This window comes from Pseudomonas capeferrum, from assembly GCF_013523055.1.
Classification (GTDB): Bacteria; Pseudomonadota; Gammaproteobacteria; order Pseudomonadales; family Pseudomonadaceae; genus Aquipseudomonas; species Aquipseudomonas capeferrum_A.
Window position 1 is genome coordinate 1 of record NZ_JAAMQM010000020.1, and the last position, 115,343, is coordinate 115,343.

The 115,343-nt window shown below is 61.0% G+C and carries 93 protein-coding genes and 5 pseudogenes (1 of these 98 running past the window's edge); 30 read left to right on the forward strand and 68 right to left on the reverse strand.

All coding sequences use genetic code 11. The features are described from left to right. The 11 genes from G7009_RS20945 to G7009_RS20995 all read right to left on the reverse strand — a co-directional run. On the reverse strand, positions 1 to 436 hold a 436-nt coding region (locus G7009_RS20945; protein ID WP_181132007.1), incomplete at its 3' end, for an electron transfer flavoprotein subunit beta/FixA family protein. A gap of 94 nt (positions 437 to 530) precedes the next feature. Beyond that, entirely contained in the window at positions 531 to 1,673 is a 1,143-nt protein-coding gene (locus G7009_RS20950; protein WP_181132008.1) for an acyl-CoA dehydrogenase family protein, read from the reverse strand. Positions 1,674 to 1,686: 13 nt separating this feature from the next. Next, positions 1,687 to 2,883 (reverse strand): acyl-CoA dehydrogenase family protein, encoded by a 1,197-nt coding sequence (locus G7009_RS20955; RefSeq protein ID WP_181132009.1) that lies wholly within the window; start codon positions 2,881 to 2,883, stop codon positions 1,687 to 1,689. A 40-nt stretch (positions 2,884 to 2,923) separates the two neighbouring features. After that, positions 2,924 to 5,029 (reverse strand): 3-hydroxyacyl-CoA dehydrogenase NAD-binding domain-containing protein, encoded by a 2,106-nt coding sequence (locus G7009_RS20960; RefSeq protein WP_181132010.1) that lies wholly within the window; start codon positions 5,027 to 5,029, stop codon positions 2,924 to 2,926. A gap of 174 nt (positions 5,030 to 5,203) precedes the next feature. Beyond that, positions 5,204 to 6,565 carry a spinster family MFS transporter gene (locus G7009_RS20965; protein WP_181132011.1) on the reverse strand — a complete coding sequence of 454 codons (1,362 nt, stop codon included), beginning with the start codon at positions 6,563 to 6,565 and terminating at the stop codon, positions 5,204 to 5,206. Positions 6,566 to 6,620: 55 nt separating this feature from the next. Beyond that, positions 6,621 to 7,886: an OprD family porin gene (locus G7009_RS20970; RefSeq protein ID WP_181132012.1), complete on the reverse strand. Its 1,266-nt coding sequence runs from the start codon at positions 7,884 to 7,886 to the stop codon at positions 6,621 to 6,623. Positions 7,887 to 8,569: 683 nt separating this feature from the next. Then, complete coding sequence (locus tag G7009_RS20975; RefSeq protein ID WP_181132013.1) at positions 8,570 to 9,502, reverse strand: LysR family transcriptional regulator; 933 nt, start codon at positions 9,500 to 9,502, stop codon at positions 8,570 to 8,572. A gap of 103 nt (positions 9,503 to 9,605) precedes the next feature. Next, positions 9,606 to 11,528: a flavin-containing monooxygenase gene (locus G7009_RS20980; RefSeq protein WP_181132014.1), complete on the reverse strand. Its 1,923-nt coding sequence runs from the start codon at positions 11,526 to 11,528 to the stop codon at positions 9,606 to 9,608. A gap of 50 nt (positions 11,529 to 11,578) precedes the next feature. Further along, complete coding sequence (locus G7009_RS20985) at positions 11,579 to 12,496, reverse strand: alpha/beta hydrolase (RefSeq protein ID WP_181132015.1); 918 nt, start codon at positions 12,494 to 12,496, stop codon at positions 11,579 to 11,581. Positions 12,497 to 12,508: 12 nt separating this feature from the next. Further along, on the reverse strand, positions 12,509 to 13,384 hold the full coding sequence (locus G7009_RS20990) for a dioxygenase family protein (RefSeq protein WP_181132016.1): 876 nt from the start codon (positions 13,382 to 13,384) through the stop codon (positions 12,509 to 12,511). Between the two features lie 43 nt (positions 13,385 to 13,427). Further along, the gene (locus G7009_RS20995; protein ID WP_181132017.1) at positions 13,428 to 14,495 is read right to left on the reverse strand and encodes a maleylacetate reductase; all 1,068 of its coding nucleotides are present in this window, start codon (positions 14,493 to 14,495) and stop codon (positions 13,428 to 13,430) included. A gap of 407 nt (positions 14,496 to 14,902) precedes the next feature. On the opposite strand from G7009_RS20995, the gene G7009_RS21000 reads away from it, so the two are divergent. After that, positions 14,903 to 16,246 (forward strand): outer membrane beta-barrel protein, encoded by a 1,344-nt coding sequence (locus tag G7009_RS21000; protein ID WP_181132018.1) that lies wholly within the window; start codon positions 14,903 to 14,905, stop codon positions 16,244 to 16,246. A 413-nt stretch (positions 16,247 to 16,659) separates the two neighbouring features. On the opposite strand, the pseudogene G7009_RS21005 reads toward G7009_RS21000, so the two are convergent. The 6 genes and pseudogenes from G7009_RS21005 to G7009_RS28260 all read right to left on the reverse strand — a co-directional run. Further along, positions 16,660 to 17,795: pseudogene (locus tag G7009_RS21005) on the reverse strand (IS3 family transposase). Positions 17,796 to 17,943: 148 nt separating this feature from the next. After that, entirely contained in the window at positions 17,944 to 19,278 is a 1,335-nt protein-coding gene (locus G7009_RS21010) for a spinster family MFS transporter (RefSeq protein WP_219856714.1), read from the reverse strand. Between the two features lie 69 nt (positions 19,279 to 19,347). Next, positions 19,348 to 20,685 (reverse strand): OprD family porin, encoded by a 1,338-nt coding sequence (locus tag G7009_RS21015; protein WP_181132020.1) that lies wholly within the window; start codon positions 20,683 to 20,685, stop codon positions 19,348 to 19,350. A gap of 34 nt (positions 20,686 to 20,719) precedes the next feature. After that, a complete protein-coding gene (locus G7009_RS21020) occupies positions 20,720 to 22,000 on the reverse strand; it encodes an MFS transporter (protein WP_181132021.1) in 1,281 nt (426 codons plus the stop codon). Between the two features lie 655 nt (positions 22,001 to 22,655). Continuing rightward, positions 22,656 to 22,846: pseudogene (locus tag G7009_RS27865) on the reverse strand (AAA family ATPase); the annotation flags it as partial. A gap of 49 nt (positions 22,847 to 22,895) precedes the next feature. After that, positions 22,896 to 23,459 (reverse strand): annotated as a pseudogene (locus G7009_RS28260) (LysR family transcriptional regulator); the annotation flags it as partial. Between the two features lie 373 nt (positions 23,460 to 23,832). Here G7009_RS28260 and G7009_RS21035 point away from each other — a divergent pair. Both G7009_RS21035 and G7009_RS21040 read left to right on the forward strand, forming a co-directional pair. Beyond that, entirely contained in the window at positions 23,833 to 24,759 is a 927-nt protein-coding gene (locus G7009_RS21035) for an alpha/beta fold hydrolase (protein WP_181132023.1), read from the forward strand. Between the two features lie 322 nt (positions 24,760 to 25,081). Then, positions 25,082 to 26,377 carry a Gfo/Idh/MocA family protein gene (locus tag G7009_RS21040; protein ID WP_219856715.1) on the forward strand — a complete coding sequence of 432 codons (1,296 nt, stop codon included), beginning with the start codon at positions 25,082 to 25,084 and terminating at the stop codon, positions 26,375 to 26,377. Between the two features lie 207 nt (positions 26,378 to 26,584). Here the strand turns inward: G7009_RS21040 and poxB are convergent, their stop codons facing one another. From poxB to G7009_RS21120, 17 genes and pseudogenes are all read right to left on the reverse strand, one after another. Next, positions 26,585 to 28,303 carry a ubiquinone-dependent pyruvate dehydrogenase gene (gene poxB / locus G7009_RS21045; protein WP_181132024.1) on the reverse strand — a complete coding sequence of 573 codons (1,719 nt, stop codon included), beginning with the start codon at positions 28,301 to 28,303 and terminating at the stop codon, positions 26,585 to 26,587. Positions 28,304 to 28,565: 262 nt separating this feature from the next. Next, positions 28,566 to 29,567 (reverse strand): cytochrome d ubiquinol oxidase subunit II, encoded by a 1,002-nt coding sequence (gene cydB, locus G7009_RS21050; protein WP_181132025.1) that lies wholly within the window; start codon positions 29,565 to 29,567, stop codon positions 28,566 to 28,568. Positions 29,568 to 29,577: 10 nt separating this feature from the next. Beyond that, complete coding sequence (locus G7009_RS21055; protein WP_181132026.1) at positions 29,578 to 30,954, reverse strand: cytochrome ubiquinol oxidase subunit I; 1,377 nt, start codon at positions 30,952 to 30,954, stop codon at positions 29,578 to 29,580. A gap of 23 nt (positions 30,955 to 30,977) precedes the next feature. Further along, the gene (locus G7009_RS21060) at positions 30,978 to 33,332 is read right to left on the reverse strand and encodes an FdhF/YdeP family oxidoreductase (RefSeq protein ID WP_181132027.1); all 2,355 of its coding nucleotides are present in this window, start codon (positions 33,330 to 33,332) and stop codon (positions 30,978 to 30,980) included. A gap of 169 nt (positions 33,333 to 33,501) precedes the next feature. Continuing rightward, positions 33,502 to 33,716 (reverse strand): annotated as a pseudogene (locus G7009_RS28075) (termination factor Rho); the annotation flags it as partial. Positions 33,717 to 33,721: 5 nt separating this feature from the next. Next, positions 33,722 to 34,954 carry a glycolate oxidase subunit GlcF gene (gene glcF / locus G7009_RS21065; protein WP_181132028.1) on the reverse strand — a complete coding sequence of 411 codons (1,233 nt, stop codon included), beginning with the start codon at positions 34,952 to 34,954 and terminating at the stop codon, positions 33,722 to 33,724. Between the two features lie 8 nt (positions 34,955 to 34,962). Next, complete coding sequence (gene glcE / locus G7009_RS21070) at positions 34,963 to 36,027, reverse strand: glycolate oxidase subunit GlcE (RefSeq protein WP_181132029.1); 1,065 nt, start codon at positions 36,025 to 36,027, stop codon at positions 34,963 to 34,965. Next, positions 36,027 to 37,526 carry a glycolate oxidase subunit GlcD gene (glcD, locus tag G7009_RS21075; protein ID WP_181132030.1) on the reverse strand — a complete coding sequence of 500 codons (1,500 nt, stop codon included), beginning with the start codon at positions 37,524 to 37,526 and terminating at the stop codon, positions 36,027 to 36,029. Before glcD ends, glcE begins: the two co-directional genes overlap by 1 nt. A gap of 301 nt (positions 37,527 to 37,827) precedes the next feature. Next, complete coding sequence (locus G7009_RS21080; RefSeq protein ID WP_181132031.1) at positions 37,828 to 39,228, reverse strand: amidohydrolase family protein; 1,401 nt, start codon at positions 39,226 to 39,228, stop codon at positions 37,828 to 37,830. 35 nt (positions 39,229 to 39,263) lie between these two features. Then, on the reverse strand, positions 39,264 to 40,331 hold the full coding sequence (locus G7009_RS21085) for a M42 family peptidase (RefSeq protein WP_181132032.1): 1,068 nt from the start codon (positions 40,329 to 40,331) through the stop codon (positions 39,264 to 39,266). A gap of 174 nt (positions 40,332 to 40,505) precedes the next feature. Next, positions 40,506 to 41,882, reverse strand: a complete 1,377-nt coding sequence (locus tag G7009_RS21090; RefSeq protein ID WP_181132033.1) for a c-type cytochrome — start codon at positions 41,880 to 41,882, stop codon at positions 40,506 to 40,508. Between the two features lie 11 nt (positions 41,883 to 41,893). Further along, complete coding sequence (locus tag G7009_RS21095) at positions 41,894 to 43,663, reverse strand: GMC family oxidoreductase (RefSeq protein WP_181132034.1); 1,770 nt, start codon at positions 43,661 to 43,663, stop codon at positions 41,894 to 41,896. 34 nt (positions 43,664 to 43,697) lie between these two features. Beyond that, positions 43,698 to 44,417, reverse strand: coding sequence for a gluconate 2-dehydrogenase subunit 3 family protein (locus G7009_RS21100; RefSeq protein ID WP_181132035.1), 720 nt, complete (start codon positions 44,415 to 44,417; stop codon positions 43,698 to 43,700). Positions 44,418 to 44,878: 461 nt separating this feature from the next. After that, positions 44,879 to 45,406: a hypothetical protein gene (locus G7009_RS21105; RefSeq protein WP_181132036.1), complete on the reverse strand. Its 528-nt coding sequence runs from the start codon at positions 45,404 to 45,406 to the stop codon at positions 44,879 to 44,881. A gap of 39 nt (positions 45,407 to 45,445) precedes the next feature. Next, positions 45,446 to 45,670: a DUF2188 domain-containing protein gene (locus G7009_RS21110; RefSeq protein WP_181132037.1), complete on the reverse strand. Its 225-nt coding sequence runs from the start codon at positions 45,668 to 45,670 to the stop codon at positions 45,446 to 45,448. A 54-nt stretch (positions 45,671 to 45,724) separates the two neighbouring features. Continuing rightward, on the reverse strand, positions 45,725 to 45,892 hold the full coding sequence (locus G7009_RS21115) for a hypothetical protein (RefSeq protein ID WP_181132038.1): 168 nt from the start codon (positions 45,890 to 45,892) through the stop codon (positions 45,725 to 45,727). Positions 45,893 to 45,970: 78 nt separating this feature from the next. Then, positions 45,971 to 46,117, reverse strand: coding sequence for a hypothetical protein (locus G7009_RS21120; protein ID WP_181132039.1), 147 nt, complete (start codon positions 46,115 to 46,117; stop codon positions 45,971 to 45,973). Between the two features lie 564 nt (positions 46,118 to 46,681). Here G7009_RS21120 and G7009_RS21125 point away from each other — a divergent pair. Then, entirely contained in the window at positions 46,682 to 47,398 is a 717-nt protein-coding gene (locus G7009_RS21125) for a hypothetical protein (protein WP_181132040.1), read from the forward strand. Between the two features lie 197 nt (positions 47,399 to 47,595). Next, positions 47,596 to 47,780: pseudogene (locus tag G7009_RS21130) on the forward strand (hypothetical protein); the annotation flags it as partial. Between the two features lie 46 nt (positions 47,781 to 47,826). On the opposite strand, the gene G7009_RS21135 reads toward G7009_RS21130, so the two are convergent. From G7009_RS21135 to G7009_RS21145, 3 genes are read right to left on the reverse strand one after another with little or no spacing between them, the layout of a single operon-like run. Continuing rightward, complete coding sequence (locus tag G7009_RS21135; RefSeq protein ID WP_181132041.1) at positions 47,827 to 48,594, reverse strand: enoyl-CoA hydratase-related protein; 768 nt, start codon at positions 48,592 to 48,594, stop codon at positions 47,827 to 47,829. Positions 48,595 to 48,604: 10 nt separating this feature from the next. Next, positions 48,605 to 49,348 (reverse strand): enoyl-CoA hydratase-related protein, encoded by a 744-nt coding sequence (locus G7009_RS21140; RefSeq protein WP_181132042.1) that lies wholly within the window; start codon positions 49,346 to 49,348, stop codon positions 48,605 to 48,607. Next, positions 49,348 to 50,043, reverse strand: coding sequence for an SDR family NAD(P)-dependent oxidoreductase (locus G7009_RS21145; RefSeq protein WP_181132043.1), 696 nt, complete (start codon positions 50,041 to 50,043; stop codon positions 49,348 to 49,350). The genes G7009_RS21140 and G7009_RS21145 overlap by 1 nt, the downstream gene beginning before the upstream one ends. 250 nt (positions 50,044 to 50,293) lie before the next feature. Between G7009_RS21145 and G7009_RS21150 the strand changes: the two genes are divergently transcribed. The 5 genes from G7009_RS21150 (at position 50,294) to G7009_RS21170 (ending at position 55,447) form a co-directional block, all read left to right on the forward strand. Then, positions 50,294 to 50,701 (forward strand): Zn-ribbon domain-containing OB-fold protein, encoded by a 408-nt coding sequence (locus G7009_RS21150; protein ID WP_181132044.1) that lies wholly within the window; start codon positions 50,294 to 50,296, stop codon positions 50,699 to 50,701. A 10-nt stretch (positions 50,702 to 50,711) separates the two neighbouring features. Beyond that, entirely contained in the window at positions 50,712 to 51,827 is a 1,116-nt protein-coding gene (locus tag G7009_RS21155) for an acyl-CoA dehydrogenase family protein (RefSeq protein WP_181132045.1), read from the forward strand. Beyond that, positions 51,824 to 53,026 (forward strand): acyl-CoA dehydrogenase family protein, encoded by a 1,203-nt coding sequence (locus G7009_RS21160; protein ID WP_181132046.1) that lies wholly within the window; start codon positions 51,824 to 51,826, stop codon positions 53,024 to 53,026. The genes G7009_RS21155 and G7009_RS21160 overlap by 4 nt, the downstream gene beginning before the upstream one ends. A gap of 69 nt (positions 53,027 to 53,095) precedes the next feature. Continuing rightward, entirely contained in the window at positions 53,096 to 54,295 is a 1,200-nt protein-coding gene (locus tag G7009_RS21165) for an acyl-CoA dehydrogenase family protein (RefSeq protein ID WP_181132047.1), read from the forward strand. A 3-nt stretch (positions 54,296 to 54,298) separates the two neighbouring features. Further along, entirely contained in the window at positions 54,299 to 55,447 is a 1,149-nt protein-coding gene (locus G7009_RS21170; RefSeq protein WP_181132048.1) for an acyl-CoA dehydrogenase family protein, read from the forward strand. A 185-nt stretch (positions 55,448 to 55,632) separates the two neighbouring features. On the opposite strand, the gene G7009_RS21175 is transcribed toward G7009_RS21170, so the two are convergent. Then, positions 55,633 to 56,820 carry an acetyl-CoA C-acyltransferase gene (locus tag G7009_RS21175; RefSeq protein ID WP_181132049.1) on the reverse strand — a complete coding sequence of 396 codons (1,188 nt, stop codon included), beginning with the start codon at positions 56,818 to 56,820 and terminating at the stop codon, positions 55,633 to 55,635. A 20-nt stretch (positions 56,821 to 56,840) separates the two neighbouring features. Beyond that, complete coding sequence (locus tag G7009_RS28080; protein WP_181132050.1) at positions 56,841 to 59,183, reverse strand: acyl-CoA dehydrogenase; 2,343 nt, start codon at positions 59,181 to 59,183, stop codon at positions 56,841 to 56,843. 118 nt (positions 59,184 to 59,301) lie between these two features. Here G7009_RS28080 and G7009_RS21185 point away from each other — a divergent pair, with 118 nt between their 5' ends. Beyond that, positions 59,302 to 59,913 (forward strand): cysteine hydrolase family protein, encoded by a 612-nt coding sequence (locus tag G7009_RS21185; protein ID WP_181132051.1) that lies wholly within the window; start codon positions 59,302 to 59,304, stop codon positions 59,911 to 59,913. Between the two features lie 51 nt (positions 59,914 to 59,964). On the opposite strand, the gene G7009_RS21190 is transcribed toward G7009_RS21185, so the two are convergent. The 6 genes from G7009_RS21190 to G7009_RS21215 form a co-directional block, all read right to left on the reverse strand. After that, positions 59,965 to 61,506 carry a class I adenylate-forming enzyme family protein gene (locus tag G7009_RS21190; RefSeq protein WP_181132052.1) on the reverse strand — a complete coding sequence of 514 codons (1,542 nt, stop codon included), beginning with the start codon at positions 61,504 to 61,506 and terminating at the stop codon, positions 59,965 to 59,967. Between the two features lie 5 nt (positions 61,507 to 61,511). Next, on the reverse strand, positions 61,512 to 62,306 hold the full coding sequence (locus G7009_RS21195; RefSeq protein ID WP_181132053.1) for an SDR family oxidoreductase: 795 nt from the start codon (positions 62,304 to 62,306) through the stop codon (positions 61,512 to 61,514). Between the two features lie 92 nt (positions 62,307 to 62,398). Then, entirely contained in the window at positions 62,399 to 64,900 is a 2,502-nt protein-coding gene (locus tag G7009_RS21200; protein WP_258198017.1) for an efflux RND transporter permease subunit, read from the reverse strand. A 32-nt stretch (positions 64,901 to 64,932) separates the two neighbouring features. After that, a complete protein-coding gene (locus tag G7009_RS21205; RefSeq protein WP_181132054.1) occupies positions 64,933 to 65,997 on the reverse strand; it encodes a WD40/YVTN/BNR-like repeat-containing protein in 1,065 nt (354 codons plus the stop codon). A gap of 74 nt (positions 65,998 to 66,071) precedes the next feature. Then, on the reverse strand, positions 66,072 to 67,451 hold the full coding sequence (locus G7009_RS21210; protein WP_181132055.1) for a DUF1329 domain-containing protein: 1,380 nt from the start codon (positions 67,449 to 67,451) through the stop codon (positions 66,072 to 66,074). A gap of 39 nt (positions 67,452 to 67,490) precedes the next feature. Further along, entirely contained in the window at positions 67,491 to 69,350 is a 1,860-nt protein-coding gene (locus tag G7009_RS21215) for a DUF1302 domain-containing protein (RefSeq protein WP_308813344.1), read from the reverse strand. A gap of 455 nt (positions 69,351 to 69,805) precedes the next feature. Here G7009_RS21215 and G7009_RS21220 point away from each other — a divergent pair, with 455 nt between their 5' ends. The 6 genes from G7009_RS21220 to G7009_RS21245 are packed head-to-tail and all read left to right on the forward strand — an operon-like array spanning position 69,806 to position 79,061. Then, entirely contained in the window at positions 69,806 to 71,818 is a 2,013-nt protein-coding gene (locus G7009_RS21220) for an oxidoreductase (protein ID WP_181132057.1), read from the forward strand. A 31-nt stretch (positions 71,819 to 71,849) separates the two neighbouring features. Beyond that, positions 71,850 to 73,052 (forward strand): acyl-CoA dehydrogenase family protein, encoded by a 1,203-nt coding sequence (locus tag G7009_RS21225; protein ID WP_181132058.1) that lies wholly within the window; start codon positions 71,850 to 71,852, stop codon positions 73,050 to 73,052. 2 nt (positions 73,053 to 73,054) lie between these two features. Further along, positions 73,055 to 74,221 (forward strand): acyl-CoA dehydrogenase family protein, encoded by a 1,167-nt coding sequence (locus tag G7009_RS21230; protein ID WP_181132059.1) that lies wholly within the window; start codon positions 73,055 to 73,057, stop codon positions 74,219 to 74,221. Continuing rightward, positions 74,214 to 75,767, forward strand: a complete 1,554-nt coding sequence (locus G7009_RS21235; RefSeq protein WP_181132060.1) for a class I adenylate-forming enzyme family protein — start codon at positions 74,214 to 74,216, stop codon at positions 75,765 to 75,767. The genes G7009_RS21230 and G7009_RS21235 overlap by 8 nt, the downstream gene beginning before the upstream one ends. Before the next feature lie 41 nt (positions 75,768 to 75,808). Next, entirely contained in the window at positions 75,809 to 76,822 is a 1,014-nt protein-coding gene (locus tag G7009_RS21240) for a Rieske 2Fe-2S domain-containing protein (protein ID WP_181132061.1), read from the forward strand. A 28-nt stretch (positions 76,823 to 76,850) separates the two neighbouring features. After that, entirely contained in the window at positions 76,851 to 79,061 is a 2,211-nt protein-coding gene (locus G7009_RS21245; protein WP_181132062.1) for an acyl-CoA dehydrogenase, read from the forward strand. 134 nt (positions 79,062 to 79,195) lie between these two features. Here G7009_RS21245 and G7009_RS21250 read toward each other — a convergent pair whose 3' ends face one another. Genes G7009_RS21250 through G7009_RS21260 form a run of 3 tightly spaced genes read right to left on the reverse strand, consistent with a single transcriptional unit; the run spans position 79,196 to position 81,666 of the window. After that, positions 79,196 to 79,975 (reverse strand): enoyl-CoA hydratase/isomerase family protein, encoded by a 780-nt coding sequence (locus G7009_RS21250; RefSeq protein WP_181132063.1) that lies wholly within the window; start codon positions 79,973 to 79,975, stop codon positions 79,196 to 79,198. Further along, positions 79,968 to 80,867, reverse strand: a complete 900-nt coding sequence (locus G7009_RS21255) for an alpha/beta fold hydrolase (RefSeq protein ID WP_258198018.1) — start codon at positions 80,865 to 80,867, stop codon at positions 79,968 to 79,970. The genes G7009_RS21250 and G7009_RS21255 overlap by 8 nt, the downstream gene beginning before the upstream one ends. A 4-nt stretch (positions 80,868 to 80,871) precedes the next feature. After that, the gene (locus G7009_RS21260) at positions 80,872 to 81,666 is read right to left on the reverse strand and encodes an enoyl-CoA hydratase/isomerase family protein (protein ID WP_181132064.1); all 795 of its coding nucleotides are present in this window, start codon (positions 81,664 to 81,666) and stop codon (positions 80,872 to 80,874) included. 232 nt (positions 81,667 to 81,898) lie between these two features. On the opposite strand from G7009_RS21260, the gene G7009_RS21265 reads away from it, so the two are divergent. Next, on the forward strand, positions 81,899 to 82,984 hold the full coding sequence (locus G7009_RS21265; RefSeq protein ID WP_181132065.1) for a glycerol dehydrogenase: 1,086 nt from the start codon (positions 81,899 to 81,901) through the stop codon (positions 82,982 to 82,984). Positions 82,985 to 83,033: 49 nt separating this feature from the next. Here the strand turns inward: G7009_RS21265 and G7009_RS21270 are convergent, their stop codons facing one another. From G7009_RS21270 to G7009_RS21285, 4 genes are all read right to left on the reverse strand, one after another. Next, entirely contained in the window at positions 83,034 to 83,840 is an 807-nt protein-coding gene (locus G7009_RS21270) for a metal-dependent hydrolase (protein WP_181132066.1), read from the reverse strand. A 173-nt stretch (positions 83,841 to 84,013) separates the two neighbouring features. After that, entirely contained in the window at positions 84,014 to 85,147 is a 1,134-nt protein-coding gene (locus G7009_RS21275) for an epoxide hydrolase family protein (protein WP_181132067.1), read from the reverse strand. Positions 85,148 to 85,193: 46 nt separating this feature from the next. Continuing rightward, positions 85,194 to 86,003 (reverse strand): enoyl-CoA hydratase-related protein, encoded by an 810-nt coding sequence (locus tag G7009_RS21280; RefSeq protein ID WP_181132068.1) that lies wholly within the window; start codon positions 86,001 to 86,003, stop codon positions 85,194 to 85,196. A gap of 43 nt (positions 86,004 to 86,046) precedes the next feature. After that, positions 86,047 to 87,198, reverse strand: a complete 1,152-nt coding sequence (locus tag G7009_RS21285) for a thiolase (RefSeq protein WP_181132069.1) — start codon at positions 87,196 to 87,198, stop codon at positions 86,047 to 86,049. Positions 87,199 to 87,369: 171 nt separating this feature from the next. Here G7009_RS21285 and G7009_RS21290 point away from each other — a divergent pair, with 171 nt between their 5' ends. From G7009_RS21290 to G7009_RS21305, 4 genes are all read left to right on the forward strand, one after another. Next, positions 87,370 to 88,275, forward strand: a complete 906-nt coding sequence (locus G7009_RS21290; protein ID WP_181132070.1) for an alpha/beta fold hydrolase — start codon at positions 87,370 to 87,372, stop codon at positions 88,273 to 88,275. A 10-nt stretch (positions 88,276 to 88,285) separates the two neighbouring features. Continuing rightward, positions 88,286 to 89,146 carry a MaoC/PaaZ C-terminal domain-containing protein gene (locus tag G7009_RS21295; protein ID WP_181132071.1) on the forward strand — a complete coding sequence of 287 codons (861 nt, stop codon included), beginning with the start codon at positions 88,286 to 88,288 and terminating at the stop codon, positions 89,144 to 89,146. Positions 89,147 to 89,162: 16 nt separating this feature from the next. Then, positions 89,163 to 89,990: an SDR family NAD(P)-dependent oxidoreductase gene (locus G7009_RS21300; protein WP_181132072.1), complete on the forward strand. Its 828-nt coding sequence runs from the start codon at positions 89,163 to 89,165 to the stop codon at positions 89,988 to 89,990. A 140-nt stretch (positions 89,991 to 90,130) separates the two neighbouring features. Beyond that, positions 90,131 to 90,748, forward strand: coding sequence for a TetR/AcrR family transcriptional regulator (locus G7009_RS21305; protein WP_181132073.1), 618 nt, complete (start codon positions 90,131 to 90,133; stop codon positions 90,746 to 90,748). Between the two features lie 40 nt (positions 90,749 to 90,788). On the opposite strand, the gene G7009_RS21310 is transcribed toward G7009_RS21305, so the two are convergent. After that, complete coding sequence (locus G7009_RS21310; protein ID WP_181132074.1) at positions 90,789 to 91,976, reverse strand: CaiB/BaiF CoA transferase family protein; 1,188 nt, start codon at positions 91,974 to 91,976, stop codon at positions 90,789 to 90,791. Between the two features lie 82 nt (positions 91,977 to 92,058). After that, complete coding sequence (locus G7009_RS21315; RefSeq protein WP_181132075.1) at positions 92,059 to 93,240, reverse strand: thiolase family protein; 1,182 nt, start codon at positions 93,238 to 93,240, stop codon at positions 92,059 to 92,061. 243 nt (positions 93,241 to 93,483) lie between these two features. Here G7009_RS21315 and G7009_RS21320 point away from each other — a divergent pair, with 243 nt between their 5' ends. Beyond that, positions 93,484 to 95,109 carry an AMP-binding protein gene (locus G7009_RS21320; RefSeq protein ID WP_181132076.1) on the forward strand — a complete coding sequence of 542 codons (1,626 nt, stop codon included), beginning with the start codon at positions 93,484 to 93,486 and terminating at the stop codon, positions 95,107 to 95,109. Positions 95,110 to 95,122: 13 nt separating this feature from the next. After that, entirely contained in the window at positions 95,123 to 95,998 is an 876-nt protein-coding gene (locus G7009_RS21325) for an alpha/beta fold hydrolase (RefSeq protein WP_181132077.1), read from the forward strand. Between the two features lie 46 nt (positions 95,999 to 96,044). On the opposite strand, the gene G7009_RS21330 is transcribed toward G7009_RS21325, so the two are convergent. From G7009_RS21330 to G7009_RS21380, 11 genes are all read right to left on the reverse strand, one after another. Beyond that, positions 96,045 to 96,920 (reverse strand): acyl-CoA thioesterase, encoded by an 876-nt coding sequence (locus tag G7009_RS21330; RefSeq protein WP_181132078.1) that lies wholly within the window; start codon positions 96,918 to 96,920, stop codon positions 96,045 to 96,047. A 12-nt stretch (positions 96,921 to 96,932) separates the two neighbouring features. Further along, positions 96,933 to 97,400 (reverse strand): PaaI family thioesterase, encoded by a 468-nt coding sequence (locus G7009_RS21335; RefSeq protein ID WP_181132079.1) that lies wholly within the window; start codon positions 97,398 to 97,400, stop codon positions 96,933 to 96,935. Then, positions 97,397 to 98,734: an MFS transporter gene (locus G7009_RS21340; protein ID WP_181132080.1), complete on the reverse strand. Its 1,338-nt coding sequence runs from the start codon at positions 98,732 to 98,734 to the stop codon at positions 97,397 to 97,399. Before G7009_RS21340 ends, G7009_RS21335 begins: the two co-directional genes overlap by 4 nt. Positions 98,735 to 98,847: 113 nt before the next feature. Next, entirely contained in the window at positions 98,848 to 100,497 is a 1,650-nt protein-coding gene (locus G7009_RS21345; RefSeq protein WP_181132081.1) for an AMP-binding protein, read from the reverse strand. Next, the gene (locus G7009_RS21350; protein ID WP_181132082.1) at positions 100,494 to 101,330 is read right to left on the reverse strand and encodes an SDR family NAD(P)-dependent oxidoreductase; all 837 of its coding nucleotides are present in this window, start codon (positions 101,328 to 101,330) and stop codon (positions 100,494 to 100,496) included. Before G7009_RS21350 ends, G7009_RS21345 begins: the two co-directional genes overlap by 4 nt. 11 nt (positions 101,331 to 101,341) lie before the next feature. Next, a complete protein-coding gene (locus G7009_RS21355) occupies positions 101,342 to 102,115 on the reverse strand; it encodes an SDR family NAD(P)-dependent oxidoreductase (RefSeq protein WP_181132083.1) in 774 nt (257 codons plus the stop codon). Between the two features lie 63 nt (positions 102,116 to 102,178). Next, positions 102,179 to 102,922, reverse strand: coding sequence for an SDR family NAD(P)-dependent oxidoreductase (locus tag G7009_RS21360; RefSeq protein ID WP_181132084.1), 744 nt, complete (start codon positions 102,920 to 102,922; stop codon positions 102,179 to 102,181). Next, on the reverse strand, positions 102,912 to 104,222 hold the full coding sequence (locus G7009_RS21365; RefSeq protein ID WP_181132085.1) for an acyl-CoA dehydrogenase family protein: 1,311 nt from the start codon (positions 104,220 to 104,222) through the stop codon (positions 102,912 to 102,914). Before G7009_RS21365 ends, G7009_RS21360 begins: the two co-directional genes overlap by 11 nt. Positions 104,223 to 104,245: 23 nt before the next feature. Further along, a complete protein-coding gene (locus tag G7009_RS21370; protein WP_181132086.1) occupies positions 104,246 to 105,310 on the reverse strand; it encodes a phosphotransferase family protein in 1,065 nt (354 codons plus the stop codon). Between the two features lie 103 nt (positions 105,311 to 105,413). After that, positions 105,414 to 105,923, reverse strand: a complete 510-nt coding sequence (locus G7009_RS21375) for a MarR family winged helix-turn-helix transcriptional regulator (protein ID WP_181132087.1) — start codon at positions 105,921 to 105,923, stop codon at positions 105,414 to 105,416. 205 nt (positions 105,924 to 106,128) lie between these two features. Continuing rightward, positions 106,129 to 106,866: an SDR family NAD(P)-dependent oxidoreductase gene (locus tag G7009_RS21380; RefSeq protein ID WP_181132088.1), complete on the reverse strand. Its 738-nt coding sequence runs from the start codon at positions 106,864 to 106,866 to the stop codon at positions 106,129 to 106,131. Between the two features lie 148 nt (positions 106,867 to 107,014). Between G7009_RS21380 and G7009_RS21385 the strand changes: the two genes are divergently transcribed. Further along, positions 107,015 to 108,214 (forward strand): amidohydrolase family protein, encoded by a 1,200-nt coding sequence (locus G7009_RS21385; RefSeq protein WP_181132089.1) that lies wholly within the window; start codon positions 107,015 to 107,017, stop codon positions 108,212 to 108,214. Between the two features lie 147 nt (positions 108,215 to 108,361). Here G7009_RS21385 and G7009_RS21390 read toward each other — a convergent pair whose 3' ends face one another. The 3 genes from G7009_RS21390 to G7009_RS21400 are packed head-to-tail and all read right to left on the reverse strand — an operon-like array spanning position 108,362 to position 110,815. Continuing rightward, positions 108,362 to 108,847 carry a methyl-accepting chemotaxis protein gene (locus tag G7009_RS21390; RefSeq protein ID WP_258198019.1) on the reverse strand — a complete coding sequence of 162 codons (486 nt, stop codon included), beginning with the start codon at positions 108,845 to 108,847 and terminating at the stop codon, positions 108,362 to 108,364. A 50-nt stretch (positions 108,848 to 108,897) separates the two neighbouring features. After that, positions 108,898 to 109,140 carry a hypothetical protein gene (locus G7009_RS21395; protein WP_181132091.1) on the reverse strand — a complete coding sequence of 81 codons (243 nt, stop codon included), beginning with the start codon at positions 109,138 to 109,140 and terminating at the stop codon, positions 108,898 to 108,900. A 55-nt stretch (positions 109,141 to 109,195) separates the two neighbouring features. After that, positions 109,196 to 110,815 carry an MFS transporter gene (locus G7009_RS21400; RefSeq protein ID WP_181132092.1) on the reverse strand — a complete coding sequence of 540 codons (1,620 nt, stop codon included), beginning with the start codon at positions 110,813 to 110,815 and terminating at the stop codon, positions 109,196 to 109,198. A gap of 207 nt (positions 110,816 to 111,022) precedes the next feature. On the opposite strand from G7009_RS21400, the gene G7009_RS21405 reads away from it, so the two are divergent. The 5 genes in view from G7009_RS21405 to G7009_RS21425 are tightly spaced (at most 10 nt apart) and all read left to right on the forward strand, a layout consistent with a single transcriptional unit that may run on beyond the window. Next, complete coding sequence (locus G7009_RS21405) at positions 111,023 to 111,409, forward strand: Zn-ribbon domain-containing OB-fold protein (RefSeq protein ID WP_181132093.1); 387 nt, start codon at positions 111,023 to 111,025, stop codon at positions 111,407 to 111,409. Further along, complete coding sequence (locus G7009_RS21410; protein WP_181132094.1) at positions 111,399 to 112,178, forward strand: SDR family NAD(P)-dependent oxidoreductase; 780 nt, start codon at positions 111,399 to 111,401, stop codon at positions 112,176 to 112,178. Before G7009_RS21405 ends, G7009_RS21410 begins: the two co-directional genes overlap by 11 nt. Further along, on the forward strand, positions 112,175 to 113,416 hold the full coding sequence (locus tag G7009_RS21415) for a CaiB/BaiF CoA transferase family protein (RefSeq protein WP_181132095.1): 1,242 nt from the start codon (positions 112,175 to 112,177) through the stop codon (positions 113,414 to 113,416). Before G7009_RS21410 ends, G7009_RS21415 begins: the two co-directional genes overlap by 4 nt. 10 nt (positions 113,417 to 113,426) lie before the next feature. Continuing rightward, positions 113,427 to 114,587, forward strand: a complete 1,161-nt coding sequence (locus tag G7009_RS21420; protein ID WP_181132096.1) for an acyl-CoA dehydrogenase family protein — start codon at positions 113,427 to 113,429, stop codon at positions 114,585 to 114,587. Next, on the forward strand, positions 114,584 to 115,343 hold the 5' portion of the coding sequence (locus tag G7009_RS21425) for an acyl-CoA dehydrogenase family protein (RefSeq protein ID WP_181132097.1). 296 nt of this gene lie beyond the right edge of the window; the window shows 760 of its 1,056 coding nt (coding positions 1-760); it begins with the start codon at positions 114,584 to 114,586; its stop codon lies beyond the right edge, outside the window. Before G7009_RS21420 ends, G7009_RS21425 begins: the two co-directional genes overlap by 4 nt.

Below are 115,343 nucleotides of genomic sequence, written 5' to 3' on the forward strand. Positions count from 1 at the left end.
CCTTGGAGGCGAAGGTGCCCTGGGCATGGCCGGTCAGCGCGGCCAGCATCTGGCCGGTCTGGTTGTTGTCACTGTCGATGGCCTGCTTGCCAAGGATCACCAGCTGCGGCTGCTCCTTGTCGACCACGGCCTTGAGCAGCTTGGCCACGGCCAGGGAGTTGAGTTCTTCAGCCGACTCGACCAGCACGGCACGGTCGGCCCCCAGGGCCAGAGCGGTGCGCAGTTGTTCCTGGGCGGTCGCCGGGCCAATGGTCACCGCGACGATCTCGGTCGCCACGCCCTTTTCCTTCAGGCGTACGGCTTCTTCCACCGCGATCTCGCAGAAAGGGTTCATGGACATCTTTACGTTGGCAAGGTCGACGCCGGAGTTGTCCGCCTTGACGCGAACCTTGACGTTGTAGTCGACCACGCGCTTGATAGCGACGAGGACCTTCATGCATTACCTCCACAGTTAAAGCAATGAAACCGCTGTGAGGGGCAGCGTCTTGTGGCCACCGTCCTCACCTTTGTTCTTTGTTTACAAAATGGGTTCAGGCCACATCGAGCAGAGCTGAATAGGCCTTCAGGTGATGATCGTCGTCACCAAATTCATGGCTGAGCATCACCAGGCGCTTGGCATGGTGTGCCAGGGCATATTCCTTGGTCATGCCAATCCCGCCATGCAGCTGGATCGCCTGTTCGGCGATATTGCGCGCTGCACGGGTGACGATGAACTTGGCGGCCGCCAGGGTCCGGCTGCGCTCGTCGCTGTCAGCCTGGTCGGCGCAGTACGCGGCCAGGATCGCCATGCTGGTGGCCTGCTCCAACTCGGTGCGCATGTCCACCATGCGGTGCTGCAACACTTGGAACTGACCAATTGCCACGCCGAACTGCTGACGGGTTTTCAGATAATCCAGGGTCAGGCGACAGGCCTCCTCCATGCTGCCCAGCGCTTCAGCGCACTGCGCGGCAATCGCCCGTCCTTGCTGGTAACGCAGCGCCGAATAAACCTGCGCCGGCTCGCCAAGTACATCGGCGGCGGACACCCGTACCTTGTCCAGATACAGGTCGCAGCCCTTGCGGCCATCCACGGTCTGATAGGTGCGACGCTCGACGCCAGCGGCTTGCGGGTCGACCAGGAACAGGCCAATCCCCAGATCGTCGCGACTGTCGCCACTGACCCGGGCACTGACCAGAATCAACCCTGCCTGATGCCCGCCGACCACCACGGATTTCTTGCCTGTCAGCGTCCAGCCTTGTGGGTCCTGGTCGGCGCGGGTCTGGACATCGTTCAAGTGGTAGTGGCTCTGAGGCTCCTGAAAAGCAGTAGCGAGCAGCAATTGCCCACTGGCCACCCGTGGCAGCAGGTCTTGCTGCTGCGCCGGGCTACCGAGTTGCATGATCAACCCGCCCGCGTAGATCACCGATTGCAGGTAGGGTTCCAGGCACAGGCCTCGGCCCAGTTCGGTCATCAGCAACATTGTATCGACGCCCCCGCCTCCAAAGCCGCCCAGCTCTTGCGGGAATGGAACAGCGGTCAGCCCCAGTTCGCCGAGCTGTTGCCAGAAGGTGCGACTGAAACCTTCTTCACCACTCGCATACTGCTCGCGTGCCTCGAAGCTGTAGGCGTCACGTACCAGACGAGCCGCGGTGTCTTGCAACATTTGCTGCTCTTCGGTCAGTTTGAAATCCATGTTCAGAACCCCCTTACAGTTCGAGAATCGTCTTCGAGACGATGTTTTTCTGAATTTCGTTGGAGCCGCCAAAGATCGACAGCTTGCGCAGGTTGAAATACTGACCGGCCAACGCAGCACTGTAGTCGGTGTGCAGCGCTTGGCCCGGATAGTCCAGGTCCATTTCTTCCTGCAGAAACGGCAAGGCATAGGGTCCGATCACCTTGCGCAGCAGATGACTGATGGCTTGGCGAATCTCAGTGCCCTTGACCTTGAGGATCGAGCTTTCGGCGCCGGGTACACCGCCCTCCTTGGCCGCCGCCAGGATGCGCAAGGTGCTCATCTCAGTGGCCATGAGCTGCATTTCCACCTCCGCGACCTGGGCCCGGAACAGCGGATCTTCGATCAGGGGCTTGCCTTCGCTCATCTGCCGGCCAGCGATGCGCTTGAGGTGCGCCAGCGCCGCCTTGGACGGACCGATGCCCGCCAACCCGGTACGCTCGTAGGTGAGCAGGTATTTGGCGCAGGTCCAACCGTGGTTTTCCTCGCCGACCAGATTCTCGACCGGAACTTGCACGCTGTCGAAGAACACCTCGTTGACTTCATGCTCGCCATCGAGGGTGATGATCGGGCGCACGCTGATGCCGGGGCTGCTCATGTCGATCAGCAGAAAAGAAATACCCCGTTGCTTCTGCGCCTGCGGATCGGTGCGCACCAGGCAGAAGATCATGTTGGCGTGCTGGCCCAGGGTGGTCCAGGTCTTCTGGCCATTGACGATGTAATGATCGCCGTCGCGCACCGCCCGGGTTTTCAGTGAAGCCAGGTCGGACCCGGCACCGGGTTCGGAGTAGCCCTGGCACCACCAGTCCGTGCCGTCGAGAATACGCGGCAGGTAATGATCCTGTTGCTGGGGCGTGCCGAATTTGATCAATACGGGAGCGACCATGCTGACCCCGAACGGAATAGTGCGCGGTGCCCCCATCCGCGCACATTCCTCTTCGTAGATATGTTTTTGTACCGGTCCCCAGCCGGTGCCGCCGAATGCCACGGGCCAGTGGGTCGCATACCAGCCCTTTTCATTCTGGATCGCCTGCCAGCGCAGGTGGTCGGCTTTGGACAAGTGCTTGCCAAGGCGTACCTTTTCGGCCAGGTCCTGGGGCAACTTGCTCTCCAGGAAAGCCCTGACCTCATCGCGAAACGCCAATTCTTCAGCCGTAAAATGAATGTCCATTGTATTTCTCCAAGCCAATGAAAGACCGTGAAGCGGGCCGTTATGAAGCGGGTTTCCAGTCAGCGAAGCGCCCACCTTGGGCGGCCAGTTTTACCAGCAGCGGCGCCGGTTCCCACCAGGCGCCAAAGCGTTGGTGGAACTCGCGAATACGGGCCAGCACCTTGTCCAGTCCCAGGCTGTCGGCATAGAACATCGGGCCGCCGCGCCAGGCGGCAAAGCCATAGCCATGCAGGTAGATCACGTCGATATCGCTGCTGCGCCGCACGATGCCTTCTTCAAGGATCTTTGCGCCCTCGTTGATCAGCGCGAAGATGCAGCGCTCGACGATGTATTGATCACTGAGGTCATCGCGCGTTATGCCTTTCTCACGGGATACCGCCTCCAACAACGGCATCAACGCCGGGTTCGGCTCAGGGCGGCGCGAGCCAGGCGCATAGCGATAGAAGCCCCTGCCCGTCTTTTGTCCGAGCATGCCGGCCTCGCAGAGTTTGTCGAGTACGCCGGGCAGTGGATAGTGCGAAGGCAGAGTCTCGCGCTGCCGCTTGCGGATGCTCCAGCCGATGTCCAGTCCCGAAAGGTCGCGCATGGCGTTAGGCCCCATGGCCAGGCCAAAGCGGCGAAGGGCGGCATCCACCTGCTCTGGTGTGGCGCCCTCCTCCAACAGGAATTCGGCCTCACGGCCATACTGGAAGATCATCCGATTGCCGACGAAACCATCACAGACGCCCACCACCACCGCGACCTTGCCGAGGGTTTTACTCAGGCGCATCACGGTCGCCAACACTTCTAAACTGGTGTCCCGGCCGCGCACCACTTCCAGCAACCGCATGACGTTGGCCGGACTGAAAAAGTGCAGTCCGACCACGTCCTGGGGCCGCGCGGTGAATGCGGCGATGACGTCCAGGTCCAGTGACGAGGTGTTGCTGGCCAGGATCGCCCCGGGCTTGCAGACCTGATCCAGCCGCTCGAATACCTCACGTTTGGCCTCCAGGCTCTCGAACACCGCCTCAATGACCAAATCTGCCTCGGCCAGCTCGTTGTAATCCAGTCCGCCGTGCAGCAGCGCCAGACGTTGTCCCATCAGCTCGGCGCTCAAGCTGCCACGTTCGACGCTGGCAGCGCAGGTTTCCCGCGCATGTTGTAGCGCCCGTTGCAGGGCTTGTTCATTGATCTCCAGCAGTGTTACTGGAATGCCGGCACTGACAAAGCTCAGCGCGATGCCAACGCCCATGGTGCCGCCACCCACCACACCAACCCGCTTGATGGCCCGCACCGGGGTTTCCTTGGGCACGTCTTCGATGCGAGCGCATTGACGCTCGGCAAAGAACGCGTGTACCAGCGCCGCGCGTTGTTCAGAACCCAGACACTCCTGGAACAACGCTCGCTCACGCTGCAAGCCTTCAGCCAAGGGAAGACAGACCGCCGCTTCAACCGCCGCAACGCAACGCGGTGGAGAAAAGAAACCAGGCATGCGCTTGGCCACTTCGGCGCGCTTGGCCGCGATCAGCGCGCTGTTATCGACGCTATCGAGCGCGGCGGTCTGGTCGCCAGTGCGCCGCACCCCCAAGGATTCGTCCAGCATCCGCTGGGCAAACGCGACTCCGGCCGCTCGCGGATCGCCTTCAAACAATTCGTCGATGATATGGGATTCCAAGGCTTGCAGGGCATCGATGGGCGCGCCGGAGACAATCATGTCCAGCGCCTTTCCTATCCCTGCCAGGCGCGGCAACCGTTGCGTTCCCCCCGCCCCTGGCAGCAGGCCGAGCTTGACTTCCGGCAGACCGACCTGGGCATCGCGGTGGGCAATGCGGTAGTGGCAACCCAGCGCCATCTCAAGACCGCCACCCAGCGCCATGCCATGAATTACCGCGACGCAGGGTTTGGCACTTTGCTCAAAAGCATTGACGACGTCTGGCAAGCTCGGTGCCTGTGGCGGCTTACCAAACTCTTTGATGTCCGCGCCGGCAATAAAGGTTCGGCCGCTGCACAGCAACACCAGCACATCGACCTGGGCATCACTCTGCGCCTCGTGCAAGGCATCGAGCAAACCTTGGCGCTGGGCTTGACCGAGCGCATTCACAGGAGGGTTGTTCAGGGTAATAAGGGCAATCCGACCTTGATGCTCATAGTTCACGCTGGAATTCATCTGAACCTCAATACTTGTTTTTATTGGAACTAGGTTTCGCTGTGCAGAACGAATTGGGTGATTTTACCAAAGCATTGGTGTAAGGCAAATGGTTTCTTGCGGTATTGAGTGACAGAAATAAAACTGACACCACGAGGGTGCCAGTTCGGTCAAGCAGCAAGCACGGGCTGGAAGTCAGGCATCCGCGCGTGGTGCGTGGGGGGTGGGCACAACGATGCGCTGATCTGTGGGCGTCCAGGTTTTGAGGCGCTCCAGACTCGCGCGATAAGCACGTAAGCCACTTGCCAGAATCACTACTGCCAGGATCAGAGAAACCGCGGTCACCACAGCCAGTGAGTAACGCAACGCTGAGTCACTGCCAAACACATAGTCGGTACCCAAGGCCACGGCGGTCGGCCCGATCCCTAGACCAATCAGTGTCACGGCGAACTGATAAAGCGCCGACGCCTGCCCACGCATCGGGCTGGGCACGACCTCCTGGACAGCCAGAGGGCCGACGCCGAACGGCATGCTCACGGTGAAGACGTGCAAGGCCATCAGTACCAGGGCCAGGTTCTTGTCTTCCACCATATAGCCCAGGTTGGACGGCAGCGTCAGCAGCGCTGCCAGGATCGCAATGCGCAACGGCGCGTCCCTGTGACCGCGTTTGATCAGCCAGTCGCACAGACGACCTCCCACCAGCAAACCGAGCGAACCACAGATCGCCATCATGCTGCCGTAAATCACACCGACCTCGGGCACGGTCATGTCGAATGAGCGCACAAAGAAGGTAGGAATCCATGCACTGCTGCCATAGGCAGTGAAGGTTAAACAGGCAAATCCCAGATTATGGCAGAGCATGGTGCGGCGGTTCTTGTACAGATAATCGACGAACTCCGAAAACGGTAGCTCCAGGCCCGCACCGACCCCGTGCCGTGCCGGTTCACGCAGCAGCAACAGACACAGTGAAAAGACCAGACCGATGGCACCTAGAATCAAAAACACCATTTGCCACGGGCGCACCGTGCCAAGAAGCGGCAAGTTCAAGTCCCCCTGGCTGGTGGCGAAGTGCACCGCCACCCCACCCAACAGCAAGGCAACGCCCGATCCCAGGTAAATCGCCGTCGAATACACACTAAAGGCAGTACCCCTGCGCTCAGGCGTAAAGCTGTCGGATATCATCGAATAGGCGCAAGGCGCGAGCGATGCCTCACCGGCCGCCACGCCGATACGGCAGAAGAGAAACTGCCAGTAGCCTTTGACCATACCGCACGCAGCGGTCATGCCGCTCCAGACCAGAACGCCGCACAGCAACAAATTGCGTCGGCTCTTGCTGTCGGCAATCCGCCCCAAGGGGATACCGCACATGGTATAGAAGATCGCAAAAGACAAGCCCATCAAAAGGCTCATCTGGGTATCACTGATATCCATGTCATGCCGAATTGGTCCCACCAACAGGTTGAGAATCTGCCGGTCCACAAACGAAAGAACATAGGCCAACATCAGCACGCCAACAGTGAACCAGGCGCGTATAGTTGATGGATAACGTGAATTCATAGCCGCTACGACCTCATTGTTGTTATGGACGCCCTGCGGGCTCTTACCGACTCGACTACAGCAATGGCAGGGTGTAACTGATGATCAGGCGGTTGTCGTCCAGATCACTGCCAAAGTGCTTCATACGCAACGAAGAGTTACGCCACTTCACCCCGACGTTTTTCAATGGCCCGCCCTGGAACACATAGGTGATATCGGTATCGCGCTCCCACTCCGTTCCTGTTGGCTTACCCGCCCCCAGTTCGATCCCATCGCCATGGATATAACGGGTCATGAAGGTCAGCCCAGGAATCCCGGCGGCTGCCAGATTGAAGTCGTAACGGACTTGCCAGGACTGCTCTTCTCGGTTGGCGAAGTCATTGTTCGAAACGAAGTTGGGAAGAAAGGCATCAGCGCCATTGATGTAGGCGTAGCCGGTATCTCCGCTCATTTTTTGGTAGCCCAGACCCAGACCATGACCGCCTACGCTGTAGGTGAACATCGCCGCCGCTGCCGTGTTGTCGATGTTGCTATTGCCCTGGTTATAGGAACGGGCAAACCGCAGGTCGCTTTTGAACGACTGGCCGCCGCCCAGCGGCTGCACGTGCAGCACGCTGAAGTTGTGCTGGCGATAGAAACTGTCGAGTGCACCGTAGAAGTAGCTGGCGCTCAGCTGGTCGCTCCATGTGTAGCCAACACCAGCGAAGTTGAACTCGTCGCTGGTGACGCCCTTGGTGAGCCGTATGCCCTTGGCATTCGATACTGAAGGCGTCATGTCTTCCCGGTTGGTCGAGTCCCGCTGGGTCACCTGGCGCAGGGAGCCTATGTCAACCGTAAGGTTGCCGAACGCCTGGGAATTCAAATGCATGCCCTCGAACGTCTGCGGCAACAGACGCGTGTCGTTGAATTGCACCACCGGCAGGCGCGGGTGCAACGTGCCGAGTCTGAGCACGTTGCCGGACGTCCGTACCTTGGCGGTCAGGCCCAAAAAACCGTTGTTGCTCACGGAACGGCCGTCGCGCCGACGCGGAACCAGCCCAGAGCCGGCACGGTCCTGACTGGAGTCCAGCGTCAGGCCAAGCAAGCCGATGGCATCGACCCCAAATCCGACAGAGCCCTCAGTGAAGCCAGACGCGTAGCGCAACAGTCCCCCTTGGGCCCATTCCTCCTGCTTTGACTGAGGTGCGCCGGACTGTTGAAAGTCCCGATTGATGTAAAAATTGCGCAGCTCGACGCTTGCCTTGCTGCCCTCAAAAAAGTCTGCTGCTGCAGGTGCCGAAAATCCAATGACCGCGCTGGTCAATAGAAGATGCGGCGCAAGAATGCAGGTATTGCGCTCCATGGTGCGGCCCTTTTTTTGTTATCGATGTAACACCGCCTTTCACATGACAGTTTGGCTGACAGCTCATAGCCTAATAGGCTATTTCGCTGTGCGGAACTCAGTTCCTCTGCATGAACGAAAATATAGCCATGTCTAGATTTTCATGTAAAGACAAAACGCTAACCAGAAATGCTTATTTTCAATAACTGCATGTTTTTTATGAATTATTTTATTACCATCAATTCGCCTAGAAAATCATTAGTTCCGCCAGGCGAAATATACGATTCATTTATAAAAATATCGGGCTCGGTGGTTTTGCCGATGCTCTGCCCAAGGCCTTGTCGGGCGGCATGCCTCAGCGTGCGGCCTTGGATGAAGCGCTATACCTAAGTGTTCGGGTATCGGTGATTCGCAATCGGCCTGGGGGCGGTTTGCCGGGAACTGGGGATGGGGGTGAGGTAGCCACGCAAGCGGCGGGATGATCGGCTGGCGCGGTTGCGGGACAAGCCCTTGAGGCATTGCAGGGTGCTCGGATGACTTAAGGGCTGGACAAGGCGGTACGAATGACCGCAAACGGGATTAGCGCGCCCTTACACCTTTGTCTTGTGTGTCGTGCTGAGCTGCTCGCCCCTGGGGGGAGCGATTATTTGAGCCGGTCTAGTGGTGCCTAGAAGAGAGCAGGAAACGGTAGCGCTACTGCCGCATCAGTGGAGCTGGAACCCGCAATCGATCAGGCTTTGATCCCACTGCGGTACCTCGCCGATACGCTCGATCAGAAAATCGATCAAGGTCCGTACCCGCAAGGCGCGCCGCTGGGTTTCGGGGTACACAGCGGCGAAATCGAAAGACGACAAACGATAGTCGGTGAGAATCGGTACCAACCGACCGCTGATGAAATCATTGCTGGCGATAAGAGTCGGCAGGCAAGTGATGCCGGCGCCGTTCAAGGCATAGTCACGCAGCAAATGGATGGAGCTTGAGCGCATCTGGCTGTGCAGGGTCAGATCAACGCATTCCTCCCCCTGGGTAAATTGCCAGCGATTGCGCGACGGGTAAGAACTAAACAAAGCAACGCGATGATCCTTGAGGTGCACGGGATGCTCCGGAGCACCCTGGTCGCGCAGATACTGCGGTGATGCGCAGAACACCCGATGCAGCGTGAACAGTTTGCGTACCACCAGGCGCTCGGCATGGGGCGGGAACATCTGGAAAGCAATGTCGAAACCTTCCTCGATCGGATCGACCACGCGGTCGGTGACCACCACATCGAGCTCGATCTCGGGGTACATCGCGGTGAACTCCGCCAGCATCGGGCCCAGGTGGTCGATTGCAAAGCCTTGCAGTACTTGCAAGCGCAACTGGCCCGTGAGGTTGGAACGCTGATGGCGCATCTTCTCGGTCAGGCCATGAAAGCCCGCGACCATGTCGGCGCACTCCTGAACATACGCCTCGCCGATATCCGAGAGACGGACATGGCGGGTGCTACGGTGGAACAGCGGCGAGTTGATGAGCGTCTCGAGCTGCTGCACGCGATGGGTAATGACGGAACGGGTGACGCCCAACTGCTCCGCAGCCTTGGCGAAGCTGCCGGTTTGCGCCACGCGCACGAATGCTTCAGTAATGAGTAGACGATCCATGACCTCTCTCTTCTTGTAATTATTGGCGGCCCTCATCGGGTCGATCAGGCACAGCCGGCCTTGGCATAGTAAGGCTGTGCCTTTGTTCCCGCCAGCGCAGTGGTCAGGAAAGGTGGTAGTCGGTCGGCTCGACTTCATGGGTACGATGCCAAAACTCCACGGCGTTGAAAGGGAAGTTCTGCGTGACCCGGCCCTTGCTGTTCTTGTACCAGCTGTTGACCTTGGAGAAACCCCAGGCGCGCAGGAGGTTGGCCTGGTCGATCCGCTGGTTGTAGGTCTCGAACACCGGTTCCTTGACCTCCATGCTCTGATGCCCGCCCTCGAGCAGAAGCCGCACCGCATCGACGATGTATTTGGCGGTCAGTTCCGAAAACTGGATGATGGTGCTATATACCACCAGGCTGGTGTTGGGCCCGTACATGCAGAACATATTAGGGAACTCAGGTACGGTCATACCCAGATAGGCCCGTGCGTCGTCCCCCTTCCAGGCCTCGTGCAAAGCGACGCCGCCACGGCCGGTGATGTTGATCGGCATGAGGAACTTGGAGGCATGAAACCCGGTGCCATAGACGATCAGGTCGAACTCGTGCTCGGTGCCGTCGACGCAGCAGATGCCCTTGGGGGTGATGGCCTCGATCGGCTGGCGAATCATGCTGACGTTGTCGCGCTTTAGCGTCGAAATCCAGGTGCCGTTGTCGCGCACGATGCGTTTGCCACCCACTGGCGAGTCAGGGACCAACACGTCTCGCAGGTCCGGGCGGTCGGCGAACTGCGGTTCCATCCAGGCACTGATGTCCTGGCGCAGTTGCTCGTTGCGCGCAGACACCGCGACTTCGGTCGGTGGATAATCGACATCGACCATCACATCCTCGAGGAACCCGACACCCTGCGGCATCGCCATGGCTACCCGGTTCCACAGGCTGTAATGGGGCACATGGGCGAGCAACCACTTGCAGCTCTCGGAATTTTTCTCGTGCAGATCAGGGGTCGGCAGCAGCCAGTTGGTGGTGCGCGCAAACACCTTGAGATCGGCAGCCGTCTTGGCGAGCTGTGGAATGAACTGCGTCGCACTGGCACCTGTGCCGATCACCCCCACACGCTTGCCGCTCCAGTCGACGCTGTGGTCCCATTGCGCCGAGTGGAAAGTCGGGCCTTCAAACTGCTCGATACCGGGGATCGCCGGAATCATCGGCCGATTCAACTGCCCTACGGCAAATACCACGACGTTGCTGTCGACGCGGATCTGGCCGTCGCTGTTGCGGCACAGCAATTGCCAGCGTTGAGTCGCTTCGTCCCAATGGGCATCGCTGACTTCGGTGTTGAACTGAATATGCTCGTACAGACCGTTTTCCCGGGCTACCGCCTGCATGTAGGCAAACACCTGCGGCGCCGGAGCGAAACAGTCGTCCCAGATATGGCGCGCAAAGGAGAAACTGTAGAAAAAACTGTGGATATCGACGCGGCAACCCGGGTAAGTGTTCTCGCGCCAGGTGCCACCGACATCGCTGCCCTTCTCATAGACTACAAACGGTACCCCGGCCTGCTTGAAGCGCAGCGCCGCGATCATGCCGCTCTCGCCCGCACCGATGATGACGACCTTGAAGTCCCGGTTGGGGGCGACATGGTCTTTATGCCAGCGCGGGGTGCGCAGATCCTCTTCGGCCGTGACCGCCTCCTCGGCGATCAGGGGCAGATAGGGTTCGATGACGGGGCCCATCAGCCAGGTGCCCAAGGCGTGCAGCTGATCACTGGTAGGACGCCCCGGTGCCGGCCGGCCGCTGTCACGAAAGGCCAGCAGGCGCTGCAGGCAAAACGCGCGAACCTGGGCTTCTGTTTCGGGGGTCATGCCGCTGCCCGCGACGCCCATGGCAACCACGGGCTTCCATTCGGGCTTGAGGATTGTGAGGTCGCCAGTCAGGTGTGCGACCGTCATCAGCAGCGTCGGTATATCAGCTCCCTGCAGGTGGCCGCGCAGGGTTTCATCGTCACAGTCAAGGGAAGGCACAGTGGTATTAAAAGCGCTCATGGTAAACCTCTTGTTCTTTTTGTCAGGAGTCGTTGATCGTCTGTAAGGGGTCAAACGGGCGGTAACCAAAGTTCGATCTGGTCACCCAGCCAATCCAGCGCATCGCCGCTGGCACGCAAGAACGGCATGGTCACGAAGCCGTGCATCTGGCCGCTGAAGCAGCGCTCGACCACGGTGATTCCGGCCTGCGCCAGGCGCTCGGCGTAGGCCTGGCCTTCGTCACGCAGCACATCCAGCTCCGCGGTCAGTACCACTGCCGGTGGCACGCCATGCAGGTCCTTGGCGGCCAGCGGCGAGGCGGCAGGCTGCTGACGCTGGCTGGCATCGGCCAGGTAGTGATCCCAGAACCAGCGCATGTCTTCACGGGACAGCAGCAACTGGCGTTGCGGGTCCAGGTAAGCGGGGCCATCGAGATCGGCCTGGGTGACCGGATAGATCAATACCTGCAATGCCCAATGCAACTGACCACGCTGGGCCGCGCGCTGGGCGAACACCGCGGCCAGGTTGCCGCCAGCGCTGTCACCGGCGACGATGAGCTTGCCGTCGGTGCCGCCAGCCAGCCGGGGACGACGATCTACCAGCCATTGTGCGGCGCGCTCGACATCATCGAGCGCGGCCGGAAACGGAAACTCCGGGGCCAGGCGGTACTCGACCAGCACCACGGTGCATTGGGTACGCTGCGCCAACTGGCGAGCAAAATAATCGAAGTCGTCGATGCCTCCGACCACCCAGCCACCGCCGTGCAGGTACAGAATGGCGCCACGGACCGAGGCGCTGGGGCTTAGCACCCGCAAGCGCGCCCCGCCCAATTGCACTTCCTCGACACTGTGCATGACCGGCCCTTCGGCCTCGGGACGCAGCTGCGCCATGATCGCGCGGGCCTCCACGGGATCCATCAAGTGAAACGGCTTCAAGCCGCTTTCGGCCAACTGCGCCAACAGCTGGGCAGACTCGATATCGAGTGTCATAGCGTTGCCCTCCTACGCCGTGGCATCCAAGACGAAGTCGAAACTCGCGAGGTGGAAGTCGGTGCCAATATCGAACTGCGCGGCCAGTGGGTCGCGGGCGCTACGCGGTTGGTAGACCACCCGCAGGGAATCCTTGACCCCGAACACCGCATCCGAATCGATATAGGGATCGTCGTCATTGAACACGTGAGTCACCAGGCGCTTGTGGCCTGGCGCATCGAGCATGAAATGCAAATGCGCGGGGCGCCACGGGTGCCGGCTCGTCGCCTCCAGCAACTCACCCACGGGGCCATCGGTAGGGATCGGATAACTGACCGGGACCACGCTGCGAATTGCATAGCGCCCCTGTTCATCGGTGTGATAGCGACCGCGCAGGTTGCCGTGCGGCTGGGTAACGTCCTGGCCGGAGTACTGGCCGTTTTCGGCGGTCTGCCAGACATCGAGGGTGGCCCCCGGCAGCGGGTTGCCGGCGGTATCGCGAACATAACCGGTAATCAACGAAGCGCTGCCGGGAATCAGCGCCATGTTTTCGCCGTATTCGCGATCCGGCATGCCGGCGATATAGAACGGCCCGAACACCGTACTCTCGGTCGCCTCGGCGCCGTTGCGGTGCTCGATGGCGTCGACCAGCATGGACAGCCCCAGCACATCGGAGAGCAGGATGAACTCCTGACGCACCACGTCGTCGCACTTCTGGCCGGTGGCCGTGAGGAACTGGATCGCCTGAAACCACTCGGCCTCGCTGAGCTCCACTTCGCTGGCAAACTGGTGCAGATGCCCTACCAGTTTTTGCAGCAAAAAGCGCAGGCGCGCGTCGGGGGTATGGGCAAAGCTGTTGACGGCACGGGCAGTGATCTCGCGTTCGGAAGCTAAGTCAGCGTTACTCATATTTATAATCTCATCTGGCAATCGTGGATCAGCGCAAACGCCTTCAGGCCGGGGCTTGTCCCTTCAACGCGCGGGTCAGCAAGGCCTCGATGGCATCCTGCTCAAACGGCCGCGGGTTGTAGTAAGGGCTGGCGCAGGCGATGCGCGCCGCTTCAGCTGGGCCATCCTCGGGGAAGCCGATATCGGCCAGGGCCAAGGGAATACCGAGGCGGCGGTTCAGGGCGTACAGCAGTGGCCCGACTTCGTCTGCCTGCTCCCCACCCAATGCGCGCGCCACGCGTTGCAACGGCTCGGCGGCGGCCTCGCGGTTGTAGTGCGCGGCGTGGGGCAGAACGATGGCGTGGGCCTGAGCGTGCGGCAGGTTGAAGGTGCCCCCCAGGGTGTGGCAGAGCTTGTGGTGGATCGCCATGCCGACCGAACCCAGGCAGATGCCGGCCAGCCACGCCCCTTGCAACGCCTGGCCGCGCGCTTCGACGTTGTGCGGGTCATCGACGATTTTGGGCAGCGACTGCGCCAGGGCGCGGATCGACTCTTCGGCCATCAGCGAGATCACCGGGTTGGCGTCTTCGGCGTACAGGGCTTCGATCGCGTGGGCCATGGCGTTCATGCCCGAGCACGCCGATAGCGCGACCGGCAGGGTCAGGGTCAGTTGCGGATCGTAGATGACGGTCTTGGGCAACACCCGCGGATCACGTCCGGTTTTCTTCAGGCGGTTTTCGGTCAGGCCGTAGATCGGCGTCATCTCCGAGCCGGCGTAGGTAGTCGGCACCGCCAGGATCGGCAAGTCGCTGTCCATGGCGATGGCCTTGCCCAGGCCGATGGTCGAACCACCGCCCACCGCCACGCAGCAATCCGCTTCGCGGCGCACGGCCTCTTCGCGGGCGGCCTGGGCGGTTTCCAGAGGCACGTGCATTACGGCCTTGGGATAAACCCCGGCGCTGCGCTCGCCCAGCAAGCGAGCGACCTGCTCACCGAGTTCCTGTTGTTCCGGGGTGGTGAGGATCAGTGCGCGACGGGCGCCCAGGCGCTGGATTTCGTCGCTCAGACTGGCGAGTTTGCCCGCGCCGAAAATCACCCGCGTCGGCGTGCCTTGATAGATAAAGGTATTCATGAGGTTGCCTCAGAGTGGGTAACGCGGCTGTTCTGGCCGCGGACTCGCTTGAGCGAGGCGTTGGTGCAAGGCGCCAGCGAGATTGAAACTGACTTGAATGCAGGTTGAGTACTCATCGTCCTAGCCTGTTATTTTTGTGTTTGATTGGCTAAACGGTAAGGTGCCCCCCCTGCGCTAACAAGGCCATTCTCGGCGAAATGACTGTTCGCGAAACGCGAACAAAGCAATTGATAAGGCCTGCGCCGTGTCGACTCGATCGGCATACAAACAAGGGTTGTTCGTGTTTCATGAACATTCTATTCGCCCATATTGGCCTTGTTTGGTCGGGGCTGGGAACTTAACGTCCGGGCACAGAAGAGAGGGCTACGAGCCCGTTCGAACAAAAATAACAATAAGGTCAAAGCCCCATGCGCAAGTCCCTCGCCTCCCTGTGCGCGATGTTGTCGTGCACGCTGTGTGCTGCCTCCCCCTCCCAACCTGGGGAAGGTGACCTGGCTACCTGGTTGATCCCCGAACTGAAACAAGACACTGGCATAGAAGTCTATGGCGTGATCGACGCAGGGTATTCGCGTAACAACACATCCACCCGCAGCGAGCGCAGCGGTGGCCAGACCAACTTGCCAGTGGCCGGGTATGCCGATGAGAAATTCGAACTGGCGTTTTTCAATCTATTTATCGAAAAGCCGCTGAACAGCCGCTACTTACCACGCGCCACGCCTCTGCCAGGGCCACAGGCCACGGATTATTCATTCGGCTTCAACTTGGGATTGTTATATGGCCGTGACGGCCAATTCGCCCGCACCACGGGCTGGGATGAGCATTGGGGAGTCAATGAACCGGGCGCATCGGACGCTGCCAGTGCCCAGCGGCGCCGGCAAAAATTCTATGCATTCCCGGATCTGTTCGCCACGGCCTACCTGCCGTATGGCACCGGCGTGAGTATCATGGCGGGGATCTTCGGGCCAGGGATCGGCTATGAAATTCCGCCAAATATCCGGGTCGCGCGCAACGCGTTCGCGACCAAGACCTACGCATTCGTGACCGAGCCAGGTACGGTCAGCGGAGTGGTTTTGGGTACGAGAATATTCGATACCAAATCCAGCGTACTGGGTGGCGAACTGGGCATCGTGCAGGGCTGGAATAACCTGCGTGACAATAACGACTGCAAATCGGTACTGGGCGCCTTACGCTGGCGTAGCGCCGATATGCAAGCCTGGATAGATTATGAATTCATCGTCGGCAATGAGCAGAACAAAAACACCGACGATATCCAGGCACCTACCTCGCGTTTGATTTCATCCAGCGGCCAATTCAAGCAACTGCATTCACTGAATGGCTGGTTTGCGCTGGATAGACGTTGGTCCCTCGGCGTCGAGGCTGTATATGGACGCCAGGACGGCGACGGTAAATCAGACACCGTCGATGTAGTGACCGGGCCGGGGTTTGCGGGTGCGCATTGGTGGGGCGTCAATAGTTCATTGAGTTATCGGTATCGCCAGGACCTGACTTTGTCCGCCAGGGCAGAACACTTCAGTGACCCTCAGGGGTTTGCGCTGTTTCCGATATCCATAGCTCGAGGCGCATTCAATGGTATTACCCTGGGCCTGCGCTATGAAGCCACGCGTAACTTGTCGCTGCGACCAGAAATCAGATACGACTGGTTTAGCGGAAATGATGATGACCGGCCCTTTGGCAATGGCAGAGATCGCCAGCAAGCGACGGCAACAATGCAAGCGCTGTATTATTTTTGACTACGGTTTTAGGCCAGTGTATCGCGGCAGCGCAGCGATCGTTATCAGCGTAGTGGACGCCGGCGGTCACCTGATCTCTCTGGAGCGCGCGGACGGCGTCGCCACCGGCTGCTGAACCCCCGCTGCGATACCCTGAGCGCCAGGACGTATTCGGCTGTCAGGGTATCGAAAAAAATAACCACCTTTTAGAAAGAATAATCCTGAAAAATCAGCTTGTTACCCTGATTCTCGACGTATTGGAAGGTCGATGACTCTTCAATCAGCTTCCTGAAAAGGATAAATCCACTCCCTTTTTGCCCTCTCGTATGCGAACCATGGATCCGTAAAAAGGATAAACCCTCCCTTAAAAAGATACTCTCTATTACGGAGTCCGATGCGTAGGTGATCGAACGCCGATGGCGTATCTGTAATGGTCAACTAATCCCGGACACTGCGTTAAGTTTTTGCTCGGCGACCGCAGGCGCTAGGCCTTCATTGAACTGATGCGGTCGCCGCCAGTTGTACCGCTGCATCAAGAACCGACCAATATCCTGTTGCGCCAACGTAGCGCTCATGTAGCCCACCGTCGGTATCCATTCTGTTTTCAGACTGCGTTGTCATGGCAGTTGCCGCGCCGGCTCATGCTCTGTTTGAAGCGGTATCGCCATAGTCTCCAGCGGAAACTACGGCTTCCGTATTGGCTACCTTGGCCGCTGTGAAACAGCACATTTTGAGGCCGGCCACGTTGCTCATAGGCCATGTCCAACGCCTTGATGACCAGGTCGGCGTCGGGCTTGGGTGAGAACGCCCAACCCACCGCCCGGCGCGCATAAAGGTCGATTACGGCCGCCAGATAGTGCCACCGGCCCTGAGCCCAGACGTACGTAATATCACCGCACCAGACCTCATTGGGGGATGCAACGGTGAACTCTCGATCAAGCACATCCGGGATATCGGGACGCTCCACTGTGGCCTTTTTGTAGGCATGGGACCCGGCTGCTTGCTGATCAAGTTCATCTCGCTCATCAACTTGCTACCTTGAATCGCCCGATTTTCAGGCCATCGTCTTTCATCATCAGCATGATACTTCGACTGCCCGCAGCGCTTCGGCTTTGCGTAAACAGCTCGTTCACGCGGCTGCGCAAAACCATCCGCTCGGCATCCGGAGATCGACGTTTGCGGCAGTACGCGTAGTAGCAAGACCGGGGGACTTCAAGTATCGAGCACAACAGATCAACAGGCTCTTGAGCCCGCAGTTGATCGATTAACGCGAACGCTCGTGTTCCTCGGCCATCAAGAGCGCGGTGGCCTTTTTTAAGATCGATTTTTCCCGTTCCAGACGGTTGATTCGGGCTTCCAATTTCTGAATTTTTTGCTGCTCTGGAGTCAGGGCTTTGCTGATCGGAGTGACACCGCCACGTTCCTGCTGGAGCGGGTTCACCCAACGACGCAAGGCCGACTCAACCAGCCCAAGCGAACGGGCTGCTTCGGTATGGCTGTAGCCTTCGAGCAAAAGGCACGCAGCCTCTCGCTTGAACTCAGGGGTAAAGGTACGACGTTGCTTGGTCATCAGACACCTCTCTATGGCGAGCATTCTCGCCTAAATGGGTGTCCGTTTTCATTAGACCACTACATTGGGCGCCGGATGGCGAGAGATTAGCCGATTTTTCCTCGTTACTCTGGCTGCTCGCCCTGCCGCATCCAGCATCCCTGTTCTTTCAACGCGTTTCAGGGCTGGCCAGTGGTCCCTTCAGCGAGGCGCAGGTTCGCGCATAGCATGCCAGACCCGACCAGGACATCCACAAGCCAAGTACTGCAGCTGGCAGGGTGACGGTGACCAAAGCATAGGGCAGCGCTTGGGGATCGCCGGCGTACAAGTAGTCGTTGACCAAAGCGACGGACGTCGGACCAAGCCCTATACCCAACAATCCCCCCAATAGCAAATAGACCGCGACGGCCTGCCCGCGCATGCTGTTGGGCACAATGTCCTGAATACTCGCAGGCGCCGCAGCCTGACCAATGCTGAAGCCGAATATTGCAAAACCCAGCAGCAGGAAACTCAGCTTCGCGTCCGGCATCAGCGGCCAGGAAAGTGCGGCTGGGATAATAAAGGCCCAGGCGACCAGGGTGACCCGAAACCTTGCAGCTGGCTTGCCCTGCGCCAGCCAGCGGTCACTCAACTGACCGCTGAGCAGCGTGCCGCAAAGCCCGGCGAAAGCAATGATGAGACCGAGTATGGGCCCTGACTGCGATACTGGCACCCCATGCTGGCGCTCGAAGAAAGCCGGTGCCCATGCCAATGTGCCATAGCCTATTACGGCCAGCAGAGCAGGGTAAGTCATCAGCCGTGCAAAGGTGCAGCGGTGGCGGAACAGGTGTGCGAAAAACTCCCTCATTGTGCTATTGGGCTGCGTGCCCGTTTCGCGTCGCGTAGGTTCACGCACTGCGAGCAACAAGAACAGTAATGGAATACCAGGTAGGCCCGCCAGAATGAAGGTCGCTTGCCAAGGGGATAACAAATGACCCTGGATCAACAGCCCCTCCGGTGGTATCCAGCGCAGAATCAATCCACCCAGAAACAGCGAGGCTCCAGAACCGATAGCCAGCGAAACATAATAGATACTGAGCGCTCTGCCGCGTCGTTTCGGTGTCACGTAATCGGCAATGATGGAGTAAGCGGCCGGTGCCAGTACCGCCTCCCCGACGCCTATCCCCATGCGCGTCAGCAGGAGTTCCTCATAGCTGCGAGCGAATCCTGACAGAAGGGTCATGGCGCTCCATACAAATACCCCAAAGAGAATCAGATTACGTCGGTTGATTCGATCAACCATGCGCCCAAACGGCAGGCCCATCAGCGTATAGGCAATGGCAAAGGCATACCCATGCAGCAAACTGAATTGCGTATCGCTGATCGCAAACTGATCTTTCAAGGGTTTGACTAATAATGCGGGCAACTGCCTATCCAACTGGGAGAACAGCGTCACCAACCAAAGGATCGCAATAACCAGCCACGCATAGCTGACTGCGGGATAAGGTTGTTCGTTTGAACGCATAGCAGAATCTGACATTGGGTATACCGTATGGGATGGTTAAAAAGCCGCCTGTCGTAATTGGCTACGGGCTTAAAAGATCGGTATTTTGTAATTAATGAACAGTCGCTGGTGGTCGACATCGCCAGCGAGCACGGTGGTTGCATTGCCTCGAATGACCCCATAGTACCAGCCGACACTAAAATTTTTCAAAGGACCGCTTTGCACTACATAGGTAAGCCTCAGGTCACGCGCCCATTCTTTTTGATGCGCGCCATGGGCGTAAATATGGGAGCCTTTGATATAAATAAGCGTGGCATTCAACCCAGGTAACCCCGATGCAGCGAAATCATAATCATACTGGGCCAGTTGGGAACGCTCCCCAGCCCGAGTGAAGTTCCATATGAGTCCGCCGGTCATCAGCCAAGCGGAAGCACCGTCGCCCTGATTGAGGAAAGGCATGTTACTTTTACCGGTAGACTTTTGGTAGCCGAGACCAAACCTGTGCCCGCCGATCTGGTAGTAGAGCAATGAACTCCAGGTTCTATTATCCACCTTGCCAGCGGCCAATCCGTCATAGTAACCGGTGCTGGTATAGCCCTCGGCCCTCCCTGCCTCGCTGGTATTCTTACCGTCGCCGGTGCTATTGAAGTATTGCAACGTAGCTTTCAGCGAGCCTACAGGTAATGGGCGTGTATAAATCAACCCTAAAAAATGTTGTCGGTAAAAATCTTTCAACGTGCCGTAGTAGTACTGGCCCAGCCAGTTTTTATTCAGAGCGTAATCAAACCCAGCATAATAAAATTTGTTGCTTCGTTTCACTTTGTCAGCGCCACTCACCCTGCCTGCGCCAGTGATAGATAGCGAGCGATTATCACTAGAGTTGCGCCCTTTAGCGTGCTCGAACACCCCTCCAATCAGGCTCAGCCCATCTAGATCCTTGCTGGTCAGTTGCACCCCTTCAAATGTTTGCGGTAAAAGGCGCCCGTCGTTTCGAGCCACTACAGGCACGCGAGGCAGGAGTGTTCCCCAGCGTAATTCAGACTTGGCAAAGCGTGCTTTTGCGGTAAGCCCCAAGTGGCTGAACTCGTCCTCGGCGTGGTTATCTGAATCAAGCGGGAAGATGGCGCCCGGTGTCCGTGTCCGGTTGGCTTTGGTTGCCGAGCCCCCCGAGTCGAGCCGGATGCCTAACATACCCAAAGCATCCACCCCAAAACCCACCGGTCCGTCGCTATACCCGGACTGGTAGTCGAGAATAAACGCTTGCCCCCACTCTTCTTGGCGGGGGGACGAATCATGACTGCGAAAATCTTGGTTAATATAGTAATTGCGAGCGGTCAGATTGGCAGTACTGTCATTAAGTATGTCGCCATGGGCGCAGGGCAATATAACACTGCCGCACATGAGAAGTGAGGGTTTCAGGAATTTCATAACGACCTTCTCTATAAATTTTTATTATAAGAGGTTACGAGGCGTACAATTCACCCTCGGCAGATGGAGAATGGCTGGGCCGGGAGGGATACTTGCCCATTGCTAAAATCATTATCGCGCTGATAATAAAACACGTCGCGCCATAAATAAGCAGGGAGGAGTATCCCATTGAAGTGTCAAACAGCAACCAAAAGAAGAGTGGCGAAAATGCCGCTGAAGCGGTGGTAAGACCAAACGTTATGGCAAACAGCCGGCCGTACTCGCGCAGGCCGAAATAGCGCACCACTAAAAAAGCAGCGATATCGTATTCTGCACCGGTACCAAAACCGACCAATACCGTGGCGAAAATCAACAGGCTTGTATCACTCGAACCGAATAGGAATAGCAGACAGCCGAGGGCCGGCATTGACAGGCTGATGCAAGCAACTCCTGGGGCCCAAAAGCGATCAATCAAGTACCCGGAAATTATCCGTCCGCCAATAAGCGCTAGTCCAAAGCTGCCGAAAATGCTGCTGGCTTGCAATGCAGTCAAGCCCTTGTCCTGTAGCATCGGTACGATGTTGGTGATCATAGCGATGACCCCCGATACGGCTACCGAAAAGGCGAGGTTACATATCCAGAATCGGCGCTGGCGCAAAGCTGCGGTAAACCCCATGCCTTCAAGTCTTGCACCATCATCCCGTTGTCGCGACATAGATAAAATCGTTGGCGCTAGGGAGGGACGCAGTAAACAGATTGCCATAGGCAGCGTTAGGAACAAGGACTGCGCCGCAAGTGCGAAGAATGCAGACTGCCAGCCCCATTTCTGTATGGCCCAACTCAACAGCGGCGGTGTGATAGCCGCCGCCAGGCCCGTTCCAGACAGCGTAATGGCGAGCGCCAGTCCGCGGTTGCGCACGAACCACAAGTTGACTACTTGAGTCCAGGTGACTTGCAAAGTACCGAGCCCTGCCAGCGGCAATATCGTAAACACTGCGTACAGCGATAAGATAGAGCCGTTGATCAACAGCGCGCTCAGATAGGTGAGCGACAAGGCTACCAACGAAGTGATGGTGACTGCACGAATGCCATAACGCTTATTGAGCCAGGCGACTAACTGGGCGGCGAGGATGGTACTGGTGAACATGCAGGTTATCGCCAGGTGGATTTCGCTTCGCGTCCATCCAAAAGCCTCCTGCAGAGGCCCGACCAATACTCCGAATCCATAAAGCAAGGCGGCCGTGACGCAAGTTGTCATCCCTAGCAATGCGAGAAGAAGTATTTTCCAACTCGCACTAAATTCGTCTGGATCTTGGACTGTTCTGTTCAACACCATGAAAAACCACTCCCTATTTTTGTTCTTGCTTGTGGGTCGCTGGCTAAATTCTAATGTCAGAATTGCAATCTATATTAAGGATAATCAGGTCGACTGGCAAAGACTGTTTGAAAATGCTCTCAAGTCACGTTTCGTCAGAGAACTGTCCTGCCGGAAAAGGACGCTTTTACCTTGCAGAGGAAATGGCTCCAGAAAAGTGCCGAGATAGAGCGCTTCATGGGCAGCACCCCTGAAAAGTGTGATTGATGCGAGACACTGGGAAGACAGCCGAAATAGAGAGGTCGGATAATTTGTTTCAAAATGTTTCGTGGCGTTGAAATTGACCACCGTCGGGTTCGTTCCCATTTCACAGGAGTCAAAAGGCAGGCGTAGGGCATCATCACTACTTCGTAATTTCCCTTGAGCTTGTCCAAGCGTGATGCGAGCGCCCGGGAAGGCTATAGCCGGGCGAAGGCGCTCCTACCAAGCGCCGACTTAGCTCACGCGCTCGACCTAGATCTGCACTGCTTTTCGCGGCGCTACGTTCTCTCGAATCACGGCTTTAGCGGCTTGGTCAATCTGTTCCGTATGGCCTCACTTGTCGTAGCTTTTGTCCGCGATGATCGCTTCTGCAGCAAGAACCTTGGCGATATGTATATGCCTGTGCGCAGTCATGGAGGTAGCGCACGCAGTAGCCGTCACAGCAGGCCTTATGAGCCAGCGCGCGGGTGCCCACGCCAGTCGGAACACCCGATGATCAGGTTCAGGCCATCGCGCAGCCATTGGCCACTGCCCAAATTCAGGATAAGGACTTGTCTAGGCAGCGCGGGCTGCGGCTTGCAGGCAGGCGTTTCGGCGCAGTCGCGCGGCTATCGAGGTCGATGCCACGTTGCTCTGCCTGCCGTGCCATAGTGACCCGCAATTTGTTCGGCAAGGGCGGCAGCGCCAACGGCTGACGGGCAATCGCATCGAAAGCGATGGGCGCCTGGTGGGCATCCAACACGCCGGGACCGCCCACTAGCCAAGAGTCGATCGGAGCCAGGAAATCACGCCCCACTCGAGTCGCCCGGCCATATTGGAAAAGGATCGCCAGATCGATGGAACCGTCCGCCAACATCTCGTCCAGCTGGCTGCTATATCCTTCCCACACGCTCAGCGTGACCCCCGGATAGCGCTCGGCAACGCGTGCATGCAACTGCGGCACCAACAGGGGCGCCAACGCGGGCATCATGCCGATTCTGACCACTCCGGTAGGCACCCCAGCGATGCCAGCCGAGTCACGCTGCAAGCGGTCGACGCCTGCCACGATCGCTTTCGCATGGGGCAAGACACACTCTCCCAGCGGGGTGAGCACGACCCCGTGGCCATTGCAGAAAAAAAGCTTTCCAGCCCATTGAGTTTCCAGTTGCGCCCACTGTCGGCTAATCGTCGAATTGGTAATTTCGAGCGCCAATAACGCAGGCGTCAGGCTGCCTAGCGCGGCAACGTGATGAAGATCATCAGAGCCCTGGTGTCCATCCGACGTCGCTCCCGTTTTGAGTAATTGCGTTCAGCAAAATAAACGGCTCCAGCATTACGTGGCTGTGCTTTATTTAAACGACTACTGATCAGGGGGCCTGACGTCCCGAGGTTATAAGTTAAAGGGTGTACTTGAGAGTCGGCTCTATGCGTATCCGGTCTCCTAGTCTGCCGCTGCTAGTCACGACCTACGCCCTCCCTGCATGGGCGCCGGTCGTTGATCAGCTTAATACCTCACACGCTTCGCTAGCTCAAAGCTACGTGTGACTGATTCCAACCTGGAATACATGGACATCGGTACTGTCTGATGCTGACATGGCTCAGGAGGTGGCGCAGTGAAACAGATCCAGGCAGGCGTTCTGAATGTGTCGTACTTGGAAAAAGGCCCTAGCGATGGGCCGACTGCCGTGCTCTTGCACGGCTTTCCATACGATGTCCATGCCTATGACGAGGTTGCTGACCTGCTGGCCGCGTCCGGGTGTCGATGCGTCATTCCTTATCTACGGGGATACGGTGACACGCGTTTTATCTCATCGACTACCCCACGTTCCGGTGAACAAGCTGCCTTGGGCGCTGACCTCCTGGCACTGCTGGATTCGCTCAACATTCAGCAAGCGGTGCTTGCGGGCTACGATTGGGGTGGCCGGGCCGCCTGCGTCGTGGCGGCCCTTTGGCCGGAGCGCGTCGTCGGTTTGGTGAGCTGTGAACCTGGCTACAACATTCAGGACATAGCCAATGCGGGCCGACCCGCCGGGCCTGAAACCGAGCACCGCTTGTGGTATCAGTACTATCTGCATGGCGATCGGGGTTACGCCGGACTGGAGGCGAATCGGGACGCCTTCTGCCGGCTTCTGTGGCAACAATGGTCACCCACCTGGGGCTTCAGTGATCAGCAGTTTGAAGCGTCCGCCCAGTCGTTCCACAATCCCGACTTCGTGGATGTGGTAACCCATTCCTATAGGCATCGTTTCGGTTTGGTCGACGGTGACCCTCAGTACGCACATGTCCAGCAACAGCTGGCGCGGCAAGCCGCCATTTCAGTGCCTGTGGTCATATTGGCAGGCTCGAGCGACGGTGTTACGCCTGTCCAGGATGAGCAACAGGCCCTGAGAAGGTTTACAGGTCCAGCTCGCCGTATGATTCTTGATGGCGTGGGTCACAATCTGCCGCAGGAGGCCCCTGCCGATTTCGCGCGTGCAGTCCTGAGCTTTCTCCAGCCTGAGTTGGACCCCAGTAGCGCCACTGCGCTGGGGAGGACCTAAAGCAATGCAGATATCCTGGACCTTGTTCTTCATCTGCCAGATTCAACGGACGATTTCGTGGCCACGGTTCGGCCCCGCAAGATGTATTGCCGCCCTGCTCGACTCATCCCCGGTGGCAGAGCACGCCACTGCACATAATGGTATGGCGCGTCAGGGATAAGCGGCAGCCCGATCAAGGCGAGTCCTCATGAACGCCTTGGTCTTCCAGCGAAAGGTCGAAGAATGCGCGCTGCGCGGACGATGAGAGCTATCTCTGGACAACGAATTGACATCTACCGCTCCCTATCAAGCGTTGGAACCGCGCAACGCAACGAGGATGCCCATGAGCCAGCACCTGCCCGATACCAACCGCCGTGCCCTCTGCGCCTGGATGGCGACAGGGGTCTGCGCTGCCGTCGTAGCGCCACACGCCATCGCGGGCCCCTTCACGCCGCCCACCGCGGTCGACATAGGCAAGGTCGAAAACGGTAGCGTGAAGTTTCCGCCGTGGCGCGGGCCGGCGGATGCGCCCTCCTCGCCGCCGCCTGCTCCGCTCCCGCCCGAGCAGCGCGTGGGCTTTGCGATCGTCGGCCTGGGGCGTCTGTCCCTCGAGCAGATTCTGCCGGCATTCGCCAAGTCCTTGAAAGCCAAGGCGGTTGCCCTCGTTTCCGGCACTCCGGAAAAGCTTCAAGCGGTCGCCAAGCAATACGGCATCAAGCCTGAAGCCTGCTACAGCTACGAAGACTTCGACCGGATTCGCGACAATCCTGAAGTGAAAGCGGTGTACATCGTATTGCCCAACGCAATGCATCGGCAGTTCTGCGAGCGCGCCGCCAAAGCCGGCAAGCACGTGCTGACGGAAAAGCCGATGTCGATCAACTCCAAGGACGGCCAAGCCATGGTCGACGCCTGTCGCCAGGCCCAGGTCAAATTGATGGTTGCGTACCGCATCCAGTACGAACCCTACAACCGCCATGTCAGGGAGTTCGTCCAGAACGACAAGTACGGGCGCTTGCTCGCCTACCATGGCGTCAACACGCAAACGGTGGCCGCGGATGGCGAACGCCAATGGCGGCACAAGAAGGATATGGCCGGCGGCGGTTCGCTGGTCGATATCGGCCTGTATTGCCTCAATACCGCGCGCTTCATCACGGGCGAAGAGCCGATAGAGATATTTGCCACTACTTATTCTCCAGCGGGTGACCCACGCTTCGCCGAGGTCGAGGAAACGGTGCAATTCATGCTGCGCTTCCCTTCCCATGCCGTTGCCAACTGCCTGACCAGCTATGGTGGCCGAGATGACAAGTACCAGCGTCTCAACCTCGAAACCGCCGCCATCGACATGCCTAGCGCGTACGCCTATCACGGCCAGCGCCTGTCGGTGATCGAGCGAGACGACCAGGCCACTCGCAATGGCGAGCTCACCCTCGAGCCCGAGAACCAGTTCGCCCAGGAAATCGATCACATGGCCGACTGCATACTCACCGACAGCGAACCCTGGACCCGGGGTGAGGAAGGCGTGCAGGACCACAAGCTGATGGAGGCTATCTACGAGAGCGCCCGCACGGGGCAGCCGGTGAAGCTGGCCGCCGTCGAGGGGCGCGATCGCTTTCGTGGCAAGCCACCGAAGAAGGCCTGAACGGCTAATGCCTGTCAGTTAAGGTCAATGGGCCGCTTTGCGGCCCTTCGCGGGCAAGCCCGCTCGCACAAGGTGAGCGCCGAATGCAGAAATCGTGCAATCCCTGTGGGAGCGGGCTTGCCCGCGAAGGGGTGCGAAGCAGCCCATTGCAGACTGTGAGGCTTAACTGATCGGTATTAGCCTGAAAGGCCCTCTTGCTGTTCCCTGCTAGCGCAGCAGATGGGTCTTCGCCAGGCTTACCAGCTCCTTGCCACGTCCATCCATCACTGCCCGGATCATGAACAGTCCGAATCCCTTGATGTTCTGGGCGGTGATCTCCGGTGGCATGATCAGCTCCTGGCGCTCGCTGACGACGTCCACCAGCACGGGACCCTCATGGGCGAACGCAGCCGCGAGCGCCGCCTTAAGGTCTTGCGGCTTTTCCACCCGAATGCCCTTGATGCCCATGCTCTCGGCGAAGGCGGCGAAGTTCGGGTTCTTGAGGTCGCAACCCACGTCGACGAACCCGCCGGCCTTCATCTCCATCTCGACGAAGCCCAGGGTGCCGTTGTTGAGCACGATCACCTTGACCGGCAGATTGGCCTGACCGAGGGTGAGGAAGTCTCCCATCATCATGCCGAAGCCACCGTCTCCAGACAGCGATACCACCTGGCGCCCTGGATGGCTGGCCTGGGCGCCGATCGCCTGGAGCATCGCGTTGGCCATGGAGCCGTGGTTGAACGAGCCGATCAGGCGGCGCTTGCCGTTCATTTTCAGGTAGCGCGCCGCCCAGGCCGTGGGCGTGCCGACGTCACAGGTGAACACGGCATCTTCGTCAGCCAGCTCGCTGACCAGGCGACTGACGTATTGCGGATGAATGCTCGAACTGTTCGGGCCGCTCTCGGCGAGCTTGTCCAGGCTCTTGCGGGTGCTGTCATAGTCCGCCAGTGCCTTGTCCAGGTGCGCCGTGTCACTGCGCTCGCGCAGGCGGGGTAGCAGTTGCCGCAAGGTATGCTTCACGTCCCCGATCAGGCCCATGGCCAGCGAACAACGATTGCCCAGCGCTTCGGGCTGCAGGTCGACCTGGGCAATGCGCGAATGCTCGGGAAAGAACTGTCGGTAGGGGAAGTTGGTGCCCAGCATCAACAATGTGTCGCACGCCTTCATCGCGTTGAACCCCGAGGCGAAGCCGATCAGTCCGGTCATGCCCACGTCATAGGGGTTGTCGTACTCCAGGTGCTCCTTGCCGCGCAGGGCATGCACGATGGGGGCCTTGAGCTGCCGGGCCAGTTCCACCACCTCGTCATGGGCACCCGCGCAACCCGCGCCGCACAGCAGGGTGATGCGCTCGCCCTGGTCGAGAAAGGCCGCCAGCTCATCGAGTTGCGCGGGCTCGGGTATCACCACCGCAGGCTTGGGCGCCAGCCACTGGCTGACCTTGGCCTCCAGCGGGGCCAGCGCCACATCGCCCGGAATCACGACCACCGCGACGCCACGCCGGCTGACGGCCACGCGCATGGCGCGCTCGAGGATCTGCGGCAATTGCTCGGCGCGCGACACGAGCTCCACGTAATGACTGCAGTCCTTGAACAGCGATTCGGGGTGGGTTGCCTGAAAATAGTCGATGCCGATCTCGCTGCTGGGGATATGCGCGGCGATCGCCAGCACCGGCACGCCGCTGCGATGGCAATCGAAGAGCCCATTGATCAGATGCAGGTTGCCCGGGCCGCAACTCCCCGCGCACACCGCCAACTCGCCAGTCAGATGCGCCTCGCCGCCGGCCGCGAACGCGCCGGCCTCTTCATTGCGCATGTGTATCCAATCCAGCCCGCCCAGTCGGCGCATGGAGTCGGTGAACCCATTGAGCGAATCGCCGACTACCCCGTAGACGCGTTTGACCCCGGCTTGCTTGAGGGTCTTGACCATGAAATCGGCAGCGGTAGGCATCGGGACTTCCTTGCAGTAAATGAGTTCGTGTTTCTGAGTACTTGCGGGGCGCAGGTGTTCCGATGACTTCATGAGGATGGTTTGATCGACCACTAGAGCCGTGGTCGCGACGAGGATCGCTGGCAACTCCCGGAACAGACGCTTCCCATGGGCGCATGGCGGTTCCTGTGCGATGGTGTGCGAAATGAGGGCGGCCGGCCCGAGCCTGCCAACAGGCATGCCGCACTGGCCGTAAGTGACGGTCAGTGCAGATCGGCCCTGTCTAGCGAACGATGGGCCGCATCTTCCCACTGAACACCCTGAAGCCATAGGTGTTGTAGAACAGCGTGATCGGCATCAGGATCGCGAAACCGACCAGCATGAAGCGCTGGCTGACCGGGCCGGAGGCGGCTGCCTGCAACGTCAGATGGGGCGGTACCAGCAAGGGAAAGAGCGTAGCGGCCATCAGCGCGAATCCTAGAACGAACACCCCAAGCGCGCAGAACAAAGGCAGGTAATGTCGGCGGCTGCGAAATCCCGCGTAGTGCCCTGCCAGCAAAGCGCTTGCCAGGATGACGGCCGGAGAGATCAGCCAAGGCTGCGTCAGCCGCTCTGCATAACGCGGGTCAAGCCTCGCGGTCCAGGCGACCAGCAAGGCCAGAAGCGTCAAGGTGAACAAGGCCAGTACCCTCGCCTGTCGGCGAGATCTGCAGTGCAGTTCACCTTCGGTGCGCCAGTAGAGCCAGCAATTCCCCAGCCAGAAGTAACCCACCACCAGCACCAGGCCGCAGTAGAGCGCAAAGGCATTCAGCCATTCCCACCCCATGCCGTTGTACTGCCCGTCCTGCTGATCTACGCCCTGAACCAGGGCTCCCAGCACCACGCCCTGGCACCCACCGACCAGCAAGGAAGCGAACGAATGCAAGGCATCGATGGCTCGTTTCAGCCGATCGCTGCCAGCATGGTCGCGAAAGGTCAGTGCCATGGCTCGAACGATCAACGCCAGGAACATCAGAATGAACGGCAGGTACACCGCTGGCAGCAGAATGGCATAGGCCATGGGGAACAGCGCCAGCAAGCCTCCACCGCCCAGCACCAGCCAGGTCTCGTTGGCATCCCACACAGGGAGGATGGATAGCGCCATGGCTCTGCGCTGGGTGGCGTCGCGGGTGCCGCCCAGGAGCATGCCGACACCCAGGTCGGTACCGTCCAGCAGCACGTAGCTCAGTACCGAGAACGCCAGCGCCGCCGCGGAAAGCAGAACGATCCAATCATCGCTTGGCATGCTTCATTCCTCAGGGCCTGCCTGTTTCATCGGCGATAGTAGGCTGTGGTTCAGGCTCGTTCTCGTGTGCAGGCTCGCGTAGCAGCCGCAGCAAGACCCACAGACCGATAACGAAGATGACCAGGTAAAATGCCAGGATAGACAGCGTGGCACCCAGGACCTGCTCTTTCGATACCGACGACAGGCTGTCAGCCGTTCGTAGCAATCCGTAGACAGTGAAGGGCTGCCGCCCGACTTCGGTGACTACCCAGCCGCTGAGCATTGCCAGGAAACCGGCCGGAGCCGTCAACACGCAGAGCCTGTGCATCCAGCGGGTGCCATAGAGCCGCCGCTTGCGACGCAAGACCAGGCCGATCGCGCCGACTCCCAGCATCAGCAGGCCCAGCCCCACCATGATCCGGAACGCCCAGAAGACCACTGGCACGGGTGGAATATCCTGTACCGGGAACTCGTCGAGCGCGGCGATGGTGCCGCCTAGGTCATGGCGCAGGTACAGCGACCCGATCCGCGGAATCGCCACTTCGAAATGGTTGCGCCGCTCATTCATGTCCGGCAGCGCGAATAGGCGCAAGGGCTCCCCGGCACCCTCGGGCGGCCGTGTCCACGAGCCTTCGATGGCCGCGATTTTCTGCGGCTGTACCTCAAGGGTGTGCTTCCCATGAAGATCGCCCACGACGAACTGCAGCGGCGTCACTGTCGCGATGACCCACAGCGCCATCGATAACTGCAAGCGCGCCCGCGGGGTGTCCGCTGAACGCAGCAATTGCCAGGCACCGGCACCTGCGACCAGCGTGGCGGTACCAAGAAAGGTCGCCAGTATCATGTGCGTGAAGCGATAGGGGAACGAGGGATTGAAGATGATCCGCCACCAGTCCTGCGCGATGAAGCGTCCGTCCGCGCCGATGCCGTAGCCCGCGGGCGTATGCATCCAGGAGTTCGCTGCCAGGATCCAGAACGCGCTGACCAGCGAGCCGAAGGCGACCGCGCAGGTGGCGAAGAAATGCAGCCGTGGCCCGACCTTTCGAAGTCCGAAGACCATGATGCCGAGGAAACCGGCCTCCAGGAAGAAGGCCGCCATCACTTCGTAGAACATCAACGGCCCCAGGATCTCCCCGGCTTGCGTGGAAAGCCGCGACCAGTTGAGCCCGAACTGGTACTCGAGAATCAGCCCAGTCGCCGCGCCCATGGCCACATTGAGGGCGAACACTTTCAGCCAGTACCGATAGACCTCCAGATAGACCTGCTGGCGTCGCCATAGCCACATCGCTTCCAGCACCATCAGGAAATTGGCCATGCCGATGGTGAACGCCGCCAGGACGATGTGAAAGCCGATGGTGATCGCGAATTGAGCGCGAGCCGCCATTAGCGCCGAGTCAAGCGCCTCCATGGGGCTCTCTCGGTGTATTCACCCTAGCCTACCTGGTCCGCTTCAGGCACGGCATGCTCCAGGTCATCCGCCTTGGGCTGGGCCGGATGCAGGGTTATCGGCACCGATTTGGCCGCAGGCACCTTGCTGCGCTCGGCGTGATGCCAGAGCGGTACCAAAACGTTCGACTCAGGATAGTAGGACGCTGCGCAACCCTCGGGAATGTCGTAGGCAATGATCTGAAACGGCCCCACTTCACGGCGCACTTGCGGCTCGATGGCGGTGCGCAGGATCACCCACTGGCCGGGCGCGAACCCCAGGCGCACGATATCGTTGCGATTGAGGAACACCACGCTGCGCGTGCCATGCACCCCTCGGAATCGATCGTCGTAGCCGTAGACCGTGGTATTGAATTGATCGTTGCTGCGCAGGGTCATCAATTGCACGACGTCGCGCCTTGCGGGTTCGGGCGAGACATCGTCATCTTCATCGAGCATGCGCGGCGCGATGAAGCAGGCCTTGCCCGAAGCGGTTTTCCATTCGCGGTGACTGGCGGCCAGAGGCCGATGAAAACCACCGTGCTCCCACATCCGGCTTTCCATGTCATGGAAGATCTCGGGATAGATCACGCCGATCTCGCGACGGATCACTGCATAGTCCTTGCGCCACCCTTCCCAGTCGATCCCTGCCTGGCCATCGAGCGTGACCTGTGCCAGCCCGGCGATGATAGCCACCTCCGATCGCAGGTGATCGCTGGCGGGCTCGGCGTTGCCCTGCCATGCCCGAATGCAGCCCGTGCTGTCCTCGGTGGTATGCACCTGTTCGCGGCCGTCCTGGCGATCCAGTTCGATGCGCCCCAGGCAAGGAAGCAGCCAGGTGTGAGCGCCCGGGAACAGATGGGTACGGTTGAGCTTGGTGGCGACCTGCACGTTCAGCTGCAAGCCGGCCCAGGCCGGCTCCATGCGGCCGGTGTCGGGCACGGCGCGCAGGAAATTGCCTCCCAGGCCGACGAAGCCTTTCACGCTGCCATCGAGGATGCCCTCGCAGGTATCCACCGTGGCCAGGCCTTTGCGCTCAGGCACCTTGAAGCCGTACCGCGCCTGGATCTTGTCCTTCGGTACCTTTTCGGGATCTTCGGTGATTCCGACCGTGCGTTGCCCTTGTACGTTGGAGTGGCCGCGAACCGGACAGATACCCGCTCCGGGCTTGCCGATATTGCCGCGCAGCAGGAGCAGGTTCACCAGCATCTGCACATTCTCCACACCGTGCCGATGCTGGGTCATGCCCATGCCGTAGACGATCATCACCCGCTCGCTGCGCGCATAGACGGTGGCCGCCGCTTCCAGCGCGCTTCGGCTCAGCCCGGCCCGGCGCTCCAGGTCGGACCACGCATGGCGCTCGGCCTCGGCCGCGAAAGCCGCGAAATCATCGGTATGTTCGGCGATGAACGCATGATCGAGTACCGGGCTCTGGCCCTGGGCAGTAGCCTGCCGATCCATCTCGAGCAGGGCCTTGGCGATCCCCATGACTGCGGCCGTGTCGCCGCCGATCGCGACCTGGTGGTACTGCGTACTGATGACGGTGGACTTCGCCCCGAGCATCTCGACAGGCGACTGCGGGTTGACGAAGCGCTCCAGGCCGCGTTCGCGCAAGGGGTTGAAGGTGATGATGGGCACCTTGCGCTTACGCGCCTCCTGGAGCGGATGCAGCATGCGCGGGCTGTTGCTGCCGACGTTCTGGCCGAAAAAGAAAATGCAGTCGGTGCGCTCGAAATCTTCGAGCGTCACCGTGCCGACCGGGATACCGATGCTTTCCTGCAGGCCGACCGAGGTGCTCTCGTGGCACATGTTCGAACTGTCCGGCAGGTTGTTGGTGCCATAGGCGCGCGCGAACAGCTGGTACATGAACGACGCTTCAAGCGACGCGCGTCCAGAGGCATAAAAGACGACTTGGTCGGGGTCCAGGGTCTGCAGCTGGCCGCCGATTTCGACGTAGGCCTGCTCCCAGCTTGTCTGCTGGTAACGGTCCGTGGAAGGATCGTAGCGCAAGGGATGGGTCAGACGCCCATGCTGCTCCAGGTCGTAGTCGCTCCAACCGCGCAATTCGCTCAGTGAGTGCTTGCTAAAGAAATCCGGCCCAGTCCTCAGCGACGTCAGCTCCCAGGCGGTGGCCTTCGCGCCGTTTTCGCAGAACTCGAGCGCATGTGGGTTGCCGGGCTTGGCCCAGGCACAGCTGACGCAGGCGAAGCCTTTCGGCTTGTTCTGTACGAGCAGCGCCTTGGTCCCCTTTACCACCGCCTGCTCCCGCCACAGGATGTTCATCACCGAATGGGCCGATCCCCAACCTCCGCAAGCGCTGATATAGGGCCGGAAACGCGCGGTCGGGTGAATCAGCTGCATGGAGCGGTCCTCCGTCGGGACAGTCTGGCCTGGATGCTTGTATCTAAAAGTTACGAGCGTGCCACCAAGCGAAGGTTCGAAATACCTGCTCAGGGCCTGACGAGCCCCGGTCCCCCTGCTACGCCAAGCGCTCCAGAAACGCGGGCAACTCCGGCTCGGGGAGGACACCGCGGGCGTTCTGCTTTTCCTTGGCCGGCGTACGTTTGCCTCCCCCTCCAGACTTCGCCCCCACCTGACTGCTTGTTCACGGTGGCCCAGGCCTGGGCTTCGGCCTCGCCCTTCGGCGTGCCTTTCGCTTCGTAGCTTTGCTCGATGCTGGGCCTTGCGTTTCTGTTCTACCGTGTATTTCTCTTCGTGAGCATGGGTAGGTCCTCGGTGATTGATCGATGTCAAGAGTGCCGCGGGTGCGCCATGGCCTCGTCGACCAGCTCTATCCAGTGCCTGACCGGCGTACGCCCAGCACTGTCGAGGTGCGCCTGGCAGCCGATGTTGGCCGTGACGATGACCTGTGGCCGCCCGCTTTCGAGCGCGTTGAGCTTGTCGTCGCGCAGCTGGCGAGACAAGACCGGCTGGGTCAGCGAATAGGTGCCGGCCGAACCGCAGCACAGGTGCGCGTCGGGGACGGCCGTGAGATCGAAGCCTAGACGGATAAGGACCGCTTCCACGGCGCCGCCGAGCTTCTGCGCATGTTGCAGGCTGCAAGGGCAATGGAAGGCCAGGGTCGACTCGGTGCGCACGGCCAGCTGCTCCAGCGGCGCGTCGCGCAGTAGCTCGACCAGATCCTTGGCCAGTTCGCTGACCCGTTGGGCCTTGCTCGCGTAGCGGGCATCGTCCTTCAACAAGTGGCCATATTCCTTGATGAACGCGCCGCAACCGCTGGCCGTCTGGACGATCGCTTCGGCGCCCGCTTCGATGGCCGGCCACCAGGCGTCGATATTGTGCCGGGCACGGTCCAGGCCCGTGGCCTGGGCGTTGAGGTGATAGTCGACCGCGCCACAGCAGCCTGCTTCGCGCACCGGCACGACACTGATCCCCAGACGGTCCAGCACCCTGGCCGCTGCCGCGTTGGTATTGGGGGACAGACCCGGTTGCACGCAGCCTTCCAGCATCAGTATCCGACGCGCATGACGAAGGGCGGGGCGTATGCCGGCGGGCCGGACCTCGCGCGGCAGCTTGGCCTGTACGAAGGATGGCATGAGCGGGCGAAAGACACCGGCGGTGCCAAGCAGCGCCTTGAACAGCGCGGGTCGCGGAACCACGGCGCGGACGCCTGCGCGCATTATCCGCTCGCTCAAGGGGCGGGATACCTGTCGCTCGACCACCTCCCGACCAATGTCCAGGAGGTTGTGATACTGCACGCCCGACGGGCAGGTGGTTTCACAGTTGCGGCAGGTCAGGCAACGGTCCAGGTGCTCCAGGGTACTGGTGCTGGGTTCATGCCCTTCCATGACTTGCTTCATCAGATAGATACGCCCGCGAGGCCCGTCCAGTTCATCGCCCAGCAATTGATAGGTAGGGCACGTCGCATTGCAGAAGCCGCAGTGCACACAGCTGCGCAGGATGGCCTCGGCCTCTTCGCCACGCGGCAGGGCCAGGATTTCTTCGGTCAGATGAGTTTGCATGTTCGGCCTCAAAGGTCTGCGTACAGGCGTCCAGGATTGAAGATCCCCATCGGGTCCAGCTGCGTCTTCAACTGCTGGTGATAGCGCATGAGCAACGGGGGCAGCGGATGAAATGGGCTTTCGCCGCTGTCACCCTGCAGGGCATGGCACGTGGCATGACCACCGGCCTGACTGGCGATGCGACGGACCTCCTCGAGCGGCGCCTCGCTTTTCAACCAGCGCTGCGCACCGCCCCAGTCCACCAGTTGCGCGCCAGGCAGCGTCAGGGGCGCGGTAGCGTTGGGCAGCGACAGTCGCCAGAGCGGTCGCGGATCGGCGAAGAACGCCAACCGATGCTCGCGTAGCGCCTCCCAGAAGCCGGGCTCGAGGGTTTCGCAACCCAGCCGGTCGCGCGCCGAGGCGACCGAGCCTTCACCGCCCTCCAGACGTATGTGCAACGCCTCTCCGTCATGACAGGCCGCACTCAACGGCAGCGGCTGCTGGCCCCACTGTGCAAGCAGGCGCAAGGCTGTCGCAACATCCGTCTGCAGACGAAGGTTGGCCACGGCACGCGGCTTGGGCAACACTTTGAGCGATACTTCCGTAATCACGCCCAGACAGCCGAAACTGCCCGCCATCAGACGCGACACGTCATAGCCCGCGACGTTTTTCATCACTTCGCCACCAAAGCGCAGGTGCTTGCCGTGACCGGTGATCAATCGCGTGCCGAGAACGAAGTCACGTACCGAACCCGCCCAGGGGCGACGCGGGCCCGACAGCCCGGCGGCGACCATGCCTCCCACCGTGGCACCGGCGCCCAGGTGCGGCGCTTCGCAAGGTAGCCACTGGCCCTGCTCGTCCAACACCTGCTCGAGCTCGGTCAAGGACGTACCGGCGCGTACGGTCACCACTAGCTCGGTCGGGTCGTAGCTGACGATGCCGCGATGCACGCGGGTATCCAGGGTTTCGCCGATCACCGGCCGCCCGAGGTGCGCCTTGCTGTCGCTGCCCTGGATGCGCAAGGGGCTGCGTGTCGCCAGGGCCTCCACAACCTGTTCCAAGAGCTGCCCGCTGGCGTCGATTGAGATGCCCATCAGAAACGCTCCAGTTCGGGAAACGGTAGCTGACCCATATGCACGTGCATGGCACCGAACTCGGCGCAACGGTGCAGGGTCGGAATGTTCTTGCCGGGATTGAGCAGTCCCGTGGGATCGAACGCTGCCTTGATGCCATGGAACAAGGTGATTTCATCGGCATTGAACTGTGCGCACATCTGGTTGATTTTCTCCCGTCCCACGCCGTGTTCGCCGGTGATGCTGCCGCCTACCGCCACGCACAGCTCGAGGATCCGGCCGCCCAGGGCTTCCGCGCGCTCCAGTTCGCCGGGCCGGTTGGCATCGAACAGGATCAGTGGATGCATGTTGCCGTCACCGGCATGGAAGACATTGGCCACCCGCAGGCCGTATTCGACCGAAAGCGTGGCGATACCTTGCAGCACGCCAGGCAGCTCGCGGCGAGGGATGGTCCCGTCCATGCAGTAATAGTCAGGCGACAGCCGTCCCACGGCGGGAAACGCGTTCTTGCGCCCCGCCCAGAAGCGCACGCGTTCGGCCTCGTCACGGGCCAACCGAACTTCCGTGGCGCCGGCCTGCTCCAGCACCTGGCCGACACGTCGGCAATCGTCATGAACGTCCGCCTCCACGCCGTCGAGCTCGCAAAGCAGGATCGCGGCGGCGTCGACCGGGTAGCCGGCGTGGATGAAGTCCTCGGCGGCGCGGATCGCCAGGTTGTCCATCATTTCCAGGCCGCCGGGGATGATGCCCGCGGCAATGATATCCGCCACCGCCCGCCCCGCTCTCTCCACCGAGTCGAAGGCCGCCAGCAGCACCTTGGCCACTTGCGGCTTGGGCAGCAACTTGACCGTCACTTCGGTAACGATGCCGAGCATGCCTTCGGACCCTGTGAACAGCGCGAGCAGGTCGAAGCCAGGCGAATCGAGGGCCTCGGAGCCCAACGTCATCGCTTCGCCTTCGACCGTGAGAATGTCTACCTTGAGCAGGTTGTGAACGGTCAGCCCGTACTTGAGGCAATGCACGCCACCGGCATTCTCGGCGACATTGCCGCCGATCGAGCAGGCGATCTGGGAAGACGGGTCCGGTGCGTAATAGAGGCCATAGGGCGCGGCGGTCTGAGAAATCGCCAGGTTGCGCACCCCAGGCTGGACCCGCGCGAAACGGCCCTCGGGGCTGATCTCGAGGATACGGTTGAAGCGCGCCATGACCAGCAGGACACCTTGGCGTAGCGGCAAGGCACCCCCGGACAGCCCGGTTCCCGCCCCTCTGGCGACCACCGGGACCCGCTGCGCATGGCACAGCCTGAGCAAGGCCTGGACCTGGTCGATGCGCTCCGGCAATGCGACCAGCATCGGCGTGGTGCGGTAGGCGGAGAGGCCATCGCATTCGTAGGGGCGCAGGTCTTCGTCGCGGTGCAGGATGTCCAGGTCGGGCATCCGCTCGCGCAGGCTTGCGAGCAGGGCCGCTTTATCCACCTTGGGCAGCTCACCGTCCACGCGCTCGTCATACAGGATATTCATGGCAGGCTCTTCATCTTGTTGTTATGGGATATGCCGCTACCGTGCCCCTTCATCATTGACCCGCTGGGGAAGAACGTCCACCTGGATGTGCGGGAATCATCGGGCTCGCTTGATTGTTGCGGTGCCAGCTAGGGCCCATCGCGGGACAAGCCCGCTCACCACCGGGGCGCAGCGCCTGGATATAGGGTGGTGAGCGGGCTTGTTCCGCGACAGGGCCTCAGCGAACGACGCCAAAACTATAGATCGATACAGGTGTCATTAGCGCTCTGTCCCCAATGTGGCTCAGGTGCCTGACGAGCCATCATCCCCTCAGCCCTTCCAAACCAGCCGCCGCCGCCTCTCCCAGACGCGCCATATCCACGCCAAGTACCCGCCCGCCCCGCTTGAGCATCACGCCATCGGCAAACACCGTATCGACATGGGCCGGGCTCGCCGACTGGACAACGCTGGCTACTGGATCGGCTACCGGGAACATGCCCAGCTGGCGTGCATCGATCAAGACCAGATCGGCCCGCTTGCCTGGTGTGATCGAGCCGATGACCCGGCCTAGGCCCATCGTATCCGCCGCGCCTTGGGTGGCCCAGTGCAGCACATCGCGGGCACTCATGCGCTGTTCGTCGCCTGTCATGCCGATGGCCAGGTTGAGGCTGGTCTGCATGAGCATGTAGGGGTTGGCGTTACCGCTCAGGACCAGTGTGTCGATACCCAGGCTGACCGGAATCTTCGCGCCATGCAGCGCCGCGACCGGGGCAAGGCCGTAACCGACGCGCATCTCGGTCAAGGGCGTGAGGCAGACCGATGCGCCACTGCCGGAGATACTGCGCAGATCGTGCTCATCGGCATGCGTGGCATGCACCAGTTGCACCGAGGGCCCGAGAACGCCTCGCTCGGCCAACTGCTGGATCGCCTTCTTCTCCTGCATCTCGCGGCTGACCGCGATATGCATCGACAGCGGTAGCTTGCGGGCATTGGCAAAGGCGAATTCGTCCTGCCAGATGGCCGCCTCGGTGCGTTCCGGGCCGCGTATGGCCAGGCCCAGGTCGATGCGCTCGTAGGCGCTGTCGCGCAACTGCCCCTGGACACGCTCGATGTCCTTGAAGTCCATGGCCGACCCCGCTGGCAGATCCTGGGCATAGCCGTACCACAACCGAGCACGCAGGCCGCTGGCTTTCAGTGCGCGCAATTCGGCCTGGGCGAATTCGGGGCTGCGCAGATTGTGCGACCAGCTATTGACCGTGGTGATGCCGGCATGGATGGCCTCGACCAGGCCCAGCCGTACGCCCAGCTCGGTCAGCTGGGCAGTGAACCGCTTGCTGGTGGCCAGTTGCGTCTTGAAAAAGGCTTCCCCGCCTGGCCGCGGCGCGCTGCTGCGCAGCAGGCTGTTCCAGAGGTGCCAGTGACCATCGATCAGGCCCGGGATCATGATCATGCCGCGGGCATCGAGCACTTCGGCACCCGTGGGATCGATCTCCCTGCCCACCGCCTTGATCCGCTCCTCGTCGATAAGCACATCGGCGTCCACCAGATCGCCGATAGCGGAGTCCATGCTGATGATCGTCGCGTGACGAATCAAGGTGCGCCCACGCTCGCGTCGAGGCGGCGTGCCGCTCTCGGCGGCCATGGCGGGCAGCACGAGCCCGGCCCCGATCATCGAACCCAGCTTGAGCAGCGTGCGGCGGGCAAATCCATTCTCTACAAGCATGCGTATTCTCCATGAGGTCGCTTCAGAGATTGCGGCTACTTGTCGGCGCCGACGCCATCGGGCCTCAGCAGATACTCGGTAAGCGTGGCCGCGCAGGCCGTGATTCCTTCTGCCAGGACCATCTCGAAACCGTGGGTGTTTTCGGTGGGAATCGCCAGGCACCCGGCACGGGCGGCGATGCCCATGCTCATCACGGCACTGGCATCGGAGGCGAAATCGACCAGCAAGGCCGATTGCGGCTCGTGGCCGGCACGGCGGCTGGCCTCGAGAAGCGCCTGGACGACCGATCGCGTGTAGTAGCCCTTCTGGTCACCGGTGTTGATGATCGGGTCTGCCGACAAGGTCGTCCCGTACTCTTCCAGGACCGGTCCGACTTCCACTGCGATCGTCGTGTCCCCCGGCAAGCGCGAAGCGGCATACATGGCGCCGGCATTGGATTCCTCTTCCAGCGTCGTGAAGACGAACCAGGCATTCTGGGCCAGCTCGGCGCGCCGCTGGTGAATGCGGCGCGCTGCATCCAGCACGGCGGTCATGGGCGCGCGATCGTCCAGGAAATGCGCGGCGATGGCGTCGCCGACCCTGAACGAGGCGCGCCAGTGCCGACTGAGCACCACCCGCGTGCCGGGTCGAATGCCTTGTTCGGTCAGGGCCTCGCGCGTCATCCGCGTGACGACATGGACGTCCTTCCATTGCACGTCACCGGCCAGCACGTCGCGGCCACCGCTGGTCTGGCCGCTGTTGTGCATGGAGCCATAGGACAATACCCCGGGCAACGGATCGCGATCGCCGAGTATATCGACCGGGCACACACCGAAGCAGATGGGCTGCGCGCCACCGAGCGCCACTACTTCCAAGGTGCCATCGTCCTTGACGTTCTTGACGATCATGGCGATTTCGTCGAGATGAGCCATGACTCGGATGGCATCCTCTGGATCGCTGTCGGGTGCGCCGCGAATCAGCCCAAGGACGTTGCCGGCACGGTCGACGGATACTTCGTCGCAGTAGCGCTCCAGCTCTCGCTTGCAGATGGAACGGACCTCGTCCTCCTGGCCACCCGGACCTCGGGCCAGTAGCAATTCGTCCAGCAGCGGTTCGATCTCCATGTCTCCAGTCCTCGATGTTCAGCGTGGACATCGATAGACCCGGACACGACAGCGCTGTTCAGGGCAATCGAGGTTGGCTTGTTTCGGGAAGGGGATGAATGCAGGAAATCGCGGGGGGGACTACAAGACGGCAAGGATACCCGCACCGCTGCGGGTATCCCTGATGTCGTACGACTATTGGGCTTCGGAGGCTTCCAGTGTCCTTTCGCCGACCGGGTCATGACTCAGCAACGAACGAACCTTGCGCACCTGCTCGGCATCGACCGCCGAGGCGCCGTTCGACCAGCCTTGACGCAGGAAGCTGGCCAGTTCGGCAACCTCCGAATCATCCAGGCGCTTGGCGAAGCCGGGCATCGGCAGTATCGACGGGGAACGCTCGGTGGACGGCGTCTGTGCTCCGGCCAGAATCACGTGGATCAACGCCGATGGGTTGTCGGCGTTGACCACCGAAGCGCCATCCAGCCTCGGGAAGACATGAGAAGCCCCACCGCCCGAAACGAAGTGACAGGCGTTGCAGTTATCCACGTACAGACGCTCGCCCAGGGTCAGGTCCTTGGCCGCTGTCAGCTTGTCGCTGGTCGCGGTGCTGCGCTCGGGCTGGTGTCGGTAGGCCCGCTCGGTGTCTGCCTCGAGTGACTTCAGGTAAGCGGCCATCGCCTGCAGATCCTCATCGGTCATGTGCGAGGTGCTGTTGGCGACGACGTCCTTCATTTCCCCGGCGACCGAAGCCATGCGGTTGCGTCCGCTGCCCAGGTACTCGACGAGGTCTTCCTGGGACCAGTGTTCGATTCCACGAATGGCAGGCACTGCCCATTCATTGAGTTCCGCACCGGCCAGATAGGTGGAGCTTTGCTCATCGAGCCCCTTTTCCTGCATGGTCAGTGCCCGCGGCGTGTGGCAGGAGCCGCAGTGGCCCAGGCCCTGGACAAGGTAGGCACCACGCGCGATGCGTGCGTCATCCGTGGTCGCGGTTTGTGCATCGGCGCCGGCGGAAGCTTGCGGTGCCGGCGAGAACAGGCTGCGCCAGTAGGCCAGAGGCCAGCGGATCGACAGCGGCCAGGGAATGTCATTGGCTTTGTTCTTCTGCTCGACCGGCGCCACACCCTTCATGAAGTAGGCGTAAAGCGCCTGCAGGTCCGCATCGGTGGTCTTTGCGTAGGACGGATAAGGCATCGCCGGATACAGCGCGCTGCCATCGTGACCGATGCCCCTGCGCATCGCGCGTTCGAACTCGCCGTAGGTCCAGCGACCGATACCCGTCGCCTGATCCGGCGTGATATTGGTCGAGTAGATGGTGCCGATCGGCGACTCGATGCCCAATCCGCCAGCGAAGGCCTTGCCACCTTCATGGCTGGTGTGACAAGCCACGCAGTCACCGACCCGGGCGAGATACTCGCCCTTGCGCACCAGTTCAGGGGTGACCTGCTGGGTGAGCTGGGCGCTCGCATCGCCCGAGCGGTTCAGCACGAAGCTGATCGCCCAGGCCAGCAAGGCAATGACCACGCCTGCGATCAGGACGATGAGCAGCAAGGAACGGGATCTGGATTTCATCTTCACGCTCCTTATGCCTGAACCAGCGGGCCAGGGTTTTTCAGGTACTGTTCCTTGATGGCCTGGGCCGAGAACAGGGTCAATGCGCCGATCAACGCGGTGGGGTTGGCCTGGAAGTTCTGCGGGAAGGCGTTACCACCCGGTACGAACACGTTGTGTACGTCCCAGCTCTGCAGGTAGCGGTTGAGCGCGCTGGTTTCCGGTGAATCGCCCATGATCGCCCCGCCCACGTTGTGGGTAGAGACGTATTTGGTGATATCCCAGTGCGAATCCATGGACAGGAAGCTTTCGCTGAAGCTGTCCGGGCCGAGCTCCTTGGTGATGTCCCTGACGATGCCGCGCAGGTACTGCTGCAGTTTCAGCTCGTTCTGTCTCCAGTCGAAGGTGATGCGCAGCAGGGGCTGGCCCCACGGGTCCTTGTAGGTAGGATCGAGATCGACGTAGTGCTCGCGGTAGGACATGCAGCCGGTGGAGATGCTGATCTTCATCGAGTGGCCGTACCAGTCGTTCATGCTCTCTTTCCAGCCCTGGCCCCATTCCGGCGTGCCGGCGGGCAACGCGGTGCCGATCGGCGTACCGGTGGCCTGGGAGCTGTGGATCTTGGCACCGCCGATGACACCCAGCGACGGTCCATCGAAGTTGCCTGGCGAGATGTCGTTGAACATCTGCCCGGTGGCCCCGGCAGTGGCGAACGGGTTGAACTGTTTGTCCTTGAAAAACAGGGTATTGCCACCGACGCTGAGGAACGCGTAGTTGCGGCCGATGGTGCCCTTGCCCGTCAGCGGATCGTACGGCTTGCCGATACCCGACAGCAGCATCAGGCGCACGTTGACGAACTGGAAGCCCGCCAGGACGACGATCTTGGCGGGCTGGAAGACTTCGTTGCCCTGGGCGTCGGCGTAGGTCACGCCCTTGGCTGTCTTGCCATCGGCATGCAGGTCGACCCGCAGCACGTTGGCGTTGGTGCGGTAGGAGAAATTCTCCATGCGCTTGAGCGAATCCAGCACCGCCGTCTGCGGCGAGGCCTTGGAATAGTTCAGGCAGGGGTACTTGCTGCAGTAGCCGCAGTAGTTGCACGGCGCGATCTGGTTGCCATAGGGGTTCTTCCACGCCTGCGAGACGTTCGCCGAGGGGTTGGGGAACGGGTGGTAGCCCAGCTTGCGCGCGGCATCGGCGAACATCGTGTTGTTGAGCGTGTCTTTCAACGCGGGCAACGGGAAGGGACTGGAACGCGGGCCCTCGAAAGGATCGCCGCCCTCGATGATGCGCCCCTGCAGGTTGCCGGTGTTGCCGGACAGACCGCAGATCTTGTCGAACTTGTCCAGGTACGGCTCGATCTCCTCCCAGGTGAAGGGGTAGTCGCCGATCTGCATGCCCTCCTCCAGCTGACCTCGGGTGTAGGCCTGATCCGCGTAGGTCTTGAGCTTGATATCGGTAGGGGTAGGACGAATGAGTACGCCCGTCCAGTGCAGCCCGGAACCGCCGACGCCGGTGCCGGGGACGAAGGCGCCCCACTGACGGGTCGGCAGCGCGGTGTCGCGCATGCTGTGACGCACGGTCAAGGCGCCATCCTTCGGCGTAACCATGATCTTGTTGCGTACGCCATAAGCATACTGGTCGGCCGGTTTCGGGTAGGTGAAATCGGCGTTGTTGCGGTCCTCGCCGCGCTCCAGGGCGCGGACCTTGAGGCCGGCCTGCGCGAGCTCGATGCTCATCAGAGAGCCTGTCCAGCCTAGGCCGACGACGACTACATCGACTTCGTCATTGGTTATGTTCGACATAAGAAACCTGCTTGCTTGATGCATTGCGAATGGATCAGCCGCGATCGCCGCTGAGACTGACCGGCCCAAGTGGGTACTGGACGTTGTGCTGTGCCACCCATTCCAGGTAGCTGGCACGCGCGCCCGGGAAGCCGATGGCGATCCAGGCCTTCATTCCCTTGTTGCCGCCATAGATCGGGTCGGCCAGGTAGCCCTGCCGGGTATGGTTGAGCAACTCGGAGAAGAACGGCTTGGAGGTCAGGATGTCCTCGCCATAGGCGGTGAAATTCACCTCTCCGGCCTGGACCTTCTTGAGCACATCGTCCTGGGCGGCGGGATCGAGCAATGCGAAACGCTGACGGTGCGTGTCCTGGCACCATGCCTCGATGGCAGCGATGCTCTTGCGGTAGATCTGCTGGGGCAGGAAAGGCAGCTGGTAACCCAGGGTGGCGGGCGCATTCACGTCGAACGGCCCCTCCAGGTAGATCTCGCTGCCCAGGTCGCTGGCCAGCTGCTGGTCGATGAAGATCGGCACGTTGGTTTCCAGCGCGCCCGGGCCACGGCCTTCACCCGGAATCAACCGATCGCAGGCCGACATGATGAACGTCCATTCAGCGGGGCTGAAGAAGGTCGGGGTATAGGCTTCAAGGCTCGGGGCTATCATTTCCGCGGCCACGGCCGCACTGAGCCCTTTCATGGTCACGCCCAGCGCAGGGAGGGCGATCAGTGAAGAAAGCAGAAACTTTCTTCGCGAGGTTTGCTTGGACAACAACATGTAGGTTCACCTATGACTACTCACAAGGAAACCCGGATGACGCAAGGCAAGGGCCGAGCGTTCTAACGCTGTATCGACCTGATGCAGTCCCTTGGCGACAGCCGAATTGCCCACGAGGGCACATTGATCGACTGCCCAGGTTCCAGAACGTTCAGGTTGAAACGAACGATGCCATGACGTGGGGAAAAACATGCAGACCGAAGTCGGCACCGCCATCGTTGCGCGAAGCGCAGGCCGGAACAGGGGATGGCAAGCCTGGCTGGCTGCTCTTTTTATGCTGGGCTGGCATCAGGGCGTCCGTACCGAATTCGGAACGGAAACAGCGTCGAGGGGTGCGATACTTTCAGTATCATCTGCTCATCACGGGCCTTGAATGGTAACAGCTTCGCCAGCGGAAGTAACAAAGCATTACAAGATTGAGTTAATCAGGCAGGTTGTCGCAGGCTCTATCGGCTCCGGCGCTACCAGCCGAACGTCTGCTCGATCGCACTGCGATAGGGTGTCCGGATCTGTGGGGGTACTCGCTGGATATAGCGCTTGGCATGCTCCAGCGCATCCCCTGTGAGACTACCGAGATACTCGATGACATCAACCTGCGAAGGCATTCTGTTTTCGATATTTGCGTAGCGCGGCGGCAAGGCGGTCCACACCACGGCATCGAGTTCACGAGCAGCCGCCCATCGGCCGAGGACGCCTTGGTCGTCTTCACGGACAATCAGCGAGCCGATAGCGTCGCCGCGGTGTGCCGGTATCTGCTCGCGCGCTTTCAGGGTTTGGCATGCCTCGGCCAGATCGGCGCTGGCGAGCACGGCCCAGTACACCGGCAGCGGCGATGTGGTGAGGCAGATCGCCGTGGCCAGCTCGCTGCCATCCGCCACGCGGCAGAACTCTACGGGCACGTGCGGCCCGTCCTCATGCCACGGGCCGACGACTTCCAGCGGTTCCGGCTTCCAGATCAATGAGCCCCATCCCAGACACGCGATCTTCATGCTGTCCTTGCCATTTTCGTGAACGCGAGCCGCATCGGGTCAACCCTTGGACTTGCTAGGATCCGCGGACCTTGGATAAGTGCGCTCTTCTTCGATGCTGCCGTCGGCGCGGTGGATTTTTACCGAGGCTGTCTTGCCGTCGAAATAATCGGACAACGCACTCACCAGTTCCTGCTTGGTAGCGCCCCGCTTGGAGGCGCGTTCGGCACCCTCTTTCTTGAGTTCCCAGCCTTCTGAAGTGGGGTTCAGGTGATAATTGTCCATGTCATGCTCCTTAGCTGTCATTGCGAGTGAACTGCCTAGGCATGGACCACGCGATCACTTCCGGTGTTCCACCGGGTTTTCCGAGGCCTGTTCCAGGCGTGCCTGGCAGGCGGCGAGCGCGACACGACAGTTCCCCAGTTCATCCTCGAGATGTTCACGTTCGAGCTGCTGGCGAGCCAGGGAAGCGCGCACCGCCTCCAGCTGCTCGCGTGTTTGAATCACCTGCCTGAGCAATTCCTCTCGCGCCCCTTGGGCCTGACTTGCGCCGTACTGGTGCGACCATGATGCAGGAGTTGGGTGTCACGCTATGGTCTTGTCGCTCAGTTGGGAGAGCCGTTGCTTGGCACCCTGGTCGAACAACAGCCGGCAGCGGTTGAAGTAATCCACCAACGTGCCCTGTTGCCGCAACCGGTTGAGGAAAGGCACCGCCCCGCGTACCCACCCCATTGCAGGACCGCACGGCCGTCTCCAACCGGTTGCGCAACAGGTCCAGGGAAACCTTGGTGCTGGCCCAGATCGTTGGATGCCACCCACTGCCCCGGTCTAGTAGCCCTGCCAGCCGCTGCCCAGCATTACAGCGCATGCACGTTCAGGATGCCGACCACCTGTTGGTCCAGGCTACCCTTCACAAACTTGCTCGACGCAAAAACGCAGATGAACCTTGAGCTTTGAGAGCGTTACCTGCAGCCAGTCGATGAAGTCGTGTACATCCGGCTGAGCGAGAAAAGTCTTCCGATCCACCTGTTTGCTGTCACTCCGAAAAAAGTTTCGCTGCTCTACTGCCGCGCAAACGGACAGCATTGGGCATTCATACAGGTCAACTTTTCAAACAGGTTTGCGACTGGCCTGGCCTATTTGACAGCCATCCCGCGACGGACTAGACCCCATATTGTCTGACCGGCCTTTGGCCTGGTACGGGGACCATCAGCAACCGTGCGCTCGCGAAGCCAGCCTCGCGTATCGCGCGACGCGAGGTCAGCTTTCGTCCCGAAACCGACTAGGTGACTGCCAATGCTTAGGTTTCTATTGCTCTTCCTGCTAGCCCTTCCGACGAGCTTGGCCTTCGCTGATACTGCGTTCCCGTATTTCGCCAAAAGCATCAACCAGATCCATGAAATCCTTGGCAAATCACCCTCGCCCAAGCGCAGCGATCTGATACAGGTCACTACCCTGGCCTGCAACGCTTTAGGGCAGTTACTTGAGGACCCAAAGTTCAAGGAGGGCCTGCAGAGCGTTGCCAAAACCTCCGCCGAGAGTGACAAGCTACGTACCGAGATGGCGCGGAACCCTCAGCTTTTTACTTTGGCGTTCGTGCCCGTCGAAGAAAAGGTCTTCCAGGATGCAGGGCTCGATAAGGATCTCGCTCATGACCTCATTCACAAGCTGTCAAAATTCCAGGCCAACGTTGGTGCTCCTATCGATCCGGGTGCAGTCTCGAAACAGGTCGACGAGCTTAAACAAGAGTTCTGCACCAGTGCCAGGCAACTCCAGGCAATCAACGATGCCGAAGCCCAGCAAGCCGAGTCTGCGGCCAACTTCAAGAAGTGGATGTGGCGACTCGGCGGCGCAACCGTGATTGTTGCGGATGTTGGAGCGGCCCTCACCGTGTTTACAGCGAGCAGCGTGGCGGTCCCGGGGATCGGCACCGTCCAAGGGGCAATCCTCTCAGGCGCCGTAGTAGCGGGTTCGACAACGTTGGGGGGTAGCATGATGTCCTGGGGCGAGTAGACCTGCTGCCTTAGGCCTGGCTCCATAGAGCCGTGTTGACCACTACACCCTCTGCATCGCGTGCTCGATCACTTTCACCTACCTCAAGGACCGATCGCATGAAGCTGGAAACCCGGGTCATCCATGTAGGCTTCAGTACCGACCCGGTCATCAAGGCGGGCGTAGCCGTTGCCGAGCCCACCTGCTGAATACAGGCAATGACGCTCTTTTACCTGAAGCTCATTGTCACGCCCCTGCTGATGTGGGCCGTGTCCCTTGCCTCGCGGCGCTGGGGCAGCCTGTACCTGTCGATTGCCGACTCCTTGTGCTGATCGCCCTGCTGATACGCGCCACCGGCCGTGAACCCAAACCCGACACCCTTGCCAAGCCTGGTCACCGCTACTGAGGAATCCCCCTGCGATGAGAAATGGCTTGCAGTTCATCCAGCACTATTGGTTTCGCCAAACCGGGGAGCGCTTCTGAGCGAACGCCGCTGCGCCCTCCCGCGCATCCTGACTACTGAAAACCGCTGCAACCTGAGCCGGCAACGCGGCCAAAGCCGCAGCGGCGCCTTCCTTTTCGCATAAGCACATCAGCCGTTTGGTGGCGGCCACCCCAAGCGGGCTGTTGTCTGCGACACTTTGGGCAAAGTCCAGCGCTGCGGGCAGAACATTCGCAAGGGCTTCAACGCGGTTGACCAGGCCGAGCTGGAGGGCTCGGGGTGCGTCTAACAGGCCACCGGTCAAACCCATCTCCAATGCGATGGGAAGTGGAATCCGGGCAGGTAGCAGTACGCCTGTGCCGGCCGGGAACAAGCCGTGCTTAACCTCAGGCAAACCCAACTTAGCGTTGTTTGCCATTACCGCCATGTCACAGGCCAGCATGAGCTCGAAGCCGCCCCCTACCGCGGTCCCATTGACTGCAGCAATCACCGGTTTGCTAAAACGACCTTGCAGGAAAGTTTCAAAGCAGGCCGTTGATCGCCCCTGCTCCAGGATGGCGCCCTCGGAGAACGCTTTTAGGTCCATCCCAGCGCAGAACGCATTGGTACCCGTGGCGGTCAATACAAGCACCCGGACCTGCGGGTTCACTTCGCTTTGCGCCAAGGCCTCTGATAGCGCCTCGATCAGTTCGGGGTTCAGCGCGTTACGCTGCTCGGGCCGGTTAAGGGTAAGTATCTCTATAGGGCCTTCGCGGCGCCTGAGCAGAACCGTCATTGTCAATTCCCTAGCGGGTGAGAAAAGCATCGAACAGGGCCTGCGCCTCATCCGAGGCACAGCATTCCAGGAAGGCGCGCTCTTCGGCGGCCATGGCAGCCTCCAGCTCGCTACGGCAATGGCTCGCCATCAGCGCCTTGGTGTGCCGCAGTGCTTCGGCGGGCAAGTGCGTCAGTGCCTTGGCCCGCTCTAGCGCAACACTCAGGGCACTCCCCGCCTCTACCACCTCATTAATCAACCCGACCTCTCGGGCCACGTGGGCGGGGAAAGGCTCTGCAAAAAACAGCAGGTTAGAGGCAACCTTAGTGCCGCTTAGGCGCGGCAGTAAGTAGCTGGCGCCGCCCTCTGGGCATAGCCCCAGCGCCACAAAGGGCATGCGAAACGTACTACTCTTACTTGCATAGGCAAGGTCGCAATGCAGTAGAAGCGTTGTGCCGATGCCTATCGCGTAGCCCTCTACAGCTGCAATGACGGGTTTGCGTACCCCTGCGAGTACGCGAAGAAAGTCGATACCCGGTACTGACTGCGCGCCCTTCAGCAAGCGGAAGTCTGCCAGGTCGTTGCCCGCGGTAAAGTGCTCGCCCTCCCCGGTCAGCACGATGACGCTGATGGCGGGCTCAAGGTCTGCCGCCTGCAGCGCTTGCGTCACTTGACGGTAAGTCTCCAGATCCAGGGCGTTACGCCGTTGCGGGCGGTTGAAGCTGATCTGGCAAACGCCAGCCTCAGGCCGCCCAACCAAAGCACCCGCGCCCATCAGGACAGGCCCACCACGGGGATCACCGCACCGTGCAGGGCACTTGCTTGGGCAGAGGCCAGGAAGCTGATGATATCCGCCAGTTGTCGGGTAGAAACCCATTTGCTTGGGTCTGCATCGGGCATCGCCGCGCGGTTGGCTGGCGTGTCGATAATGCTAGGCGCCACGGCGTTGACGTTGATGCCGCCCTCTCGTAGCTCTTGGGCCATTGACTCGGTGATCCGCGCTACCGCGCTCTTAGCGGCGCAGTACGCGCCCATGCTGCCCTTGCCGGTGTTCGCCGAAGCGGCCGAAACGTTGATGATCTTGCCTGCGCCAGCCGACAGCATGCCGGGAACTACCGCCCGGCATGCATTGAGCGTGGTCGCCACGTTCATGTCCAGCATGCGCTCCCACACTGATGCGTCAGCGTCGTGTACCGGCGCGCCCATCGCGAAACCACCAGCGATGTTGCACAGCGCGAACGCAGGCCCCGAGGCCGCCAAGGCGGCGCCGAGCTTGGCCTGGGTCGCCGCGCCATCGGTCAGGTCTGCTACTACAAACTGCACGTTGCCACCTACGCCTTCATACGCTGAGTGAAGGACTGCGTCGTTGAAGTCCACCAGGAGCACCGCGTGACCTTGCTCGATGAACGCATGTGCTACCGCTTGCCCTAATGCGCCAGCGGCGCCTGTAACCACGATAAGACCGGACATTCGCGTATCTCCTAAGGATGCAATATAGCTGACCCTGAGTCAGCTATAAATGGATTTTGACAGCAGGCATAGCCCGCGCAATTTTTGGTTGGTGCTAACTCTACGGTCTGCTTGCTGGAACCGTGCCGCCGAAGAAACTATACATCAAAAGTAACACTGTGTTAGTTTTGCTTGCATGCAGGACTGTTGTAGATGGCTAACCGGGACCTGGCGCATGATGCAAGGTTTCCCCCTGGCCCTTGGAGAACCCATGAGCACTGTTTCCAACCGAACGCTTCCCGAACTGAATGACCTCAACCGCTTCTTCTGGACTGGCGGAGCAGACGGCCAACTGCGTTTTCTGCGCTGTGGCGACTGCCGTTTCTGGCTGCACCCGCCCGGCGTCGTTTGCCCTAAGTGCCTGAGTCGCAACCTCGCCGCCGAGGCTGTCTCAGGTATGGGCACCATCGAAGCCCTGACCGTCAATCACCAGCGCTGGAGCCCAGATCAAGAGGTGCCCTACGTTGTCGCAATTGTTGGCCTGGATGAGCAGCAAGGGCTGCAACTGACGACCAACATCGTGGGCTGCCCTACCGACGCGGCCTTTATAGGCCAACGTGTGAAGGTCATCTTTGAAGCGATGGAGGACGTCTACCTCCCGCTGTTCACTCCTGCCTGAGAGAGCCCGCATGCAAGCAGACCACGCTGAAGACCTCGCCAGCATCCGTGAACAGGCGCGTCGCCTGCTCGTGGACCAGGCAACACCTGAGCACTTGAAAAACCTGTTGAACGCGCCTGGCAGTTTCGACCAGGCGCTCTGGCGGCACGCTGTTGAACAAGGCTGGCCATCGGTGGCCATGCCAGAACAAGTGGGTGGGTTGGCGCTAGGCTGGAGCGGCCTTGCCGTGATCTGCGAAGAGCTTGGGCGGCTAACCGGTGCCCTGCCCCTCATTGCCAACGCGCTCACTGCGCATGCCGTGATCAGTGCCGGCATTTCTGGCCATCAGCAATTGCTGGAAGACTTGACCAGCGGCGCGTTGACGGCTGCGTTGGCGCTGGCCGACCCGAGCGATAGCGGGATCTGCAGCCCAGGTGCTGCCAAGGAGAGCAACGGCCGCATCGATGGTGTGAAAGCGCTCGCAGCCTTTGCTGCGGTAGCGGATGTCGCGCTGGTCCATGGCGTAAATGAACGCGGCGATGGCCTTTACCTGGTTCACCTTGATCAACCATCGGTAAAACGCCAGGTGCTCGAGGGTTTCGACAACGCCCGTGCCGCCGCGGCATTGCAGTTTGAGCAAACCGAGGCCGTTTACCTCGGGGGCGCCGAGCTGGTCAGCGAGATCAGCAGTTTGGCGGCGCTGGCAACTGCTTTCGAACAGCTTGGCGGCACCCATGCTTGCCTCGACATGGCCTGCGACTATGCCCGCGAGCGCCGGGCATTTGGCCAGGCCATCGGGGGTTTCCAAGGCATCAAGCACAAGTTGGCGGAAATCTACTGCCTGCTGGAAATCGCCCGAGGTTGCGCCGCCGATGCGCTAGACGCGTGGCAGCAACAGCGCCCTGACAAACAACAGTTGACCTGCGCTGCACGCATTGCGGCCACGCGCGCCTACAACCTCGCCGCCCAGGAGAACCTGCATGTTCACGGTGGCATGGGCGTCACCTGGGAAGCCATGCCGCACCACTACTATCGTCGTGCTCGCAGCTTGGCATTGGAACTGGGCAGCGTCGCTTACTGGCGTGAGCGGCTGCTGACTGACCTTGGGCTTGAATCCACAACCGTGGAAGTGGGGGGATCCGCATGAACCATGAACTCAGGTGCTACCGCGAAGATGCCCAGGCCTGGCTCGCTGAGCACGCACCCCGCTACAGCGGCCAGGCTCGGCACGGTTTGTCTTTCGATGATGACCTGGCCTTGGCCCGCGCCTGGCAGGCGCACAAGGTCGAGCACGGCTATGGCTGCATAACCCTGCCCCGCGAATATGGCGGCGCGGGTGAAAGCGAGCTGAAAAAAGTCATCTTTTGCGAAGAAGAGATGCACTACGACCTGCCTCTCGTCTATTTCGGCATTAGCCTGAACAACCCACTCCCCATATTCCTTCGCTATGCGCCGCAGGCCTGGAAACAAAAATTGGGCCCGGCCACGGTGCGCGGTGAGCTTATCTGGTGCCAGCTGTTTTCCGAGCCCTCGGCCGGCTCGGACCTCGCGTCGTTACGCCTCAAGGCAGTACCCACAGAAGGTGGCTGGCTGCTCAGTGGGCAGAAGGTCTGGACCAGCTGGGCGCAGATCGCTGACTGGGGTGTCGTCGTGGCGCGCACTGATGCAAGCCTGCCCAAGCACGCGGGCCTGACCTACTTCTTCCTGGATATGCGATCGAAGGGCATCACGGTGCAGCCGATCCGCCGATTGGGCGAGGAAAAAGACCTCAACGAGGTGTTTTTCGACGAGGTGTTCGTGGCCGATGAGCAACGTCTCGGTGAGGTCAATGGCGGTTTCAAGGTCGCCGTCGAGACCTTGATGATCGAGCGCTACGCGGTTACCGACGAGTCCGGTTACGGCCCCACCCTGGAAAACTTCATCGACCTGGCCAGCAAGGCCCGACTCAATGGCAGCCCGGCTTTGGCCGATGGCGAGGTGCGCGCGCGCATAGCTGAAACCTACGTCGAGCGCCAAGGGTTGAGGGCTATCCACCGTCGCGCCTTGGAAGCCTTTGCCCGCGGCCAGGAGCCGGGGCCTGAAGGGGCGATACGCAAGCTTCTACTAGGCCGGACCCGGCAGAACCTGGCGGCAATGGCCTTGGACCTGCTGGGCGCCAATGGTGCCCAGCTGGCCGCTCATGGTCACTCGGTCAACGATTTCGCCCGCGCGTGGCTAGACCCGAGCTTGCGGATCGCCGGCGGCACCGATGAGTTGCTCCTCAATACCCTGGCCGAGCGGGTGCTGGGCTTGCCCCAGGACCACCGACCGGACAAGGGCGTGCCCTTCAATGCGTTGGCCAAATAAACCGCGGTGAACCTGATGCCTACTAACAACAGGAGCGGGACCACCGCTCGGAACGAACAGGATTGACCCATGCATTTCACCCAGAATCTGGAAGACGAGCAGTTCCGTCAAGAGGTCCGCGCGTTCATCCAAGCCAACCTCCCCACGGACTTGGCCGAGCGCAATCACCGTGGCTACCACCCGTTGCGAGAAGATATCCGGCAATGGACCAAGATCCTCAATCGCCACGGTTTGTCCGGCGGCAATTGGCCCAAGCAGTGGGGGGGTACGGGTTGGTCGCCCGTGCGCCAGTTCATCTTCGATGAAGAATGTTTATTTGCAGGCGCGCCGCCGGTGGACACTGCCGGCTTCAAGATGATCGGGCCGGTTATCATGACCTTTGGCAGTGAGGCCATGAAGGCGGAATACGGCCCGCGCATCCTTAACGGCGATGTCTACTGGGGCCAGGGTTTTTCCGAGCCCAATGCGGGCTCCGATTTGGGCTCATTGAGCACGCGTGCGGTATGTGATGGCGACGAGTACGTGATCAATGGTCGCAAGATCTGGACGTCGTTCGTCGAAACCGCAGAAATGATCTTTGTCTTGGTCAAAACCGACCCCGAAGCCCGCCAGCGTGGCATCTCCATGATGCTGGTCGATCGCGAGGCCCCCGGCGTGACCATCAGGCCAATCCACGACATTGGCGAAAGCCACAGCCTCAACGAAGTCTTTTTTGATGACGTGCGGATTCCCGCGAGCAATCTGGTAGGTGAAGAAGGTAAAGGCTGGACCTATGCCAAGTTCCTGCTGGAAAACGAGCGTGCCTTCAGCGCCGAGTGGCCACGCAACAATGCCAACCTGGCACGCTTGCGCACCTTCTTGAACGTCGAACAGGCCGACGGCCAGCGCCTGATCGACCGCGCTGGCTTCGCGCCCCGCCTGGCCCAACTGGAGACCGACCTGCTCGCCCTGCGCTGGCTTAGCTTGCGCGCTCTGCATGAGAAGGCTGGCGGGCAAAGCCGCTTGCCAATGGGGTCGCTGTTGAAAATTCGTGGTTCGGAACTGCTACAGAAAATTGGCGACCTGCAGGTCGAGGCGCTGGGCTGCTACGCCAGTTACGTCTACCCCGACCCGCTGGCCAACGCCGCCGTGGAGAAGGCGTGGGCACCGGGGCCCGACTATGCCCCAGGCATCATGGCTGACTACTTCTATCGGCGTGCTACCACCATCTATGGTGGGGCCAACGAAGTACAGCGCACCATTATTGCACGCTCATTTCTGGAGCTCTGAGCCATGAATTTTCAACTCAACGAAGAACAGAGCATGTTGCAGGCCAGCGTGCGCCGGTTCATGGAGGCCAACTGCGCTTTTGACAAGCGCAGCCAGGTGATCGACCGCGGGTCGTTCGATGCAGCTCATTGGCAGCAACTGGCTGACTTGGGGTTGCTTGGCCTGACGGTACCGGAGGAATTCGGTGGCATGAACTGCTCCGCCGTTGAGGCGGCGCTGGTCATGGAGGAATGCGGCCGGGTGCTGTGCGTCGAGCCCTATTGGGCTATCGCGGTTCTGGCCGCGCAGACCCTGGCTGCCACGGCTGACCCCAAGGCCGGCCCGCTGCTCCAAGCTCTGTGCCTGGGTGAGGCACTGCCGGTGCTAGCCCACGAAGAGGTCAATGCCCGTGGCAACATGGCGAGCGTGCACACCCGCGCAACCGCAATCGACGATGGGCGCTGGCGGCTTAATGGCGAGAAAAGTGCAGTGGTTGCTGGCAACGTTGCCGACCTGCTGATCGTTTCGGGACGCACTAGCGCCAACAGCGACGACGAGCACGGTATCAGCCTGTTTCTTGTCGACCCTAACGCACCCGGAGTGGAGCGTCGCGACGTGCGCCTGATCGATAACCGTTGGGCCTGCCATCTGTACCTGAAGGATGTCGAGGTCAGCGATAAAGACCTCCTCGGTAGCGTCGGCCATGGCTTCGCTGCGCTGCGCCACGGTGTCGAACATGCCACCCTCGCCCTGTGTGCCGAAGCCATTGGGGTGATGGAGCGCGCGCTGTGGATTACCCGGGACTACCTGAAGATCCGCAAGCAGTTCGGCCAATTGCTGGGGGATTTCCAGAGCCTACAGCACCGCATGAGCGAGATGTTAATCGAGCTGGAACTCTCCCGCGCAACCCTGCACTACGCTCTTTCCAGCCTGGAGCACAGCCCAGCCCAACGCAGCCGCGCGCTCTCGGTTGCCAAGGCGCATATCGGCAAGAGTGGCCATTTCGTGTGCGGGCAGGCTATTCAACTGCATGGTGGCATCGGCGTGACCGAGGAATATGTGATCGGCCACTATTTCAAGCGCATGACCATGATCAATGGTGCGATGGGTAGTAGCATGCACCACTTCGAGCAGTTGGCTGCCCGCGAGAGGTCCATTGGCGTGTCGGTTTGACCGGCTTACACGAGCCCAGCAGCCAAGGGTTGGGCGTCAACCGCTTGCGCACCGTTGTTACCTAAAGCATGGCCGGGACTCTCTGGTCATGCTTTTTTTATGCGCCACAGGCCCCGCGGTATATGTCCTCAAGCATAAAAAAAGCGGGCGCCCTAGTGAGGACGCCCGCTCGCTATGCCGAGCCCTTAGCCGTACACTTCAAACAAGCCAGCGGCGCCCATGCCACCACCTACGCACATGGTGACGACGACGTAGCGCACGCCACGACGACGCCCTTCCAGCAGTGCACTACCGACCAGGCGCGAACCGGTCATGCCGAAGGGGTGCCCCAAGGCGATGCCACCACCGTTGACATTGAAGCGGTCTGGGTCGATACCCAGCTTGTCACGGCAGTACAGGGCCTGGCAGGCAAATGCCTCGTTCAGCTCCCACAGCCCCACGTCAGCCACCGTCAGTCCATGCTTCTTGAGCAGTTGCGGCACGGCCGAAAGCGGGCCGATCCCCATTTCCTCCGGCGCGCAGCCCGTAACCATAAAGCCGCGATAGGCCCCCAGGGGCTGCAAGCCGCGTTGCTCGGCAAGCCTGGCCTCCATGAGCACACACGCGCTAGCGCCATCGGACAACTGGCTTGCGTTGCCGGCCGTGACGCTGCCGCCTTGCAGCACTGGTTGTAGGGCGGCAAGACCCTGCGCAGTGGTGTCTGGGCGTAAACACTCATCTTGGGAGAACAAAAACTCCTTATAACTGATCGCCTTGGTCTCCTTGTCCACCAGCTTTTGCCGCACAAGCAGCGGCGCGATCTCTTCATCAAACACGCCACGGGCACGCGCGGCACTCGCACGCTGGTTGGCCAGCAGAGCGAATTCATCTTGTACTGCGCGGCTGATCCCGTAGGTGCGGGCGACATATTCAGCCGTCTCGATCATCGGCATGTAGGCTGTAGGCACAACCTCTACCAGGGCCTCATCCTTGTCCCGTACAGCCCATTCAAGATAGCTAGGCGTCAGCGCACTGACGTTCTCTGCCCCGCCGCCTATCACGATATCCATGTGATCAACCATGACCTGTTTGGCGGCTATTGCCACCGCCATCAAGCCTGAGGCGCATTGGCGGTCTACCGTGGAACCGGCAACTGTGACCCCCATGCCGGCGCGCAGCGCAGCCGCTCGCGCCAAGTTACGCCCTGCTGTCCCGGCGCCCATGGCAGCCCCGATGATGACATCCTCGACCTGCCCCGGTTCGATACCCGCGCGTAACGAGGCTTGCAGGAGCACATGGCCGGTCATGCTAGGCGACTTGATATCGTTGAGCGCGCCGCGATGAGCCTTGCCTATCGGGGTGCGGGCGGTGGAAACAATGACAGCTTCTCTCATGCAATTCTCCAGGTGCTTTTTCAGCCTCGGGGGGCGTTGGGCAAGTTGAGGACAGCCTTGGCCAGAATGTCCCGTTGTATTTCGTTGGCGCCTGCATAGACGCTCACTGGTCTGGCCATCATCAGCGGCCAGTGCAGGTCTGTGCCCAGGTTGCCGATCTGCACATCGCCCACAACGCCGCCATACTCTTCGCTGACCTCCAGGTTGAATTCGGTGATCCGCTGCAACAGTTCAGAGACATAGACTTTCAGCACCGAGGCTTCAGGCCCCGGTTCGATCCCTTGCTGGGCAATGCGGGTGCAAAGCTGCGCATAGAGGAGGCGGTAATCGTGTAGATCGGCTTGCAGGCTCCCGAGCCGATCAAGCACGCCTTGGTCACCGCTGCGGTGCAGCTGCGCAACCAGGCGTTCGGCCAGGTCCAGGGCGCTACCGGCCATTGCCGAGCTGCCGAGCCAGATCCGCTCATGCCCCAGCAAGGCCTTGGCCACACTCCAGCCCTGGTGCAGTTCGCCCACCAGGTTTTCAGCGGGCACCCGCACCGCGTCGAAAAACACCTCGCAAAACTCGTTCTCACCGGCAATGTTGGCGATGGGACGGATGCTTACACCTGGAGCATTCAGGTCAATCAGCAGAAAGCTGATGCCCTGCTGCTTCTTCTCGAACTTGCCAGTCCGTACGAGGGTAAAGATGTGAGTGCAGTCTGTTGCGTGGGTACTCCAGATCTTCTGCCCGCTAACCACGTATTCATCGCCCTCGCGCACGGCTTGCGTACGCAGGCTGGCCAGGTCCGAGCCGGCGCCGGGCTCCGAGTAACCTTGGCACCAGACGTCTTCGCAGCGCAGAATGCGCGGCAGATAATAGGCCCTCTGCGCCTGGCTACCCCATTGAATCAGGGTTGGGCCGAGCTGGGTCTCGCCATTGTCGATAATGCGTCCTACCCCAGCACGCTCCATCTCCTGCTGATAGATCCACTGCTTGCTGAAAGAAATGCCCATGCCGCCATACTCACGCGGCCAGGCGGGGGCGCGCCAGCCGTGGTTGTCCAACAGCCGCAGCCAATCGCGAAGATCGTCCCCGCGAAGGCGCAGGAACGGGCGTCGATCGCTCTGTTTCAAGTGCGCGGGGTAATGGCCTTGCAACCAACGGCGCAGGCGCAAGCGAAACTCGTCATCAGACCACTCGCGCGGGTCACTGGACGCGCTTAGCTGAATTTCCAGGCCTTCTGTGTCCGCTAACTGCTGCGCACGCACGCTTGGGTACGCCGCTGCAAAGCGGCGCCGATGGGCCTCGACCGAGCCCAACCAGGCCCCGCCAAACTGCGCAGCACGCAAATACAGGCCAATATCCACCTCTTCTGCAAAGCCCATTGCACCATGCAACTGCACGGCTTGCTTGCTGGTCAGGCGCGCCGCCGAACCGCACCGTGCCTTGGCGGCACTGATCGCGGCCTCGGTCGTGCTGGCCAAGGGCGCCTGTTCATAGCATTCCAGGGCGTGCTGCCAGGCAGCATTGGCCAACGAGATCTCGATATGCAGGTCCACGCAGCGGTGTTGTACGGTTTGGAACGAACCGAGCGGACGTGCGAACTGTACGCGCTGGCTCACATAATCAAGCGTCTGCTGCAGGCAGCCAGCGGCCTGCCCAGCCTGTTCAGCGCTGTGGGCGATACGCCCTGCCGCCAGCGCCTGTCGCAGCGCTAACTCAGCCTCAGCACCCACCAACAGCGGCTCAGCGTACAACAATGGAGCCTCGTTGAAGTGCACATGGGCCTGGGCGCCGATGCCGGCCGCAAAATCGTCTATGGCAACGCCTGAGGCATCGGCAGCGATCGCTACCAAGGCAAACTGGCCGTCCAACTGGGCGCTTACCAGCAGCACCGAATCTTCCTCACAGCCCAACACGAATTGCTTGCTGCCCCACAGCACGCCGTTCTCGACCCGGCATGCGGGGAGCGGTAGCGCCAGTTGCCCTGCGGCCTCCTGCCAAGCGAGCGTGATGGGCCGCTCAGCCAGGCTCAGCCAACCGGCTAGCTCGGCTACGTCAGCGCTGTGGTTGTGCCTAGCGGCTGCCTGGAGCAGCACCGATGGCATCACACAGCAGGCGACAAAGGGCTCTGCAAGCAAATGTCTGCCCATAACCTCGGTCAATACACAGGCTTCGCTCAAGCCGAGCTCACTGCCACCTAGCACCTCCGGTAGCATGACACCGGTCCAGCCTAGCTCAGCCATCCCTTGCCATAGCCGCCGTTCAAGCGGGCGCACCCGGCCGATCCAGCCGCGCAGGCGGGAGGGCGCATGATTGCCCGCTAGAAAATCGTTCGCCGAATCCCTGAGCAGTTCTGACACACTTGCATGATCATTCATTTCAGCTATCCCATCGCCAAGAAACTGATAAACTATCAGCTATAAAGGCTGTGTGACGCAATATGTAAATCCGCTGCGACCCACCATAACGACGAAAAACAACAAAGATGGAGGCAACATGCTCAGAGGCTTGGATAAGGGACAGCGCGCAGCGCTGCTGATAAGCGAGTGTCAGCAAGGGGTTATAGACCCATCGCTGTCACCTTTCGAAGGGCTGGCCGAGCAGGCTGCGAAGCGCAACATCGTGCAGCGCATCGCTCGCCTTGCAGAGGCATTCAGAAAGGCAGAACTGCCTGTCATTCATTTACACGTCGTGCACCGCCCTGGTTACCCTGACCTACCGCGCACCAGCGCGATCATCGTCCGTTCGGTCAAGGCCCAGCGCATGATCGCTGGTAGCCGGGATGTACTGCCGGTCGATGCGCTAAAACCCCAAGCTACCGACCTGGTTCACGCTCGCAGCTTCTCCTTGGTCGGCTTCCATGGCACCGAGCTGGATTCACTGCTGCGTAACATGGGCGTGCAGACGCTAGTGCCGGTCGGGGTGTCCACGAACGTGGCAATCTCTGGCTTGTCTCTCTGCGGCTCGGATCTGGGCTACCAGGTGGTGGTTCCGGAAGACTGCATCGCTGGCGCTTCGGCCGAGACCCATGAATTTATCGTGCGTAATCAGCTGCCGCTGTACAGCACTGTCAGTCATAGTGATGCCGTGATCGAGACGCTGAGCTGAAAGTAGGCCGGGGCCGCAGCGCGGCCCTTCGCTGGCACTGCTTACCCTGCCCTAGCCGCTATAGCGCTCCCTGAGCACATGCTTAAGGATCTTGTTGAGCGTTTCATTACGAGGCAGGCGGTCAACCCGTTCGAGTTGCTCAGGTATCTTCTGCAGCATGATTCCGCGCTTGAGAAAGTAGTCGACCATCTCTTCGAACTGCAACGGCGGTAGGCCATCACTAGGCTCGATGACCGCGCAGACGCGTTCACCGCGCTCGGCATCGGGCAAGCCGATTACCGCCACGCCAGCCACCTTGGGGTGTTCGTAGAGCAGATCTTCCAACTCCCGCGCCGAGATGTTTTCACCCTTGCGAATGATCACATCCTTCAGCCGCCCGGTAAGCGTCACCCTGCCATCTGCACGTACCACTCCCAGATCGCCAGTGCGGAAGAAGCCCTGTTGATCAAATGCCTCGGCATCCAGGGCGGGATCTGTATAGCCCTTGAACACCGCATGCCCGCGCACGCGAACTTCGCCACTCTCGCCCACTGCGGCAAGGCTGCCGTCAGCATGCACGATACGCAGTTCTACCTCCTCAACCGGCAGCCCCTCACAGTTCGCAAGCTGTTCATCGCTATGCTCGGGCGAGCTGGCGCAGATGAGCGGCACTTCGGTCATGCCGTAATTGTGCGTCAGCGCACAGCCGAGCTCAGCCTTGACCTGGTAGTACAGTTCAGCCGGCTTTGGCGCGCCACCCCCGCAAAGCAGGCGCAGCGAAGGTAACAGTGGCTCCCCTGGCTGGCGCCGCTGTTCGGCCAGCCAGGCTTCATAGTGGGCGGTACTACCGCCGGTAGTACTGACCTTGAGATCCCGGAAAATCGCGGCGGCCTCGGCCACCTGGAACTTGTCCAGCAGCACGGCACTCATCCCGCTGCACAGCAGCATGGCGGTATACATTGCCCCGCCAATGTGCGCATAGGGGAACGCCATGGAGCCTACGTCCGTGGCATCCACACCCATCGCTCGGGCAAGGTTACGCCCTGCGATCATCAGGGTCTGATCGGTGTGACGGGCCCCTTTGGGCTCGGACGTAGTGCCCGAGGTGTAGTACACCCAGCGCACAGCGGCACCGTCTTCCGGCACCGGCGGCAGCTCGGCTGGCTTGCCTTGGGGCAGGTCGCCGGCCATCACGATGGTGACCGGCTTGAGCCCAAGGCCTTGGCATACGCGTTGCGCCATCGCCGGGTAATCACGCTCTTGGCTGCCCGGCACCAAGAGAAACTGCGAGCGATTCCGCGCCAGCACGCTGCGCAGTTCATGCTCCCCATACAGGGAGATGATCGGCGTCTGTATCGCGCCCAGGCGCGCCAGCGCCAGCGCAGTCAGCACCGCCGGTATGCCGGTGGGGAGCTGCCAGGTCACGACCGAACCGGGGCCAATACCTCGCTGCTGGAAACCTGCGGCTAGCCGTTCGGCGATGTGCAGCGCCTGGGCAAAACTCATGCGTTGGCGGCTACGCCCATCAATGAGCATGGTTGCCACTGGTGTCAGGTTGGCGCGACGCTGCAGCAGGGCCCACAGGGTAGGTGCTGCCAGTAGGGGTTGATCCATGATGCTTACCAGGCTGAGCGGTGGGCGCCGCCATCCACGGGGATCAGGCATCCGGTAATGTAGCCACCTAGCTGCGAGCATAGGTAGGTCGCCAAGGAGGCGATCTCCTCTGGTTTACCCATTCGGCGTACCGGCACGCCTTTCGATAGGCGCTGGAGCATGTCATCCAGCGAAACGCCTTTGCCTGCCGCCAGTGTATCGACCTGGCTGCGCATGTGTTCGGTGGCAATCCAACCTGTGGCGAGGGTATTGACGGTGACACCGTACGGGGCAAATTCATCAGCCAGTTGCTTGTTCAAGGTGACGACGCCAGCACGAGCGGTATTGGCCGCCATCAAGCGTAACCCCGGGGCCGGCTCCTTTGCAGCAGCAGTCCCTATGGTCAGCAGCCGCCCCCACTGCTGCTCACGCATATGCGGCAGGGTTGCGCGGGCCAGGTGTACCACGCTCATGACCAAGCCTTGGAAGGCATCGTTGAAGACATCTGCGCTGTCCTCGAGAAAGTCTCCTGGCTCACCGCCATGCACGTTGGTGATAACGATATCCGGGGCGGCAAATGCTTCGCGCGCCAGTGCTACGGCGCGCAGGACATCGACTTCACGCGTGAGGTCTGCGCTCACCCCGATTGCCGTACCGCCTTTGTGGCGGATACTGGCCACCGTCTCATCGATGGCGCCTTGCCCCCTGGCCACTACCACCACTCGGCAACCTTGCGCTGCGAGCATTTCACTGCAAGCGCGGCCGATGCCTTTGCTGCCGCCAGAGACCAGGGCCACACGGCCTGTCAATTCCAGATTCATTGTGCAAACTCCAAACGTCATGTCAGCTTCGCGAGTTCAGTCGAAGACAGGGTAGAGCGCAGCCGCTACGCCCTACCCTGCGCTGCCCGGGTTCAAATCGTGCTGCGGGAGACCTGGGGGCGACCAACCTCGTTGGCGGTGTGCGCTGCTGGCTCAAAGGTTCTCGTGGGTGCGGCGTGCGCCTTGGGCGGGCCAGCCTGCTCGGCCTTTGGTGAAGGCAGAAGGAAGTACGACAGGGCCGGGATCAGCACCAAGGCACCGAGCATGTTCCACAGGAACATGAAGCTGAGCAGGATGCCCATGTCTGCCTGGAACTTGATCGGCGACCAGATCCACGGCAGCACGCCGGCCGCCATGGTCAAGCCAACGAGCCCGACGATGCGGCCAACGAAGTCCAGGGAGCCTTCATAGGATTTAGCCAGGCTCATCCCCTGACGCTGCATGCCCAGCTGAACGCTGAGCAGGTAGAGGGCGTAGTCGACGCCCACGCCGACCCCTACGGCGATCACCGGCAACGTGGCCACCTTGATGCCGATGTCGAGCATGACCATCAGTGCTTCGCAGAGTATCGACGTGATGATCAACGGGATCAGCGCCACCACCACCGCACGCCAGCTGCGGAAGGTAATGAAACACAGCAAGGCAACGGCGCCATAAAGCACCAGGTGCAGTGTCCAGAAGCTGCGCTTGACCACGATATTGGTGGTCGCCTCAATCCCGGCGCTGCCGGCGGCCAGCATGAACACCCGGTTTTCGGTGTTAAATTCAGCAGCATAGTTCTCCACCTGCTCTACAACCCGGTCCAGCGTAGCGGCCTTGTGATCTGCCAGATACGCCACCACCGGGGTGATCTCGCAGCTGCGATCGGCCAGCTCTGGCCGATCCGTGGAGAACATATTGAAGGCTTGCGTGCGATTGCTGTTGTTGCGCGTGAGGGTCATCCACTTTGGGTTGCCCTCGAACATACCGGCAGTGGCCAAGCGAATGCCGTCGGCCGGTGAGAAGGTGGTCTGGACACCAGGGATTTCCCGCAGGCGGGCACTCAACCGATCGGCCTCCACCAGTGAAGCGAAGTGCGTGCACTCGCCCCGCGGGGTCTTGAGCATCACCACGAACTGGTCGGTAGATAACCCATAGTTCTCAGTGACATAGGCAACGTCACGGTTGTAGCGCGATTCGGGGCGCAGTTCAGGGGCACCTGGGTTCAAGTCGCCAAATTTAACCTGCTGGCTAATGGAAAGGCCGACGGCAGTGACCACCACTGCGCATGCCACCGTGATCGTGGCGCGGCGGCGCTCAGTCAAGCGGATCAACCCTGTACGAATCGCCTGCACCGGGCTGCGGCCGGCGTCCAATTGCTGCGCCGACTGCACGCTACGTTTGGCAGCCGCCTGGCTGACACCAAAGTAAGACAGCAGCACCGGGATCAGGAACAGCTTGGTGAAGATCAGGATCGCCACGCCCAGGCTGGTGGTCAAGGCCATGTCGCGAATCACCGGGATATCGATGATCATCAATACTGCAAAGCCAACGATGTTCACCAGTAGCGCTGTGAGCCCGGCCATGAACAGCCGGCGGAACGTGTAACGCGCCGCGACATACTTGTGGGTGCCACGGCCCACGTCCTGCATGATGCCGTTCATTTTCTGCGCGCCATGGGACAAGCCGATGGCGAAAATCAGAAACGGCACCAGGATCGAATAAGGGTCGAGTACATAGCCTAGTACGCTAAGCAGGCCCAAGAGCCAGACCACGCCGAGCATCGCGCAGAACACCAGCAGTAGCGTACTGCGCAGGCACCGCGTGTACGCCAGCACCAAGACGCTGGCGATGAGCACCGAATAGGCGAAATACATCATGACATCGTAAAGCCCGTCGATCAGGTCGCCGACCAGCTTGGCGAAGCCAATGATGTGGATCTTGATCTTGTCGCTCTGGAGCGAACGAACCTGGGCCTCCAACTGGTGAGAAAAGGCGCTGTAGTCCAGTGCTTTGCCGGTCTCAGGATTGATGTCCAGGAGCGGCACGAAGATCATCGACGAGCGCATGTTGTTGGCAACATAGCTGCCGACGATGCCCGCCCGGGTAATGTTGTCCCTCAGTTGCTCCATTGACGCTGGGCTACCGTCCCAACGATCGGGGATCACCGGGCCGCCGCGATAGCCTTCCTCGGTGACCTCGGTCCAGCGCAGGCTGCTGGTCCATAGGCCACGCATCCAGCCCTGGTCAACGCCGGGCAACAGGAATACGGCATCGTTGACCCGTTGCAGGGCCAGCAAGTAGTCCTTGTCAAAAATGTCACCTTGGGTGTTCTCTACCACGATACGGGTGGAGTTACCCATGCCCCGCAGGGTGTCGCGGTGCTCGAAGTAGTTCTGGATGTAAGGGTGTGACTGCGGGATCATTTTCTCGAAGCTGGTGTTCACGGGCAGTTTCAGCGCGCTCCAGCCAAAGAACAACGTCAGCAACGCACACAGCGCGATGACCGCGACACGATGGTTGAACACCATGCGTTCCAGCCAGTTGCCACTGGCCCTGTCGAATTGCTGCGGGTCCGCAATGACAGGCATGTCGAGTGCGTTTGAGAAAGCCATATTCGCCTCTTATTGTTCTTTATTCGCTACGCTTAACGCACGTTTACCTGACGCACACCTGAATAACCAACCGTCACCGCTTTGCCGTCTGGCAACAGCGCCAGGCTTGAGAAGCGTCCAGGCCGGGTTACCGGCAAGGCCTCGAAACGATCAATCATCGCATCGCTGACGCTCACGCGACCGTCGACGCTGGCAAGCAAGAAGCGCCCGTCTGGCATTGCTTGGACGTCACTTAGCGCAACCTTTATGCCGGTTGCTACCGGCGACCACGCCGTGCCTTGGTCCAAGGACTTGTAGGTGGTGCCGCGCAACCCCGCAGCAATCACCGCGTGTGGTGTTGCCTCGATACTGAAGAAGCTGCCGCTGTAACCCGTTTCAATGGGTTCAAATCGGCCGGCAGGCTGATTCAAGCGGAACACGATACCGCGCTCAGAGGCGATGAATACCTGCCCCCCCACCCCAGCGATTGCCAGGTAATGGAGAAACTCCGGGTTATCCACCCGCTCCATCCAGGACACCCAGGTTTTGCCGCCATCGGTTGTGGCCAGCAAAGTTCCGAACGTGCCTGCGGCGAAGCCGCGTTGGTCGTCTGCAAACCAAACGTCCATCAGCGCCTGCTCCGGCCCGTCTTTATAGTTAAGCTTGACGCCCTCTAGGTAGGCCTGGGCGGTTTCATCGCCATGCTCGGCTAACACAGTGAAATGATCGAACAGATCCTTCGCGGCCTGACGACCGTCGTACTGCTTGACCCAGCTTTTGCCATGGTCAGTGCTGTGCAGGATGACGCCATCATGACCTACCGCCCAACCTTTCTCGGCGGTTACGAAATCCACCCCCAGCAGATCGGAAGATACCGGGGAAGCAATTTGCTGCCAGGTAGCGCCAGCATCATCGGAGGCAATGATTAGCCCGTGGGCTCCCACGGCCACCAGCCTGTTGCCCGCCACGGCAACCGCATTGAGCTGGGCAGAGACCAGGTTGCTCACGGTCGCGGCCGGGCGGTCCAGTGGGTCGATAAACGTGTCGGCTTGCTCCGCCAGAACGGGCAGGCAGCACGACACAAGTACAAACATAAACAGTTTACGTACCGCAGCCATTTCAACCTCACACCGGTGCCGGAAACGACGTGGAGGGAGATTGCTCCCCCTCCGCTCAACCTCTCAGCGGCCGCTCAGCGCACCCCACTGCCTGCCAGGTTGCCTGAGGTGAAGAAACTCGCCGGGTAAGGGCCCACCTGGTAGAAACCGGTCATTTTCGGCGCACCCATGAGCGAGCCATTGCCATAGACGCCCTTGGTCATGTCGTAGAGTACGTACTGGCCATTGCGGTAGGCCGGCTTCTCATACTGTTGCACCGACGGCTGATACATCAGGTGATGGACCTTGCCAGCCTGATCTTGCGAGTAATAGGTAAGAATGCTCCAGCTGTCCTCGTCCAGCATGAAATGCTTGACCTTCTGCACGTGTCGCTCGCCTGCCTTGAGGGTCGCCTCCACTACCCATACCCGGTGCAGTTCCCAGCGCAAGACATCGGGGTTCAAGTGCTTAGGCGTGTTGGCGACCTTGGGATCAACGCTCCATGCCTTGTAGGTGTTGTAAGGCACGAGCATTTCCTTGCGCCCTACCAGCTTGAAGTCAAACTTGTCCATCTTGCCGTCAAAACCGTTGATCTCATCGAACAACAGGATGCCGCCGCTAGAAGTACTTACAGTGTCGTACTTGAATTCAGGCGCCAGCCGCACACGACGCTGACCGGGCACGTAGGTCCAGGCCATTGCCTCTCGCTTGTGGGTTTCGAGGAAGTTAAAGCGCATCTGCTTGACCCCCGCCGATGCCGATGGCTCGCTTGTGGACGCCACCAGTGCCCAGTAGGGCTGGTTGTCAGGCACCTTGTCGAGGCTGTTGTCCCAGTACAGGTTGCGGTTTTCAATCTTCTGAACGCTGGTCAGGCTCACGCCGCCAGAACTGTCGATCAAGTAGGCGGCCTGCGTACCCTCGGAGAACGGCACCTCGTACTTGACGCTGGCGTTCCACATAGCCTCATAACCGTCTTTCGGGATCGGGAAGGGAATCTGTGCATGGGCACCCTCAAGGCCCGGGGCAGCGCCTACCAGCTTAGGGTTTTTAACCCGTTTGATCGTGTTCTCATAAACCCACTCTGGGTAGCATGCGGTGCGGTGAGTCTTGTACACGTCGACGCGAAAAGTCTCCGGGTACCGCTTGAACAGCTCCAGGGTACCGCCGTCCAACTTGTCCTTGTACTGTTCAAGATTGGTTGCCGTTACGCTGTACAACGGCTTTTCGTTGGCAAACGGATCCGCATAAGGCGAACCACCTTTGGCGCCCATGATCGGCTTGTAGTCGGCTGGAGCCGAGCAAAGGCCGCCGTCCCAGGCCGGAATGCTGCCATCAGCGTTAGCCGCCTTGATCGCCCCTAGAGGCGTCAGGCTCTGGCCCAGCTGCTTGATCTCGTCGTCCGTAGGCGTGGCGAAGGCATGGCTCACGAGCAGCACACTCGTGGCACCGGCAATCAGCATTTTTTTGTAATACATTGACTAATCCCTCACGTCGGGCAGAAAAAGCGGAACTGGCTAGTACGTCGCCTTATAGGTAAAGGACAGCCAGCCATGATTGTTCTGAACGGCCGCACCGTTGGTGTAATCGCTGGTTACGTAACTATTCGCCGGGTTGACGTCGTAGTCAGCGTATGAGTCGATCCACTTGAGCGTAAAGTTATGCACCTGGCGATACTTACCGCTAATACCGACAGAGTAGTTGTAGGCATCTTCACTGGTGCCGCCCAAGGTTGGGCTGTTACCGTCGATGCCGTAGGCGACGCTGACAGGCATCGACACATCCCAGCCTGGGAACAACTGCGGCCACTCCGGTGTGAAGCCAACCTGCATGCCCCACGAGTCCTTGGTCGCACAATTTTCTGTGAAGCCGGTTACGCAGCCGTGGCCACGGCCGTTGAAGCGCTCTGAGTTCTCGGTGATCTTGTCCAGACGGTTATAGGTCACCTCACCCTGCAACGTGCCCCCTTCCCACAACGCTGTCTTGGGCAAGAGGTAGATGCCGTTGATCAAGCCGTGCCAGGAATTACCTCGAGCGCCTTCTGCTTCATCGTAAGTTGCATCGGTATTGTTACCCGGTACCACGGAGTAGCCGGCTACTGAGTTGAGCGCAGTGTTCTTGCGATAAGAGAGCTCCCCTGCAACGCTGATGGTGCCAATATTCTTGGTCAAGCTGAAGCCGTACAGCTCGGTGTCCCGGGCATAGTTCAGGCGGATTGCGTTAGGCAGCGACCGGAATACACCGGGGGCGACCTGGGTAATACCAGCCTGGGTAAAGCTCCAAGGCAGCTTTTCATCGAACTTGCGGTAGTAAAGGCCTGCCGTACCTTCCAGCCAGTAGGGGCTCCAGCGCAAGTTCACGCCAAAATCACCGCTGTCGTGCGGCTCGAGATCGTCGCCGTTGGGGATGCTGAACAGCGAAGCGGGCGAGCCAAGGTCGGAGCGCGCACCGTCAGAGCCGGAAAAGTAGGTGCCGCCCGGCACCAGGCGAAACGGCTTCCAATCCAGCAGGTACTGGGCTGAGAGCGCCAACTCGTCGGTCAACTGGATGGTGGTGGATATCTGGTCAAGTGGCAGGAACAGTTCCTTGGCTTCCGAGCCAGGGCTCGTGGCCGACTTGATGGTGTCCACCGGGCCTTGCGAGTAGGCAATACTGTTGCCAATCGAGAACAGCGACTCACCCCAGTACACGTTGTGCTGGCCAGCCTTGATGTTGACGCCGACCTCGCCTAGCTGGAAACCAGTGAAGACAAAGGCGTCGAGGATCTCTCCGGAAGGCCCGGAGATATATCGGTTGGCATAGCCGTTGTAGTGATTATTGGTGTAGTTACCACTGGCACCAAGCGCACTGTTGGGTTCGGCGCTGTCCTGGTAGACGGTGTCATACCAACCCGCGGCGCTCACTCGGAAGCCATGCTTTTGGCGCCAGACGACGTCAAGTTCGGTGAGCAGGTCCAGGCGGTTGGTGATCATGGCGCCACGGTCGAACTTGTTCTCTGTATCGTCGAAAAACGGCGATCGGTTGAAATTGTCGTTTTTCCCTTCCATGCGCCATCCGGCGTTATAGCGCACGGTGTTGTCCCAGCGCACGTCGAAGTCTGGGTTGCCGGTGTCGATCGACATTGCCTGCACGCCACCGCCACTGACGCCAAGGATCAATGCGATCGAACAGGCTAATTTGCTGGGGCTATATAGGCCAGGAACACCACTACAAGCATTTCTTGTTTTTGTTGTTTTCAATTGGATGCTTCTCCGATTCAGATCGGTTTTTTTGTCGACTCCGCACGTCCGGAGGCGGTCACAACATCGGCAATCTAGAAGCGGCAAGCCCATCAAAGGCCCCTGTCGGGCGCTGCTCCTGGAAAGATAAGCTAACATAGCGTCAGCTTTGCGCAAGCCCTCTGTACACAAAAAAAAGAAGCGTCCACGGTTTTCGTTTCCAATCAGTAACTTAACCTGATTGATGGCAATACGATAGCCTTTTGGCCTATGCCAGGGCTACGACATTCAGCGTGCAAACAGTGACCTTGGGTCAGGCAGATACCACTGAGATAGAGCGTTTAAGGCCGGTTACACTCAAAGCATCCGCCACCCTCTTTCCGCCTTGCGCACTCACTGAAGCGTTCAGCACACCCTCACCATTCAATATCCTGGAGCCGCCGACCCAGGCGCATCTGCCAGCCAGGGAGCTAGCGCGCAGTTACCTAAGCATGCCTCTAGCGCTCTCCCTTTAACTGATATATCGTCAGCTATATATCAATGCCCGCGGCCATTAACGAGGCCGGACCCAGCATGAGGGTTAGTGGCCAGAGCGCTATTCACAGGAGGCAACGATGCCACACGCTCCCTACCCCCACCTTTCACAGGACTTGCTCCTGCGAAACCTGCGCATCCCCAACCGCACGGTAATGGCACCCATGTCCACTAACCTGGGCAGTAAGGACGGCTTCGTGACGTGCGAGCAGATTGCGTTCTATCGCGAACGCGCTGCGGGTGGCACAGGCATGATCATCGTAGAGTTCTGCTGTGTAGAGGGCGCGACTGGGCGTTCCGAGCACCGCCAGCTGACCCTGGAGACCCCTGCCCAAGTCGCTGGCCATCAGCGTTTGGTGGAGGCAATCACCTCCGCTGGCTCAGTTGCCTGCCTGCAACTGCAGCATGGCGGCCGCGGCGCCAAGCGCGACCTGTTAGCCGATGGCATGCCCATCGCGCCAAGCGATGTCGCCACCCGCTCCGGCCGGTTGATGGCCCGCGCAATGACCGACGACGAGATCGAGCGGCTGATCGAGGCGTTCGGCCGGGCTGCCGAACTGGGAGTGCAAGCCGGCTACCAAGCCGTCGAGTTGCACGGCGCCCATGGCTACTTGCTGACATCATTCCTGTCGCCCTACTCCAACCAACGCACAGACCGCTGGGGCGGCGACGAAGAACGCCGGCTCAACTTCCCCCGCCGGGTTATTCAACGGGTCCGGCAGAGCATCGGCGACCGGCCGCTGATCTTCCGGCTGTCTGCCGATGAGTTCACCCCTGAAGGGCTGGCCATTGAAGACATGGAGCGCATTGCGCCCAAGCTTGTGGCTGCCGGCGCGGATGCTCTGCACGTATCGATCGGGCTTGGCTGGACCAGCTTCGACAAGGTGGTAGAGCCCATGTCTACCCCTGAAGGGTGGCGCCTGCCCTACTCCAAGCGCATTCGTGCGGCCGCTGGCGTGCCGGTGATCACCGTAGGGCAGATCCGTTGGCCAGAAACAGCCGAGCGCGCCCTGCGTGAAGGCGATGCCGACCTTATCGCACTCGGCCGGCCGCTATTGGCCGACCCGCAGTGGGCCAATAAAGCCTTGCGCGGGGAGCGGGAGCAGATTCGGCCGTGCACGTCGTGCAACTATTGCGTGGCCATCAGTTCAGCCGCAGACGGTGCGATTGGCTGCGCCGAGAACCCGCGCGCAGGCCATGAGCTGGACGCGCTACCGGACGCCGGCAGCCTACGTGGCCGCCGTGCGGTGGTGATCGGCGCCGGCCCAGGCGGCATGGCGGCTGCATTGATGCTGCAGCAAGCCGGCTTCGTCACCGAGTTGCACGAATCCCGCACGGTGCTCGGTGGCGGCCTTATCGCCTCGGCAGCACCGCCTTTCAAGGACAAGCTCACCTGGTACCTGGATTACCTCAAGAGCCAGCTCGAGCGCAGCGAAGTAAAGGTGCGTTTGGGGAGCAGGGCTGGCCTGGCCGACCTCACCCAAGGTGAGGCCCCGGCCATCGTGATGCTCGCCACAGGCGGGCAACCGCTGCGGATGCCGATTGAAGGTGCGAACAGCCCTGTGGTGATCGATGCCTATGAGTTGTTGATGGGCACCCGACCGTCGCTCCCCGTCGATACCAATGAATACCCGGTGCTTGTCTACGGCGGCGGCGAAACCGGTTGTGAAACGGCCGAGTTGCTCAGCGAACAAGGCCACGAGGTCATCCTGGTGAGCCGCTCTTCGGCCGAGCAACTGGCGCGCTCCGCAGAAATGATTTACCGCGGCGTGCTCAAGCGCCGGCTGCAGAACAACCCGCGCATGCACATTCAAGACAACGCCAGCATCGAGCGCATTTTTGATGATGGGCGCGTCGTGCTGCGCCATCAGGACGGCTCGGTTAGCCAGGTACAAACCAGTGCAGTCCTGATTGCCCAAGGCCGGCGCCCTGATGAGAGCCTGCTGCGCGGCCTGCTCGAAGCACAGATACCGGTAAGCGTAATCGGGGATGCGCGTCGCGGCGGGCGCATCGGCGATGCCGTGCATGACGCTTACCGAGCGGTCCATGGCCTGTGCGCCGTGGCCACTCCGGTGCAGCCGTTGGCGTGTTGAACGAGACCTGAATCTGTCGAAGGAAATTGCCATGCAACTACAGCTCACCGCGGAAGATGAATGCTTTCGCGACGAAGTTCGCGCCTTTCTCAAGGCCAACCTGCCAGCGGATGTGATCCGCCGCACCCGCACGGGCATGCACCCACCAAATGAAGACGATCGCCGCTGGTGGAATCGGGTTCTGCATGACAAGGGCTGGGCCGCAGCGCACTGGCCAGTGGAATACGGCGGCACCGGCTGGTCGCACCTGCACACGCATATCTTTGAGTACGAATCCTGGTTGGCGGGCGCGCCTGAGCTGCGCTGGCAAGGTTTGCGCCTGCTTGGCCCAGTGCTTTATACGTTTGGCAGTGCCGAGCAAAAGGCCCGCTACTTGCCCGCCATCCTCAAGGGTGAGGAAATGTGGGCTCAGGGTTTCTCCGAGCCTGGCGCGGGCTCGGACCTGGCCTCGCTGAAGACCCACGCCGTGCTGGACGGTGACCACTACATCATCAACGGCCAAAAGCTTTGGACCACCGAAGGCCAGTATTGCGAGCAAGGGTTCTTCCTAGTCCGCACGGAAAACGCCGACCGCCCGCAGAAAGGCATTTCGATGATCATCATCGACATGCGAACCCCAGGCGTCACCGTGCGCCAGATCCCGATGATCAATGGCGAAGGGTCCACCTGCGAGGTGTTTCTCGATAACGTCCGGGTGCCTTGCGCCAATCTGCTTGGGGAGCCCGGCAGTGCATGGTCCCAGGCCAAGTTCCTGCTGTCGAATGAACGCACCTCGAGCGCTGACCTGTACAAGGCCCGTGGCGACCTCGAGCGCATTCGTATCATCGCCAGCAACGAGCACAAGGGCGGACAACCGCTCCTGCTCGACCCCACCTTCGCCCGTCGCTTCGGCGCGCTGCGGCTGGAAGTCGAGGCCTTGGAGTGGTCGGTACTGCGAGTCATGCACGAGGCACCCAGCCGGCATCCGATTGCGGCTTGCGCCTCGGTACTCAAGGTGCGGGGCTCCAGCCTGCAGCAAAAGCTCACCGAGCTGATGGTAGACGCCTTGGGTCAGCGCAGCCTGCGCCAATACCGGCGCGACGAGGCCTACGCCGAGCCTGCCGGCGACCCGCTGTGGCCTGCGTACACACCGGGTGTAACCACTGACCTCATGTACTTGCGTGCCTGCACCATCTATGGCGGCGCCATGGAAGTGCAGAAAAACATCATCGCTAAACTGGCATTCGGATTCTGACCATGAACTTCGATCTCACCGATGAGCAACGACTGCTGAGCGACAGTGCCGAGCGCTACGTACGCGAACGCTACTCCTTCGAGGAGCGCAGGCATCTGTTCAAGGACGCCCAAGGCTTCTCGCGCCACCATTGGCGTGCCTTTGCCGAAATGGGATGGCTCGCCCTGGACATCCCGGAAGCACTCGGCGGCTTGGGCGGCACTGGCCACGACTTGGTGCTGTTGATGGAACAACTGGGTGCGGGCCTGGTAGCCGAACCCGTGGTGGACACCGCCGTGCTCTGTGCTCGCCTGCTACTTCCTTGGGGCGAGCCGGCGCTGCGTGAGCAGCTGCTTGAGCAAGTAATCATGGGCGAGGTGGTGCTGGCCCTGGCGCATCAAGAACAACAGATGCGTCACGAGTACGAATTCGAGGTGTCGACCAAGGCCCGAGCCGTCGCCAATGGCTGGACGCTGTCCGGAGTCAAGCATCGGATCTTCCATGGCGCGGGTGCCGATCACTGGGTGGTCAGCGCCGAGATCGAAGGTACCGGTGACTTCGCCCTGTTCCTGGTGGCACGACAAACAGCAGGCGCGGCACTTGAGGATTATGAACTGATCGATGGTACCCGCGCGGCCGACATCAGCTTCGACCATGTGCTGCTTCCGCAGAGTGCACTGATCGCCCGCGGTGATGTAGCCCAACAAACTTTGGAAACCGCCCTCGATTATGCGGTGCTGGCTACCAGCGCCGCATGCCTCGGCTCGATGGAGCAGGTCATGGCGTTGACCGCAGATTACCTCAAGACCCGCGTGCAGTACGGCAAGCCACTGGCGCAGTTCCAGGCGCTGCAACACCGCATGGCTGAAATGTTCGTGGAGACCGACCAGGCGCGTTCGATGTTGTTCAGCGCCGTTCGCGCCTTCGAGACCGGTGACCCAGTGCAGCGCGGCCTGGCTGTCTCGGGCGCCAAGGTGATCGTTGCGCGTGCCCAGTACTTCGTAAGCGGCCAGGGCATCCAGTTGCATGGGGCCATCGGTACCACGGACGAATATGCCGTGGGCCACCATTACAAGGCAGCCGTGGTCTACGACAAGCGTTTTGGCGATAGCGAATTTCACCTCGATCGCGCCAACGCAGACCTGCGCCTGGCAGATGATCGCCGCCTGCGAGGTGCCCTCTATGCATGACTACCTGCCGCTTTCCTTCGCCGATGACCTGGAGCAACGCGCCCGCAGCTATGCCGATGAACCGGCCTACCTGCAGGACGCACGACACATCTCCCACGGCGAACTGTTGACCAGCGCCAAGCTGATCAGCTCGGCCATCTACGCCGCGGGCGTACGCCGCCAGGACCGAGTCGGCATCCTTTCGATGAATTCCATCGAGTTCGGCGAGATCATGGCAGCCACACAGTGGGCTGGTTTCATCCTGGCGCCGGTGAATTTCCGCCTGGCGCCGGCAGAAATCGCCAGCATCATTCGCGACGGTGCTCCCAAGCTGTTCTTTTTCGAGGCCCAGTACCTACCAATCATGGAGCAGCTGCGCCATGAGCTGCCATCGATTGAAACTTACGTGTGCATTGGCGCCGAAGCAGACTGGGCGTTGCACCATGAGGACTTTTTCTGCACCGGCGATGAGGCCGGCCCGCCGATTCGCGCCAGTGAGCAGGATATCTGCTGCCTGATTTACACCAGTGGCACCACCGGCAAGCCCAAAGGCGTGATCTGGGGGCACCGTGAATATCGCCAACTGATACAGATGGACGCCTGGCTGTGCGATATGCAGCAACCGGACGTCACCCTGATCGTCATGCCGATGTTCCACCTAGGCGGCATGGTCATCAGCCTGTCCCAGCACGTGCGGGGCGGCGCTGCCTACCTGCAGCGCCAGTTCGAGCCACTGGAAGTGCTCAAGGCCATCGAACAACAACGCCTGTCTATCTTGCTGCTGGCGCCCACCATGGTGCAGATGGTCCTGGACCACCCCTATGTGGCCCAGGCGGACTTCTCCAGCGTGCGCACCATCATCTATTCGGCAGCACCCATGCCGGTGCCGGTGCTCAAGCGGGCCATCGAGGTATTTGACGGTTGCGGCTTCGTCAACCTGTTTGGCCAGAGCGAAATCTGCATGTTCTGCCTCTCGGCAGAGCAACACCGGCCCGATGGTAGCGAGCAAGAGCGCAAGCGCCTTGGCTCTGTAGGCAAGCCCTACCCCAACTTGCTGACCAAGGTAGTGGACGATCATGGCCAGGAATGCCCAGTGGGTGAACCCGGCGAGATTCTTGCCAAGAGCAGCGCCATGTTCCGCGGCTACTGGAACAACCACGGCGCCACCTTGGAGACCCTGCGCGACGGTTGGTGTCACACCGGCGACATGGGTCGTTTCGACGAGGACGGCTTCCTGTACCTGGTAGACCGCAAGAAAGACATGATTATCACGGGTGGCGAAAACGTCTACTCGCGCGAAGTGGAAGAAGCTCTGCTCCAGCATCCCTGCGTATCGGAATGCGCGGTGATCGGCATCCCGGACCCCAAGTGGGGAGAAAACGTCTGCGCGGTGATCACTTTCAAACCCGGTCGCAGCGCCAGTGAAAATGAGCTGATCGAGCACAGCCGCGGGTTGATTGCCGGCTACAAAAAGCCGAAGAAGGTCATCGTGGTGGACGCCCTGCCAAAGTTGGTAACAGGCAAGGTCAACAAGATCGAGTTGCGCGGCCTGTACGCCAAGGCCTGACCTGAATCCATCGTGAATAATAAGAAGAAGAGAGACAGTAAATGCTCAACCTGTCGATGAAGCCCACAGGCTGGTTCCAGATCGGCTGGAGCGCGGAGATTGCTCCAGGCGGCGTCAAGCCAATGAAATACTTTGGCCATGACCTCGTTGCATTCCGCAGCGATGCTGGCGAACTGGCCGTCCTAGACGCCCACTGCCCACACATGGGTGCCCACCTGGGCCATGGCGGCAAGGTCAAGGGTGACTGTATTGCTTGCCCGTATCACGGCTGGGAATGGAACACTCGGGGCGAGAATATGTTAATCCCCGGTGAGGAGCGGCGGATACCAAAAAAAATGCGCAAATGGCACGCGGTGGAGCGCCATGGCCTTATGTTCCTCTGGCATGACCCCGCCGGTGGCGCGCCACGTGAAGGCTGGGAGCTGCCTGACGTGTTCGAGCACCCCGAGCACCCGGCCAACCCGCAAGACTTCTACCCCTGCTACCCGAATGCGATTGTATTCAAGCCCAATGAGCGCATCCACCCGCAACTGATGACAGAGAACGCGGCCGATACCGCGCACTTCCGATTTACCCACCACGCGCCGGAAGACCCGGAGTTGCTCCATTTTGACACCAGCACGCCGGTGTGGAAGTCCGAAATGGGTTTTCTAAACAAGCACACCAAAGAAATTGCCTTGCGCTTGCACGCCAGGAATGCCGGTGTGGGATTGTCCTTTACCATCTTCCAGCACAAGGTGCTAGGTCGACGCCTGGTGCTGTCTTGCACGCCAATTGATGACGACAGCTCTGATCTGCGCGTCAGTTATTACTTCCCGCGTGACCCCACCTCCCCCGAGGTCATGCCCGAGCATGTGCGGGCATTGGCGCGCCAGACCGAGGAGCTGTTCGAGGAAGACGCCCGCATGTGGCGGCACCAGCGTTTCCGCCAGCAGCCTATTTTTGCTAAGCGGGATGTCACCGCCTACCGCGCGCTGCGCCAATGGTGCGCGCAGTTCTATGAGGCCGAGGGCCACCCGATCGGGCCAATGAAGGTTATGGAGGACGAGCAATGAGCACCCTCCCGTGCAATGAGGGCTGTATATGAAGCTGGCGATCACTGCAGAGCAACAGATGCTTCGCGACTCGGTGGCGCGCCTGTTTGCCGAACAATCGACCCCGGCCAAGGTTCGCGCAGCCGAAGCCAGTGGCTTTGACCCTGCGCTTTGGCAGCATCTGGTGGAGATGGGCATTACCACCATGCGTGTGCCGGTCGAAGCTGGTGGCAGCGACTTGGGCCTGTTCGATGCGTTGTTGGTGGCCGAAGAGGCCGGTCGCCACCTGACCTCTGTGCCATTGGCCGAAAGTCTCCCGGCTGCGCGCCTGCTGGCAACCTTGGGCAGCCCGCAAGCCACTGAATTACTCGAGCGCATCAACCGTGGTGCAGTGGTAACCCTGTTGCCATGGCCGCTGGATAAGCCAGCCCAGCACGTGGTGCTACCCGGCGTGGGCGCTGCCGAAGCCGTGCTAGCGCTGGACGGCAATAGCATCGTCGCGCTCACCGGCGAGCTTTTGCGCCAACCCCAGGAAAACCTGGGCAGCGACAGCTGCCGGGTACTTGCCAAAACGCAGCTGGTTAGCCTTGAGCGTGAGCTACTGGCAAACAGTGAGGATGCTCGTCGCGCGTTCCTCGCCGCCGTTGAAGAATGGAAACTGCTCAAGGGTGCGATGCTGGTGGGCCTTTCGCGTCAGGCCATTCAATTGGCGGCAGGCTATTCGTGTGAGCGTAAACAGTTTGGCAAGTTTATCGGCAGCTTCCAGGGCATCGCCCATCCATTGGCTGATGCGCTGACCGAAGTAGACGGCAGCCAGTTGCTGCTTTGGCATGCCGTGGCGGCGATTGCGGGCAACCAGGCGGACGCCGCTGCGATGGTCTCCATGGCGTGGTGGTGGACTGGGCAAGCAGCGAATCGGGCGGTAGCCTGTGCCCTGCATACCTTTGGTGGCTACGGGGTATCGCTGGAGCACGACATCCAACTCTACTATCGCCGTGCTCGTGCCTGGTCGCTGCTGGCAGGCGACCCAGCGCTGGAGCTCGATACCATCGCCGACCGGTTGTGGAACGAGCAAACCGAGGTACCGCTGCCTGATGCTGGCGAAGTCACCGTCGAGTTCGGCTACGGCGAGGCCGCGGCGCGCTTTGCTGAGGAGGTGCGCGAGTTCTTCGAGGCCGCCCTCACTGACGAGCTGAGAGCCCATGCGCATCACTCGGTCGATGGCTACCACCCAGGGTTCAACCGCGCGCTGGCCGAAGCCGGCCTGCTGTTCCCGCACTGGCCGGAACAATGGGGCGGGCGTGGCAAGAACGCATTCGACATGCATGCGCTGCAGGAAGTGTTCGAGACGTTCAATTGGCAGCGCATCACTGGCCCTATTACCAACCAGGTGGCGCAGATCGTCATGCGCTTCGCTAGCGAGCAGGCCAAGGCTGAAGCCCTGCCCCGGTTTGCCCGTGGCGAGGCGTTGGCGTGCCTGGGCTTTAGCGAACCCTCCTGCGGCTCGGATGTGTTCGCGGCGGCGACCCGTGCCACACGCACCGTGCAGGGGGCGTGGCGAATAGAGGGGCAAAAGATCTTCACCACTGCGGCAAACCTGGCCGACTATTGCTTCCTGCTGGCCAGGACCGATCTCGAAGCCCCCAAGCACGCAGGCCTGACATTGTTCCTGGTGCCAATGACGCTGCCGGGGATCGAAGTACAACCGGTCCATACCATGCAGGATGAGCGCACCAATATCACCTACTTCAGTGGCGTTGAAGTGCCCGATTGCTACCGGGTCGGCGAGGTTAATGCCGGCGTATCGGTAATGGCCGCCACGTTGGAGCTTGAGCACAGTGGCGACCAGTACCGCGTCAGCTACTGGAATATGTACCGCCACGCTTTGCAGTGGGCTAGAGAACAGGACCGCCTGGGCGAGCAGGATGTCCGCCGTCGCCTGGCCAAGGTTGCCGTGCACACCACCATCGCGCGCGATCTTTGCTACCGGGCGACTTGGTCGGTTCAGGCCCAGGCGCCCAATAGGGCGGCCTATGGCCCGATGTCCAAATTGTTCTCGACTGAGCGGTACCACCGCGATGCGGTAGACCTGATGGAGCTGTGTGCGCCGCTCTCTCTGCTCCAGGCTGACGAGGGTGTCGGCTTGGTGGAATTGGGTTATCGGCAGTCCATCGGCATGACGATCTATGGCGGCACTAGCGAAATCCATCGCAGCTTGATCGCCGAACAAGGGCTAGGCATGCCCCGCTCACGCACCTGAACTGCTGCCGCGCGCGCCCACTGGGTGTTGCGCGGCGGCGTTCGTGGCACCTGGCGTTCTAGACCGACAACCCCTGCATACAAAAAGCCCCGATAAATCGGGGCTTGCGCTTAGCGTACGCCAAGCGAGCAACATCACAACCCAGTAAACTTCGGTGAGCGCTTGTTAAGAAACGCATCGACTGCCTCTCGGTGATCCCGAGTCAGATATAGCGCCGCCTGGTTATCCATCTCGTAATCCAGCGCATCCCCCAGGCAGGTGACCCCACGCGCCAGGGCCGAACGCACCAAGGCGACCGACAACGGTGCGTGGGCGGTAAACTGTTCGGCGATTTCCAAGCCGCGTGCAAGCGGGTCTACGTCCTCCTCCAGGCACTCGTCCACTATCCCCAACCGCGCGCCTTCAACCGCGCCCACCACACGTGCGCTGTAGAAAATACGCTTGGCCTGTGCCAGGCCGACGCGTTGAGGCAGGGTCCAGAGCAGCCCGAGGTCGGGGATCAAGCCTACCTTGGCAAAGGATGAAACGAATTTGGCATCCGGACTTGCCACCACAAAGTCAGCTGCAGCGGCCAGGGAGAAGCCAGCGCCGGCAGCGTAACCCTGGACCACGGCAACCACCGGCTTGGTGCCTTCGACCACGGCACGGATAACCCGATGACCGAGTACCATCCGCCCGCGCCCTACCGGCAGCGGCCGCTCGGTAGACATACCGGAGACATCGCCACCGGAGCAGAAATGCCCGTTCGCCCCTTTGAGGATAATCGCCCGCACCTGGGCGTCTTCATTCAAGTCCTCGAGGCATTCTGCAAGTGCAAACAGCATGTCGCGGGAGAGTGCGTTGCGGGTTTTTTCGTTGTTCAGGGTGACGACGGCAACTGCGCCGTGTCGTTCCTGAAAGACCAGTTCATTCATGGTGCGCTCCAGCGGCCAGCAACCCGCGCAGCATTGCGATCACGGCGAGGGGCTGGTCGATCATCATGTGGTGGTGGGTTCCGGGTATACCAAACGGGCCGCGGCCCAAGGGCAGCAGATCAACTGCCTGTTGCGCGTCACCCGGCTCGACCACCAGGCTGCACTCACCAAAGACCACATCGACCGGGCGCTGCACCTTCGGTAGCAGGTCTTGGCCGAGGTCTTCATCGAACAGCCCGCGGGGCAGATCGGGGTCGAACTTCCAGCACCAGCCCTGCGCTTCCTGGCGCAGGGAGTGGCGGGCAATCTCGTCCACGATGCAGGGCAGCGCCAACGGCTGCGGGGGCATGAGGCGGTAGCGCCCCAATGCAGTATCCAGGTCAGGGTAATAGCGCTTGCCGGTGTTGCTGGCCGTATCGACGGGCAGCTTGACGTCAGGCAAGAGCAGGAACGAATCCAGCAGTATCAGGTGGCGGAATAGATCCGGCCTGACGCTGCACGCTTGCAGTAGCCGTGAGCCGCCATAGCTGTGGCCGATGCCCGTCACCGCCCCCAATGCCAGGCAATCGATCAGCCCAGTAATCGCCTGCGCAGCGAAACGCAGTGGGTACTCGCGCCAGTGCTCGCTGTCGCCCATACCAGGCAGGTCCATGGCAATCACCCGCCGGCCAGCGGTCAGGTGCGGTGCGATGCCATCCCACCAGTGGGCGTGCGCGCGCATGCCGTGAACCAGTAACAGAGTGGGCAGTTGCGAGTGTTGTTCTCCCCACTCCAGATAGTGCAGCCGATGGCCCTGCACTTCAACGAAGCCAGGGCGGCCGGGGCGCTGCTGCGACCACGAGAACCAGTCGGGGCAAGCCGACTGGTCCAAGGCCATGTGGCTGGCATTCATCGGCTTAGCGCTTGTTGAATACAGGTTTGCGCTTCTCACGGAAGGCCGCGATCGCCTCTACGTGATCCGGGTGCTGCGAAGAGATATTCTCGTAGGCCATGCCGACGTCCATCATGCTCGCGGCCATCTGGCGCAGCGGTACGTTGATGGTGGTCTTGCTCCAGCGCAGCGACTGCACCGGCATTGCCGCCAGTTTGTCTGCATAGGCATCAACGTAGTCATTGAGCTCGGCAGCCGGCATGGCCTTGTTGATCAGGCCAAATTTCTCGGCTTCGGCCGCGCTCAACTTCTCGCCCGTGAACAGGTAGTGCTTGGCGCGGGCGTAGCCCATCAGGTAAGGCCACATGATCTGGCCACCGTCGCCGCTGATCAAGGCGACGTTGTTGTGCGGGTCACCAAAGCGTGCCGTATCAGCCGCAAAGATAATGTCGCTGAATACCGCCACGGTCGAGCCCAGGCCGATCGCATCGCCATTGACCTTGCAAATGATCGGCTTGTCGCACTCGAGCATGCCGTTGACGATGCGCTTGGCCTCCCGAACACAGCGGTAGAACTCAGCCGGGTTGTCGTGCAGCCACTGCATGTACTCGATGTCGCCGCCTGCACTGAAAGCACGGCCGGCCCCGGTCAGCACAATGATGTCGCTTTCCTTGTCCTCAACCAGGTCATAGAACAGCCAAGACAGTTCGGTGTGCGACTCACCAGCAAAGCTGTTGAGCTTTTCGGGTTGGTTGAAGGTCACGGTCAGAACGCGGCCACGGCGTTCAAAGGTCATCGTCTTGTAATCAGCGAAATTCATCGTCGCGCTCCAGGTCATATAGGCTATTGTTGTTTGATTAAAGCTGACACTAGGTCAGTTATGTGTAGACTGTATAGCACTGCATCAAGGCTGGCAAGCCGCACTAGGCATCCGATATTCTCCAGGCATCTGCTACCGATGTGGAAAACAGGGAACACGCAGCGGTGGCCGCCGGATTGCAGCAAAAAAACAACAGAACTGACAGATATTCCACTTTAGGCGGAGTCAACACATGCGGATCTTTGCGGCAACCTCACGGTACGTACAAGGCGCTGGGGCGCTGGACCAGCTGGGCGAGCACTGCCGGCCGTTAGGCAGCAGCGCGTTCGTGATCACCGACGCGGACATGGCTACACTGCTTGGCGCCCGCGTCGTGGCCAGTTTCGAGGCGGCGCAGTTGGCCAGCGCTATAAAGGTCTTCCCAGGGGAGATCACCGCCCCCGCCATCGCCGAGTTGGCTGCCCGGGCGCGTGAGTTTGGTGCACAGATGATTGTCGGGCTGGGTGGCGGCAAGGCACTGGACACGGCCAAAGGCGTGGCGCTTGCGCTGGGCGCACGTAGCGTCAGCGTACCGACAATCGCCTCCAATGATGGCCCCGCGAGCGCTGCCATCGCCGTCTATGACGAGCATCACATCATGCAGGACATTCTCCACCTGCCGCGCAACCCGGAGTTGGTCCTGGTCGATACCCAGGTGATCGCCAATGCGCCAGTGCGCTTTCTGCGGGCCGGTATAGGCGACGCGATCTCCAAGAAATTCGAAGCGCAAGCCTGTGCGGCTGCGGGAGCGACCACGTTATTGGGCACACACGCCTCGCTCACGGGCCTGATGGCGGCTGATGCCTGCTACACCATCATTCGACAGCATGCCGTGGGTGCGGTCCGCGCCGTGGAACGAAATGAAGTCAACGACGACCTCGAAGCGTTGGTGGAAGCGACGGTACTGCTCAGCACCATAAGCTTCGAGAATGGCGGCTTGTCCCTGGCCCACGCCCTCGCACGGGGTTTTTCGTATCTGGACCGGGCGCGCGGAACACTGCATGGCGACCATGTCGCCTATGGGCTGCTGGTGCAGCTGATGATGGAAAAGCGCGACCAGGCGTTCATTCTTGAATTGTGCGGCTTCTTCAGGGAGGTCGGCTTGCCCACGCGGCTGGCCGACTTCGGCCTTGATAAGCCCAGCAGCAAGGAAATCCGCGAGCTTGCGGAAAAGTCCATGGTTAGCCCCAGCGCGGCCCGGTTTGCCCCGCCGGTCAACGCCGACCAGCTGGAAGTAGCGATTCTTCAGGTTGAGGCGTTCAGTAACGACGTGGCCTGACCCGTAGAACCGTCAACCCGGGGAAGTCCCCGGGTTGCGTGTCGTTCAATTAGCCAAAGCGCGCCAGCAGCGCCGCCATACCAGGCGAAGGCACCATCTTGCCAGGGTCGTAGAACGGCGAGAGGACTTTGAGCAAGCGCTTGCGGCTTGCCTGTGAAATCTTCCCTTTAAGGGCCTTCTGCCGCGCGATCGACTCCTCGCGCTGCTCGGGCGTCATGGCCTCGCGGTCAACGTCATTGAGGTAGGCGGCCACGCGGGCGGTGTGGGTACCGATGTGCTTGACCGCAAAAATGAAGGCCCAGACCCGGTACAGGTAGGCAAAGGGACCACCACCGTACAGTGCTTTGTAAGCCTGGAAGCACACCTCGCGGTGCTCGAACTCTTCCGCCAGGTGCCATTTCCAAAGATCTACTGCTGCTTGATCGGCGCCCTCCAGATATTCTTCCAGTTCTTCGAAGAACACCTGGCCTGCAGCGGACCCCATTGCCTCGAAGCCTTCGCAGTAGGCCACGTTGAAGCGCAAGGAGCGGTTAGCGAGAAAACTTGCGTAGTCGTCCCGGTAGGGCTTCTCTAGCGCCTGCATGCCGGCATAACCAGACCGGTAGAGCATTTTGTTGAAGGCTACATGCTGCTTGCAGTGCTGCACCTCTTGTTTGTTGAAAATCTCGATATTGTCGCGCAGGGCGCTGTGTTTCTCGCCCAGGGTATCCTTGACCCGCATCATCACCTTGACCAAATATGGCTCGATATGGGCCGGCACGGTGGAGAAGGCGTTATAGCTTTGGGCGAATTCACGCACCGGTGCCCAGTGGGGCCGGATCGTGGAAAAATCGAATGCGGGTTGGCGGACTTTCATCCCACTGTTCCTCTTATTGTCATAGGTTGCAGCCGATGCAACACCGGCTGCCTGTCCCTGATCGACGACAGCTGTTGCCCATATAAATGACTGGTAGTCAGTTGTAAGTCGGTGGACGCTGTACGTCAATTAGCGCGGCGACGACCGGTCGCCCCGCATGGTGATTGTCGGCCTCAGCTTCGGCCCCAGCTTTGCAAGTCTTCGACGAATCGCCGAGGGTTTTCCATTGCAGCAAAATGCCCGCCCTGCTCCAGCCGGCTCCAGCCTGACACGTTGTAGACCAGCTCCACGCGGCTCGGGGGGGGCGCGGGTGCCAGGGCATCGCCAGTGCATTCGAGGAAGTGCGTAGGCACTTCGCAACGGGTGCCCTCCGGCAGCAGCGTATAGCCGTCCTGGACCACCCCAGGGTAGAACCAGGCAGCACTGGTGAAACTACCGGTCATGACGTAGATAAGAATGTTGGTAAGCAAGCTGTCGAGGCTGAACACCTCTTCAAGCGGTCGCCCGCGCAGGTCGGCCCAGTCATGGAACCGCTCCAGGATCCACGCCGCCTGGCCCATTGGGTTATCGGCGGCGGCCCAGGCGATGGACTGGGGTTTGCTCATCTGGAGTGCGGCATAGGCGCTATAACCGCGCTGGGCACTGTCGAGTTGGCCTTGCCAGTGCTTTTCAGCATCGGTGCGGGGCGGCACCAGGGAACGGAAGCCGAGCATGTTCAGGTGGATAGCCTCCACGTTAGCCGCATGATCCAAGCCAAGCCAGGACGTGACGATGGCCCCCCAGTCGCCGCCTTGGGCGCGGTAGCGGGAGTAGCCCAGTACATCGGTCATTAACGTGTTCCACAGTGCAGCGGTGTGGCGTTGAGTGGTGATACCGGCAGGTTTCCCACTGAAGCCAAAGCCAGGCAGGCTGGGGATTACCAAGTCGTAGGCATCGGCGGCATCACCGCCATGGCGCGATGGGTAGGCAAGCGGCTCGATGCAGTCCCAGAATTCGTAATGCGACCCTGGCCAGCCATGGGTAAGCAGTAGCGGTCGACGCCCCTCGGCTTCGCCTTTTACATGGACGAAATGCACCTGCTGGCCAGCGATGTCTACCTGGAACTGCGGGTAGCGGTTGAGCACCGTCAGACAGGCCTGCCAGTCGAAGCTATGCAGCCAATGCTGCTGCAGGCGGGCGAGAAAGTCGGCGTCGCAGCCGAGGGACCAGCCCGCGCCCGCAGGCGCGGGGGGCAAGCGGCAATCAGCAACCTTGGCCAGAACTCGGTTGATGTCTGGCTCGGCCCACTCTACCTGGAATATATTCATTATTATTGTCTGCACCTTTTAATGAGTGATGGCTGGGTCGATAACCTCAGGACCATGACCAATCCGGTTCACGCTTCTCCAGGTAGGCATTGCGAGCCTCTTGGGAGTCGTTGTATCGCGTAACCCGGCCGGTGTAATCCTGCTCGATGCGGTAGCCCTCTTTCAATGGCAGGTCTTCTACCCGGCTCAGGGATTCCTTGGCCAGGCGCAAGCCAATGGGGCTGTTGCGGGCGATCTGCCGTGCAAGGTCGAGCGCCGTGTCCATCAACTGGGCTGCCGGCACCACCGCTTCAACAGCACCCAGGCGATAGAACTCCTGCGCCGACACCGCTTCGCCGGTAAAGAACATTTTTCGCGTCTTGAAAGGGCCGACCAAGCGCTGCAAGTGGCGCGCGCCTCCCAATACGCCGGCTTTGATTTCCGGCACGGAGAAACTCGCGCCCTCTGCGCAGACAATCAAGTCGCAACTAGCGACCAGCACCAGGCCTGCGCCAATCGCCTTACCGTTGACGGCAGCGATCACCGGTAGCGGGCATTCGAGTATGGCCCAGAAGCACTCACGCACCACGGCGCCTGGGTCAAGCAAGTCAATGCTGCTGTCGCCGTCTGCCAGTTGCCGCGCGTGGCGGCGTGCTGAGTCGGCTAGGTCGATGCCCGCGCAGAAAATCTTCTCGCCGGGCGCGGTAAATACAATCACGCTGGCCTCGGTCGAACGCGCCAGGGCATTGAAGGTGGCTGTGAGTTCGCGAACGGCTATTGAGTCCAAGGCGTTGACCGGGGGGCGATCGAGGGTGACGGTGGCCACCCGGTCGCGAATCTCGACACGCACATGGCGTGTGTCTGGCAGGTTGTTCATATAGGCTCCATTGTCAGGCCGACGGCCTTGTAGTGTTGTCAGTTCAGAGGCAATCGGCCGTCCCGAGGATCATCGTCGCCTGGCTGGATAGTGTGCCGCCATTGGCGTGCGCCAATGCCAAGCGAGCGCCCGAGACTTGCCGATCCCCCGCTTGGCCACGTAGCTGCAGGCATGACTCCACCAGTGTGAACAACCCGTACATACCGGGATGGCAGCACGACAGGCCGCCGCCGTTGGTATTGACCGGCAGGGCGCCGCCTGGGGCGATGCTGCCCTGCGCCACGAAGCGCCCGCCTTCGCCTTTGGGGCAAAAACCGAGGTCTTCGAGAAACAGGATGGTATTGATCGTGAAGGCGTCGTAGAGCTGCACCACATCGATATCCGCGGGGCCAACACCTGCAATCGCGTAAGCGCGCTGGCCCGACTCCCGCGCGGCGGTCACCGTCAGGTCGCCAGACTGATCGACGCCTGAGTACCAGGTCGCTGCCGCAGCCCCGAGCACGTGAATGGGTTGGGCGTGTAAGTCACGGGCACGGTCGGCCCGGGTCAACACAATTGCCGCTGCGCCGTCAGTCACCAGGCAACAGTCGCGTACGCTCAGCGGGTCGGAGACCATGCGCGCCTGTAGACAGTCCTCGATCGTTAGCTCATCGCGCATGAACGCGTCGGGGTTCAGTTGGGCCCATTGGCGCGCGGCCACTGCCACATGCGCCAGGTGCTCGCGGGTGGTGCCGTACTCGTGCATATGCCGTGAGGCCGCCAACGCATAGGACGACAACGGCGTCAGGGGCTTGTAAGGCAATTCATAGGGTGACGGCAGGCGCATGGATACCAAGCCACCCGAAGCGGTGCGCTGATTACTGCCGTACATGATCAGTGCCGTGTCGCAGTAACCGGCCTCGAGCATCAGGCTGGCGGTGATAACGTGTGAATGAAATGCCGAACCGCCGGTGCGGTTGTTCTCAGTAAAGCGTGGGGTGATGCCTAGGTATTCCGCGGCGCTCAGGCCCGATAACGCGTCATCCGGCGTGCAGACGAACAGTGCATCGACATCTGCCAACTTGAGATTAGCGTCCTTGAGGGCCAGCACCGCTGCATGCGCCGCCAGGTCCAAGGGGCGCAGACCTGGGGATTCGCCCATGCCAAAAGTAGCTGCACCAACTATGGCCACTCGGCCGCGAGGAAACTGCTCCATTGCCCTACTCCGCTAGTGGCCCGCAAATGGCCGCATTGTTCTGGACGCGCTCTAGATAACTGACATAGTATCAGCTAACCAACAAGCTACGCCATGAGCAGCGACGACGCAAGTTGGGCTGCAAAGTGAGAGATGTGTAGCTATGAGTTTTCTGACGAACTAGGCCAGCACATGAATGAGACTGCCTCCAGCACCTGCACCCTTGCGGCTGATCGGCCCGATTGGCTCGACTGGGCTTTGGCTCAACCCGGGCGTTCGCACTGGATAGAGGCTAACGGCTCGCGCCTGCATTTTCTTTCTTGGGGCTTTGACGCCAGTGATAAACCGACATTGCTGTTCGTACACGGCTTTCGTGGGCATGCGCACTGGTGGGACTTCATCGCGCCCTGGTTTACCGAGCACTACCGGGTGGTGGCCATGGACCTGTCCGGCATGGGCGACAGCGCCCACCGCAGCGAGTACGCCGGCACTACCCTGGCCCTGGATATCGCTGCAATCGCGGCGCACATCAGCCCCGCACCAGTGATCGCGGTGGGCCATAGTTATGGCGGCTCGCGCCTGCTACGCGCCTGTGGTGAACGGCCGGATCTGTTCCAACGCCTGGTCATCGTCGACAGCTACGTGCTGTTCGACGACGAACAGTTACCGGCAGAACCGTTCAAGGTTCGCGGTGGCCATGTATATCCAGACCTTGCCAGCGGTGCTGCACGGTTTCGCCTGATACCCGCGCAGCCGCATGCGATCCCCGCACTGGTGGCGCATGTGGCTGGCCATTCGCTGCGCCACACAGAACTTGGCTGGCGCTGGAAGTTTGATCCCGACTTGCCCGCCGGTGGCGCCCGCGAAACGGATGGCCGGCAGATGCTGGCGCGCGTGAAATGCCCGGTCGACTACCTCTATGGGGAGCGCAGCGTGGTAGTCAGCCGGGCCCGCGCCGAGCGCGTGGTCAACGCCCTGCCCAATGCCCGCGGCCCAATCGCTATTGCGGCGGGACACCACCATTTAATGTTCGACCAGCCTTTGACCCTGATCAGCACCCTGCGAGCACTGCTCGCTACGCACTCAGCGCGCCTATAGGAACCCCCACATGGCCATTGACTACGAAAAACTCCTGGATCTACAGATTCCCGATACCCAGCAAAGCTACACCCACAAAGACAGCATCCTGTATGCGCTGAGCCTGGGTTATGCCAGCGATCCGATAGACGCCCGGCAACTGCCGCTGGTTTACGAGGAGGGTCTGCAAGCGGTACCGACCATGGGCGTCGTACTGGCCCATCCCGGCTATTGGCCAAGAACCCTGAACACCGGGTTGGACTGGGTACGCATCGTCCATGCCGAACAAGGCTTGACCTTGCACAAGCAGCTGCCAGCCGAAGCCCAAGTAATCGGTAAGTCCCGCGTGGTGCAGATCATCGACAAAGGCGCTGACAAAGGCGCCTTGATCACCTACGAGCGACGCATTCTCGAGCGCGCCACTGGCGAGCCCCTGTGCACTATCACCCAGACCATGCTCGCTCGCGGGGATGGCGGCTTCGGCGGCCCGCAGCAAAGCATCGCTCCGCCGCCGGGGGTGCCTGAGCGTCCGGCTGACTACTGCGTAGACCTCAGCACGCCGGCGAACATGGCGCTGCTCTACCGGCTCAATGGCGACTGGAACCCCCTCCACGCGGACCCAGACATTGCCCGCAAAGCAGGGTTTGAACGGCCCATTCTGCACGGCTTGGCCACCTGGGGCGTTGCCGGCCGCGCGATCATGCAGGCGGTCTGCGGCTTCGACGGCAACCGTATCGCTTCGATCTTTGGGCGTTTCACTGCGCCGGCCTACCCCGGGGAAACCTTTCGCAGCGAAATCTGGGTCGATGGCACCACCGTGGCATTCCGCGTGCGGGCGGTAGAGCGCGATGTCATTGTCATTAATAACGGCCGCGTTGAACTGCGCGTCTGAATCGGAGCACACCAGCATGACACCCAACGATATTCGCCTGGACGGCAAGGTTGCGTTTATCACCGGCGGCGCAGGAGGCATCGGTGCGGGGGTTGCCCGCAACCTTGCCAACTTCGGCGCGCGGCTGGCAATTGCCGACATCGACGCCGAGAGCGGCGAACGGCTGGCCGCAGAAATCCGTGAGCAAGGCGGCCACGCGCTGTTCCTGCACACGGACGTCAACCAGACGGAGCAGATCCACACCGCGGTAGAACAAGCGGCGAGTCACTTCGGCCGCCTCGACATCCTGATCAACAACGCTGGCGGTGTACGACGTACGCCTTTCCTGCAGCAGACTGAGAAGAGCTGGCGCAAGCACATCGACTTCAACTTGATCAGCACCTTGACGGCCACCCAGGCGGCAGCCAGGGCGATGATCGCATTCGGCCACGGTGGCACGATCGTCAACATTGCCAGTAGCGAAGGCCTGCGCGCGGCACCTGGCTTCGCCGTGTATGCAGCATGCAAGGCGGGCATGATCAGTTTCACCCGCTCCATGGCGCTTGAGTTAGCGGAGCATGACATTCGGGTGCACGTATTAGCCCCAGACATGATCCTCACCCCTGGGCTGGCACCCTACTTCGAAGCTGCCGGAGAGGATGGGCGCGCTGCTCGCGACCGGTACATCCCGATGGGTCGTGTCGGCTCAACAGATGAATTGGCTGGGGTGGTGATCTTCCTGGTGTCTAACTTGGCAACCTACATCACCGGCCTGACGCTGCCGGTGGATGGCGGTGCGATTGCCTCCAGCGGCTGGACGCGTTCGCCGAACACCGGCGCCTGGGACCTCTATCACGCACCCTGACCCAGCCCCCCGGGCGCAATTATGGCGACCGGGCGTTATCCCAGGCAGCGACTGCGGCGCTGTCTGGTAACCCGATGCACAGAGGGATATTCCGCAGTCAGAATGTCGGACACAATGGAGCATTTCCAGAGAACGCCTTCATGTCTGTAAAACCCAGGGGGCGACCCCGCAGGGAGCTCGACGCTTCCCTGCTCGAGGCCGCATCGTCGGAATTCCTCGAGTACGGTTACACCGATGCCAACATCGAACGCATCGCACTAGCAGGCAATACCACCAAGCCTGCACTTTATCGCCGCTATCCAAGCAAGGAAGCCTTGTTTGAAGCGACCTTGAACTATCTTGCTAAAGAGTTCGAGCTGGACCTTCGCTGCCTCGACCCGGCACGGCCGGTCGAAGACGCACTGTTTGACCTGGCCAAGCTGTTATACGAAAAGATGGGCACGGCCAAGGTGGTCTCCATGTCCCGCCTCGGGGCGCGCACAAGCCTTCGGTTTCCCGCGCTGATCCTGGCGTTTCGCGAACAGATCAGAAGCGGTTTCATGGGTCCCGTGACTGCCTATTTCCAAGGGCTCAATGACCGCGGAGTCGTCCGCATGCCGTCCATACCGGACGCTGCCATCATCTTTGCAACGCTGACTGGGCGACCCCATGAGCGGATGATTGGCCTAGAGCTTGCGCCCCACAAGGTCGAGCCTTACCTGCGCGAGTTGGTGCGGTTCTTCCTGGCAGGCTACGTAGCGAACGCGCCGAGGGCCTAGCTGGCGATTGCCACGCCCCAGCGCGCCGGGCCTGTGCCCGCTAGCGGGTTACTCCAGTTTCACGTAAGGCCGCCAGCTCGTGCTCGCTAATGCCAATCTCACGCAGTACTTCGTCGGTATGTTGGCCGAAACCAGGCCCGACCCGCAGATCACCGACCGGTCTTTCATCGAACTGCGCGGGGGACACGCCCGTCATGTAGCGGCCTGCGACTGAACTGATGAAGCCGTTTTCCAGCGCTTGCCCATCGGCCAATACCTCCGCTGGGTTCTGCACGGGTGCCCACACCCCTTCGAGTGTCGCCAAACGCGAGCACCAGTCGGCATAATCTCGGCGGGCAAATACCTCATTGAGGACCGCAATGAGCGCCCGCGCATGGGTATGCCTGGCCCGGCTGTCTGCGAAACGCGGGTCCTCTAGCAAGTGGGGGCATTCGATATGGGCGACGAAGTCTGGCCACCACTTGTCCATCAGCACGCACAGGCTGAGCCAGCGCCCATCCCGGGTACGGTAATTATTGGCGAGGGCGAAATCGCTGTCGGTTTGCGCCTGGGCGGTAAATGTTGGCGCGCCAATGCTGGTTGCCAGCAACGACTGCGACATCAGGTAGGTACCAACCATGTACAGCGCATTGTCTACCACCGCGCCCTGCCCGGTGCGCTCGCGCCGCAGTAGAGCGGCAGCCACCGCACCGGCCAGGGTGACGCCTCCGGTGAGGTCACCAATCGAGCCAGGTTGACGCGGTGGCGCCTCCCCCGGAAGGGTCTGGGCATTGGCTGCACCGGCACGGCACCAGGCTGAGGGGTAATCGAAGCCGCCGTCATCGGCCAGCTGCCCCTGCGTCCCATAGCCCGTTCCCCGGGCGTAGATCAGCCGCGGGTTGAGGCCGAACAGGTCACCCGTTTCGATCCCAAGCTTGCGCCGGGCGTCCGCACGCAGGTTAGTCATGAATACGTCAGCGCCGGCGATCAAACGGTACAGTTGCTCGCGCCCGGCTGCCTGGGTCAGGTCCAGGGCAATACTGCGCTTGCCGCGGTTGGCCGCCTCGAAAAACGGATTGATCTCACCATCTGCGCCCGGCAGCTTCATGTGCCGGGCGGCGTCGCCGCCTTGCGCGCGTTCAACCTTGATAACATCGGCGCCCCAGTCGGCCAGGACCATGCCTGCAGCGGGTACAAAAGTGTGCTCGGCTACCTCGATTACCCTTATTCCAGTCATCACGTCGTACATGGCACCTCCTTCAGGTTAATGGCGGCCGGCTCAGCCGGTGGGCCAGGTGTGTGGGCAGCAAGGCCGTCTAGTGACCTGGGCGTTACTCGCGGGAAAGCAGCACCGCGCCGGCCAGCGGGCCACCGCCGTTGCTCGCCACCGCCAGTCTTGGGCTGCCCGGGACCTGGCGCGCTTCGCCCTCCCCTCGCAGCTGCACTACAGCCTCATGGACATGCCCCAGGCCATGCAGCCGCCCGGCAGACAACTGGCCGCCATGGGTGGCCAGGGGCAGTTCGCCGTCGAGCGCGATGCGCTGCCCACCTTCGACGAAGCTCGCTGCTTCACCTCGGCCACAGAAACCGAGGCCCTCAAGCCAGAGCAATGAGAGGAAGCTGAAGCCGTCGTAAAGCTCTGCCAGGTCTACGTCGGCCGGGGTGTAGTCGGTCCGCGCCCACAGGCGTTTGCCGCACGCCTCGGCGGTGTACCGCGTCAGGTCGTCCATCTGGTCCCAGGCATCACGGCCGCTGAACGGGCCGCAGATCGACTCGATGAACACCGGCTTGCTGCGCAGGTCGGGTGCGGTATCGCGGTGCGAGATAATCACCGCCGTGCAACCGTCGACCGGCACATCGCAATCAAACAGGCACAGTGGCGTTGAAATCATGCGCGCCTCCATGTACTGGTCCAGGCTTAACGGGTCGCGATAAACCGCCTTTGGGTTGAGCATCGCATTGCGCCGAGCATTGAGCGCTACCGCTGCCAGTTGCTCACGGCGGGTGCCAAATTCGTGGAAGTAGCGGCTGGCCGCCAGGGCCACCCAGTTGGCCGCGGATGTGGCCTGGAACGGCACCAGGAACTCGGCGAAGCCCGATACCCGCTGGGTACCACCTACCGTGCTGGAGCGCACCCCCTGGGTCAGGGCAGTGGATTCAGTGACGGTGCGAAAACACACAACGTGCCGTGCCTGACCAGAGGCAACTGCCATGCAGGCATTGATCAGCGCGCTCATCTGGGTTGCTTCGTTGCCTGCGCAATACCAGTTGAGTTCAAGCCCCAGGGTTTCTTTCAATTGGCCGATGGACACCGGTGAGAACGCCGGCATGTCGGCCCGGTAGCCCGGCCAACTGGCCACGCCGTCTATCTCGCTGCGGTCCAGGCCTGCGTCTGCTAATGCCGCCAGCACGGCTTCAAGGGTAAGGTCCAAGCCTGAACGACCTAACCGGCGCCCTACCGCTGATTGTCCAATGCCGGAAATAATCGCAGTTCGTTCCAAAGCCGACGCCATGGCTATCCTCTTCTACTTGTTATCAGGTTTGAGGCGAGTTCAAGGAACTCCTAGCGAGAGTCAAGAGAGAGTATTGACCCCCCATGCAGACTGCGTCAGACTCCAATAAATGTCAAACAGTCAGTTTTAGCCCTGGCGAGCGATCGCCATCAGCGCAAACGACTGCAAGCATTATCGCGGGTCTGCCGCTTGGCTCAGGCACGAGCAACGGCACAACAATAACAACATCGAGGTTCAAACAAGATGCCAACACGCGAATCCGGCTGGAGCACAGATCAGGTCGATACCATCAACGCGGTGCTGCAGCGCGCCACTGAACGGTATGCTGATCGCAAGTTTCTAGACTTTTTGGGTGAGAGCTACAGTTATGCAGACCTCAACCGAACGGCTAGCCGCCTCGCTAATGGCTTGACTGCCTTGGGCGTGAAGAAAGGCCAGACCGTGGTCACTATTCTCGACAACTCGGCCGACGCAGTGTGCATCTGGTTCGCCATCAACAAGCTCGGGGCCGTCAGCGTGCCGGTGAACACTGCCCTCAAAGGTGAGTTCCTCCGTCACCAGGTGGCCGACGCCGATTCGGTACTGGTGATTGCCGAAAGCGATTACGCCGAGCGTGTGGCAAGCATCGCTGGCAAGCTACCCAACCTGCAAACCCTGGTTTACCGCGGCGCTGTGCCTGACCTGGTGTTCAACCAGCAACTGCTGCCCTGGGCCAGCCTCCTCAGCGAGGACGCCAGTGAGCCGCAAGTCGAGGTCCAGCCTGGTGACCTGGCGATGTTGATTTATACCGGCGGCACCACCGGCCCCTCCAAGGGCTGCATGATCAGCCACAACTATGCCTGCAGCCTGGCGCGGCAAATGCTGGTCATTACCAATCGCCAGGAAGACACCATTACCTGGTCGCCGCTACCGCTGTTCCACTTCAACGCCGTGGCCACCGCGATCTTGTCGAACATGATGGTCGGTGCCCAGGTGGCGCTCTATACGCGTTTTTCGGTTTCCAATTTCTGGCCGGAGATTCAACGTACCGGCGCCAACGACGTACAGCTGCTGGCCTCGATGATGCCGATGCTCGCCGGCGCACCGGACAACGACGCAATGAAAGCCAGTTATGGCCAGGTCAAGGCAGTCTGGGGCGCGCCGTTCCCAGTCGCGGTGCAGGAGCGCTGGAAGGAGCGTTTCGGCGTGACCCACACGATTTGTGGCGGCTTTGGCCTGAGCGAATGCTCCTTGCCAACTATCCTGCCATTCGGCACGCCAATGCGCCCGAACAGTTCCGGTAAACGCAACACCGAGTACTTCGACGTGCGCATTGTCGACGACCATGATAACGAGCTGGCGCCCAACACCGCCGGCGAAATCATCGTTCGCCCGCGCAAGCCCCACGTGATGTTCGAAGGCTACTGGAAGCGCCCGGAAGACACCCTTAAAGTCATGCGCAACATGTGGTTCCATACCGGCGACATCGGTATGTTCGATGACGATGACTATTTCTATTTCCTCGACAGAAAGAAAGACTACCTGCGCCGCCGTGGTGAGAACATTTCCAGCTTCGAGGTCGAGAGTGCGTTTCTCCAGCACCCCGCCGTGGACGAGGTGGCAGCGCATGCGGTGCTGTCCGACTTGGGCGAGGACGAGCTGAAAGTAACCATTACCCTGAAGGCGGACACAGCGCTGGCTGAGATCGATCTGTGCCACTGGTCGGCCGAGCAAATGCCCTACTATGCGGTTCCGCGTTATATCGAGTTCCGCAGCAGCTTGCCCAAGAGCCCGCTGGGGCGGGTCTACAAGTTCCAGCTGCGCGATGAAGGTGTGACCGCCGCTACCTGGGACCGTGAAAAAGCCGGATTCAAACTCGTCAAACGCTAAGCAGGTGAACTCGATGACTGTGCAGACCTGGTTCATGGGTGCCGATGGCAACCGTCTTGCGGCGGATCTTTCCGGCGCACACGACGCACCTGCGGTAATCCTCCTTCACGGTGGTGGGCAAACCCGCCATGCCTGGGCACGCGCGCACCAGGCACTGGCGGCCAAAGGCTACCGGGTGATCTCGCTCGATGCGCGCGGTCACGGCAAATCCGACTGGCCAGCCGACGGTGACTACGGCCTGGAAGCCCAGGTTGCCGACCTGCTGGCGGTGATCAAGGCCGTCGGCGGTCGCCCGGCCTTGGTCGGCGCCTCCATGGGGGGCACTCACTCGTTGGTCGCGTGCGGGCGCTACCCAGACCTCGCCCAGGCACTGGTGCTGGTAGACGTCACGCCGCGCCTGGAGCCTGAGGGAATCGAACACATCCTCGGCTTCATGACCCAGCATCCCGAAGGTTTCAGCTCGCTGCAAAGCGCAGCTGACGCCGTCGGTGCCTACAACCCCAACCGCCCTGCCCCCGGCGACCTGAGTGGGCTTGCGAAAAACCTGCGCCAGCGCGACGACGGCCGTTGGTATTGGCATTGGGACCCGCGCTTTATCTCGGGTGATTACCGGGACAAAGTCGAGCGCATCAGCCAGGCGATGAGCAGCGCCGCTCCTGGGGTCAAAATACCTACGTTGCTGGTGCGCGGCCGCCAGAGCGATGTGGTCAGCCCGGAAGGGGTCGAAGAGCTGCGCGCTTTACTGCCGCATCTGGCATTCGTCGACATCGAGGGTGCCGGTCATATGGTCGCTGGCGACAAGAACGACCACTTCAACGCAGCTATCCTCGGCTTTTTGCAGGAACATCATCCGTTGCCACTGCAGCTGGTAGAGGATTCCCCGCTGTAGTCGGCAGCCTCCCTCGCTTACCTCTCTCCTTCTGGAGGTAAGCGCTTCACCCCGCCGCAGGTGTGTCCCGCTCGCCCACAAGACAATCCTGCGCGACAGATGCCACCAGGTTACGCGCCCGGTCATACACCCGCGCTTGGGTCAGGCCGCGACCGTTCTGCAAACTGTGACTCTTGCCAACAAACAGCAGCCAATCGTCTGCCACCACAGGCCGGTGGTACCACACACTGTGATTCATGCTGGAGACGAACAGCCGCGCTCGAGCATGCTCGACCGGCAAGTGGTAGCTGATGGCGGCTGAATTGATCCAGTAATCGCTCAAATAGGCCAGCGCCTGATTGTGCACAGCAGGCGAGCACGGCAGGCGCGTACGCAGTTTCAACCAATAGGCAATGGCAGGTTGCGCCGGGCAGTGGCGCAGGTATCGCTGCGGGTCGACGATCCGCAACTCCACGAAGGGCCGGGCAAAGCTCGCCCAGCTGCCATCCTCGAGCTGGTCCAGAGCGAGCAGGTGCTCGGGGCCTGGTATATCGCTCGCGGGGGTCATATGGAAAAAGCCGCTGATCGGCGTCTGCAGTGTGACCTGTGCCTCAAGCACTCTGCGATCACCCTGCTGAGCGCTGACCAGCAGGTTACAGAACCGCTTACCGTGCTGCAGCTGGGTGACCCTGAAGTGCAGCGGCAGATCGGTTTGTGCCCCTTGCAGGAACAAGCAGTGCAGCGTGGCCGGCATCAGTTGCGGGTGTAGCTGCTGGGCTGCGGCCAGGGCCTGAGCGAGCAATTGGCCGCCGAATACCCGGCCGTTGAGATTGCTGTCATGGATGCTGGCAGTGAAAGCACCTGGCAGATCCGGCAGCAACTCGAAAAGCTGCGCCAGGCATTGCTGGTCCCAACGCTGGGTCAGCCCTTTCAATGCAGACATAGTCCGCTATCCCTAGGTAGGCTGTGGCAGGGTTGGCGTCGCGCGCAAGTTGACGTACTTGAAGGTACCCGAGGCCGTCGCTAACAGCTCACCTGCCTCATTGCGCACTTCACCATCGCAGAAAGCCAGAGACCTGCCGCTGGAGCGCAGGAAACCGCGGGCCACCAGCAAATCACCGGCAGTTCCACCTGGGCGCATGAAGTTGGTTTTCAGCTCCACGGTCACGCAACCCCGACCGCTGCCATGCCCGAGCGTACAGCAGGCCAGCACGGCATCCATCAGGGTCATGAGCAGCCCGCCATGGGCACTCGCGTTGCCGTTGAGGTGATGGTCGCGCAGGCGCAGGCGCAGGATTGCGCCGGCCTCGTCAAATTCAGGCGCGCCGAAGATCTCGAGATGAGCCAGCAATGGGTCCATCCCGCATTCGGCGGGCACCCTGGCGACGAAAGCGCTGACTTCCTGGGCGTTCTTGCTGTTCATTTACTGGCTCCCGACACTTCGCTACCGGTAAGCGTGTGCGCCTCCTGCCCTGACCGGCCCGGTGCAGGGTGCGCTGCGCCGCCCAGATCGAATTTCGGGTAGCGTCCCATGGCTAGAATCAGCACTGCGCCTAGGGCGAAGGTGACGGTACCGTGAGTCAGCAAGCCGGCGTAGGAGCCGGTCTGGGCGTACAGGTAGGCGAAGTACAACGGGGCGGCGGTAGCCCCCAGCCCAATAAAACCCATGTGCAAGCTGAAGATACGGCTGTAGTCACGCATGCCGAAATACCGCGCCATCAAGAATGCAGCGATGTCCATCTCGGCGCCCGAGCCAAGCCCCACCAGCACCGAGGCCAGCATCAGACTAGTCATGTGAGTGTCGGTTGCGGCGAAGATCAAGCAGCCCAGCGCAGGCAGCGACAGCACCACGAACGCAACCCCCGGTGCCCAGATTCGGTCCACCAGGTAACCCACCACTACCCGGCCGAGGATCAGCGAAATACCGTAGACGCTGAATGCCAGCGCAGCGTCAGTGGCAGACAGCCCCTTGTCCCGCAACATTGGCACGGTACTGGTCACCATACCGATCATGGAGGTTACCGAGAGCACCAAGGCCAGGTTACAGAGCCAGAAGCGTGGCGCCAGTGCAGCTTGGCGCAGGCTCATCCCGGGTAGCCGAGGTGCCTCGCCAGGGGCCGCAGCCGCTTGGGTAATCGGGCTGTCGCTGCGCATCCACAACACGCTAAGTGGCAGCGTGATCAACAACGGCAAGGCTGCCAGCACCCAGAACCCGGCACGCCAGTCAGTCATGCTGATCAGCCAGCTGATCGACGGCGGCAGCACCAGGGCGGCAAGCCCGGTGCCGCAGAGGATGATGGCCAGGGCCAAGCCGCGGTTACGCTCGAACCAGAGGTTAACCAGCTGGGTCCAGGTGACCACGGTAGTGCCCATGCCGGCGAACGCCAGCAGGGCATAGCCTGCATACAGTTGCCAGATGGCGCCCGTCATCAGGGTGAGCAACAAAAAACCGACGGACAAGGTTACCAGCGAGCAAATCGCCACCGGCCTCAGGCCATAACGGCGAATCATCCACCCGCTGATCTGCACGGCAATAATGCTGAAGGCAAAAAGAAACGCGATTGCCGGTTGGATCTGCTCACGAGACCAGCCGAACGCCTCTTGCAGGGGCAGCACCAACGTGCCGAATGAATACAGCGGGGCCACCCCCACCGAGGTGCCGATACCCAGCAGTGCCAGGATCAGCACCCGCCAGCCCTGGCGAAACTCGGTTAGGTCAATGGCCAGGGAAGGCTTGTGGTCGTGCTGGGAACTCATCTGTATACCCCGCGTTATCTTGTAGTTGTTTTAGCTGGATTCTATACCCGAGAAATCAATAAGTGACACTCTTTTATTTTTTGAGCTGTGCAGCATGCTTCGCGTGACTGCGCTTAGCGTTTGGCAAAGGTGAGTTTGGCCTTGACCCGGTCCCAGGTGTGGGCCGTGACGCCCTCTTCGCGCAGCTGGTACTTGAGGATGCGCCCCACTGGGCTGCGCGGCAGGCTCGGGCGGAACTCGATGAAGCGCGGCACCGCGTAATACGGCACGCGCTCGATGGCCCAACGGCAGAGCTGCTCTTCGCTGAGGTTGCTGCCTTCACGCAAAACTGCAGTAACCTTGACTTCGTCCTCCGAGAGTTCGGAAAACACCGCATGCACTGCCACTTCCTCTATCTCTGGATGAGCAATGAAGCTGCGCTCCATCTCGAAACCGGAGATATTCTCGCCACCGCGACGCATGTAGTCCTTCTTGCGGTCGAGAAAGAAGAAGAAACCGTCTTCGTCCATCTTGCCGATGTCGCCGGTGTGGAACCACATGTTGCGCATTACCTTGAGGGTGTCCGCCGGACGGTTCCAATAGCCCTCGAACATCACGTGGGGCTTGAGCGGACGAACGATCAGTTCACCGGCTGTGCCATAGGGCAGCTCCACATCATGGTCGTCGACCACGCGGATGTCGAACGCATCGCAACGGCGCCCGGCGCAATTTGGCTTTTCCGGTTGGCCAAAGGGCAACAGGGTAACGATTGCGCATTCGGTAAGGCCAAAGCCTGCCCCGCCGACCGTATGCTTCACGCCAAAACGCTCGCGCCAGCGCGCTTGCAGCTCGGGTGGGAAAGGCGCCGAGTAGACCTTGTTGAGCTGACCATAACAGCGCGCCATCGCGTCGTTGTCCGGCGCCTCGGCGAGTAGCGGGCCCATCGAGGCAAGCAAGTTGGCCTCGTTGGCACCACTGCGCTCGATGTCCGCCCAGAAGCCGGATACCGAAAACCGTGGGTAGATCACCGCGCGCGCACCGATCATCAGGTTGCACAAGATGGTGGTTACCGTGGCGTTGAGGTGGAACAACGGCAGTGGCGTCCAGGTAATCGACTCGGCGGTACGCCCATGGGCTTCGATGATCTGCCGCGCTTCATTGCAGGCATTGTTATGGCTGATCATGCAGCCCTTGGACGGGCCTGTAGTCCCGCCGGTGTAGATGAGCAGGCTGAGGTCACTGGGCAATACTTCAATGGCCGGGTCCGTGAGGTCGTCACTGCGCAGGCTTTCCAAGGACAGCAGTGTGGTGCCGGCCAAGTCCGCCTCAGGTGCGCGCCCGCGGTGAACAACGCATTTGAGCTGCGGCAGTTGCTCCGCTACCAAGGCCAGCCGCTCGGCATACTCGGTCTCGGCAATCACCACTTGGGCGGTGGCGTCGGCGATCTGGTGGCGCAGAAATTCACCCTTGAGCGCGGTATTTACCGGCACGCTGATAGCCCCCAGCTTGTTCAGGGCAAACCAAAGCAAGACTGCATCGGCGTTGTTATCCAGAATGGTAACGACCGTTTGACCCTTGCTGACGCCCAGCGCCGCCAGGCCGTTGGCCAGCCTGCAGCTCTCGCGCTGGATGGCAGCATAGCTATAGAGCTCGCCCTGTACGTCGAGGAAGGGCCGCTCGCCGTGCTCTCGGGCTGCGCGACGGACCACGTCATTGACGGTGTCCATCTGGCCGACCGACCAGCCGGATAGCGCCCTGTCGTTTAATTGGGTGGAAAAGGTCATGGTTTCACTCCAGATGGGTATTGTTCGACCAGGCGTTGCCAGCGCTGCCCTGCCAGGGCCAGGGAGCCCTCGTGGCTGAGTACGTAGAACTGGTTTTCGCGAATAGCTGCAAGGACTGTTTGCGCGACGTCTTCGGCGCTCAGCACAGCGTGCTCAAGGGCGTCTTGTGCGCGATATTGGAAGGCCAGGGCCGCCGCCGACGGCTCGGCTACTCGAGACAGATGATGATCGCGCCCCGGGCCCGTGAGGCCGGTTGGTACCAGCCCTGGGCAGAGCACCGAGACGCCAATATCGGCACCCTCGATGGCCAACTCGTTGCACAGGGACTCCGACAACGCCACCACCGCCGATTTGGCCGCTACATACGGGGCAATGAATGGCAGGGCCATCAAGCCGCCCATAGAGGCGGTATTGACAATATGGGCCGCGCGGCCTTGACGCAGCAGCCGCGGCACGAAACTGTGCAGCCCGTGGACCACGCCCATCAGGTTGACGCCCAGCACCCGTTGCCAGTTACCGATGTCGTGTTCCCAGCTGTTTCTGGGCCGGTCGCCAGTAATACCTGCGTTATTGCACACAATATCCGCACCGCCGATGGCATCCACCTGGCATGCCAAGGCCTCTACCGAGGCGAGGTCGGCGACATCTACTGCGATCGTCAACACTTCCCCGCCCATAGCCGCGAGGGAGATCCCGGCTGCGTCCAGGGCAGGCCCCGGCAAGTCGCCAAGTACCACGCGCATGCCTTCGCGCTGAAAAGCCTGTGCCATGGCCAGGCCAAGGCCACTGGCGGCGCCGGTGATAACCACTGTCTTGTTGGTAAATTCGTGCATCGCTCGCCCTCTCAGCGCACCGGCACCGTGCCGCCATCCACACACAGGGTTTGCCCGGTGATAAAGCGCGAGCCTTCTCCCGCGAGGAACACCATCACAGGCGCCAGGTCCTGCTCGGCATCACCAAGCTTGCCACCCAGCGGGATCAGGCGGCTGAGCATCTGGTCGTGGGCGGCCAGTTCTGCGGCACTCATCTTGGCCCGGTGGGTGTCATACATCGGGGTCCAGATCATCGGCGCGAGCGCGTTCACGGTGATCCCGTAACGCGCCCACTCCTGGGCCAGGGTGCGAGTCCAGGCCAGCACCGCGCCTTTGGATGCGGCGTAATGCGCGGCGCCAGGCATCCCACCCAGGCCTGCAGCCGAGCCGAAGTTGATGATCCGCCCGCCGCGTTCCTGCAGGTGGGGAAACGCGGCCTGATTGGTGTGAAGTGTGCCGCGCACATTGACGTCGAAAATCAGGTCCCAGTCCGGTTGGGCAATCGCCTCGGCCAGGGCGGTACGCTCGACCGCCGCGACGTTGGCGAGTACATCGAGCCCGCCGAGCCAGGCAACCGCCTCGCTGAACGCTGCATCCACTTGATCCTTGTGCGCGATATCGCAACGCAAGAACATCGCCTGGCCTGGGTAACTGCGTTCCAACTCAGCGACCAGGGCGGTGCCCTGCTCGTCCAATACGTCCAGGGAAACCACTTGCGCGCCTTGCTCGACATAGGCTCGTACCACGCTGGCACCTATACCGCGGGCACCGCCAGTGACGATTGCCTTCCTGCCTGATAACTGCATGGGCCGACCTCTTATTGTTGTAGGAACTCGCTTGGGGGCGCCGAGGGGGCAACAGCCTCTGGGCTACGACATACCGCCGTCTACCTTGATCAACGCACAGCTGGTGTACGTCGAATAAGGGCTGGCCAGGTAGAGCGCGGTGGTGATGATCTCTTCGGGCTGGCCCGGTCGACCCACGGCGTTGGCGCAGCTCTGGCGCATGTCTTCGCTCCAGGCCTTGGCGATGTCGGTAAGAAACGGCCCGGCGGAGATGGTGTTGACCCGTACCTTTGGACCATATTCCTGGGCCAGCCCGACGCTCATCGCATTGAGCGCGGCTTTTGCACCGGCGTATGGGACGATTTGCGGTGACGGCCGGATGCCGCCAGTGCTGCTGATATTGATGATCGAGCCGCCCTCGCCCAGTGCCATGCGCTGGGCGACCAGCGCGCTGAGGCGAAACGGCCCCTTGAAGTTCAGGCCCAGCACTTTGTCGAACAACGCCTCAGTCACCTCATGGCTGGGCACAGCTGGAGACATGCCGGCGTTGTTGACCAGCACGTCGATACGGCCGAATTCGGCGTAGGCGACCTCGACCAGATGTTCGACCTCGGCCCACCTGCCCACGTGACAAGCTACAGCCAAGGCACGCCGCCCCAGCGCTCGAACCTCCTGGGCGACGCTTTCGCAGGCGTCCAGTTTGCGGCTGGCGATAATCACATCGGCGCCGCGTTCGGCAAACGCCTTGACCATTTGATAGCCCAGCCCACGGCTGCCGCCCGTTACCAGAATGACTTTTCCGGTGAAATCGAACAGGCTATCGGTCATTGGTTTTCTCCAGGATATGGGCATAGCGAGTGCGTGCGGCCTCGATTTTTGGCGGCAAGTGTTCAGAGGGGAACAGCCCATCGGCGGCCTTGTAGTTGCGCAATAGCTCGCGGGCAACGGTGACCTGGTGCACCTCGGTGGGGCCATCTGCCAGGCCCATGGTGGGTACGCTGTTCCACATGTAGGCCAGCGGCGTTTCGAAGGTCGCCCCCAGCGACCCATGCAGGTGGATAGCGCGGCGCACCACCTCGTAGTAGATCTTCGCCATCGCCACCTTGACCATGGCGATATGGCCGCGGGCCTTGCGCGGGTCGCCATGGCTGTTGTCGATCAGCCAGGCGGTCTTGAGCACCAGCAGGCGGAACTGCTCCAGTTCGATCTGGGTATCGGCGAGCATGGCCTGGACCGTACCCTTTTCTGCCAGCAATGTGCCTTGGGTGCGCCGGCTAAGCGCGCGTTCGCACATCATGTCCAGCGCTCTCTGGCACTGGCCAACCGTGCGCATGGCATGGTGAATGCGACCGCCGCCCAGGCGTGCCTGGGCCACCGCGAAACCGCCGCCGATTTCGCCGAGCAGATGATCCAGCGGCACCCGCACATTGTCGTAGTGCAGGTAGCCTTCGGTGGCTTCGTCCTGCTCCAGGCGCTCGCCCATGTGCGGCACATTACGAATGATCTTCAGCCCCGGTGCCTCGCGCGGCACGATGAACATGGACATGCGGCTCTGGATCGGCGCATCTGGCGCAGTAACGGCCAATACCAGGATGAACTCGGCATACCGGGCGTTCGATGAATACCACTTCTCACCATTGATCACCCAATCGTCACCCTCACGGACTGCGCGGGTAGTAAACACCCGCGGGTCCGCGCCGCCTTGCGGCTCAGTCATCGAGAAGCAAGAAACGATGTTGCCATCCAGCAGCGGCTGCAGGTAGCGCGCTTTTTGTTGCGCGGTGCCGAACATGGCGAGGATTTCTGCGTTGCCGGTGTCGGGTGCAGCAGTGCCGAACACAGTAGGCGCCCAAAGGGACCGGCCCAGTCGCTCGTTCATCAGCGCCAGCTTGAGCTGCCCGTAGCCCTCCCCGCCCAGGTGGGGGTCAAGGTGGCAAGCCCACAGGTTTTGCTGGCGGACTTTCTCCTGCAACGGCTTGAGGATCGCCCGGGACTGCGCATGGCGTGTGTCGTACACCACGCTCACCGAGGGGTAGAGCACATCCAGCGGCTCGACTTCTTCGCGCAGGAACTGGTCGATCCAGTCCAGCTTGGTTTGGAATTCAGGGTCGGTTGCAAAATCCCACATCTGTCATTCTCCAATGAACCGCATCAGGCGGCGGCGATGAGTTGTCGAGCCTTGGCCATCAGCCAGCGGGCGTAATCGTGCAGGTAAGCGCCCATTTCCCTGGGGGCCTTACCTACCAGCGAGCGTGCGTAGGTGCCTTCCAGCAGGCAGGCGAGCTTGTAGCAGGCAAGTACGAAGAACCACGGCATGCTCAACATGTCCCGGCCACTGAGCTGCCCATAGAGGTTGATCAGATCAGCTCGGCTCATGAAATCAGCCCACGGTTGCACCACCGGGTTGGCACCTACGCCTCCCTCAGGGTCACCCGGCTCCCGCCACGAGGTCAGCACCCAGGCGAGGTCCAGCAGCGGATCGCCCAGGGTCGACAGTTCCCAGTCGATCAGCCCGGATATACGCGGTGCCTCGAGTGAGAACATGACGTTGGGCCATTGGTAGTCGCCGTGAATGATGCCAATGCGCCGGTCTGTAGGTAGGTTGTCGTTAAGCCAGCGCTCAACGAGGTCGACCTCAGGCAGCGCGGTTTCGCTATAGCCCGGGGTTTGCCGATAGCCTTCAAGCTGGGAGCGCCAGCGCTCTACCTGGCGGCTATGCCAATCATTGGGGCGGCCGAAGCCATCAAGGCCGAGCGCTTTATAATCCAGTGCACCCAGCGCTGCGGCGGCGCTCACGAATGCTTCGCCCATGCATCTGCGCCAGGTGGCGTCTGTGGCATAGCGCCCCTGCAATGGGCCTGCCGGGGAAAACCCTTCAAGTGGCTCCATCGCATAGAAATTCATCCCCATCACTGCGCCGTCGGTGCTCGCCGCCAGCAGTCGTGGATGGGGTACGGCGCTGCCGGCAAGGGCTGCCAGCACCCGGGCTTCGCGAGCCATCGTCTCATTGCTGTTGCCGCGCAAATGCCGCGGTGGGCGACGCAGGACAAAACGCCCAGTGCCGCGCTGCATGAGGAACAGGTTGTTTTGCGAACCACCGCTGAGCTGGCTGACGGCGGTCACCGGGCCGCTACCCGGCAGCCCGGCTGCCTCGATCCAGGGCGCCAAGGCCGCCCAATCCAGTAGCCCATCGAAATCGGGAAGGGTCGCCGTCATCTGGCCTGCCTCCTGACTACCCGCATCGCCTGTCTGGCGATATGCCCTGGTGTACGCGTAGTGGGGCCCATCGACTTACCTCCCGTTTACCGGTTTTTTATTGTTATGCCGGCCCTCCTGCGGACGCTTGCTTGTCCGTTTCAAGGTTCCGGCGAATTCGCCTCAAGACACTCAGTGCCTGCTCTAGCTCCTGCGCGCTTAGCCCCGCGGAGACGCGCTCGGTCCACTGCGCGCTCTCCCGATTGGCCTCGGCATAGGCCTGCTTGCCCTGTTCGGTTGCCTCCAGTTGCCTGGAGGTCTTGTGATGCGGGTTATCCTGATAGAGCACGTGCCCGTTCTCTACCAATACATCCGCCACCCGCTGCACTGCCTGGCGGCTATAGCCCAGGCTGCGCGCAATCCGAGCCACGGTCGGCGGATCCTGCGCCAGTACCACGGAGGCCAGCACGATAGCCTGGGCCGAACTGCCTAAAGCTGAAGGCTTCTTTGCGCTCACCACTCGGCCGTGTAAACGCAGCACCTCATCGACCAATAGCGCCACGCGAGCACCCTGCTCGCTATGTACCGAGTGGTCGAACGTCACGGTGCCATTGGTATCGGACGTCGTATTCAAACTATGACACCTCATTTCCATATTGACAACATGTTGTCGTTTATTTTGTTTGGGGGTTGTTCCGGCTCGCCGGTGTGAGGAGCAGGCTATGCGCAGGTAACACCGGCGGCAACTGCCTTATTAGCTTTCAGGCATCAGAGTGATGTAGCCCTGTCGGGCTACGGGGCGTGAAAACGGGGCCCGACGCCTGCCGGGCCCGGTTTATCTAGACCCCGCTCGCCATGTATCCGCCATCGGCTGCGAGCACATGGCCAGTGACGAATGAAGCCGCAGGCGACACCAGGAACGCGATGCAGGCAGCAATCTCGTCAGGCTGCGCCCAGCGCCCGAGCGGCGTACGCGCCAGTACCCGCGCATTGCGCTCGCTAGCCTGCTCCTGGATCCCGCGGGTCATGGGCGTATCTGTCCAACCCGGGGCCACGGCGTTGACCCTGATGCCATCTTTGCCCCAGGCCACTGCCAGGCTGCGGGTCAATTGTGCAACAGCACCTTTACTGGCGGCATACGCCGGTGCGGTAGGGCTGCCGAAGAAGCTCATCACTGAGGCAAGGTTGACGATGGCCCCGCCGTTGCGCGCCAACAGCGCCCGGGCGGCATAGCAGCAGCGCATGGAGCCGTTGAGGTTTATATCCAGCGTTTGTAGAAAGCCCTCTTCCCCGAACTCCGCGGCACCGCGGCCGATACCGGCGGAGTTGACCAGGATATCGAGACGCTCGAGTTCGGCGAAATAGCCCGTCACCGCCTGGCTGTCGCGTACATCCAGAACGGAAAAACGTACTCCGGCCAGGGACGCCTGCGCGCGGCAGGCCTCTACCTCCGTTAGCGCGACCCCGGTGGCGTACACGTCATAGCCCGCGCTTAGCAGCGCAGAGACCGTCGCCAAGCCAATTCCACTGCTCCCGCCTACCACCACAGCAACCTTACCTGCCAATGCATCGCGCATATCAAAGCTCTCCGGGCTAGTGCCCTTTCGTTGACAAAGTGTCAGTTAGTAAACCATGACTTACGTCAATTTACGGTGTCTTGACGCCACACATTAACTAACATACAGTCAGTTTCACTTAACAGCCACACCGATTGCAGAGGCCATGATGCGTAAAGTCGATTACCCGATCTACGATGTTGACAGGCATTTCTACGAGCCGCCGGAAGCGTTCCTGACGCACTTGCCCAAGCAATACCGCAAGGAATTCCAGTACGTGCAGGTCAATGGCCGCACCAAGCTGGCAGTGGGCGGCGTGATCAGCGACTACATCCCCAACCCGACCTTTGATGTAGTCGCCGCCCCGGGCGCCCACGAGCACTGGTACCGCGGCGACAACCCAGAAGGCCTGTCGCTGCGCGAAATCGGTGGTGAGCCGGTGCCCTCCGACCCGGCGTTCTTCGATGGTGCGGCGCACCTGAAGGTCATGGACGAACAGAAAATCCATGCTGGCCTGTTCATCCCAACCCTGGCGTCGGTGATCGAAGAGCGTCTGGCCGACAAGCCGGATGCCATTGCGGCCTTGATGCACGCTTCCAACCAGTGGTTGGCAGAAGGTTGTGGTTTCGCCCGCGATAACCGTCTGTTCCCAGTACCGATGATCAACCTGTTCGACGTCGACCGCGCTGTCGAAGAGCTGGAATACGTGCTCAAGCACGGGGCACGTGTGGTGGGTATACGGCCCGCGCCCGTCGCCGGGACCAAGGACCCATTAGCCGGCCGTGCCCCAGGCATGCCTGAATTCGACCCCTTCTGGGCGCGGGTCAACGAAGCGAAGATCTTCGTCATGCTGCACGTCTCGGATTCCGGCTATGACAAGATCAACCGCTGGTGGACTGCCGGTGGCAAGGGCGAATTCCGCCCGTTCGAGAAGGAGCCGTTTCCAGAGATCCTGGACTGGATGGGCCGTGCCATCTCCGACACGCTGGCATCGCTGATCTGCCACGGCGTCTTCGATCGCTTCCCCGATGTGCGCATAGCCTCGTTGGAAAACGGCAGTGCTTGGCTGGAGCCGCTACTGGGCCGCCTTGCCCTGAACTACAAAAAGATGCCTCGGGCATTCAAGACCGACCCGGTGGAAAGCTTCAAGAAGCATGTGTTCGTATCGCCCTTCTACGAAGACCCTGTGCTGCGCCTGTGCGAGGTGATGGGGGAGAACCGTATCTTGTTTGGCAGCGATTGGCCTCACCCGGAGGGCTTGGCCCACCCGTGGGACTTCTTCAAGGACATCGCCGACCTCAACGATACCCAGGCCAAGCGCGTCATGAGCAGTAACCTCAAGGGCCTGCTTGAAGGGGTGCGTGACTAAGCCGTTATGATACCGCCGTGGTAGTGCCGCCGTTGTGGCAGTGAGGTTGCCCAGACCGGAGGCAGTTGGTTGACAATGTGCAAGGCCTGCCGGCTAGAACTGCAGGCCTTTTTTCTAAGTAAGGCAACGCTCAGATCCTGAACGCCGCTATGGCCTGTTGCAAGTGCCCCACTTGGCCGAGCAGCTGTTCGCTGGCTTGCTCGGAACGCGCTGCCCCTTGGGGGGTGCAGTCGCCGACCTGGCTGATCTGCCGATCCCCTGCGAAACCGCCGTTTGCTGCTCGGCTGCGGCGGCGATCTGTTGACTCTGCTCGACGATCAGGCCTATGGCCGTGAGGATATTGTCCAGGGCAGTTTCAGCATGGTCCGCCTGACTTGCCGTGGCACCGGCCATCTGATGGCTGTCCCCCATCGTCTTCACCGTGGCGCCGACGCGGTTGCGCAGGCTGTCGATCATTCGCTCGATTTCAGTAGTGGAGTGTTGGGTTCGCCGTGCCAGGGTTCGCACTTCACCGGCCACGACCGCTGCGCGCTGACGGCGGACACCGACTGCACGAGTTCGGTTTGCTTGCCAACCTGCACAGCCACCCCGCTGACCCGCAGGATAAGGTCTTGGATTTGCCCACGGCGCCATTGATAGTCGAGCCTAAATGGGCCAATTCGTCCTGACTGCTGCCCTGGAAACTAGCCGTCATATTCCCCTGCTGCAACTCGCTGCATGACGGCATCCAGGTCACCGAGCACGCGTCGCACAGACAGGTAGAGCGCACCGTAGAGGTAAAGCACCGATAAGAACACCAACCCCAACCCGGACAGCAGCGAGATCATTTGCCGACGTGCAAGGTCTACACGCGTTTCCAGCGCCCCGCCCAGTGCGCTCAACGCGGCCTCGGTCAGTTGCAGGTTGGCGCGGCTGTATCCACTCATCTGGTCAAAAAAGCTTGGCCAAGGCATCGCCGGCTCGACGTCGCTTAGTACCTGCTCATCTACCAGTGCGCAGGCGCTCGCCAGGTTCCGACGGCACCGGCATCGACTCGGCAATACAGTGGGACAGCTCTGGCCCCTGGTCACCGACGTGCAGTTTCCGTACCCGCTCTTGCGCCTCACGATCTGCCTGGGTAGATCGGCTTTGCTGGCGCACGTAGTCAGACCAGGAGTCCACCGTGAAGCGCTCCATGTACCACCCCGGCCGCTCCAGCTCACGGTAGATACACCAGAAACTTGCGCCATCGCGCCGTCGATTGAGCCCCATCGCATGCACCCGGCGAAGAAACTCGACACGGTCCTCAGCACGGATCTGGTACGCGAACTGGACGGTCACTGGCCCGTCCTCTGGCTGCAAATGGGTAAAGGAGAAGCCCGGAACTTCATGGCCAGAAGGCGTTACCTCCGCCTCCTCCCCGACACGGGCACGGTAGCGGCGCATCACCAGTAGCGACAGCACCACCATCAACGAGGCAACGAGCAACGCCTCACCGGCGCCGATGTGCGTCGCTACCGCGCCCCAGGCAGCTCCGCCAAGGGCAAGCGAGCCTTGGAATGCAAGCATGTAGATCGCCACGGAGCGGGCTCGGATCCACGGCGGCACCGTGCTCTGGATAGCCACCAGGTTGACGGTGCCTACACCGAGCCAGCCCATGCCGGCAAAAAACAACGCCACACATTGCATGACAGGGTTGGGTACCTGCGCCACCACCAACATGCCCAAGGCGTAGATGAGGCACGCGAAGGTAACCAGCTGATTGATTTCCAAGCGGGCTTTGAGCATCGGTAGGAACAAAGCGCCGCACAAGGTGCCAACGCCAATGCTACCGAGCAGCAAGCCGTAGTTGCCGGCGCCTCCAGAGCCGCTGGCTATCACTGGTAGCAGCGCCCACAGGGCGCTGCCCGCGCCAACGAAGGCAAGCGTGCGCAAGCACTGGCTGCGCACAACCTGCGAATAACGGGCGTAGCGCAGCGCATCTCGCAACCCCGCCCACACCCCCTGCGCAGGCAACGTCAGGTCCATGGTGGGCTTGCTCATAAAGGTCACCACCAGCACCGAGCCAAGCAACAGCGCAGTGCAGATCAAAAACACGCTGACGATGCCGGAAACCGCCAACACACCGCCCGCCAAGGCCGGACCCACCGCACGGGCCGCACTGTAGGAGACCGACGACAGCGCCATCGCGGACGCCATGAAATCTCGCGGCACCGCTTCAGCTTGGGTGGTGTACCAGGCCGGCCCTTGCAGGGCGAAGCCAATCCCGAAGGCGAAGGTCAGCGCCAGCAACGACCAGGGACCGATCATGCCGGTGATGCAGAAGCCAACCAGCGCCAACGCTGCCAACAGCATCCCCAAGTGCGTCAGCAGCAAATAACGCCGCCGATCAAAGATGTCTGCGAACACACCGCCAGGCAGGCCGAAGAAAAACGACGGCAGGCTGATCGCAGTCTGGACCAACGCCACCAGCATCGGCGAACTGCTCAGGGACACCATTAACCAGGCCGCCCCCACGTTCTGCATCCAGATCGCCAGGTTCATTGCCAGCGCGCCGAGCCACAGCCAGCGAAAGGATCGAAAGCGCAACGGCGCCCAGAGCGAGTTCGAACTGTCAGTCATCAGAATTCCCGTGTTTACGAAAGTGGCCGTGGCTTGACTCGCCGTATGAATGGACCCATATTGAAAACTAACTGATCGACAGTTTTAACGTTCTACATGACATAGTCAATCGACAAGATATAGGGTTACCCAGCAATTGCTAACAACATGACAGCTTTATCGCGCTGTCCACCTTGGATTATCAGGCGTTCATCAGGACCGCACATCATGCCCTTATGCCCCGATCTCGATTTCCAGACTCACCTCAGCCAGGGCCGCTTCATGCTCCAACGCAGCCGGGCCAGTCAGCGTCATTTTTTTTATCCGCGGGTTGTCGAGCCCGGCACCGGGGCTACTGACCTGGAGTGGGTAGAGGCCAGCGGCCTGGGCACCGTCTATGCGGTCACCGTGGTGCGGCCCAAACCCCCGGCTAGCCCGTATTGCGTGGTGTTGGTCGACCTGGATGAAGGCCCGCGCCTCATGTCCCGCGTAGAGGGCATGGCGGCTGAGCAAGTCAGCATTGGCCTGCGCGTCAAGGCGCGAATAGCCGGTGGCACTGAACAGTTTTTTGTCATTTTCGACCCACAAGAATCAGGCGAACGTCATGGCCATTAAAAACCCTATGTCCCTTGAGGGACGCACCATCATCATCACCGGCGCCGGCCAAGGCATAGGCTTGGGCATTGCCCGCCTTGCCATCGAACTCGGTGCCAACGTGGCCGCAGTGGACCTTAATCAACAGGCATTGGAGGCCGCCGCTGAAACCCTCGGCGAGCGCTATTTACCGCTGGCCGGCGGTGTGGCCGACGCCGATTTCGTGCAAAGCGCGGTCGACCGTGCCATTGCACGCTTCGGTGCCGTGCATGGGCTGGTCAATAACGCTGGCATCGGGCGCCCGGCGTTGATTGAGAAGATGACCCTCGAGCAATGGCAGCAAGTGTTGGACGTACACCTCACCGGCTCCTTCCTGTTCACCCAAGCGGTTGGCCGCCACCTGCTCGAGCGCAGCAAAGCCGGCGACAAGGCCTGCGGCTCGATTGTGTTCATCTCGTCCGACGCTGGGCGCCGCGGCAGCCTGGGGCAAATCAACTACTCGGCGGCCAAGTCGGGGATGTTCGGCATGGCCATGACCGCCGCCCGCGAATGGGCCAAGCATGGGGTGCGTGCTAATGCCGTGTGCTTTGGCATGGTGGAAACCGCCATGACCGAAAAAGTACGAACCGACCCGCGCTTTCTTGACAGCTACCTGCAGCAGATCGCCCTAGGCCGTTTCGCTTCGCCCGAAGAAGTCTCGGTACCGGTCTGCTTCCTGCTCTCGGAAGGGGCTTCCTATATCACCGGCCAAGTCCTTTCGGTCAATGGCGGCTACACCATCGCGGTATGACTATGAACAGTATCTCTGCAGAAGCACTCAGCGGTATCCGTGTACTCGACATGACCCGCGTGATTGCCGGGCCCTACGCCGGGCAAATCCTGGCAGACCTTGGCGCGGAGGTCATCAAGGTCGAGCGTCAAGGCGAAGGCGATGACATCCGTCGCATTGGCCCGCCCTGGATCACCAGCACCGAGGGCCAGCCTCACCAGGAGTCCACCTACAGCCAGGCGGCCAACCGCAACAAGCGCTCCATTACCGTCGACTTCGCGCAGCCTGAAGGCGCCGAACTGATTCGCCAACTGGTAGCAAATTGCGACGTGCTGCTGGAAAACTACCGCACCGGCACCCTGGCCAAATACGGGCTGGGCTATGACGACCTGCGCAAGATCAACCCGCGCCTGATCTGCTGCTCCATCACCGGCTTCGGCCAAACCGGCCCCTACGCCAACCGCTCGGGCTATGACTACCTGATCCAGGCAATGGCTGGGGTCATGTCGGTTACCGGCCACCGCGACGGCGAACCGGGGGAAGGCCCACTGCGCGTGGGCATTCCGGTCGCTGATATTTGTGCCGGCCTTTACGCTGCGATTGGCGTTCTCGGTGCACTCAATCATCGCAACAATACGGGTGAAGGCCAGCATATCGATGTGTCGCTGTTCGACGCCCAGGCTGCAACCCTGCTCAATACCTTTTCCGCCTGGTTCAACGCCGGCAAGGAGCTGGGCCGCACCGGCAACGACCACCCTAGCGCTTCGCCCTATGGCGTTTACCCCGTCGATGACGGGTTCATCCTGGTCGCGACCTTCAATGACCGTGAGTTTGCACGCCTGGCCAAGGCAGTGGGTCGTGAAGATTGGCTAGACGACCCACGCTTCGCCAAGAACGGCGCGCGGGTGGCTAACCGCCAAGCATTGTCGCAGCAATTGAGCGCGGCCCTGGAGGGGCGTAGCAAAGCCGAGTGGATCGAACACCTGAATGCCAACACCGTGTCCTGCGGGCCCATCAACGATATGCAAGACCTTGAGCAAGACCCGCACGTGATCGAGCGGGAGATGATCGTGGTGCAGGAGCACCCCGTGAACGGCACCGTGCGCTCGGCTGCAAGCCCGATGCGCTTCTCGGCCACCCCGGTGCGCTACAAGCATGCTCCGCCGGCCGTGGGTGAGCACACCGACGCCGTGCTGGGCGAGTGGCTCGGCTTCTCGACCGAGCGTATCGCCGAGTTGCGCCAGCGCAACGTCATTTGAGGGAATTGCCTTGACCTCCGTATTCAGTTTCCAACCCCTGCAACTGCCCTCCTCGCTTGAGCCCCTACGCCAGGAGGCCCGAGCGTTCCTGGCCGAAGCCGCAACCCAGTGGTCAGGCTGGAAGGTGGGCCACTCCTGGACCGGTTTCGACCGCGCATTCAGCCGTGAAGTCGCCCAGCGCGGTTGGATCGGTATGACCTGGCCGGGAGCCTATGGCGGCCATGAGCGCTCGGGCTTGGAGCGTTATGTAGTCGTGGAAGAAATGCTCGCTGTTGGCGCCCCCCTGGGTGCCCACTGGTTCGGCGATCGCCAGAGTGGCCCGCTGTTACTGCGTCTGGGCACCGAGGCGCAACGCCGGCGTTTCCTACCAATGATCGCCCAAGGTGAGGCGTCGTTCTGCATCGGCCTCAGTGAGCCGGATTCGGGTTCCGACTTGGCCTCGCTGCGCTCCCGCGCGACCCGCGTAGAGGGCGGCTGGCGCCTGAACGGGCGCAAGGTATGGACCACCAACGCCCACCTGTGCGACTTCATGATCGGCCTGTTCCGCTCTGGCGGCCCGGCCGATACAGAGAAGCACAAAGGCTTGTCGCAATACATCATCGACATGCGTGCTAGCGGCATCGAAGTGCGACCGATTCACGACCTGACCGGTGAAGCCCACTTCAACGAAGTGACGTTCGACAACGTATTCGTGGCTGATGACATGCTCGTGGGCCGCGAGGGTGAAGGCTGGGCGCAAGCCAGCGGCGAACTGGCCTACGAACGCAGCCAGCCCGACCGCTACATGAGCGCGTTCCCACTGCTGCCACTGACCATCGACGCCCTACGTGAGGCTGGGGCTTGCGATCGCCTCGCCGCGCGCCGCTTGGGCGAGGCAGTGGCAGAGCTTGCCGTGCTGCGCGAGATGTCGCTGTCCATCGTAGGCCAGCTGCAAGGCGGCCATTCACCGGCCAAGGAAGCAGCGCTAGTCAAAGACCTGGGCAACCTCCATGAGCAGCGGATTCCAGACCTGGTGCGTGAGCTGCTCGATTGCCCATCGCGGATCGATGGGCAGGATCGGCTCAGCGAGCTCCAGGCATTCCTGGTGCAGAATGTACCGGTCTTCACCCTGCGCGGCGGCACCCGGGAAATTCTGCGCGGCATCATCGCCAAGGGGCTAGGACTGAAATGAGTGACAGCGAAATGAACATAAGCGACATGCTGACCGAGCAAGTGCAGCGCCTTTTTGCCGCCCACATCAACCGAGACAGCTGGGTGCAGGCCGAACGCGGCACGCTGGACGGCGAACTCTGGCAGGCCATCGAAGCGATGGGTATCACCCTGGCGCTGATGGATGAAGACGCCGGCGGTGCGGGCCTTAGTTGGGCGCAAAGCGAGCCGGTGCTGCGCCTGTGCGGAAGCCATGCGGCACCTGCGCCGCTAGGGGAAACCGCCCTCGCCGCCTGGGCGCTCGCCCGCGCAGGCCTGGAGGTACCTGAAGGGGTACTGACGCTTTCTGGAGAAGCCTTTGAGCTGGACGACCAGAACAGGGTACATGGCCAGGATGCGCAACTGAGCTGGCTGCCAGCCGCCGCTCATGTGGTCGTGACGGCGCTGCGCGACGGTGTCACCCACCTGTGCCTGATGCGCGCCGACGCAGGCGTGCAGCAGGCTGTGCGCACCTTGGACCGCCTGCCCTGCGCCAATTTCGTGTTGGCAAACGCCAGCCCGCTGCAGATGCACCCGGCGCCGTTTCTCGACGCGCTAGGCCTTCGCCCCCACCTCGCTACGCTGCGCAGCGTGCAAATGGCCGGCGCGATGGGTACGGTGCTGGACCTGTGCGTGGAATACGCCAATACGCGCGTGCAATTCGGCCGACCGATTGCCAAGTTCCAGGCGATCCAGCAAATGATTGCCGAGCTCGCCGCGCACGCTGCCAGCGCCCAGG

What these genes read in the sequence shown, in the direction of transcription:
- G7009_RS20975 (WP_181132013.1), bottom strand. Translation starts at nt 9,502, where the DNA reads ATGGATCGTCTACTCATTACTGAAGCATTCGTGCGCGTGGCGCAAACC.
- G7009_RS20985 (WP_181132015.1), bottom strand. Translation starts at nt 12,496, where the DNA reads ATGACACTCGATATCGAGTCTGCCCAGCTGTTGGCGCAGTTGGCCGAA.
- glcF (WP_181132028.1), bottom strand. Translation starts at nt 34,954, where the DNA reads ATGCAAACTCATCTGACCGAAGAAATCCTGGCCCTGCCGCGTGGCGAA.
- G7009_RS21230 (WP_181132059.1), top strand. Translation starts at nt 73,055, where the DNA reads ATGAACTTCGATCTCACCGATGAGCAACGACTGCTGAGCGACAGTGCC.
- G7009_RS21200 (WP_258198017.1), bottom strand. Translation starts at nt 64,900, where the DNA reads ATGGCTTTCTCAAACGCACTCGACATGCCTGTCATTGCGGACCCGCAG.
- G7009_RS21055 (WP_181132026.1), bottom strand. Translation starts at nt 30,954, where the DNA reads ATGGAGGCGCTTGACTCGGCGCTAATGGCGGCTCGCGCTCAATTCGCG.
- G7009_RS21365 (WP_181132085.1), bottom strand. Translation starts at nt 104,222, where the DNA reads ATGTGGGATTTTGCAACCGACCCTGAATTCCAAACCAAGCTGGACTGG.
- glcD (WP_181132030.1), bottom strand. Translation starts at nt 37,526, where the DNA reads ATGAATATCCTGTATGACGAGCGCGTGGACGGTGAGCTGCCCAAGGTG.
- G7009_RS20955 (WP_181132009.1), bottom strand. Translation starts at nt 2,883, where the DNA reads ATGGACATTCATTTTACGGCTGAAGAATTGGCGTTTCGCGATGAGGTC.
- G7009_RS21145 (WP_181132043.1), bottom strand. Translation starts at nt 50,043, where the DNA reads ATGTCCGGTCTTATCGTGGTTACAGGCGCCGCTGGCGCATTAGGGCAA.
- G7009_RS21385 (WP_181132089.1), top strand. Translation starts at nt 107,015, where the DNA reads ATGCGTAAAGTCGATTACCCGATCTACGATGTTGACAGGCATTTCTAC.
- G7009_RS21110 (WP_181132037.1), bottom strand. Translation starts at nt 45,670, where the DNA reads ATGGACAATTATCACCTGAACCCCACTTCAGAAGGCTGGGAACTCAAG.
- G7009_RS21015 (WP_181132020.1), bottom strand. Translation starts at nt 20,685, where the DNA reads ATGAAATTCCTGAAACCCTCACTTCTCATGTGCGGCAGTGTTATATTG.
- G7009_RS21155 (WP_181132045.1), top strand. Translation starts at nt 50,712, where the DNA reads ATGCAAGCAGACCACGCTGAAGACCTCGCCAGCATCCGTGAACAGGCG.
- G7009_RS21340 (WP_181132080.1), bottom strand. Translation starts at nt 98,734, where the DNA reads ATGAGTTCCCAGCACGACCACAAGCCTTCCCTGGCCATTGACCTAACC.
- G7009_RS21220 (WP_181132057.1), top strand. Translation starts at nt 69,806, where the DNA reads ATGCCACACGCTCCCTACCCCCACCTTTCACAGGACTTGCTCCTGCGA.
- G7009_RS21345 (WP_181132081.1), bottom strand. Translation starts at nt 100,497, where the DNA reads ATGACCTTTTCCACCCAATTAAACGACAGGGCGCTATCCGGCTGGTCG.
- G7009_RS21235 (WP_181132060.1), top strand. Translation starts at nt 74,214, where the DNA reads ATGCATGACTACCTGCCGCTTTCCTTCGCCGATGACCTGGAGCAACGC.
- G7009_RS21315 (WP_181132075.1), bottom strand. Translation starts at nt 93,240, where the DNA reads ATGGCGTCGGCTTTGGAACGAACTGCGATTATTTCCGGCATTGGACAA.
- G7009_RS21370 (WP_181132086.1), bottom strand. Translation starts at nt 105,310, where the DNA reads ATGACGGCGACCCTTCCCGATTTCGATGGGCTACTGGATTGGGCGGCC.
- G7009_RS21215 (WP_308813344.1), bottom strand. Translation starts at nt 69,350, where the DNA reads ATGTTAGCTTATCTTTCCAGGAGCAGCGCCCGACAGGGGCCTTTGATG.
- G7009_RS21280 (WP_181132068.1), bottom strand. Translation starts at nt 86,003, where the DNA reads ATGAACAACCTGCCAGACACACGCCATGTGCGTGTCGAGATTCGCGAC.
- G7009_RS21325 (WP_181132077.1), top strand. Translation starts at nt 95,123, where the DNA reads ATGACTGTGCAGACCTGGTTCATGGGTGCCGATGGCAACCGTCTTGCG.
- poxB (WP_181132024.1), bottom strand. Translation starts at nt 28,303, where the DNA reads ATGCCTACCGCTGCCGATTTCATGGTCAAGACCCTCAAGCAAGCCGGG.
- G7009_RS21120 (WP_181132039.1), bottom strand. Translation starts at nt 46,117, where the DNA reads ATGGGGTGGGTACGCGGGGCGGTGCCTTTCCTCAACCGGTTGCGGCAA.
- G7009_RS21100 (WP_181132035.1), bottom strand. Translation starts at nt 44,417, where the DNA reads ATGTTGTTGTCCAAGCAAACCTCGCGAAGAAAGTTTCTGCTTTCTTCA.
- G7009_RS21265 (WP_181132065.1), top strand. Translation starts at nt 81,899, where the DNA reads ATGCGGATCTTTGCGGCAACCTCACGGTACGTACAAGGCGCTGGGGCG.
- G7009_RS21010 (WP_219856714.1), bottom strand. Translation starts at nt 19,278, where the DNA reads ATGCGTTCAAACGAACAACCTTATCCCGCAGTCAGCTATGCGTGGCTG.
- G7009_RS21185 (WP_181132051.1), top strand. Translation starts at nt 59,302, where the DNA reads ATGCTCAGAGGCTTGGATAAGGGACAGCGCGCAGCGCTGCTGATAAGC.
- G7009_RS21275 (WP_181132067.1), bottom strand. Translation starts at nt 85,147, where the DNA reads ATGAATATATTCCAGGTAGAGTGGGCCGAGCCAGACATCAACCGAGTT.
- G7009_RS21335 (WP_181132079.1), bottom strand. Translation starts at nt 97,400, where the DNA reads ATGAACAGCAAGAACGCCCAGGAAGTCAGCGCTTTCGTCGCCAGGGTG.
- G7009_RS20995 (WP_181132017.1), bottom strand. Translation starts at nt 14,495, where the DNA reads ATGAATACCTTTATCTATCAAGGCACGCCGACGCGGGTGATTTTCGGC.
- G7009_RS21190 (WP_181132052.1), bottom strand. Translation starts at nt 61,506, where the DNA reads ATGGATCAACCCCTACTGGCAGCACCTACCCTGTGGGCCCTGCTGCAG.
- G7009_RS21210 (WP_181132055.1), bottom strand. Translation starts at nt 67,451, where the DNA reads ATGTATTACAAAAAAATGCTGATTGCCGGTGCCACGAGTGTGCTGCTC.
- G7009_RS21160 (WP_181132046.1), top strand. Translation starts at nt 51,824, where the DNA reads ATGAACCATGAACTCAGGTGCTACCGCGAAGATGCCCAGGCCTGGCTC.
- G7009_RS21255 (WP_258198018.1), bottom strand. Translation starts at nt 80,867, where the DNA reads ATGAATGCCAGCCACATGGCCTTGGACCAGTCGGCTTGCCCCGACTGG.
- G7009_RS21410 (WP_181132094.1), top strand. Translation starts at nt 111,399, where the DNA reads ATGGCCATTAAAAACCCTATGTCCCTTGAGGGACGCACCATCATCATC.
- G7009_RS20980 (WP_181132014.1), bottom strand. Translation starts at nt 11,528, where the DNA reads ATGAGCGCTTTTAATACCACTGTGCCTTCCCTTGACTGTGACGATGAA.
- G7009_RS21060 (WP_181132027.1), bottom strand. Translation starts at nt 33,332, where the DNA reads ATGCAGCTGATTCACCCGACCGCGCGTTTCCGGCCCTATATCAGCGCT.
- G7009_RS21250 (WP_181132063.1), bottom strand. Translation starts at nt 79,975, where the DNA reads ATGAATGAACTGGTCTTTCAGGAACGACACGGCGCAGTTGCCGTCGTC.
- G7009_RS20950 (WP_181132008.1), bottom strand. Translation starts at nt 1,673, where the DNA reads ATGGATTTCAAACTGACCGAAGAGCAGCAAATGTTGCAAGACACCGCG.
- G7009_RS21020 (WP_181132021.1), bottom strand. Translation starts at nt 22,000, where the DNA reads ATGGTGTTGAACAGAACAGTCCAAGATCCAGACGAATTTAGTGCGAGT.
- G7009_RS21040 (WP_219856715.1), top strand. Translation starts at nt 25,082, where the DNA reads ATGAGCCAGCACCTGCCCGATACCAACCGCCGTGCCCTCTGCGCCTGG.
- G7009_RS21260 (WP_181132064.1), bottom strand. Translation starts at nt 81,666, where the DNA reads ATGAATTTCGCTGATTACAAGACGATGACCTTTGAACGCCGTGGCCGC.
- G7009_RS21330 (WP_181132078.1), bottom strand. Translation starts at nt 96,920, where the DNA reads ATGTCTGCATTGAAAGGGCTGACCCAGCGTTGGGACCAGCAATGCCTG.
- glcE (WP_181132029.1), bottom strand. Translation starts at nt 36,027, where the DNA reads ATGGGCATCTCAATCGACGCCAGCGGGCAGCTCTTGGAACAGGTTGTG.
- G7009_RS21090 (WP_181132033.1), bottom strand. Translation starts at nt 41,882, where the DNA reads ATGAAATCCAGATCCCGTTCCTTGCTGCTCATCGTCCTGATCGCAGGC.
- G7009_RS21125 (WP_181132040.1), top strand. Translation starts at nt 46,682, where the DNA reads ATGCTTAGGTTTCTATTGCTCTTCCTGCTAGCCCTTCCGACGAGCTTG.
- G7009_RS20960 (WP_181132010.1), bottom strand. Translation starts at nt 5,029, where the DNA reads ATGAATTCCAGCGTGAACTATGAGCATCAAGGTCGGATTGCCCTTATT.
- G7009_RS21285 (WP_181132069.1), bottom strand. Translation starts at nt 87,198, where the DNA reads ATGGAGCAGTTTCCTCGCGGCCGAGTGGCCATAGTTGGTGCAGCTACT.
- G7009_RS20970 (WP_181132012.1), bottom strand. Translation starts at nt 7,886, where the DNA reads ATGGAGCGCAATACCTGCATTCTTGCGCCGCATCTTCTATTGACCAGC.
- G7009_RS21360 (WP_181132084.1), bottom strand. Translation starts at nt 102,922, where the DNA reads ATGACCGATAGCCTGTTCGATTTCACCGGAAAAGTCATTCTGGTAACG.
- G7009_RS21175 (WP_181132049.1), bottom strand. Translation starts at nt 56,820, where the DNA reads ATGAGAGAAGCTGTCATTGTTTCCACCGCCCGCACCCCGATAGGCAAG.
- G7009_RS21300 (WP_181132072.1), top strand. Translation starts at nt 89,163, where the DNA reads ATGACACCCAACGATATTCGCCTGGACGGCAAGGTTGCGTTTATCACC.
- G7009_RS21380 (WP_181132088.1), bottom strand. Translation starts at nt 106,866, where the DNA reads ATGCGCGATGCATTGGCAGGTAAGGTTGCTGTGGTGGTAGGCGGGAGC.
- G7009_RS21105 (WP_181132036.1), bottom strand. Translation starts at nt 45,406, where the DNA reads ATGAAGATCGCGTGTCTGGGATGGGGCTCATTGATCTGGAAGCCGGAA.
- G7009_RS21295 (WP_181132071.1), top strand. Translation starts at nt 88,286, where the DNA reads ATGGCCATTGACTACGAAAAACTCCTGGATCTACAGATTCCCGATACC.
- G7009_RS21320 (WP_181132076.1), top strand. Translation starts at nt 93,484, where the DNA reads ATGCCAACACGCGAATCCGGCTGGAGCACAGATCAGGTCGATACCATC.
- G7009_RS21310 (WP_181132074.1), bottom strand. Translation starts at nt 91,976, where the DNA reads ATGTACGACGTGATGACTGGAATAAGGGTAATCGAGGTAGCCGAGCAC.
- G7009_RS21195 (WP_181132053.1), bottom strand. Translation starts at nt 62,306, where the DNA reads ATGAATCTGGAATTGACAGGCCGTGTGGCCCTGGTCTCTGGCGGCAGC.
- G7009_RS21225 (WP_181132058.1), top strand. Translation starts at nt 71,850, where the DNA reads ATGCAACTACAGCTCACCGCGGAAGATGAATGCTTTCGCGACGAAGTT.
- G7009_RS21205 (WP_181132054.1), bottom strand. Translation starts at nt 65,997, where the DNA reads ATGGCTGCGGTACGTAAACTGTTTATGTTTGTACTTGTGTCGTGCTGC.
- G7009_RS21395 (WP_181132091.1), bottom strand. Translation starts at nt 109,140, where the DNA reads ATGAGTGGATACAGCCGCGCCAACCTGCAACTGACCGAGGCCGCGTTG.
- G7009_RS21000 (WP_181132018.1), top strand. Translation starts at nt 14,903, where the DNA reads ATGCGCAAGTCCCTCGCCTCCCTGTGCGCGATGTTGTCGTGCACGCTG.
- G7009_RS21240 (WP_181132061.1), top strand. Translation starts at nt 75,809, where the DNA reads ATGCTCAACCTGTCGATGAAGCCCACAGGCTGGTTCCAGATCGGCTGG.
- G7009_RS28080 (WP_181132050.1), bottom strand. Translation starts at nt 59,183, where the DNA reads ATGAATGATCATGCAAGTGTGTCAGAACTGCTCAGGGATTCGGCGAAC.
- G7009_RS21350 (WP_181132082.1), bottom strand. Translation starts at nt 101,330, where the DNA reads ATGCACGAATTTACCAACAAGACAGTGGTTATCACCGGCGCCGCCAGT.
- G7009_RS20990 (WP_181132016.1), bottom strand. Translation starts at nt 13,384, where the DNA reads ATGAGTAACGCTGACTTAGCTTCCGAACGCGAGATCACTGCCCGTGCC.
- G7009_RS21355 (WP_181132083.1), bottom strand. Translation starts at nt 102,115, where the DNA reads ATGCAGTTATCAGGCAGGAAGGCAATCGTCACTGGCGGTGCCCGCGGT.
- G7009_RS21405 (WP_181132093.1), top strand. Translation starts at nt 111,023, where the DNA reads ATGCCCTTATGCCCCGATCTCGATTTCCAGACTCACCTCAGCCAGGGC.
- G7009_RS21245 (WP_181132062.1), top strand. Translation starts at nt 76,851, where the DNA reads ATGAAGCTGGCGATCACTGCAGAGCAACAGATGCTTCGCGACTCGGTG.
- G7009_RS21305 (WP_181132073.1), top strand. Translation starts at nt 90,131, where the DNA reads ATGTCTGTAAAACCCAGGGGGCGACCCCGCAGGGAGCTCGACGCTTCC.
- G7009_RS21085 (WP_181132032.1), bottom strand. Translation starts at nt 40,331, where the DNA reads ATGGAGATCGAACCGCTGCTGGACGAATTGCTACTGGCCCGAGGTCCG.
- G7009_RS21095 (WP_181132034.1), bottom strand. Translation starts at nt 43,663, where the DNA reads ATGTCGAACATAACCAATGACGAAGTCGATGTAGTCGTCGTCGGCCTA.
- G7009_RS21415 (WP_181132095.1), top strand. Translation starts at nt 112,175, where the DNA reads ATGACTATGAACAGTATCTCTGCAGAAGCACTCAGCGGTATCCGTGTA.
- G7009_RS20965 (WP_181132011.1), bottom strand. Translation starts at nt 6,565, where the DNA reads ATGAATTCACGTTATCCATCAACTATACGCGCCTGGTTCACTGTTGGC.
- G7009_RS21165 (WP_181132047.1), top strand. Translation starts at nt 53,096, where the DNA reads ATGCATTTCACCCAGAATCTGGAAGACGAGCAGTTCCGTCAAGAGGTC.
- G7009_RS21270 (WP_181132066.1), bottom strand. Translation starts at nt 83,840, where the DNA reads ATGAAAGTCCGCCAACCCGCATTCGATTTTTCCACGATCCGGCCCCAC.
- cydB (WP_181132025.1), bottom strand. Translation starts at nt 29,567, where the DNA reads ATGCCAAGCGATGATTGGATCGTTCTGCTTTCCGCGGCGGCGCTGGCG.
- G7009_RS21290 (WP_181132070.1), top strand. Translation starts at nt 87,370, where the DNA reads ATGAATGAGACTGCCTCCAGCACCTGCACCCTTGCGGCTGATCGGCCC.
- G7009_RS21080 (WP_181132031.1), bottom strand. Translation starts at nt 39,228, where the DNA reads ATGCTTGTAGAGAATGGATTTGCCCGCCGCACGCTGCTCAAGCTGGGT.
- G7009_RS21170 (WP_181132048.1), top strand. Translation starts at nt 54,299, where the DNA reads ATGAATTTTCAACTCAACGAAGAACAGAGCATGTTGCAGGCCAGCGTG.
- G7009_RS21140 (WP_181132042.1), bottom strand. Translation starts at nt 49,348, where the DNA reads ATGGGCGCGGGTGCTTTGGTTGGGCGGCCTGAGGCTGGCGTTTGCCAG.
- G7009_RS21135 (WP_181132041.1), bottom strand. Translation starts at nt 48,594, where the DNA reads ATGACGGTTCTGCTCAGGCGCCGCGAAGGCCCTATAGAGATACTTACC.
- G7009_RS21150 (WP_181132044.1), top strand. Translation starts at nt 50,294, where the DNA reads ATGAGCACTGTTTCCAACCGAACGCTTCCCGAACTGAATGACCTCAAC.
- G7009_RS21390 (WP_258198019.1), bottom strand. Translation starts at nt 108,847, where the DNA reads ATGGCGCCGTGGGCAAATCCAAGACCTTATCCTGCGGGTCAGCGGGGT.
- G7009_RS21400 (WP_181132092.1), bottom strand. Translation starts at nt 110,815, where the DNA reads ATGACTGACAGTTCGAACTCGCTCTGGGCGCCGTTGCGCTTTCGATCC.